The organism is Chitiniphilus shinanonensis DSM 23277 (assembly GCF_000374805.1).
Classification (GTDB): Bacteria; Pseudomonadota; Gammaproteobacteria; order Burkholderiales; family Chitinibacteraceae; genus Chitiniphilus; species Chitiniphilus shinanonensis.
This window is the reverse complement of sequence record NZ_KB895335.1, coordinates 248320-362669: the sequence shown is the minus strand read 5'-3', so window position 1 is coordinate 362669 and position 114350 is coordinate 248320. Positions and strand designations below refer to the sequence as shown.

The 114350-nt window shown below is 65.5% G+C and carries 101 protein-coding genes, 1 tRNA gene and 1 pseudogene (2 of these 103 only partly in view); 56 read left to right on the top strand and 47 right to left on the bottom strand.

What is annotated here, in order from left to right; translation table 11 throughout:
* The 3 genes in view from C556_RS0103600 to aroB are tightly spaced (at most 44 nt apart) and all read left to right on the top strand, a layout consistent with a single transcriptional unit that may run on beyond the window.
* Positions 1-1527 carry the 3' portion of a type IV pilus secretin PilQ gene (locus C556_RS0103600; protein WP_018746864.1) on the top strand. 537 nt of this gene lie to the left of the window's left edge, so only the last 1527 of its 2064 coding nucleotides appear in the window; its start codon lies off the left edge, out of view; its stop codon occupies positions 1525-1527.
* A 44-nt stretch (positions 1528-1571) separates the two neighbouring features.
* The gene (locus C556_RS0103595) at positions 1572-2117 is read left to right on the top strand and encodes a shikimate kinase (RefSeq protein WP_018746863.1); all 546 of its coding nucleotides are present in this window, start codon (positions 1572-1574) and stop codon (positions 2115-2117) included.
* Positions 2098-3177 (top strand): 3-dehydroquinate synthase, encoded by a 1080-nt coding sequence (aroB, locus tag C556_RS0103590; protein ID WP_018746862.1) that lies wholly within the window; start codon positions 2098-2100, stop codon positions 3175-3177. The genes C556_RS0103595 and aroB overlap by 20 nt, the downstream gene beginning before the upstream one ends.
* A gap of 43 nt (positions 3178-3220) precedes the next feature.
* Here the strand turns inward: aroB and C556_RS19185 are convergent, their stop codons facing one another.
* Positions 3221-4471: a YihY family inner membrane protein gene (locus C556_RS19185; protein ID WP_169338589.1), complete on the bottom strand. Its 1251-nt coding sequence runs from the start codon at positions 4469-4471 to the stop codon at positions 3221-3223.
* A 91-nt stretch (positions 4472-4562) separates the two neighbouring features.
* Here C556_RS19185 and wrbA point away from each other — a divergent pair, with 91 nt between their 5' ends.
* A complete protein-coding gene (gene wrbA / locus C556_RS0103580; protein ID WP_018746860.1) occupies positions 4563-5162 on the top strand; it encodes an NAD(P)H:quinone oxidoreductase in 600 nt (199 codons plus the stop codon).
* Positions 5159-5536 (top strand): DUF2069 domain-containing protein, encoded by a 378-nt coding sequence (locus C556_RS0103575; RefSeq protein WP_018746859.1) that lies wholly within the window; start codon positions 5159-5161, stop codon positions 5534-5536. The genes wrbA and C556_RS0103575 overlap by 4 nt, the downstream gene beginning before the upstream one ends.
* 182 nt (positions 5537-5718) lie before the next feature.
* On the opposite strand, the gene C556_RS0103570 is transcribed toward C556_RS0103575, so the two are convergent.
* From C556_RS0103570 to ilvB, 6 genes and pseudogenes are all read right to left on the bottom strand, one after another.
* Complete coding sequence (locus C556_RS0103570) at positions 5719-7515, bottom strand: 2-isopropylmalate synthase (protein WP_018746858.1); 1797 nt, start codon at positions 7513-7515, stop codon at positions 5719-5721.
* A gap of 113 nt (positions 7516-7628) precedes the next feature.
* A complete protein-coding gene (pssA, locus tag C556_RS0103565) occupies positions 7629-8396 on the bottom strand; it encodes a CDP-diacylglycerol--serine O-phosphatidyltransferase (protein ID WP_018746857.1) in 768 nt (255 codons plus the stop codon).
* A 55-nt stretch (positions 8397-8451) separates the two neighbouring features.
* Positions 8452-9090: pseudogene (locus C556_RS0103560) on the bottom strand (phosphatidylserine decarboxylase); the annotation flags it as partial.
* Between the two features lie 228 nt (positions 9091-9318).
* Positions 9319-10335 carry a ketol-acid reductoisomerase gene (ilvC, locus tag C556_RS0103555; protein ID WP_018746855.1) on the bottom strand — a complete coding sequence of 339 codons (1017 nt, stop codon included), beginning with the start codon at positions 10333-10335 and terminating at the stop codon, positions 9319-9321.
* Between the two features lie 81 nt (positions 10336-10416).
* Positions 10417-10908, bottom strand: a complete 492-nt coding sequence (gene ilvN / locus C556_RS0103550; RefSeq protein ID WP_026262776.1) for an acetolactate synthase small subunit — start codon at positions 10906-10908, stop codon at positions 10417-10419.
* A gap of 13 nt (positions 10909-10921) precedes the next feature.
* A complete protein-coding gene (gene ilvB, locus C556_RS0103545) occupies positions 10922-12691 on the bottom strand; it encodes a biosynthetic-type acetolactate synthase large subunit (protein ID WP_018746853.1) in 1770 nt (589 codons plus the stop codon).
* Positions 12692-13189: 498 nt separating this feature from the next.
* On the opposite strand from ilvB, the gene C556_RS0103540 reads away from it, so the two are divergent.
* The 4 genes from C556_RS0103540 to C556_RS21415 are packed head-to-tail and all read left to right on the top strand — an operon-like array spanning position 13190 to position 15116.
* Positions 13190-13762 carry an RNA polymerase sigma factor gene (locus C556_RS0103540; protein WP_018746852.1) on the top strand — a complete coding sequence of 191 codons (573 nt, stop codon included), beginning with the start codon at positions 13190-13192 and terminating at the stop codon, positions 13760-13762.
* A 30-nt stretch (positions 13763-13792) separates the two neighbouring features.
* Positions 13793-14140 carry a DUF3619 family protein gene (locus tag C556_RS0103535; protein WP_018746851.1) on the top strand — a complete coding sequence of 116 codons (348 nt, stop codon included), beginning with the start codon at positions 13793-13795 and terminating at the stop codon, positions 14138-14140.
* Positions 14119-14523 (top strand): DUF3106 domain-containing protein, encoded by a 405-nt coding sequence (locus C556_RS19180; protein ID WP_018746850.1) that lies wholly within the window; start codon positions 14119-14121, stop codon positions 14521-14523. Before C556_RS0103535 ends, C556_RS19180 begins: the two co-directional genes overlap by 22 nt.
* A gap of 2 nt (positions 14524-14525) precedes the next feature.
* On the top strand, positions 14526-15116 hold the full coding sequence (locus tag C556_RS21415; RefSeq protein WP_018746849.1) for an RDD family protein: 591 nt from the start codon (positions 14526-14528) through the stop codon (positions 15114-15116).
* Here C556_RS21415 and lnt read toward each other — a convergent pair.
* The 11 genes from lnt to C556_RS0103470 all read right to left on the bottom strand — a co-directional run bounded on the left by lnt (position 15042) and on the right by C556_RS0103470 (position 24296).
* Positions 15042-16520, bottom strand: a complete 1479-nt coding sequence (lnt, locus tag C556_RS0103520) for an apolipoprotein N-acyltransferase (RefSeq protein ID WP_018746848.1) — start codon at positions 16518-16520, stop codon at positions 15042-15044. The genes C556_RS21415 and lnt overlap by 75 nt on opposite strands.
* A gap of 11 nt (positions 16521-16531) precedes the next feature.
* Complete coding sequence (locus C556_RS0103515) at positions 16532-17386, bottom strand: CorC family transporter (RefSeq protein ID WP_018746847.1); 855 nt, start codon at positions 17384-17386, stop codon at positions 16532-16534.
* 4 nt (positions 17387-17390) lie between these two features.
* Positions 17391-17867, bottom strand: a complete 477-nt coding sequence (gene ybeY, locus C556_RS0103510) for an rRNA maturation RNase YbeY (RefSeq protein WP_018746846.1) — start codon at positions 17865-17867, stop codon at positions 17391-17393.
* On the bottom strand, positions 17864-18886 hold the full coding sequence (locus C556_RS0103505; protein WP_373279172.1) for a PhoH family protein: 1023 nt from the start codon (positions 18884-18886) through the stop codon (positions 17864-17866). Before C556_RS0103505 ends, ybeY begins: the two co-directional genes overlap by 4 nt.
* Before the next feature lie 171 nt (positions 18887-19057).
* Positions 19058-19480, bottom strand: a complete 423-nt coding sequence (locus tag C556_RS0103500; protein WP_018746844.1) for an EamA family transporter — start codon at positions 19478-19480, stop codon at positions 19058-19060.
* A gap of 4 nt (positions 19481-19484) precedes the next feature.
* Positions 19485-20123, bottom strand: coding sequence for a UPF0149 family protein (locus C556_RS0103495; protein WP_018746843.1), 639 nt, complete (start codon positions 20121-20123; stop codon positions 19485-19487).
* Positions 20124-20246: 123 nt separating this feature from the next.
* The gene (miaB, locus tag C556_RS0103490; protein WP_018746842.1) at positions 20247-21599 is read right to left on the bottom strand and encodes a tRNA (N6-isopentenyl adenosine(37)-C2)-methylthiotransferase MiaB; all 1353 of its coding nucleotides are present in this window, start codon (positions 21597-21599) and stop codon (positions 20247-20249) included.
* Positions 21600-21619: 20 nt separating this feature from the next.
* Entirely contained in the window at positions 21620-21958 is a 339-nt protein-coding gene (locus C556_RS0103485; protein ID WP_157235786.1) for a hypothetical protein, read from the bottom strand.
* A 135-nt stretch (positions 21959-22093) separates the two neighbouring features.
* Positions 22094-22360 (bottom strand): GlsB/YeaQ/YmgE family stress response membrane protein, encoded by a 267-nt coding sequence (locus tag C556_RS0103480; RefSeq protein ID WP_018746840.1) that lies wholly within the window; start codon positions 22358-22360, stop codon positions 22094-22096.
* A 159-nt stretch (positions 22361-22519) separates the two neighbouring features.
* Positions 22520-23206, bottom strand: coding sequence for an isochorismatase family protein (locus tag C556_RS0103475; protein WP_018746839.1), 687 nt, complete (start codon positions 23204-23206; stop codon positions 22520-22522).
* Positions 23207-23429: 223 nt separating this feature from the next.
* Complete coding sequence (locus C556_RS0103470) at positions 23430-24296, bottom strand: pirin family protein (protein WP_018746838.1); 867 nt, start codon at positions 24294-24296, stop codon at positions 23430-23432.
* A gap of 111 nt (positions 24297-24407) precedes the next feature.
* Between C556_RS0103470 and C556_RS0103465 the strand changes: the two genes are divergently transcribed.
* On the top strand, positions 24408-25319 hold the full coding sequence (locus tag C556_RS0103465) for a LysR family transcriptional regulator (RefSeq protein ID WP_018746837.1): 912 nt from the start codon (positions 24408-24410) through the stop codon (positions 25317-25319).
* A 60-nt stretch (positions 25320-25379) separates the two neighbouring features.
* On the opposite strand, the gene C556_RS0103460 is transcribed toward C556_RS0103465, so the two are convergent.
* On the bottom strand, positions 25380-25868 hold the full coding sequence (locus C556_RS0103460) for a hypothetical protein (RefSeq protein ID WP_157235783.1): 489 nt from the start codon (positions 25866-25868) through the stop codon (positions 25380-25382).
* Between the two features lie 494 nt (positions 25869-26362).
* Here C556_RS0103460 and C556_RS22085 point away from each other — a divergent pair, with 494 nt between their 5' ends.
* Entirely contained in the window at positions 26363-26644 is a 282-nt protein-coding gene (locus tag C556_RS22085; RefSeq protein ID WP_245559209.1) for a tyrosine-type recombinase/integrase, read from the top strand.
* A 494-nt stretch (positions 26645-27138) separates the two neighbouring features.
* On the opposite strand, the gene C556_RS22080 is transcribed toward C556_RS22085, so the two are convergent.
* Together C556_RS22080 and C556_RS22735 are read right to left on the bottom strand one after the other, a co-directional pair.
* Entirely contained in the window at positions 27139-28200 is a 1062-nt protein-coding gene (locus C556_RS22080; protein WP_083930328.1) for an AbiJ-NTD4 domain-containing protein, read from the bottom strand.
* Between the two features lie 73 nt (positions 28201-28273).
* On the bottom strand, positions 28274-29716 hold the full coding sequence (locus C556_RS22735; RefSeq protein ID WP_157235776.1) for a P-loop ATPase, Sll1717 family: 1443 nt from the start codon (positions 29714-29716) through the stop codon (positions 28274-28276).
* Positions 29717-30552: 836 nt separating this feature from the next.
* Between C556_RS22735 and C556_RS23570 the strand changes: the two genes are divergently transcribed.
* Positions 30553-31020, top strand: a complete 468-nt coding sequence (locus C556_RS23570) for a helix-turn-helix domain-containing protein (RefSeq protein ID WP_018746835.1) — start codon at positions 30553-30555, stop codon at positions 31018-31020.
* Positions 31017-31607 carry a helix-turn-helix transcriptional regulator gene (locus C556_RS24180; protein WP_083930326.1) on the top strand — a complete coding sequence of 197 codons (591 nt, stop codon included), beginning with the start codon at positions 31017-31019 and terminating at the stop codon, positions 31605-31607. The genes C556_RS23570 and C556_RS24180 overlap by 4 nt, the downstream gene beginning before the upstream one ends.
* Here the strand turns inward: C556_RS24180 and C556_RS0103450 are convergent.
* Positions 31596-31672 (bottom strand) — tRNA-Met (locus tag C556_RS0103450). The two genes, C556_RS24180 and C556_RS0103450, sit on opposite strands and share 12 nt — an antisense overlap.
* Before the next feature lie 54 nt (positions 31673-31726).
* The gene (locus C556_RS19165) at positions 31727-32893 is read right to left on the bottom strand and encodes a class I SAM-dependent methyltransferase (protein WP_018746834.1); all 1167 of its coding nucleotides are present in this window, start codon (positions 32891-32893) and stop codon (positions 31727-31729) included.
* 136 nt (positions 32894-33029) lie between these two features.
* Here C556_RS19165 and C556_RS0103440 point away from each other — a divergent pair, with 136 nt between their 5' ends.
* The 8 genes from C556_RS0103440 (at position 33030) to C556_RS0103405 (ending at position 41753) form a co-directional block, all read left to right on the top strand.
* A complete protein-coding gene (locus C556_RS0103440; RefSeq protein WP_018746833.1) occupies positions 33030-33776 on the top strand; it encodes a pteridine reductase in 747 nt (248 codons plus the stop codon).
* Positions 33777-33930: 154 nt separating this feature from the next.
* Positions 33931-34869 carry a tRNA 2-thiocytidine(32) synthetase TtcA gene (ttcA, locus tag C556_RS19160; RefSeq protein ID WP_018746832.1) on the top strand — a complete coding sequence of 313 codons (939 nt, stop codon included), beginning with the start codon at positions 33931-33933 and terminating at the stop codon, positions 34867-34869.
* On the top strand, positions 34869-35654 hold the full coding sequence (locus C556_RS0103430; RefSeq protein ID WP_018746831.1) for a fused MFS/spermidine synthase: 786 nt from the start codon (positions 34869-34871) through the stop codon (positions 35652-35654). Before ttcA ends, C556_RS0103430 begins: the two co-directional genes overlap by 1 nt.
* A 140-nt stretch (positions 35655-35794) precedes the next feature.
* Positions 35795-36289 carry an RNA pyrophosphohydrolase gene (locus tag C556_RS0103425; protein ID WP_018746830.1) on the top strand — a complete coding sequence of 165 codons (495 nt, stop codon included), beginning with the start codon at positions 35795-35797 and terminating at the stop codon, positions 36287-36289.
* Positions 36258-37886, top strand: coding sequence for a two-component system sensor histidine kinase NtrB (locus C556_RS0103420; RefSeq protein ID WP_018746829.1), 1629 nt, complete (start codon positions 36258-36260; stop codon positions 37884-37886). Before C556_RS0103425 ends, C556_RS0103420 begins: the two co-directional genes overlap by 32 nt.
* The gene (locus C556_RS23565; protein ID WP_157235773.1) at positions 37867-39243 is read left to right on the top strand and encodes a sigma-54-dependent transcriptional regulator; all 1377 of its coding nucleotides are present in this window, start codon (positions 37867-37869) and stop codon (positions 39241-39243) included. Before C556_RS0103420 ends, C556_RS23565 begins: the two co-directional genes overlap by 20 nt.
* Positions 39233-39799, top strand: a complete 567-nt coding sequence (gene ampD / locus C556_RS0103410) for a 1,6-anhydro-N-acetylmuramyl-L-alanine amidase AmpD (protein ID WP_018746827.1) — start codon at positions 39233-39235, stop codon at positions 39797-39799. Before C556_RS23565 ends, ampD begins: the two co-directional genes overlap by 11 nt.
* Before the next feature lie 61 nt (positions 39800-39860).
* Positions 39861-41753 carry a potassium transporter Kup gene (locus C556_RS0103405; protein ID WP_051083204.1) on the top strand — a complete coding sequence of 631 codons (1893 nt, stop codon included), beginning with the start codon at positions 39861-39863 and terminating at the stop codon, positions 41751-41753.
* A gap of 243 nt (positions 41754-41996) precedes the next feature.
* On the opposite strand, the gene C556_RS0103400 is transcribed toward C556_RS0103405, so the two are convergent.
* The 3 genes from C556_RS0103400 to argB all read right to left on the bottom strand — a co-directional run bounded on the left by C556_RS0103400 (position 41997) and on the right by argB (position 44213).
* Positions 41997-42632 (bottom strand): pyrimidine 5'-nucleotidase, encoded by a 636-nt coding sequence (locus C556_RS0103400; protein ID WP_018746825.1) that lies wholly within the window; start codon positions 42630-42632, stop codon positions 41997-41999.
* A 52-nt stretch (positions 42633-42684) separates the two neighbouring features.
* Positions 42685-43125 (bottom strand): CBS domain-containing protein, encoded by a 441-nt coding sequence (locus tag C556_RS0103395; protein WP_018746824.1) that lies wholly within the window; start codon positions 43123-43125, stop codon positions 42685-42687.
* A gap of 209 nt (positions 43126-43334) precedes the next feature.
* Positions 43335-44213 (bottom strand): acetylglutamate kinase, encoded by an 879-nt coding sequence (argB, locus tag C556_RS0103390; RefSeq protein ID WP_018746823.1) that lies wholly within the window; start codon positions 44211-44213, stop codon positions 43335-43337.
* A gap of 285 nt (positions 44214-44498) precedes the next feature.
* Between argB and C556_RS0103385 the strand changes: the two genes are divergently transcribed.
* The 8 genes from C556_RS0103385 (at position 44499) to C556_RS0103350 (ending at position 55792) form a co-directional block, all read left to right on the top strand.
* Positions 44499-45143, top strand: coding sequence for a TetR/AcrR family transcriptional regulator (locus tag C556_RS0103385; protein WP_040430315.1), 645 nt, complete (start codon positions 44499-44501; stop codon positions 45141-45143).
* 8 nt (positions 45144-45151) lie between these two features.
* Entirely contained in the window at positions 45152-46249 is a 1098-nt protein-coding gene (locus C556_RS0103380; protein WP_026262771.1) for an efflux RND transporter periplasmic adaptor subunit, read from the top strand.
* The gene (locus C556_RS0103375) at positions 46246-49341 is read left to right on the top strand and encodes an efflux RND transporter permease subunit (RefSeq protein WP_018746820.1); all 3096 of its coding nucleotides are present in this window, start codon (positions 46246-46248) and stop codon (positions 49339-49341) included. Before C556_RS0103380 ends, C556_RS0103375 begins: the two co-directional genes overlap by 4 nt.
* A 27-nt stretch (positions 49342-49368) precedes the next feature.
* Complete coding sequence (locus C556_RS0103370; RefSeq protein ID WP_018746819.1) at positions 49369-50697, top strand: TolC family outer membrane protein; 1329 nt, start codon at positions 49369-49371, stop codon at positions 50695-50697.
* A 195-nt stretch (positions 50698-50892) separates the two neighbouring features.
* Positions 50893-51219 (top strand): H-NS histone family protein, encoded by a 327-nt coding sequence (locus C556_RS0103365; RefSeq protein WP_018746818.1) that lies wholly within the window; start codon positions 50893-50895, stop codon positions 51217-51219.
* A gap of 106 nt (positions 51220-51325) precedes the next feature.
* Positions 51326-53452, top strand: a complete 2127-nt coding sequence (locus C556_RS0103360; RefSeq protein ID WP_018746817.1) for a UvrD-helicase domain-containing protein — start codon at positions 51326-51328, stop codon at positions 53450-53452.
* Between the two features lie 219 nt (positions 53453-53671).
* Positions 53672-55381, top strand: coding sequence for a tetratricopeptide repeat protein (locus C556_RS19155; protein ID WP_018746816.1), 1710 nt, complete (start codon positions 53672-53674; stop codon positions 55379-55381).
* Between the two features lie 111 nt (positions 55382-55492).
* Positions 55493-55792, top strand: a complete 300-nt coding sequence (locus C556_RS0103350) for an STAS domain-containing protein (protein WP_018746815.1) — start codon at positions 55493-55495, stop codon at positions 55790-55792.
* A 178-nt stretch (positions 55793-55970) separates the two neighbouring features.
* Here the strand turns inward: C556_RS0103350 and ntrC are convergent, their stop codons facing one another.
* The 7 genes from ntrC to glnA form a co-directional block, all read right to left on the bottom strand.
* On the bottom strand, positions 55971-57377 hold the full coding sequence (ntrC, locus tag C556_RS0103345) for a nitrogen regulation protein NR(I) (protein ID WP_018746814.1): 1407 nt from the start codon (positions 57375-57377) through the stop codon (positions 55971-55973).
* 96 nt (positions 57378-57473) lie between these two features.
* The gene (gene glnL / locus C556_RS19150) at positions 57474-58586 is read right to left on the bottom strand and encodes a nitrogen regulation protein NR(II) (RefSeq protein WP_018746813.1); all 1113 of its coding nucleotides are present in this window, start codon (positions 58584-58586) and stop codon (positions 57474-57476) included.
* Positions 58587-58786: 200 nt separating this feature from the next.
* On the bottom strand, positions 58787-59284 hold the full coding sequence (locus tag C556_RS0103335) for a DUF4124 domain-containing protein (RefSeq protein ID WP_018746812.1): 498 nt from the start codon (positions 59282-59284) through the stop codon (positions 58787-58789).
* Between the two features lie 116 nt (positions 59285-59400).
* Positions 59401-59745 carry an Rdx family protein gene (locus tag C556_RS19145; RefSeq protein ID WP_018746811.1) on the bottom strand — a complete coding sequence of 115 codons (345 nt, stop codon included), beginning with the start codon at positions 59743-59745 and terminating at the stop codon, positions 59401-59403.
* Positions 59745-60368: an HAD family hydrolase gene (locus C556_RS0103325; protein WP_018746810.1), complete on the bottom strand. Its 624-nt coding sequence runs from the start codon at positions 60366-60368 to the stop codon at positions 59745-59747. Before C556_RS0103325 ends, C556_RS19145 begins: the two co-directional genes overlap by 1 nt.
* 60 nt (positions 60369-60428) lie before the next feature.
* Complete coding sequence (locus tag C556_RS21410; RefSeq protein ID WP_018746809.1) at positions 60429-61916, bottom strand: sensor domain-containing diguanylate cyclase; 1488 nt, start codon at positions 61914-61916, stop codon at positions 60429-60431.
* Positions 61917-62139: 223 nt separating this feature from the next.
* The gene (gene glnA / locus C556_RS0103310) at positions 62140-63549 is read right to left on the bottom strand and encodes a glutamate--ammonia ligase (RefSeq protein ID WP_018746808.1); all 1410 of its coding nucleotides are present in this window, start codon (positions 63547-63549) and stop codon (positions 62140-62142) included.
* A gap of 278 nt (positions 63550-63827) precedes the next feature.
* On the opposite strand from glnA, the gene C556_RS0103305 reads away from it, so the two are divergent.
* The 8 genes from C556_RS0103305 (at position 63828) to C556_RS0103270 (ending at position 73027) form a co-directional block, all read left to right on the top strand.
* Positions 63828-64280, top strand: coding sequence for a rhodanese-like domain-containing protein (locus C556_RS0103305; RefSeq protein ID WP_018746807.1), 453 nt, complete (start codon positions 63828-63830; stop codon positions 64278-64280).
* 96 nt (positions 64281-64376) lie between these two features.
* Positions 64377-65192: a shikimate dehydrogenase gene (gene aroE, locus C556_RS0103300; RefSeq protein WP_018746806.1), complete on the top strand. Its 816-nt coding sequence runs from the start codon at positions 64377-64379 to the stop codon at positions 65190-65192.
* Positions 65193-65439: 247 nt separating this feature from the next.
* Entirely contained in the window at positions 65440-66147 is a 708-nt protein-coding gene (gene mtgA / locus C556_RS0103295; RefSeq protein ID WP_018746805.1) for a monofunctional biosynthetic peptidoglycan transglycosylase, read from the top strand.
* Between the two features lie 127 nt (positions 66148-66274).
* The gene (locus C556_RS0103290; RefSeq protein WP_018746804.1) at positions 66275-68785 is read left to right on the top strand and encodes a CHASE2 domain-containing serine/threonine-protein kinase; all 2511 of its coding nucleotides are present in this window, start codon (positions 66275-66277) and stop codon (positions 68783-68785) included.
* Entirely contained in the window at positions 68778-69620 is an 843-nt protein-coding gene (locus C556_RS0103285; protein ID WP_018746803.1) for a Stp1/IreP family PP2C-type Ser/Thr phosphatase, read from the top strand. The genes C556_RS0103290 and C556_RS0103285 overlap by 8 nt, the downstream gene beginning before the upstream one ends.
* 30 nt (positions 69621-69650) lie before the next feature.
* The gene (locus C556_RS0103280) at positions 69651-70403 is read left to right on the top strand and encodes an FHA domain-containing protein (protein ID WP_026262767.1); all 753 of its coding nucleotides are present in this window, start codon (positions 69651-69653) and stop codon (positions 70401-70403) included.
* 117 nt (positions 70404-70520) lie between these two features.
* Positions 70521-71291, top strand: coding sequence for a 3',5'-cyclic-nucleotide phosphodiesterase (locus C556_RS0103275; RefSeq protein ID WP_018746801.1), 771 nt, complete (start codon positions 70521-70523; stop codon positions 71289-71291).
* A 110-nt stretch (positions 71292-71401) separates the two neighbouring features.
* Positions 71402-73027: an HD family phosphohydrolase gene (locus tag C556_RS0103270; RefSeq protein WP_018746800.1), complete on the top strand. Its 1626-nt coding sequence runs from the start codon at positions 71402-71404 to the stop codon at positions 73025-73027.
* Positions 73028-73091: 64 nt separating this feature from the next.
* Here the strand turns inward: C556_RS0103270 and C556_RS0103265 are convergent, their stop codons facing one another.
* The 7 genes from C556_RS0103265 to rtcR all read right to left on the bottom strand — a co-directional run bounded on the left by C556_RS0103265 (position 73092) and on the right by rtcR (position 85413).
* Positions 73092-74711, bottom strand: a complete 1620-nt coding sequence (locus tag C556_RS0103265) for a cyclic-di-GMP receptor FimW-related protein (protein ID WP_018746799.1) — start codon at positions 74709-74711, stop codon at positions 73092-73094.
* Positions 74711-75127 carry an HIT family protein gene (locus tag C556_RS22065; protein ID WP_083930320.1) on the bottom strand — a complete coding sequence of 139 codons (417 nt, stop codon included), beginning with the start codon at positions 75125-75127 and terminating at the stop codon, positions 74711-74713. The genes C556_RS0103265 and C556_RS22065 overlap by 1 nt, the downstream gene beginning before the upstream one ends.
* A 138-nt stretch (positions 75128-75265) precedes the next feature.
* Positions 75266-79126 (bottom strand): DUF3683 domain-containing protein, encoded by a 3861-nt coding sequence (locus C556_RS0103255; RefSeq protein ID WP_018746797.1) that lies wholly within the window; start codon positions 79124-79126, stop codon positions 75266-75268.
* Between the two features lie 180 nt (positions 79127-79306).
* Positions 79307-80893, bottom strand: coding sequence for a tetratricopeptide repeat-containing diguanylate cyclase (locus C556_RS0103250; RefSeq protein ID WP_018746796.1), 1587 nt, complete (start codon positions 80891-80893; stop codon positions 79307-79309).
* 167 nt (positions 80894-81060) lie between these two features.
* Complete coding sequence (locus tag C556_RS0103245; RefSeq protein WP_018746795.1) at positions 81061-82065, bottom strand: tetratricopeptide repeat protein; 1005 nt, start codon at positions 82063-82065, stop codon at positions 81061-81063.
* Positions 82066-82438: 373 nt separating this feature from the next.
* Positions 82439-83449 (bottom strand): tetratricopeptide repeat protein, encoded by a 1011-nt coding sequence (locus tag C556_RS0103240; protein WP_018746794.1) that lies wholly within the window; start codon positions 83447-83449, stop codon positions 82439-82441.
* A gap of 377 nt (positions 83450-83826) precedes the next feature.
* Positions 83827-85413 (bottom strand): RNA repair transcriptional activator RtcR, encoded by a 1587-nt coding sequence (gene rtcR, locus C556_RS0103235; protein WP_018746793.1) that lies wholly within the window; start codon positions 85411-85413, stop codon positions 83827-83829.
* Positions 85414-86054: 641 nt separating this feature from the next.
* On the opposite strand from rtcR, the gene C556_RS0103225 reads away from it, so the two are divergent.
* Genes C556_RS0103225 through rtcA form a run of 5 tightly spaced genes read left to right on the top strand, consistent with a single transcriptional unit; the run spans position 86055 to position 90761 of the window.
* Positions 86055-87194 carry a slipin family protein gene (locus C556_RS0103225; protein WP_018746792.1) on the top strand — a complete coding sequence of 380 codons (1140 nt, stop codon included), beginning with the start codon at positions 86055-86057 and terminating at the stop codon, positions 87192-87194.
* Positions 87195-87239: 45 nt separating this feature from the next.
* Positions 87240-87596, top strand: a complete 357-nt coding sequence (locus C556_RS0103220; protein ID WP_018746791.1) for a zinc-ribbon domain-containing protein — start codon at positions 87240-87242, stop codon at positions 87594-87596.
* A gap of 23 nt (positions 87597-87619) precedes the next feature.
* Positions 87620-88834, top strand: a complete 1215-nt coding sequence (locus tag C556_RS0103215) for an RtcB family protein (protein WP_018746790.1) — start codon at positions 87620-87622, stop codon at positions 88832-88834.
* Between the two features lie 58 nt (positions 88835-88892).
* Positions 88893-89687 carry a nucleotidyltransferase domain-containing protein gene (locus tag C556_RS0103210; protein ID WP_018746789.1) on the top strand — a complete coding sequence of 265 codons (795 nt, stop codon included), beginning with the start codon at positions 88893-88895 and terminating at the stop codon, positions 89685-89687.
* Positions 89688-89717: 30 nt separating this feature from the next.
* Positions 89718-90761 (top strand): RNA 3'-terminal phosphate cyclase, encoded by a 1044-nt coding sequence (gene rtcA, locus C556_RS0103205; protein ID WP_018746788.1) that lies wholly within the window; start codon positions 89718-89720, stop codon positions 90759-90761.
* Positions 90762-90844: 83 nt separating this feature from the next.
* Here the strand turns inward: rtcA and C556_RS19135 are convergent, their stop codons facing one another.
* Genes C556_RS19135 through C556_RS0103170 form a run of 7 tightly spaced genes read right to left on the bottom strand, consistent with a single transcriptional unit; the run spans position 90845 to position 96520 of the window.
* Complete coding sequence (locus C556_RS19135) at positions 90845-91813, bottom strand: ornithine cyclodeaminase family protein (RefSeq protein WP_018746787.1); 969 nt, start codon at positions 91811-91813, stop codon at positions 90845-90847.
* Positions 91813-92439 carry a hypothetical protein gene (locus C556_RS19130; RefSeq protein ID WP_018746786.1) on the bottom strand — a complete coding sequence of 209 codons (627 nt, stop codon included), beginning with the start codon at positions 92437-92439 and terminating at the stop codon, positions 91813-91815. The genes C556_RS19135 and C556_RS19130 overlap by 1 nt, the downstream gene beginning before the upstream one ends.
* A 15-nt stretch (positions 92440-92454) precedes the next feature.
* Positions 92455-93402 carry an aminotransferase class IV gene (locus C556_RS0103190; RefSeq protein ID WP_018746785.1) on the bottom strand — a complete coding sequence of 316 codons (948 nt, stop codon included), beginning with the start codon at positions 93400-93402 and terminating at the stop codon, positions 92455-92457.
* Position 93403: 1 nt separating this feature from the next.
* Positions 93404-94810, bottom strand: coding sequence for a phenylacetate--CoA ligase family protein (locus C556_RS0103185; protein ID WP_018746784.1), 1407 nt, complete (start codon positions 94808-94810; stop codon positions 93404-93406).
* An 8-nt stretch (positions 94811-94818) separates the two neighbouring features.
* A complete protein-coding gene (locus C556_RS0103180) occupies positions 94819-95241 on the bottom strand; it encodes a DUF2000 domain-containing protein (protein ID WP_018746783.1) in 423 nt (140 codons plus the stop codon).
* Complete coding sequence (locus tag C556_RS19125; RefSeq protein ID WP_018746782.1) at positions 95238-96167, bottom strand: DMT family transporter; 930 nt, start codon at positions 96165-96167, stop codon at positions 95238-95240. Before C556_RS19125 ends, C556_RS0103180 begins: the two co-directional genes overlap by 4 nt.
* A gap of 5 nt (positions 96168-96172) precedes the next feature.
* Positions 96173-96520: a Dabb family protein gene (locus C556_RS0103170; RefSeq protein WP_026262765.1), complete on the bottom strand. Its 348-nt coding sequence runs from the start codon at positions 96518-96520 to the stop codon at positions 96173-96175.
* Between the two features lie 267 nt (positions 96521-96787).
* Between C556_RS0103170 and C556_RS23390 the strand changes: the two genes are divergently transcribed.
* The 14 genes from C556_RS23390 to C556_RS0103110 form a co-directional block, all read left to right on the top strand.
* Positions 96788-97045: a hypothetical protein gene (locus C556_RS23390; protein WP_169338588.1), complete on the top strand. Its 258-nt coding sequence runs from the start codon at positions 96788-96790 to the stop codon at positions 97043-97045.
* A 357-nt stretch (positions 97046-97402) separates the two neighbouring features.
* On the top strand, positions 97403-99652 hold the full coding sequence (locus C556_RS0103165; RefSeq protein WP_018746780.1) for a type VI secretion system Vgr family protein: 2250 nt from the start codon (positions 97403-97405) through the stop codon (positions 99650-99652).
* Position 99653: 1 nt separating this feature from the next.
* Positions 99654-100199, top strand: coding sequence for a DUF6484 domain-containing protein (locus C556_RS0103160; protein ID WP_018746779.1), 546 nt, complete (start codon positions 99654-99656; stop codon positions 100197-100199).
* Positions 100200-100295: 96 nt separating this feature from the next.
* Positions 100296-101441 carry a DUF2169 family type VI secretion system accessory protein gene (locus C556_RS0103155; RefSeq protein ID WP_018746778.1) on the top strand — a complete coding sequence of 382 codons (1146 nt, stop codon included), beginning with the start codon at positions 100296-100298 and terminating at the stop codon, positions 101439-101441.
* The gene (locus tag C556_RS0103150) at positions 101438-102541 is read left to right on the top strand and encodes a hypothetical protein (protein WP_018746777.1); all 1104 of its coding nucleotides are present in this window, start codon (positions 101438-101440) and stop codon (positions 102539-102541) included. The genes C556_RS0103155 and C556_RS0103150 overlap by 4 nt, the downstream gene beginning before the upstream one ends.
* Positions 102538-104163 (top strand): PAAR-like domain-containing protein, encoded by a 1626-nt coding sequence (locus tag C556_RS22060; RefSeq protein ID WP_018746776.1) that lies wholly within the window; start codon positions 102538-102540, stop codon positions 104161-104163. The genes C556_RS0103150 and C556_RS22060 overlap by 4 nt, the downstream gene beginning before the upstream one ends.
* A gap of 22 nt (positions 104164-104185) precedes the next feature.
* Positions 104186-105532 (top strand): ankyrin repeat domain-containing protein, encoded by a 1347-nt coding sequence (locus tag C556_RS23560; RefSeq protein ID WP_018746775.1) that lies wholly within the window; start codon positions 104186-104188, stop codon positions 105530-105532.
* A 43-nt stretch (positions 105533-105575) separates the two neighbouring features.
* Entirely contained in the window at positions 105576-107102 is a 1527-nt protein-coding gene (locus C556_RS21400; protein WP_018746774.1) for a hypothetical protein, read from the top strand.
* Positions 107099-107518, top strand: coding sequence for a thioredoxin domain-containing protein (locus C556_RS22570; protein ID WP_020608481.1), 420 nt, complete (start codon positions 107099-107101; stop codon positions 107516-107518). The genes C556_RS21400 and C556_RS22570 overlap by 4 nt, the downstream gene beginning before the upstream one ends.
* Before the next feature lie 79 nt (positions 107519-107597).
* Positions 107598-108488, top strand: coding sequence for a DUF4124 domain-containing protein (locus tag C556_RS0103130; protein WP_018746773.1), 891 nt, complete (start codon positions 107598-107600; stop codon positions 108486-108488).
* Positions 108489-108512: 24 nt separating this feature from the next.
* Positions 108513-109253 (top strand): ankyrin repeat domain-containing protein, encoded by a 741-nt coding sequence (locus C556_RS0103125; RefSeq protein ID WP_157235764.1) that lies wholly within the window; start codon positions 108513-108515, stop codon positions 109251-109253.
* 197 nt (positions 109254-109450) lie between these two features.
* A complete protein-coding gene (locus C556_RS0103120; protein WP_169338587.1) occupies positions 109451-110152 on the top strand; it encodes an ankyrin repeat domain-containing protein in 702 nt (233 codons plus the stop codon).
* 296 nt (positions 110153-110448) lie between these two features.
* Positions 110449-111402, top strand: a complete 954-nt coding sequence (locus C556_RS22050; protein WP_211214657.1) for a DUF4007 family protein — start codon at positions 110449-110451, stop codon at positions 111400-111402.
* Positions 111395-114350, top strand: the 5' portion of a protein-coding gene (locus C556_RS0103110; RefSeq protein WP_018746769.1) for an ATP-binding protein. 380 nt of this gene lie beyond the right edge of the window; the window shows 2956 of its 3336 coding nt (coding positions 1-2956); the start codon lies at positions 111395-111397; the stop codon falls past the right edge of the window. Before C556_RS22050 ends, C556_RS0103110 begins: the two co-directional genes overlap by 8 nt.

The window sequence follows — 114350 nt, the reverse complement described above, 5'->3', positions numbered from 1 at the left end:
AACGTCGGCATCGACATCCGTCAGCAGGGCCGGACGCTGGTGGTGGACTTCCTGAAGGCTGCACTGCCCGACCGCCTGCAACGCCGCATGGACGTCGGCGACTTCGGCACCCCGGTGCAGAAGGTCGACACCTATCGCCAGGGCAACAACGTGCGCATGGTGATCGAGCCGGCCGGCAACTGGGAATACTCGGCCTACCAGACCGAGAACCGCTTCATCATCGAAGTGCGCAAGGCGGACGAGGATTCCAAGTCCATCTCGGCGCTGCGCCCCAACTACAAGGGCGAGAAGCTCTCGCTCAACTTCCAGAACGTCGAGATCCGTACCGTCCTGCAAGTGATCGCGGAATTCACCGGCCTGAACATCATCACCAGCGACACCGTGTCGGGCAACCTCACGCTGCGGCTGAAGGACGTGCCGTGGGATCAGGCGCTGGACATCATCCTGCAGGCCAAGGGCCTGGATCAGCGTCGCTCCGGCAATGTGCTGTGGGTCGCCCCGCGTGACGAACTGGCCGCCAAGGAAAAGCAGGAACTGGAGGCCAAGAAGCAGATCTCCGATCTGGAGCCGACGCGTACCGAGATGTTCCAGCTCAAGTACCAGAAGGCCGAGGACTTCAAGAAGATCCTGACCGACGACAAGCAGCGAATCCTGTCGCAGCGCGGCAGCGTGGTCATCGACCCGCGTACCAACATCCTGATCGTGCAGGATGTGCCGTCCAAGCTCGATCAATTGCGCGACATCATCACCAAGACCGACATCGCTGTGCGTCAAGTGTTGATCGAGGCCCGGATCGTCGAAGCGCGCGACGGCTTCTCCCGCGACCTCGGTGCCCGTCTGAGCTGGGCGGCGACCGGTCATGTCGGCAACACCAACGTCTCCTCGTGGCCGACGCTGGCCGGTACTACGGTGGAAAACGGTGTGCCGACCATGGGCGATACCCTTCCGTTCAACGTGAACCTGCCGGTCGCGGGCAACCCGGGCACCCTGGCGCTGATCGCGGCGAACGCCAACTGGCTGCTGGGCCTGGAAATCAACGCGCTGGAAGCCGACAACCAGGCCAAGATCATCTCCAGCCCGCGCCTGGTGACTGCTGATCAGACCGAAGCCATCATCGAGGACGGTACCGAGATCCCCTACGCGGAATCGTCGCCGAACGGCGCCACCTCGATCTCATTCAAGAAGGCCACGCTGTCGCTGAAGGTGACGCCGCAGATCACCCCGGACGGCAACGTCATCATGGACGTGAAGGTCAACAAGGACAGCCGTGGCGAAAGCACACTGGCCGGCCCGGCGATCGACACCAAGCAGATCACCACCAAGGTGCTGGTCGAGAATGGTGGCACCATCGTGATCGGCGGCATCTATACGCAGGATCTGCGTACCGAGGTGCAGAAGGTGCCGTTGCTCGGTGACATGCCGGTGCTGGGCAACCTGTTCAAGAACACCCACAAGAACGACGAAAAGCGCGAACTGCTGATTTTCATCACCCCGAAGATCATCTCGTCCGAAGTGACGCTGCGCTGAGACGAAAGGAGCGCCGGCCCTGAGGGGCCGGCTTTCCGGGTAAAATGCCTGGCATGAAACTGCCAGGCAATTTTTTTCTGGTCGGCATGATGGGTGCCGGCAAAACCACGGTGGGGCGGGCGCTGGCCAAGGCCACGGGCAAGCAGTTCCACGATTCGGATCACGAGATCGAAGCGCGCACCGGCGTGCGGGTCCCGATCATTTTCGAACTGGAAGGCGAAGCCGGCTTCCGCGCCCGCGAGGCAGCGATGATCGCCGAACTGGCCGAGCAGCAGGACGTGGTGCTGGCCACCGGCGGCGGCGCGGTGCTGGATCCGGCGAATCGGGCCGTGTTGCGCCGCTATGGCTATGTGATCTACCTGCGCGCCAGCGTCGACGATCTGTACCAGCGCACCGCGCACGACAAGAACCGGCCCCTGCTCCAGACGGCCAATCCCCGGGAGCGCATCCGCGAGCTGTTCGAGGTGCGCGATCCGCTTTACCGCGACGTGGCCGACCTGGTGATCGATACCAGCCGCCAATCCGTCCAGCAACTGACCCAGGCGCTTCTCGCCAAACTCGAGCAACTCCATGCGAACCGTCAAGCTTGACCTCGACCACGCTCCCTACGACATCCTGATCGCGCGCGACCTGCTGACGCAGGTGTCGCACATCCTGCCGCTGCTGCCGCAAAAGCGCGTCGCCATCGTCACCAACGAAACCGTCGCGCCGTTGTACCTGGCGCCGTTGCAGCAGGCGCTGGAACAACAGGGTGTCAAGGTCGAGACGGTGATCCTGCCCGATGGCGAGGTATACAAGACCTGGGAAACGTTGAACCTGATCTTCGACGGCCTGCTGGCCGCACGGGTCGAACGCAAGACCACGCTGATCGCGCTGGGTGGTGGCGTGATCGGCGATATGACCGGCTTTGCCGCCGCGGTCTACCAGCGCGGCGTGCCCTTCATCCAGATCCCGACCACTTTGCTGGCGCAGGTCGATTCGTCGGTCGGCGGCAAGACGGCGATCAACCACCCGCTGGGCAAGAACATGATCGGTGCGTTTTACCAGCCTCGGCTGGTGCTGGCGGATCTGGCGACGCTCGATACCTTGCCGCCGCGCGAGTTCTCGGCCGGCATGGCCGAAGTGATCAAGTACGGCCTGATCGACGACCTGCCGTTCTTCGAGTGGCTGGAGGCCAATATCGACGGGTTGATGGCGCGCGATACCGATTCCCTGGCCTATGCCGTCGAGCGCTGCTGCCAGAACAAAGCGCGCATCGTCGCTGCCGACGAAAAGGAAAACGGTCAGCGCGCCCTGCTCAACCTGGGTCACACCTTCGGCCACGCCATCGAGTCCGGTCTCGGCTATGGCGAATGGCTGCATGGCGAGGCGGTCGCGGCCGGCATGGTATTGGCCGCGCTGGCGTCCCGCGAGCTGGGCAACGTGAGCGACGCCGACATCGCGCGGATCAAGGCGCTGCTGCAACGCGCCGGCCTGCCGGTGGTGGCGCCGGTGCTCGGCAACGAGCGTTACCTCAGCCTGATGGCGCAGGACAAGAAGGTCGATGCCGGCACCATCAAGTTCATCCTGCTGCGTTGCCTGGGTGAGTCGTATATCGGCGAACTGGAGCGCGCCACCGTGGTGGCGGCGCTGGAGGCCGGCTGCGCCTGAAGTGGCCGTAGCCAGGAAAAAGCCACGCGATGCGTGGCTTTTTTCATGCCGGTTCGGCGGCATCCCTGGCTGAGCCGCCGGCAGGTGGCGACGGTTCGTCCAGGCGTGCCGCGTACTCGGCCAGCGTCTCGTCCAGCACCCCGACCATGCCCTGGATATGGCGGGTGACACCGCTTTCCACCGTGGCGGACAACGGTGTGACCACGGTTTCGAAGATGTCGACCAGCTTGATGCGGTCGATCGATCCCGCGAGCAGCCAGGCGCCGTCGCGCGTCGCTTCCACCCAGCCGCGATCGCTCATGATTTCCAGCAGCGAATGCGTGGCGTCGATGCCCAGGCCGACGCGGCGGCGCAGCGCATCGATATGCAGCACTTCGCCGTGCGCATGCGCCTGCGCCAACGTCATCAGGATGCGCACCGCCTGTTCAAAACGGGTGCCGTGGTGGCGTTCCCAGCGCCAGCCGTCGCCGTGCCAGTAGGACAGCGAAGCGGCCAGCACCGCTCCACCGAGCACGATCACCCAGCAGACGTACAACCACAGCAGGAAGATCGGGAACGCGGCGAACGCGCCGTAGACCAGTTGATAAGCCCCGAACTGCTTCACGTAGAGCCCGAACATCTTCTTCATCAGCTCCAGCAGCAAGGCCACCACCAGCGCCGCAGCCATGCCATGGCTGCGCGGCACGTAACAGTTGGGCACAGCGACGTACAGCAGCGTCAGCGACGCGAACATCAGCGACATCGGCCCCAGCTTGAGCAGCAGCGTTTCGGCGAACGGCGCGCTGTCGAGCAGCGAGCTTTGCTGGAACAGCCACGAGGTCAGCGACAGGCTGATACCGATCAGCAGCGGCCCCAGGGTGAGCGAAGCCCAATAGATCAGCGTGCGCGACAGCAGCTTGCGCGGCTTCTTCACGCCCCAGATCTCGTTGAAGGTCTTTTCGATGGTGAATACCAGCAGCAGCGCGGTGATGGCCAGGCCGATCATGCCCAGCGCGGTCAGGCGTTCGGCGTTGTCGGCGAATTGCCGCATGTACATGCCGACCACCCGGCCGCCGGTATCCGGCACCAGGTTGGACAGGATGAAACTGCGGAACTTGCCCGAATAGGACGAGAACATCGGAAACGCCGAGAACAGCGTCAGCGCGATGGTGAACAGCGGCACGATGGCCAGCAGCGTGGTGTAGGTGAGGCTGCCGGCGGTCTGCAGGCAGCGGTCCAGGACCAGGCGATGCCCGACGAAGCGGGAGAACCCGCCCATGCGGCGCCAGTAGTCCAGCGTCAGCAGCGGTTTCATCGACAATTTCTTCAGGAGCTGGGGCGAGGCCATGCGCGGTTCGGTCCGGATCGAAGCCCTTATAATAGCGGACCTGACAACGGTAAACGCCATGGCTGACATTCTTATTCTCTATTACTCCACCCACGGCGCCACGCGCCAACTGGCGCAGGCGATCGCCCGCGGCGTCGAATCCGTTCCGGGCTGCGTCGCGCGCTTGCGCACCGTGCCGCGTGTCTCCACGGTATGCGAAGCGACCGAGGCGGCGGTGCCCGACAGTGGCGCGCCCTACGTGGAGCCGGCCGACCTGCGCGAGTGTGTGGGTCTGGCACTGGGCAGCCCGACGCGCTTCGGCAACATGGCCGCACCGATGAAGTATTTCTGGGACAGCACCGTCAACGAGTGGCTGCAAGGTGCGCTGGCCGGCAAGCCGGCGTCGGTATTCACCAGCACCGGCAGCATGCACGGCGGCAACGAGACCACGCTGCTGACGATGATGCTGCCGCTGCTGCATCACGGCATGGTCATCGTCGGTATGCCATTCACCGAGGCCGCGCTGTCCACCACCCAGTCCGGCGGCACGCCCTACGGGCCCTCGCACGTGGCCGGGCCGGAGTCCCGCCTGCCGGTGACCGAGGTCGAAAAGCAGTTGGCGATGGCGCAAGGCCGTCGGCTGGCGGAGATCGCCCTGCGGCTGGAGGGACAACGATGAGCGCGTCGCTGGCAATCTGGCGCGGCCGCGTGCAATGGGGCGCCATTCTCGGCCTGATCGCGTTGATCGCGCTGTGTCTGGCGTGGGAGCTGTGGTGGGCGCCGCTGCGCGCCGGCGGCTCGGTCTTGATGCTGAAGGCGGTGCCGCTGCTGTTGCCGCTGCCCGGATTGCTGAAAGGCCGCCGCTACACCTACCAGTGGTGCAGCATGTTCATCCTGCTCTGGTTCATCGAAGGCGTGATGCGGGGCTGGTCCGACAGCGGCATATCCCAGTGGCTGGCGCTGGGCGAGATCGCGTTGTCGGTGTGGATCTTCGTGATGGTGGTGCTGTACGCGCGCTGGACGCGGCCTTCGCTGGAACAGGCCACGCCATAACGAGAGGGGCACCGGTCAATCCTGGGCGCCGCGCGCGGGTAGCGCGCCTTGTCGGCTTGGTCGCGGCGCGGGTGGCGCCGACCCGGGCCCGTCATGGTGGCGACGGACCCGCCCGGTGGTGATGCACGGCCACGCCAGATACGCGCGGCGGAAATCGGCGCCGCCATGGGCGGCGCAAAGGGTCAGATCGCTTCGCCGACTTGCGGATTCATGCGGAAGGTCTTGCTGCTCAGCTTGTTCACCGCGGAGATATAGGCCTTGGCGCTGGCGACCAGGATGTCGGTGTCCGCGCCCTGGCCGTTGACCACGCGGCCACTCTTGGACAGTCGCACCGTCACTTCGCCCTGACTGTCGGTGCCTTCGGTGATGGCGTTCACCGAGTACAACAGCAGCTCAGCGCCGCTGTTCACCACCGATTCGATCGCCTTGAACGTGGCGTCCACCGGCCCGTCGCCGTCGGCCTCGGCGCGTTTCTCCGCGCCTTCCTCGGCCATCACCAGCGTCGCGGTCGGCACCTCGCCGGTTTCCGACACCACCTTCAGCGAGGTGAGGCGATAGGTTTCCTGCTCACCGGAGACCGACTCGTCCGACACCAGCGCGTGCAGGTCCTCGTCGAAGATCTCGCGCTTGCGGTCGGCCAACTCCTTGAAGCGGGCGAACGCGGCGTTGAGCGCCTCCTCGCTGTCGAGCACGATGCCCAGCGATGACAGCTTGGTCTTGAACGCGTTGCGGCCCGACAGCTTGCCCAGCGTGAGGCGATTGGCGCTCCAGCCCACCGATTCGGCACTCATGATCTCGTAGGTTTCGCGATGCTTGAGCACGCCGTCCTGATGGATGCCCGACTCGTGGGCGAAGGCGTTGGCGCCGACGATGGCCTTGTTCGGCTGCACCGGGTAGCCGGTGATGGTCGAGACCAGCTTGGAAGCAGGCACGATCTGCGTGGCATCGACGCGGGTCTCCACGCCGAAGATATCGTGGCGGGTCTTCACCGCCATCACGATCTCTTCCATCGCCGCGTTACCGGCGCGCTCGCCCAGGCCGTTGATGGTGCATTCGACCTGGCGCGCACCGCCGAGCACGGCCGCGAGCGAGTTGGCGACCGCCATGCCCAGGTCGTTATGGCAATGGGCGGACCAGATCACGCGGTCGCCGCCCGGGGTGCGGGCGATCAGTTCGCGGAAGAAGGCCTCGGTGCGCTGCGGCACGGCGTAGCCCACGGTGTCGGGCACGTTGATGGTGGTGGCGCCGGCCTTGATCACTTCGCCGAAGATGCGGGCGAGGAAGTCGATCTCGGAGCGCAATGCGTCCTCGGCCGAGAACTCGATGTCAGCGGTGTACTCGCCGGCGATCTTCACTGCGCGCACCGCGGCCTCGACCACCTCGTCCGGCGACATGCGCAACTTCTTCTCCATGTGGATCGGACTGGTGGCGATGAAGGTATGGATGCGGCCGCGCGCCGCCGGCTTGATGGCTTCGCCGGCCGCGCGCACGTCGCGCTCGTTGGCGCGGGCCAGAGAACAGATGGTGGATTCGCGTACCGCCTCGGCCACTGCGCGGATCGCGTCGGCGTCGCCCGGGCTGGCGGCGGCGAAGCCTGCCTCGATGATATCCACGCCCAGCTTTTCCAGCTGACGGGCAATGCGGATCTTCTCTTCGCGGGTCATCGAGGCGCCCGGCGACTGCTCGCCGTCACGCAAGGTGGTATCGAAAATGTAGAGGCGGTCGCCCATGGCGTTCACTCCGGGGGTGAGCGGCGCGGCGGCGCCGATGCGGTACGCGTGGATATTGAAATGCCGGCCGCTCGCCGCGGCCAATTGCGCGAGTTTGTCGATCTGGGAGAGCGGCAGGCTGCCGCGCTCGCGCCACTTGTAGATGGCGGCGCGGCTGACGGGATCATGGGGGAAGGCCTGATTCAATGCCTCGGTGAGTGCACCGGGGCCGCCGAAGTCGGCGATCAGCTTGTCGATGTCGAATTGCACGGGCCTCTCCTTGGCACAGACTGGTGCTCAGGATAGGCCCGTTTTGGACATAACGTCAACGATTTCGACAGGGGAGAAAGAAGAAACGCAGAAAGGGTTGGTGAGATTTTGGACTACATGTCCGATTTGACGGCTTTCTTGTGCCGATTCGCCCACTGCCAGCCCCAGTAGACATAGCCGGAGGCGGCGTAGCCGATGAAGAAGCAGAACAACACCAGCGCCGGGCGCGAGGCGCCGATCAGCAGCACCAGCGTGGCCACCAGCAGCGCGACGAAGGGCACCGTCTTGCGGGCGTGGAATTCCTTGAAGCTCCAGAACTTCACGTTGGACACCATGGTCAGCCCGGCGAACAGAGTGAAGAACAGCGCGATTTCCGGCAGCGCGCCGGCGATCAGCGACAGGTCCTCGGCATGTTCGATGCTGATCCACACCAGCCCGGCCACCAGCGCGGCGGCGGACGGCGAAGGCAGGCCCTGGAAGAAGCGCTTGTCGACCACTTCGATATTGGTATTGAAGCGTGCCAGCCGCAGCGCGGCGCCGGCGCAGTAGATGAACGCCACCATCCAGCCCAGCTTGCCGAAATCCTTCAGCGCCCATTCGTAGGCGATCAGCGCGGGCGCCACGCCGAACGACACCATGTCCGACAGGCTGTCGAACTCGGCGCCGAACGGCGACTGGGTATGGGTCAGGCGCGCCACGCGGCCGTCGAGGCCGTCCAGGATCATTGCGACGAAGATGGCCACCGCCGAGTGCTCGAAATGCCCGTTCATGGCCTGCACGATGGCGTAGAAGCCGGCAAACAGCGCGCCGAGGGTGAACAGGTTGGGCAGCAGGTAGATGCTTTGCCGCTTCAGATTCAACGGTCGCTTGATCGGGTGCATGGGGCGCTCTCGGTGGATGGGCCTGGAACGGGTTTCGGCAGGCCGCGGGTCAGGCGAGTTCCGCCAGGATGGTCTCGGTGGCGCTGACCTTGTCGCCGATGGCGACCTTGGCGCGTGCGCTCAACGGCAGGTAAACGTCCACGCGGGAGCCGAAGCGGATGAAGCCGTAGCGCTGGCCGCGCGACAGGTTGTCGCCCACCTTGGCGTAGCAGAGGATGCGGCGCGCCACCAGGCCCGCGATCTGGACGAAGGTGACTTCGGTGCCGTCGGCGAGGCGTGCCAGCACCGCGTTGCGCTCGTTTTCCAGCGAAGCCTTGGCCAGCGCTGCGTTGAGGAACGAGCCGGCGTTGTACTCGATATGCTGCACCACGCCATCGACCGGGCTGCGGTTGGAGTGGACGTTGAACACGTTCATGAACACGCTGATCTTCAGCGCTTCTACCTTGCGGTACGGATCCATCGCCTGTTCCACTACCACCACGCGGCCGTCCGCAGGCGACAGCACGGCCTTCGGATCCTGCGGAATGACGCGTGCCGGATCGCGGAAGAACTGCAGCACGAACAGGGCGATGATCCAGAACGGCAACGACCACCAGCCGGCGAAATGCGTGACGAGTACGGCGACGACGACGCTGGCGCCAAGGAAGGGCCAGCCTTCGCGCGCGATGATCGGATGAGGGTAGGGCTTGTTCAAGGTCGTCTCTGGGCTTGGATTGAACAGAAAATTGTAACCGAGCGCGCCCCGCGGTGTCTTTCGCCGCAGCGTGGGCAAAAAGTGCCTTGGCATGTCGGGAAAGGCGTCATGGCGAGCGCGGCCAGAAAAAACGGCCAGCGCGGGCTGGCCGTTGATGAGCGCGCGAACCTACGGGATGACGCGCTCGGTGCGAGGCCCCGCCTTGGCAGGCGGGGCGCTGCGCACGAATCAGTTCTTGGATTGATCGACCAGCTTGTTCTTGGCAATCCACGGCATCATCGCGCGCAGCTGGGCGCCGACCGTTTCGATCGGGTGCGCGGCGGTCAGGCGGCGGCGGGCGGTCATGGCCGGGTAGTTGGTCTTGCCTTCCAGGATGAACATCTTGGCGTATTCGCCGGTCTGGATGCGTTGCAGCGCCTTCTTCATCGCTTCCTTGGTGGCGGCGGTGACGACTTCCGGGCCGGTCACGTACTCGCCGTACTCGGCGTTGTTCGAGATCGAGTAGTTCATGTTGGCGATGCCGCCTTCGTACATCAGGTCGACGATCAGCTTCAGCTCGTGCAGGCACTCGAAGTAGGCCATTTCCGGGGCATAGCCGGCTTCGGTCAGGGTTTCGAAGCCTGCCTTCACCAGTTCCACCGCGCCGCCGCACAGCACGGCCTGTTCGCCGAACAGGTCGGTCTCGGTTTCTTCACGGAAGTTGGTTTCGATCACGCCGCCCTTGGTGCCGCCGTTGGCCGCGGCGTAGGACAGGGCCACGTCACGGGCGCGGCCGCTCTTGTCCTGATACACGGCGATCAGGCTCGGCACACCGCCGCCCTTCAGGTACTCGCTGCGCACGGTGTGGCCGGGGCCCTTGGGGGCGACCATGATCACGTCCACGTCTTCGCGCGGCACGATCTGGTTGTAGTGGACATTGAAGCCGTGGGCGAACGCCAGGGCCGCGCCGGCCTTCAGGTTCGGGGCGATGTCGCGGTAGTACACATCGGGTTGCGATTCGTCCGGCAGCAGGATCATCACCACGTCGGCGCCCTTCACCGACTCGGCCACTTCCTTCACCGGCAGGCCGGCGGCTTCGGCCTTGGACCACGAGGCACCGCCTTTGCGCAGGCCGATGGTCACGTTCACGCCCGAATCCTTCAGGTTCAGCGCGTGGGCATGGCCTTGGGAGCCGTAGCCGACGATGGTCACTTGCTTGCCCTTGATCAGGCTGATGTCGGCGTCTTTATCGTAGAAAACTTTCATTTGAGAACTACTCCTGTGAGGTGTGAGGCGTGAGGGAGAGGCAAGGCGGACGGGATCGCCCGGCTTGCCCCCACACCTCACTCAGATTTTCAAAACACGTTCGCCGCGTGCGATGCCGGACGCACCGGTGCGCACGGTTTCGAGGATGGAGGTCGCGTCGATTGCCTTGATGAAGGCATCCAGCTTGTCGCCGGGGCCGGTCAGCTCGATGGTGTAGGTCTTCTCGGTCACGTCGATGACGCGGCCGCGAAAGATGTCGGCCATCCGCTTCATTTCGTCGCGATCCTTGCCGGTGGCGCGCACCTTGATCAGCATCAGCTCGCGCTCGATGTGGTCGGCCTCGTTCAGGTCGATCACCTTGACCACCTCGATCAGCTTGTTGAGCTGCTTGGTGATCTGCTCGATCACGTCGTCCGACCCGTGCGTGACGATGGTCATGCGCGACAGCGTCGGGTCTTCGGTGGTCTGCACCGTCAGCGAATCGATGTTGTAGCCGCGCGCCGAGAACAGCCCGGTCACGCGGGACAGCGCGCCCGCCTCGTTTTCGATCAGCACGGAGAGAATATGTCGCATGGTCGTTCCCTCCTCAGCAAAGGTTGCCGTAGTCGCGGTTGTTTTCGAACGGCACCTGTTGCAGGCCGTGCATATGCGGCGGCAGGTCCATCTGGTTCAGGCCCTTGCCGTTCTGCACCATCGGGAACACGTTCTCCGACGGATCGGTGCGGAAGTCCATGAACACCAGCCGATCCTTCAGCGCCGGGCTGAACGCCTCGCGCAGCACCGGCTCGACATCGGCCGGGTTCTCGATCTTGAAGCCGACGTGGCCGTAGGCCTCGGCGATCTTCACGAAGTCGGGCAGGGCATCCATGTAGCTATGGGAGTAGCGCGTGCCGTAAAAGAACTCCTGCCACTGACGCACCATGCCCAGGTAGCGGTTGTTCAGGCTCAGCACCTTCACCGGCGTGTTGTACTGCTTGCAGGTGGAAAGCTCCTGGATGTTCATCTGGATCGAGCCTTCGCCGGTGATGCAGGCGACCACCGCGTCGGGGTTGGCCAGTTGCGCGCCCATCGCGGCCGGCAGGCCGAAGCCCATGGTGCCCAGGCCGCCGGAGTTGATCCACTGCTTGGGCCGACGGAACTTGTAGTACTGCGCCGCCCACATCTGGTGCTGGCCCACGTCGGAGGTGACGATGGCCTCGCCATGGGTGATCTCCCACAGCTTCTGCACTACCGACTGCGGTTTGATCAGCTCGTCGGACGGCGTGTACAGCAGGCTGTTGGGCTTGCGCCACTCGTTGATCTGCTTCCACCAGTTGGCGAGCGCGTCCGGGTTGGGACGCAGGTTGCCTTCCTTCAGCGCGGCGATCAGGTCGGTCAGCACGTGCTTCACGTCGCCGACGATAGGCACGTCCACCTTGACGCGTTTGGCGATCGAGCTCGGGTCCACATCGATGTGGACGATGCGCTTCGGATTGGACAGGAACTGGCTCGGCACCGAAATCACGCGGTCGTCGAAGCGCGCGCCGACCGCGATCAGCACATCGCAGTACTGCATCGCCAGATTGGCTTCGTAGGTGCCATGCATGCCCAGCATGCCGAGGAAATTGGGATCGGTGCCGTCGAGCGCGCCCAGGCCCATCAGGGTGTTGGTACATGGCACGCCCAGCAGCTTCACCAGTTCGGTGACCTGCGCGCCGGCGCCGCCCTGCACCGCGCCGCCGCCGACGTAGATGTACGGGCGCTTGGCTTCGGCCAGCAGTTGCGCCGCCTTCTTGATCTGGCCGGGATGGCCTTTGGTCGGCGGGTTGTAGCTGCGGATCGACAGGGTTTCGGGGTATTCGAACGCACACTTGTTGATGGTCACGTCCTTGGGAACGTCGATGACCACCGGACCGGGGCGGCCGGTCTTGGCGATGTGGAACGCTTTCTTGAAAGTGGCGGCCAGATCGCGCACATCCTTCACCAGGAAGTTGTGCTTCACGATCGGGCGCGAGCAGCCGACCATGTCCACTTCCTGGAAGGCGTCCAGGCCGATGGCGCTGGTGCCCACCTGGCCCGAGATCACCACCATCGGGATCGAATCCATGTAGGCGGTGGCGATGCCGGTCAGCGCGTTGGTCGCGCCGGGGCCGCTGGTGACCAGCGCCACGCCGATCTTGTCGCTGGAGCGCGAATAGGCATCGGCGGCATGCACCGCAGCCTGCTCGTGACGCACCAGCACGTGTTTGAATTGCTCTTGGCGGAAGATTGCGTCGTAGATCTCAAGCACGGCGCCGCCTGGATAACCAAAGACGAATTCGACGCCTTCGGCTTGCAGACAGCGCGTGACGATCTCGGCACCGGAGATATGCTCCATGAGGGTCACCCTTTGCCGGTTGCGGGTCGCGTGGGGTGCGACGACCGGCGATCAACGTTGAAAGAAAAACAGTGCTCGAATCTCCAGAGCATTGCGACCTCTTCGACCTGCCTGAGCCTGACGCATCGGGTGGCTCGGTCACTGGCGTGTTTCCGGGCCGGATCGTAGCGCGGTAACGCAACGGTCCATTTGATGCGGGGCATTGGCAGTGCCGCGAAGCCTGTCCTTACCGGGCGGGCCGCCTTGACTCGGGCTTGTGGCCTGAATTGGGACGACTGCGGTGTGTTGCGCGGGCGGTGCCATTCGGTGCCGGGCCCCTGGATAACAAAGGGCTCGACTTCACATCTGGATTGGGTGTGAACCGCAAAAGGTAGCGGATCGCCAAGGACTTGGCAAGAAAAAGCCTCGGCGGCACGCGCGCGACTTCACTGGCGCTCGGGGGGCGCGCTTTGCTAGCATCGGCCCCTGTTTGTCTTTTTGAACCCGCGGACCCAGCCGATGCAATCCCGGCAGAACGCCCTTTCCGTTTTCCTCGCCGAAGTCGAGCGCCGTGCCTACCGGCACGCGTTCTACGCCGTGCGCGACGAGGAGGCCGCGCTCGACATCGTGCAGGACACGATGCTGAGGCTGGCCGAGCGCTACGCCGACCGGCCGCAGGAGGAATGGCCGCTGCTGTTCCAGCGCATCCTGCAGAACGCCATCCGCGACCATTTCCGCCGCAGCAAGGTGCGTAACTGGTGGGTGACGCTGTTCTCGGCGTTTCGCCGCGACGACGATGACGAAGGCGACGATCCGCTGGAATGGCTGCCCGACCAGTCCGGCTCGGCCAACCCGGAGCGTGAGCGGGAACAGGCCCAGACCATGGCATTGATTGAGGCCGGCATCGCGCGCCTGCCCACGCGTCAACGCGAAGCGTTCCTGCTGCGTTACTGGGAAGAGTTCGACGTGGCGGAGACCGCCGAGATCATGGGTTGCTCGCAGGGCAGCGTGAAAACCCATTGCTCGCGCGCGACGCAGGCGCTCGCCGAATGGATGCGACAGCACGGTGTAGACTGGCAAGGTGGCGAATGAGGCACAGGGGGATCGGCGATGAATGAACGGATGGAACAACGTCTGGGCGGCCTGGCGAAGGCAGCGCTGGATGCGCGCGCCGTCTCGCCCGAGGTCGCCGCGAAGCTGGCCCAGGCGCGGCAACGCGCGGTGGCCCACGCCGGGGCGCGCCGCGGCTTCAACCCGCTGCGCTGGCTGAGCGAACAGTTCGGCGCGCACCCGGCGGCATGGGGCGCCGGCCTGGCCTTCGGGCTGGCGGTGGTGGTCGGCGGCACCTGGCAGTGGCAGCATGCGCGGGCCGTCGATCCGAGCCTGGACCTTCAACTGCTGGCCGACGAAGCGCCGCTCGATATCTACGTGAGCAACGATTTCGATAAATGGACTACCGCTACCAACTGATTTGCGCCCTGTGCGCGGGCGCATTCCTGGCGCTGCCGGCCGCCGCGGCCGACTGGCAGTCGCTGACGCCGCAGCAGCGTAGCGTGCTATCGCCCCTGGCCAACCAGTGGAACAACCTGCCGTCCGACGACCAGGAGCGTTTCGTCCGCATGGCCGACCGTTATCCGCAATTGCCGCCCGACAAGCAGAACCGGGTGCGCGAGCGCATCGGTCGCTGGGCCGACCTGTCGCCCGAGCAGCGCGTCCGTGCGCGCGACAACTACCGCCGTCTGCGCGAACTGCCGCCGGAGCAGCAGCGCGCGGTGATCGAGCGCTACCGCCGCGAACACGGCGGCGGCCATCATGGTCGCGACGACGACGATCGCCCCCCGAAAAGGAAGTAGGCATGGCTTTGCCCACATCGACCGCCGCCGGATGGTGGCGGCGTTTTTTTGCCCTGTGGTACGAGGGTCTGCTGGTGGTACCGGTGGTATTGCTGCTCAGCGTGCCGCCGGTGGCGGTCCAGGCGCTGATCCAGGGGCTGCTCGGTCAGCCGCTGACCGGCATGGTCGATCATCCGGTGGCCCACGCCATCAGCTTCGCCTGGATGCTGGGGATGTTGTTCCTGTACTTCGGATGGTGCTGGCGGCATGGCGGACAAACCCTGGCGATGAAGACCTGGCGTATCTGTCTGGTCGATGTCGCGGGCGGCGTGCCGAGTTGGCGAGCGCTTTTCCTGCGCTTCGCCCTGGGCCTGTTGTGCTATGCCCCGCTGGGGCCGCTCTGGCTGATGGCCCATTTCGACCCGCACTGGATTCCCTGGGCCTGGCTGGCGCTCGGCTGGTTTGTCGCGCCGTTCGTATGGGCGTGGTTCGATCGCGACGGCCAGCTGATCTACGACCGTTTCGCCGGCACCCGCCTGCTATACGCGCCGGGCAAGCGCCACGCTGAGCGCGAAGCCGGCAGCCAGGGCCAGCAGGAACACCCAGTCGCCTAGCCGCGCATACGGCGTCAGGCCGGTGAAGTTGCGGGCCCTGCCTTCGAGCAGGGCCTTTTTCATCGGCGGCAGGCTGGCGAGCAGCCGGCCTTTCTGGTCGATGATCGCCGTCAGTCCGGTATTGGTGGCGCGCAGCATGTAGCGCCCGGTCTCCAGTGCTCGCGCCTGGCTCATCTGCGCGTGCTGCGCCGCCGCCCACGAGCCATCGAACCACGCCAGGTTGGAGACGTTGACCAGCATGGTCGCCTCCGGCAGCGCGCGGATGATCTCGCGGCCGAACACGTCCTCGTAGCAGATGTTGGCGGCCAGCCGGGTCGGGCCCAGCACGAATGGCGGCTGCTTGGGCGCGCCCCGGCTGAAGCCGGACAACGGCATATCCAGGAACTGATACATCCAGCCGAACAGCGTGGGCACCGGCACGAACTCGCCGAACGGCACCAGGTGGTGCTTGCTGTAGACCGCTTGCTGCGGCTCGGTGATCGCCATCACCGAGTTGTAGTACTCATCGTCGCGCTGGCCCATGATCGGCACGCCCGACACCAGATGGCGCTTGCCGACCGCCTGGCGCAGCTCGTCCAGGTACCAGTCGGGGATGTCGTTGAGAAAGGCCGGGATCGCCGTTTCCGGCAGCACCACGATCTCGCCCTTGGCCTCGCGCGTCAGCCACAGGTAGGTGCGCAGGTTGTCCACGAAATGCGCCTGATCCCATTTCATGTCCTGCGGGATGTTGCCCTGCGCCAAGCTCACGCTGACCGGTTCGCCGTGCGGCGTGGTCCAGTCCACCTGTTGCAGGCCCAGGCCCAGCAGCCAGATTGCGGCAACGGCCGCCCAGCGTTTCGGCTGCCGGGGCGCGCCCACCACCAGGCCGACGCATAGCGCCAGCAGCAGCCCGGTGCCCCAGGCGCCGATCAGCGGCGCGTAGCCGGCTAAGGGCGTGTATGGCAGTTGCGAGGTGCCGCTGACCGCCCACGGAAACCCGGTGAACAGCCAGCCGCGCAGGTACTCGGTGGCGCAGAAGGCCAGCGGGATCACCAGCGCGCCGCGCCAGGCGTCGCGCGCTGGCCAGCGTCGTCCCAGCCAGCCCGCCAGCGCCGGGAACAACGCCAGGTACAGCGCGAACAGCAGCGTGCAGCCGGCGGCCATCCACGCCGGCATGCCGCCGTAGGTGTGCATGCTGATGAACACCCAGTGCACGTTGGCCAGGAAATAGCCCAGCCCCCAGCTCAGGCCGCGCCATGCGGCGTGGCGCGGCGACGGTGCGTGGCCGATGGCGGCGAACAGCGCGGCCAGCGACAGCCACATCAGCGGCGCCCAGTACCAGGGGGCGAAGGAAAACACGCTGGCCGCCCCACAGGCGGCCAGTCCGAGATGGAGCGGCGCGGCGCGCCAGGCGGGATACGGCAAGGGGGCTCCGGTCAGTGGCTCGTTTCGGATCGGGCTGGGGCGGGGTGCAGACGCAATGCCACCGCGTGGATGCGGCGGCTGTCGGCGCGTAGCACGCGGAAATGGCAGCGGTCGACGTCCACCACTTCGCCCCGGCGCGGCACGTGGCCCAGTTGGTGGGTGATCAGGCCGGACACGGTGCGGAAATCCTCGTTGGGCAGGTCGATGCCCAGCGCCTCGTTAAGGTGGGCGATCTCGGTTTCGCCTTTGACGCGCCACAGGCCGTTGCGGCCCGGCACCACGTGCTGTTCGGCCTTGTCGTGCTCGTCGGCGATGTCGCCGACGATCTGCTCGATTACGTCCTCCAGCGTCACCAACCCGCAGACGCCGCCATGTTCGTCCACCACCACCGCCATGTGGTTGTGGGTGTCGCGGAACTCCGCCAGCAGGATGTTGAGGCGCTTGGTGTCGGGGGTGAACACCGCCGGGCGCAGGATGTCGCGCAGGTCGAATGCCTGGCGGTTGGCGTAGTAGCGCAGCAGGTCCTTGGCCAGCAGCAGGCCGAGCACGTTGTCCTTGTTGCCGTCCACCACTGGAAAGCGCGAGTGGCCGGTGTCGATCACCTGCGGGATGAATTCCTCGGGCGGAGTGGCGATGTCGATCACGCTGATCTGGCTGCGCGGCACCATCACGTCGCGCACCTGCATGTCGCCGACGTTGAGCGCGCCTTCGATCATGGCCAGCGCATCGGCATCCAGCAGGTGGCGCTCGAAGGCGCCATGCAGGATCTCGACCAGCTCGCCGCGGTTTTCCGGCTCGCGCAGCAGGAAGTGGGTCAGGCGTTCCAGCCAGTTGCCGCGCGCGCTGGCGGACGGGCTTTCATCCATGGGGTCAGGGGGTCTCGTCGTCTCGGTACGGGTCATCATAACCCAGGGTCGTGACGATCTGGGTCTCCAGCGCCTCCATCACTTCGGCCTCGGCGTCGTCCAGATGGTCGTAGCCCTGCAGGTGCAGCATGCCGTGCACCAGCAGGTGGCAGTAGTGCGCCGCCAGCGGCTTGCCCTGGGCCTCGGCCTCGGCGGCGACCACCGGCGCGCATAGCACCAGGTCGCCCAGCAACGGCAGGCCGGGGATGTCCGGCAGGTCGTCTTCGAAGGTGAAGGTGAGCACGTTGGTGGCGTAGTCCTTGCCGCGGTAGTCGCGGTTCAGCACGCGGCCTTCCTCGGCATCGACGATGCGCACCGTGACCTCGGCCTGCTTCACCTTGGCTTGCAGCGCCGCCTCGGCCCACTGCTTGAGTTGCGTCTTGCCCGGCAGGCCCGTGGCCGCGGTTTCCACCTGCACGGCCAGTTTCAGCTTGCGACTCATGCTGCGTGGCCGCCTTCGGCGCGTTTCTGCGCCTCGCGTTCGGCGCGCTTGCGCTCACTTTCCACATCGCGCTCGCGCGCCTTGCGGTCGTAGGCATCGACGATCTTCTGCACCAGCGGGTGGCGCACCACGTCGGCGCTGGTGAAGTAGTGCAGCGCGATGCCGCGCACGTCGGCCAGCACTTCCTGGGCGTCGACCAGCCCGGATTTCTGGTTCTTCGGCAGGTCGATCTGCGTCGGGTCGCCGGTGATCACCGCCTTGGAACCGAAGCCGATCCGGGTGAGGAACATCTTCATCTGCTCGGGCGAGCTGTTCTGCGCCTCGTCCAGGATCACGAACGAATGGTTGAGGGTGCGACCGCGCATGAAGGCCAGCGGAGCGATCTCGATGATGCCCTTCTCGAACAGGCGGGTGACCTTGTCGAAGCCCATCAGGTCGTACAGCGCGTCGTACAGCGGGCGCAGGTACGGGTCCACCTTCTGCACCAGATCGCCGGGCAGGAAGCCGAGCTTCTCGCCGGCCTCGACCGCCGGGCGCACCAGCACCAGCCGCTTCACCGTGTCGCGCTCCAGCGCATCCACGGCGCAAGCCACCGCCAGGTAGGTCTTGCCGGTACCGGCCGGGCCGATGCCGAAGGTGATGTCGTGTTCCATCACCGCCTTGATGTACTGCGTCTGGCGCGGAGTGCGGCCACGCAGGTCGGCGCGCTTGGTGCGCAGCACCGGCGAATCGGGATCGGTCGGTTCTTCGTCCGGCCCGCGCGTCAATTCGATCACGCCGAGCTGGATGTCGTCGATGTCCAGCGGGTCGTGCGCTTCGTTGTAGAAGTACTCCAGCGCGTCCAGCGCCAGCTGAATCTGCCTGGGGCTGCCGCTGACGCGGAAATGCGCGTCGCGCCGGGCGATGTTCACGTCCAGCGCGGTTTCGATCTGGCGGATGTTCTCGTCGAGCGGACCGCACAGGTTGGCCAGCCGGGTATTGTCGGCGGGCAGGAAGGAGATGGTGTCGTTGTGCAAAATATTGCCTTCAAAAGATCAAAGAGGTCATGGCCTGAAGGAGCGGCTGACAAAACCTTCTGGTTGCGTCGTACGGGGGCGCCGGGCCTCGCGTGCCATGCGCCTTGTCTGCGTTCGCACGCCTGGCCGGAGCCGCTGTGCGGGGTTTGTCGATCGCTCCGAGAGCCCGAAAGTCTACTTCAGCGTCAGCACCAGGAAGCCGGCCACGATCAAACCACCGCCCAATGCCAGGCGCCAGGTGAGCGGTTCGCCCAGCAACCATACCGCCAGCAGTACCGTGATCAGCACGCTGCCCTTGTCCAGCAGCGCCACGCCGGACACCGGCCCCAGTTTGACCGCGCGGTAGTAGCACAGCCAGGACAGCATGGTGGCCGCGCCGGAGAACGCCAGCAGCCCCCAGTCGCGGCCGCTCAGGCGCGGGGCCTCCGCGTAGTAGCGCCCGGCCAGCGTGTGCACGGCGACCAGGGCGAAGATCACCGCGGTGCGGATCGCCAGCGCCAGATCGCCGCTGATCTGGCCCATGCCGGCCTTGGCGGTCACGCCCACCACGCCGGCAAAGCCGGCAGAAAGCAGGGCGTAGACGATCCAGCTTTCCACGTGGTCAGTGACGGCGGCCGGGGCGCGCGGGCTTGGCCGCGTGTTCGGCCCGCTGGCGCCAGTAGTCGCGGATGGTGGGGATCAACTCCGGCAGTGCGGCGGCCAACTGGTGCTCGAACTGCACCAGATTCTCGCCCTCGGCCTCCATGTCGGCGCGGGATTCCTCGTCGGCGCAGTCGAGGATCGGGCCGATCAGCTCGATGCCGTCCTCGTCTTCCAGCAGCGGCTGCCAGCTGTCCGGGTCGAGCGAGGTGCCGAGCATGAAGCCATAGCACCACTGCTGCGCGATGTCGGTACCGCTGTCCTCGTCCACGTACACCATCGGCGTGAACGCGGGCGGCTCGGCCGAAAGCTCGTCGGACAACTGGTTGTACAGGCGCAGCACCAGATCCTCGATATGGGTCTGTTGCGCCGGCGAGTCGAAGCGCGGGCGCTGGCTGCCGTCGCCCCACACCGGTGGCAGCCAGGTGTCGGGCAGCGGCTCATCGGGCGAGATCAGCAGCGCGGTGAGGTAGCCGTGCAGCATCGAAAGATCCATGCATTCCTCAGGCGTGGCGTCCGAATCGAGGAAGGCCGCCAGTTCGTCCAGCTCGGTGTCGGTCAGCGGTGCCACGGTGGCTTGGGAATAACCTTTGTTGGCCATTGGGGTTCCTTCAGCAAGGGCTCGAAAACGGTGGGGGTACGGTGCCGGCTCGACCACCATCCCGGTGGTCGATTCGCCCTGATGTGCTGCGGCCGCGTGATCGTGTCGGATCGGCCATCCTGCCTAGGCGGCGACGGTTTCGCGGGTGACGATGCGGCCGCGCAGGCTGTGTGGCAGTGCCTCGGTGATCATCACCTCGGCGAACTGGTTGATCAGACGCACCGGCCCCTCGAAATTGACGATACGGTTGTTGTCGGTGCGGCCCGCCAGTTCCTGCGCGTTCTTGCGCGCGTGGCCCTCGACCAGCACCCGTTGCACGGTGCCGACCATGTCGCGGTTCACCTGCTGCGCCAGCTCCTCGATGCGCGCTTGCAGGCGCATCAGGCGGCGGGTCTTCAGGTCGGGCGCGACATCGTCCGGCAGATCGGCCGCCGGGGTGCCGGGGCGCATGCTGTAGATGAAGCTGAAGCTGGCGTCGAAGCCCACGTCGTCGATCAGCTTCATGGTGCGTTCGAAGTCGTCGTCGCTCTCGCCGGGGAAGCCGACGATGAAGTCGGACGACAGGCAGATGTCGGGGCGCGCTTCGCGCAGTTTGCGCACCAGGCTCTTGTATTCCAGCGTGGTGTAGCCGCGCTTCATCGCCACCAGCGTGCGGTCGGAGCCGGATTGCACCGGCAGGTGCAGGTGCGACACCAGCTTGGGCAGCTTGCGGTAGCAGTCGATCAGGCGCTGCGTCACTTCCTTGGGATGGCTGGTGGTGTAGCGGATGCGCTCGATGCCGGGAATCTCGTGCACGTACTCCAGCAGCATGGCGAAGTCGGCGATGTCGTGCTCGTCGCCGTCGAGCATCCGGCCGCGATAGGCGTTGACGTTCTGTCCCAGCAGCGTCACTTCCTTCACGCCCTGCTGCGCCAGGTCGGCCACTTCGGCCAGCACGTCCTCGAACGGTCGGCTCACTTCCTGGCCGCGGGTGTACGGCACGATGCAGAAACTACAGAACTTGGAGCAGCCTTCCATGATCGAGACGAAGGCGGTGGCGCCTTCCACCCGCGCCGGCGGCAGGTGGTCGAACTTCTCGATCTCCGGGAAGGAAATGTCCACCTGGGCGCTGCCGGTTTCGCGCTTTCTGGCGATCAGCTCGGGCAGGCGGTGCAGCGTCTGCGGGCCGAACACCACGTCCACGTAGGGCGCGCGCTTGACGATCTCGGCGCCTTCCTGGCTGGCGACGCAGCCGCCCACGCCGATCACCAGCGCCGGGTTCTTCTGCTTCAGCTCGCGCACCCGGCCCAGGTCGGAGAACACCTTCTCCTGCGCCTTCTCGCGCACCGAACAGGTGTTGAACAGGATGACGTCGGCGTCTTCGGGATTGTCGGTCTTGGTCAGGCCCTCGGTGGCGTGCAGCAGATCCGCCATCTTGTCCGAGTCGTACTCGTTCATCTGGCAGCCGAAGGTCTTGATGAATACTTTCTTGCTCATGGGGTGTTTCGGGTATCGCTTCAGGTCGTGGGGGTGGCCGTCGGGGTCGGCGTGGGGCGCGGCGTCGGGGTCGGCCGGGCCTGGGCTTTCAGGGTCTTGTATTCCTGTTCGTCCAGGATCCAGATGCGCCAGATGAAGCCGGTGTTCGACTCCAGCTGGTACCAGACATTGGCCTTCTGCGGCACCGAGCCCGGCATCAGCAGCGTGTTCTGCGTGCTGTAGACGCGTAGCCCAGGCGCGGCCACGTACTGCTTGCTGTCGATCTTCACCGCCGCGGGGCTGTAGGCCTTCAACTCGCCCAATTGCCCTTGCGGGGGCAGCAGGCGTTGCGCGTATGCGGTCGCGCTTGCGACAAGCATCAGCGAAAACAAGCACTTATGCATAGTGGTCCGCCCGAGGTTCAAACGCGCAATGGTAACAACGCGCAGCCGGCTTTGAAAGCGCCGTGGGCGGCGGTGGCGGCGGATCGCTGCCGGGCGATCCGCCGGTACAGATCATTTGAAGATGCCGAGCAGCTTCAGCACGAAGATCAGCACCACCGCGCCCAGCACGCCGAAGGTGAGCCCGGCCAGCGAGAAGCCCCCGGCGGCCCCGGCCGCGCCGATGCCCAGCACGCTGCCGAACAGCCAGCTGCCCAGCGCCGAGCCGACGATGCCGACCAGGATGTTGGCGATGGCGCCTTGTTGCGAGTCGGTGCCCATGATCTTGCTGGCGATCCAGCCGATCAGTGCGCCGACCAGAATGGCGATGATCCAGCCCATGTTTCGTCTCCGGTGGTCGTGATAAGCGAAGGCTAGACCGTGACGCGGGCGATACCAAGACGGTATCGCCAGGCGCCGGGCGGATGGCATCGTCATGCGAGAAAAGGCGCCACGAGGGCGCCTTTCGGGTGAAGCGATGTTGAACAGGATGACGCGGGATCAGCGCGCCGAATCCAGCGCCTCCTGATCGATCGCCACCTGCTGCGCCTTGGCGTAGCTCTCGATCAGCAGCTGGTATGGCGGGAACACGGCGCTGTAGGCCTCGGCCCATTGCAGCGCGTCGTCGCGGTTCCAGGTCTTCTGCACCTCGGAGCAGACGGCGGCGGTGTCGATCGGCACCACGCCGGCCTGGACCACGCGCGCCAGGGTGATCTCCTGGGCCATCTTGGAATAGGTGCCCGAGGCGTCGATCACCGCGAAGACCTTGTAGCCGTCATAGGCCGCGCTGATGCTGGGAAACGCCATGCACACGCTGGTGATGGTGCCGGCGATGATCAGCGTATTGCGGCCGGTGGCTTTCACCGCCGCGACGAAGTCCGGGTTGTCCCAGGCGTTGATCTCGCCCTTGCGCGCCACGTACTGCGCATGCGGCGCATAGCGATGGACCTCGGGAATCAGCGGGCCGTTGGGGCCCTGCGGCACCGAGGCGGTGGTGATGACCGGGATCCCGGCCAGCGTGGCCACCTTGGCCAGCGTGGTGACGTTGGCGCGCAGCTCGGTCATCGGCATGTCTTTCACGGTCTGGAACAGGCCGCTCTGGTGGTCGATCAGCAGCATCACCGCGTCGTCGGGGTCGATGACGGGCTTGGCGCCGTTGAAGTTGGCGATGGTGTTGGGCAGATTCATGATGGTGCTCCGTGTCGGTTGGGTGGTGACTGGAATGGGGCCGGCATGCGGCCGGCGGGCTGTTGGCACGGCCGGGCGGTGAGGCGCTTCAGCTTTTTCGGCGCGTGTGGAAATGGACGTGTGGTCGGGTCAAGGGCTTGCTCCTTCGTGGGGATTGGAAAACGCCCGGTGGGGCGGTAGCGCCGGATCGCCCGCCCCGGCGGGTGGCCGGGGCAAGGCGGGCTCAGCGATCGATGCGACCGAAGCGGCCGCTGTTGAAGTCGTCGATGGCCTCGGCGATCTGCTGTTCGCTGTTCATCACGAACGGGCCGTGGCCGACGATGGGCTCGTCGATCGGCTCGCCGCTCAGCAACAGCACGCTGGCGTCGCCGGCGGCCTCCAGCGTGAATTCGCCGTCGGCGGGGTCGAGCACCACCAGTTGCGCTTCGCGGGCGATGGCCTGGCCGTTCACCTCAACCGTGCCCTTGAGCACCACCAGCGCGCTGTGCCAGCCCTCCGGCACGCGCCAGTCGGTCAGATGACCGCCGCGCAGTTGCAGATCCCAGACGTGCATCGGTGAAAAGGTGCGCGCCGGGCCGGCGTGGCCGGCGTAATCGCCCGCGATCACCCGCACCGTGCCCGCTTCACCAGGCAGCGCCACCCGCGGGATCTCGGCATCGCGGATCGGCTGGTAGCCCGGCTCGGTCATCTTGTCCCTGGCCGGCAGGTTCACCCACAGCTGCACCATGTCCAGCGTGCCGCCGCGCCGCGCGAAATCCTCGGAGTGGAATTCCTCGTGCAGGATGCCGGCGCCGGCCGTCATCCACTGCACGTCGCCGGGACCGATCACGCCGCCGCGCCCGGTGGAGTCGCGGTGCGCCACTTCGCCCTTGTAGACGATGGTCACGGTCTCGAAGCCGCGATGCGGGTGCTGACCGACGCCGCGGCGGCGGGTGGTGGGCGTGAAATCGGCGGGGCCGGCGTAGTCCAGCAGCAGGAACGGACTGAGCTGCGCGCCGTGGCTGTGGTACGAGAACATCGAGCGCACCGGAAAGCCGTCGCCCACCCAGTGCCCGTGGGGGGCGCTGTAGATACCGAGGACTTGTTTCATGGCGATCTCCTTGATGGCGGCGGGGTTGGCCGTCGATGGAGAAAGCTTATTGGTGGAACGAATTCACGTGTAGTCGTTAATATCGGCCATCAGTGTTCCATTTGGTGAACGATGGCAGCGCCAGACCTCAACGATCTCTACTACTACGTGCAGGTGGTCGAGCACGGCGGCTTCGCCCCGGCGGGGCGGGCGCTGGGCGAACCCAAATCCAAGCTCAGCCGGCGCATCGCCGGCCTGGAAGAGCGCCTGGGCGTGCGGCTGATCCAGCGTTCCACCCGCCATTTCTCGGTGACCGACATCGGCCGCAGCTACTACGAGCATTGCAAGGCGATGCTGGTCGAGGCCGAAGCGGCACAGGCGCTGATCGACCAGAATCGCGCCCAGCCCAGCGGCGTGGTGCGCATGAGCTGTCCGGTGGCGCTGCTGCAAGTGCATATCGGGCCGATGCTGGCCGACTTCATGGCGCTGCATCCCAAGGTGACCGTGCACCTGGACGCCACCAACCGCCGCGTGGACCTGATCGGCGAAGGCGTCGATCTCGCCATCCGCGTGCGGCCACCGCCGCTGGCCGACAGCGATCTGGTGCTGCGCGTGCTTTCCGACCGCGGCCAGTGCCTGGTGGCGGCGCCCGCGCTGCTGGAGCGCTGTGGCCGACCCACCGTCCCGGCCGCGCTCAACGACTGCCCGAGCCTGGCGCTGGGCAGCCCCCAGCAGGCCCACGTCTGGCGCCTGCACGGGCCCGACGGTGCCGTGGCCGAAATCCACCACGCCCCGCGCTTGGTCACCACCGACATGCTGGCGCTGCGCTTCGCCGCTATCGCCGGCGTCGGCGTGGTGCAGATGCCCGAGATGATGGTGCGCGAGCAACTGGCCGCCGGCACCCTGGTTAAGCTGCTACCCGAGTGGGCACCGCGGCGTGAAATCATCCACGCCGTGTTCCCGTCGCGGCGCGGCCTGCTGCCGTCGGTGCGGGCGCTGGTGGACTACCTGGCCGCGCGCTTCGAGGCGTTGAACGAGGATTAGGGTGAAGCGGCCCCGAGTGGCGCGGAGAGGGACGACGGCAGGCGAGCTGCGCGGGAAGCGTCAGGCGGCATCCTGGAATCGGCCGGGGAAAACTGCCTTGAGCGCCGCCAGAGTGCCTGACATGCCGCATGCCAACGCAAGGCACAGGAACGAGGCTGGCTGAAGCGTTTTCGAGGCGAGCGCAATGGCAATGCCCGATAGGCCCGCGCCCAAAAGGAACGCGGTGCTGATGGCAAAGAAATACCAGCCCCAGCGGAGCGACTTTCCGTTCCTGAGCACCGCCTGAAAGCCGAGGACCAGCGATATACCGATGGCGCTGCCGAAGAAGACGAATAGCAGATCGCGCCAACCCAGCGGCGGCTGAAGGGATGAGGTCGTGCTCGGCGCTAACACCTCAAGCACCATGCCTGCGATGACGGCGACGACGAGCACCACGCGGAGTTTCATGGCTGCGCAGAGATGGCAATGGATCGAAGGCGGCATCATGGCATTGCCGGGGCGCGCGATGCCAGCATCGGGACAGGTGGTGTATCGGGTCTGGTGGTACAAGGGCGACCATCCGCGGAGCGCGAACTCCAGACGCAATGAAAAAACCCCCGCAAGCGAACTTGTCGGGGGTTTTTACTTTCCAGGTTGCCCTGGAAAGGATGTCTGGTGGTATGACGGGAACCGTAAATATGGCTGTATGCCGCTATTTTGTTGAGTTTGTCGGATTTGATAAACAAAATGTACCAACAATCCGTTTGATGTGACGGGTAGGTACCAACAACGAGGTGCAAGCAGCAGCGCGAAGCGGTGCTCCCTTGCCTGCTTCCAAAGTGATCCGTGAGCCATCCTCGTGCTGGGCCGAAGGTGTGGGCGTGGAAGAGGTCTATGCCCCACTGCCCTGGCCGCGGGCACATCCGCGAGCCTGGAAGGGAGAAGCGCATGCGCTCAGCCTTTCGCTACCGACGTAGGGGCAGAGGAAGCGCTGTAGGTGATCCACCAACTCACCGAGCAGTTCGATCTGGTATTGCCGGTGTAAAGAGTCAATAAGCGAAAACATGATGGGTGCCGTATTGCGCCGAATGGGATACGACACCAAAACCGAGATATGCGGCCATGGGTTTCGTACTATGGCATCCAGCGCTTTGAATGAATCCGGGCATTGGAGTAAAGATGCTATTGAACGGCAAATGAGCCATCAAGAGCGGAATGGCGTTCGGGCTGCATATATCCATAAAGCGGAATATATGGCTGAGCGTAAAAAGATGATGCAATGGTGGGCAGACTATTTAAGCTTTTTACAGAAATCCTGGTATGTCGATCCGGCTGATTTTAAGTAATAGGTAACGGATGGCGTATCCCCGTATTGGGGGGGGGTGACCTTAATACCACTTCCTCTTGTGCTCTCACCTGACTACTCCGTCCCCACATTTTTGAGCGGTCCCGCTGGTCCTAGCCGCATAAATGCTGGGTTTGCAAGCTGGTCCCGATGGGGCCAAAGTGGTCGGCATGGTCCCGGCTTTGTGCTGTATGAAATCTTCTCTAGCACAGGCAGGGCCAAGGTTCTGTGTGAAGTGCATGCACTTCTGCGCTGCTACGAGATGGGGTCCAGTGGTGAATCGGCGGTCTTTTGAATTTACTTCGATGGCCAGCTAAGCATCGGATGGTTTAATACCATTTGGCTTTATACAAAAGCTGGGCTTATAGGTAATTCCTTAGTTCAGCGGTCACCGGAAGCAGTCCGCTGGAATGGTGGATTATGCCGCGTAGTGTGGCTTGAGCTCAAGGTGCGGCAAGGACCGTCGCTTCTGCGGTGAATGGTTATGCAGCAGCATTACATACGACGGATAAGAGTTCTCACCCAAGACATGGCTGTTTCAATTGCCCAATCGGTTTGAGGGATAGAGAGCGCTGGCATTGGCTCGCTGCCTGGGCCGTGACCAAGGTTATTTCGCACCTTGCGAAAATAGTCTTTTAGCATCTCGCCTTCCCATGCGTCAAGAAATGAGCCATTTGCCTTGCTTATCAAGTTATCTATGTAACTCGACGCTCCGGTTTCTTTTCCCCGCGTCCAACCCTTGAGGTCTGACACGATTTTAATTGCGCTTTCTAATGCCTTGGCGGCGAATATTGCAGGGTCTTTGTCATTTGAATCTCTCCGATCAAGGGCCTCTTTCATATCAAGGTCAACGTTTACCCACTCTGCAGATGAAATCAAGTCCCAGAATGGCTTGGCGATATTCTTTTCTACGACTTCATCAGATGAAACTTGGATGAATCCGTTGTGATATGTCAGCGGGGCACCAGCTCTCCAAAAGCGCACATTGGCTTCGTCTATTAGCTCTGAATAGGCACTGTTCTGTGCCTTGTTCCATGCCTTCATGCCTTCTGTTGGATCGCCCGGAATCCTCATGCCACGATTGGACTGCTTGGAGCGCAATTGGGCCTCGAGTATGGCCTGGGGAAGATTCGCATTTAGCTGAGTTATCTCCTCCCCTCTTAGGCGCAAGACCAACTCAATGAGACTAATGCGCTCTTTAATAAACCTGTCCGGACTATGGATTTGGGGGTTGAAGGGCGCCTTCACAAACTTGCTGCATACGTGATTCCATCCCCAAAATCCGGAAACTGGCATCTCAGTGCCATACCCGTTTTTTTGCATATACGAGTAGTAGCGAGGCGACAACTCATCAATGCCAAGTTCCCGCGCAAGGCGATTATGCAGAAGCTTCCACTTTTCCTTATTTGATTCGATTTCCTTTCCGTCGCTGCTGTAGTAAGGAATTGCCTCGTCTGCGATTCCCATGAGCTGATTTAAAAGGCGTTGCTCTACCTCTCCATATGAGATCCATACTGGATGCTTGAGATATCTGAATGAAAATATGTCGGTAAGCATCTTTAAGCCTAACGTTTGAGCTCAGGCCGACGCCCGTCAGGGCGGTCGGGCTGCAGCGAATGGTTGGGCGACTTCACACCAAATTGAGTGCTTTCCAGAGCCCCTTATGCAGAACTATCGTCTTGGTTCTATCAAATGCCGAGTTTCTATTCCGAAATCTGAATTCGTAGCGATTGGTGCCAGAAGGAGTTCTCCACTTGTTGCCAATTGCGCTGCAGTCAAATAGAGACTTAAGTATAGACAGAAGGTCATCCTCAGAGAACCCATAATTGCTCGCAACATCTTTCAGCTTTGTTGAAGATATTTCTCGCTCTCGAACTTCACCAAAAACAGCAATCAGTCGATCCATGGTATCCTCGCCTATGTAACCTACCAATTCGTCACGAATTTCCGGGAGAAAGTAATTCGTTGAGTAGGATCTTGCTCCACTCAATATTTGATCCCTAGAAAGAATGCCGCCTTCATAATATGGACGTATCGAATTAAGTAGCGCCAGAAAGTCGCGCGGCGTGTGTCTAGTCAGGTCAAGCAAAAAGTGTGCCGCCTTGTCTCCATCAATTCTCTCCGGGAACCATTTTGCGAAGACATCAACCTCTTCCTCGACAGAGAGGCTAGCCCTTAAGTTTGCCAATCTGACAAGCATTGATTTTTCGGGTTCTTTGGGATCGTGATACCAGTCAAGCTCAACAGCAGAGTCTTGCCGAATTTTGTTTTTGTTTGGGCCAGGCAATCTCTCGAATAACTCGGTTCTACACAGCACAACAATTTGGATTGGTTTCTTGTTTTTCTTGAAATGCAGATTCAACCGATCAACTTCGAATATCAATGCGGCAAGAGACTGATACTGAACCTCTCGCTTTGAAAGGATGTCATCAAGCCCGTCAATAACAAGGGTCAATCCCCCTTCAGTATAGTAATTCTGCACCAGTAGTTTCAAAGACTCGACTATCGTCATGAAGTTGAGATCACCACTTTGGGTGGTTGTCTCATTTGTGACTTCAAACACGTTGAATAGATTTGCTCTGAACCCACTTTTTGACGACTGAATAACCAACTTCTTAATATCTGCGACTGGTAACACGCCAAGGGATTCCAGCTTTCTTATTGACTCGTTGTAACTGAGATTGATTGGATCCCTTGCGCCCGGATCACTTCTGAGGTGGTCTATTATCACGAGCATAAGTATCCAAGACCATGACGTCGGATACTTAGCTTCTGGCTCCGCCTGTCCTGCAAATATTTTTGAAAAATTCTTAAACGGAAAATCTTCCAAGTGCTTGACGACAATCAACTGCTTCTGCCTTGATTGTATGGCCTCACTATCCAGCCTAAGTTTTTCGCCAATCGTCGATTTACCAGACCCTTTGAACCCTAGTATCAAGTACTTGTCTCGTTTATTTACCGAGGCAAGCGAGCCTTTAATGTCGTAAAACCCACGTTCGAGAAGTACTGGCAAATCCGTTGCTTCGAGCTCACCACGGGCCTTTCCAAACTCAATTTCAGAAAATGATTTCACCGTCCTCACCCTCTTTCTAAAGTCGCCCAGCGTTGGACGTAACGGGCGCCGGAGCGCAGCGGAGGGAACCAAACTGCGCAGCAGTTTGGCGTCCCGTTGACGGACTTGTTAGGCCGTTTCTTGTTCATGGAGAAACCCCAAGAACATTCTCTACGAGTACTCGCTGCCCTGCCTTAAATTGACTGCAATGATCTCTGCGCGTGAGTTGGAATGCCACGAGATCAAACCGTGGCTTGCCTTCCTTGGTAAGTGCTCTTGGTGGGAGGGCGAGGCTTTGAATAGGAAGGCCGCCAATTGTTGATGAAGGACCAAGGGTCCAATAATCCACGGATGGGCTGGAGACAGTGCCAACTACCACCCTTGAAGGTGGATGACTAAGCACGAGCTCTATATTGAATTCGAAGTTCACGGCTACTGCCTCCGTGTGGCCTAATAGTTAATAGACTGACAGTTCTGTCAGTACATGCTCAATAATAAGGACGCGGATAAATGTCCGTATGGCCTTGATCTTGTGCGGTTTTTCTACAGCGGTGTCCGTATATTCACGCTAATCATACCGACACGCTGACCCTGCCGCAGCTTGCCACACCGGCATGCTTTCTTCCTGTTGCAAACACGTTGGCATGACAGTTCTGGTAGCGGTGTTTGAAGCGCCCAAAGCGCGCCTCAAATGGATGCGTTTCCTGCTCCTGGACGAGCCTATCTGCCCGTAACCCGCACCGTTACTCACTTCCAGCCCTAACCACCCCGCCTCACCCCCGCCTCGGAAATCCATCCACAGGCGCGTCACACCGGACTGTTGGACATTGCTCCCGTCTCATTCGGAGCACACCAACATGAACATTCCTTCCAACGAACTGGGCTTGCCCACCGATCTGGTGGCGGAGGTCGAGGCGGCTGCCGTGCTGGGCTGGCCGTTGCCGGTGCTGATCGAGCGCCGGGAGCTGGGGATCGGGCCGCGCTGCTATGTCCTGGGCGATACCGACCACCGTCAGCTCTGCTACAGCCAGGCCGAACTGAATGCGCTGCGGGCCGATCCGGCCAACCTGCTCACCCGGGCGGATGCGGCGCGGCTGCGGCTGAATCATCAGCTGCAGAAGGGCGGTTTCAATCCGGATCGGCTCACGCCAGCCCAGGCCGCCATTCTGATCGGCCTCTCTGAAGCCACCCTCAATACCAAGCGCAGCCGGGGTGGGGGCATTGCCTACTTCAAGCAGGGCCGGCGCGTGTTTTACCGGCTGGCCGATCTGGAGCACTACCAGGCCAGCCGCACCCAGCGCATGGGGAAGGGGGCGGGTGCATGAATGGCACGTCCCTATCTGCAACGACTGCGTCGGCGTCGCACCCCACGGTGCAAGCACTGCCACCAGGTACTCGCCTGCTGCGTCTGCCCGAAGTCCTCGCCCGGGTCGGCCTCAGCAAAACCGTGTGGTACGGCCTGATCAAACAGCACCGGGCGCCCAGCGCCATTGCCATTGGCGGCCGGGCGGTCGCCTGGATCGAACCTGAAATCGAAGTGTGGATTCAGCAGCGCGTGCATGCGGCACGGGGAGGTGATGCCCCAGCCATTGAACCGAGCACCCCTCGCATGCACTCAGCCGCTGAGCACGTTTATCAGACCACCCCCACAAGGAGTCTTGTGCGGTGCCTTGGTTTCTCTGGAGGCGGCGGCCCACTCCGGGGCAATCTTGCCTTTCAGGGCGAGGATGGTGAGGGCATCTGCTTTCGATTTTCCGGCCGTTGTTGGTATCTCGATGTTGTACCAACAAATAGATCTAACAATGCGTTCCGACTGGCCCGAATTTCATCGAACGAAAAAACCCCCGCAAGCGAACTTGTCGGGGGTTTTTACTTTCCAGGTTGCCCTGGAAAGGATGTCTGGTGGCTATGACGGGACTCGAACCTGTGACCCCAGCATTATGAGTGCTGTGCTCTAACCGACTGAGCTACATAGCCATAAGAGCCGGAGATTCTGAAGTGACTGGCCCGGGCTGTCAAGCACGCCGCGTGCTACAGGCGGTAGGAGTCGTCGGCGGCGCGGAAGCCCGGCAGCAGTGAAGGCAGCGCCAGGTTGCGCGAGAAGGCGATGGCCTTGAACAGTTCGCCCATTTCCGCCGGGCTGGTCAGCTTGTGGGTGGCGGACGCGGCGGACAGGTACTGCGCCTGCGGCAGTGCGGCCAGCCGCTCGGGCAGGCCGGCGTCCAGCAGGTACTGCGCCTGCGAGACGTAGCCTTCCAGTTGCAGGCCGCAGGCATCGGCGGCGCTGTAGACGGCGGAGAAGTCGACGTGGCAGGTCAGGTCGCTCAGGCCGGGCAGGAAGAACGGGTCGTTCAGGCTGTGGTGGCGGTAGTGCGCCATCAGCGTGCCGCGGTTGCGCTGGGCGTGATAGTACTCGCTGGCGGGAAAGCCGTAGTCCACGAACAGCGCGATGCCGCGTTCCAGCATGTCCGCCACGCTGTGGACGAAGCCGTGCATCTGCGGCTGGATCTCGGTGAGGTAGTCCGGCGGCAGTTCGAGCGCGGAGGCCAGGCTCAGCAGCGGGCCCGGCGCCAGCAGGCGGTCCTCCCAATGGAAGCCGTCCTTCCACACCACGCCGCGCTCGAACAGCGCGCCCGCGCTGTCGCGATAGACCAGGTCGCACGGGATGGCGTCGAGCACTTCGTTGCCGAGGATGCAGCCGGCGAAGCGCTGCGGCAGGCGGTCCAGCCACTGCACCCGGTCCAGCAGGTGCGGTACCAGTGCCGCCAGCGTGGCGCGCTGGCGCGCGGCCAGTTCGGCGGAGACATCGACGATCAGGTAGCGGCGCGGCAGACAATCCAGCCGCTCCAGCTCGGCCAGGACCTGCGCGGCGAGTTGCCCGGTGCCGGCGCCGAATTCCAGCACTTCGCCGCGGTCGAGCGCCTGCAACACCGGCGCCAGCGTGGCGGCGACGCAGGCGCCGAACAGCGGCGACAATTCCGGCGCGGTGACGAAGTCGCCACCCTGTCCGAACTTGGCCGCGCCGCCGGCGTAGTAGCCCAGGCCGGGGGTGTACAGCGCCATGCGCATGTAGTCGGCGAAGCTGATCCAGCCGTGGGCTGCGATCTCGGCGCGGATGGCGTCGGTAAGCGCTTCGGAGGCGGCGCGGGCATCCGGCGCGGGCAACGGCAACTGGGGCTTGTCTTGCGAGGGAAGCATGGGCGGCGTGAGAATCGTGCAAAACAGCAATTCTAAATCGTCATGAGCGGCCGGCCCACCGGGGCGGCGCGACCGGCGGAGCGGATGCTCCCGGCGGCGCGTTCCGGGCGGCGCGGCCCGGCTTGCAGGCAAAGGCATGGATAACGAACACAACAAGGTGGCGCTGGTGACCGGCGGCGCCAGGCGCGTCGGGGCCGGCATCGTGCGCTACCTGCACGCGCGCGGCTGGCGCGTACTGATCCACTACCGGGGCAGCCGCGACGCGGCGCTGGCGCTGGCGGCAGAACTGAACGGGCGACGTCCGGCCAGTGCAGCCACCTGCCAGCTCGACCTGCTCGACAGCACGCGCCTGCCGGAACTGGTGGCGGCGGCGCTGACCCATTTCGGCCGGCTGGATGCGGTGATCAACAACGCTTCGTCGTTCTTTGCCACGCCGGTGGGGCAGTTCACCGAGTCGGCGTGGGATGCGCTGGTCGGATCGAACCTCAAGGCGCCGTTGTTCCTGGCGCAGGCCGCCGCGCCGGAGCTGGCCGAGACGGGCGGTTCCATCGTCAGCATCGCCGACATCCACGTCGATCGGCCGTGCCCCGGGCTGGCGCTGTACAGCGTGGCCAAGGCCGGACTGGTGGCGATGACGCGCGGGCTGGCGCGCGAGCTGGCGCCCAGGGTGCGGGTGAACGCGGTGGCGCCGGGGGTGAACCTGTGGCCGGACAGCGAGGCGGTGTTCGGCCGTGCAGAGCGCGAGCGCATCGAGGCGTCGATTCCGCTGGGGCGCACCGGCACGCCGGAGGATCTGGCCCAGGCCATCCTGTTCCTGCTCGAAGCGCCGTACCTCACCGGGGTGGTGCTGCCGGTGGACGGTGGGCGCAACGTGGTGCTTTAGCGGCCGCGGCGACTTGGGCCTGGTGGCTTTCGCCGGCCGCGACCTGCCGGCCGGGCGCGGCGCCGCCGCGCGCTGACAGCGGCGCGGGGCTGCGGTAAAATCCGCGCCAATTCAACCATCTACGGCGGGGCGCTCGGCGCCCCGTCTGCTTTGCATGAACACGACCACCGACCACGCGGCGCTGTCCGAGGCCGACAAGAAAGCCCAGTTCAACTTCAACAAGCTCACCAAGTGGCTGCGCCACGCCGTCGGCGACGCGATCAACGACTTCAACATGATCGAGCCGGGCGACCGGGTGATGGTGTGCCTGTCCGGCGGCAAGGACAGCTACACCATGCTGGACATCCTGCTGGGGCTGCAACGCTCCGCGCCGATCGATTTCTCCATCGTCGCGGTGAACCTGGACCAGAAGCAGCCGGGCTTCCCGGAGCACGTGCTGCCGGAATACCTGGCGTCGCTGGGGGTCGAGTACCGCATCGTCGAGGAGGACACCTACTCCATCGTCAAGCGCGTGGTGCCCGAGGGCAAGACCACCTGTGGCCTGTGCAGCCGGCTGCGTCGGGGCATCCTCTACCGGGTGGCGGACGAGCTGGGGGCGACCAAGATCGCGCTGGGCCACCACCGCGAGGACATCCTGGAAACGCTGTTCCTCAATATGTTCTACGGCGGCAAGCTCAAGGCGATGCCGCCCAAGCTGGTGTCCGACGACGGCCGCCACGTGGTGATCCGCCCGCTGGCCTACTGTCGCGAGAAGGACATCGTGCGCTACGCCGAGGCCAAGCAGTTCCCGATCATCCCGTGCAACCTGTGTGGCAGCCAGCCCAACCTGCAACGCCAGGTGGTGGGCGACATGATCGCCGACTGGGACAAGCGCTTTCCGGGGCGGGTGGAGAACATGTTCCGCGCGCTGCGCAACGTGGTGCCCACCCATCTGGCCGACACCAACCTGTTCGACTTCGTCAACGCCCGCGCCGACGGCGTCGAGCGCGAGGACGGTGACAAGGCGTTCGACCGCGACAGTTTCAGCGAACCCAATCGCATCAACATCCTGGCCAACCGCCCCGACGACGTGGCCGGCTGCGGGGCCGACTGATGCTGTTCCGTTCCAAACGCTCGCCGCACGGCGACCAGGACGTGGTGATCGACGTCTCCGAGGAATTCGGTATCCGCAAGCTGCACTTCGGCCAGGACGACACCCAGAGCGCGATGCGGGTGGCCGATCCGTTGGAGCTGGTGCTGGCCTATACCCGCTGCGCCTTCGGCCTGCTGCTGTTCGTCGAGCCGCCGCGCGAGATGGTGCTGATCGGCCTGGGCGGCGGCTCCATCGCCAAGTGGGTGCACCACAAGCTGCCGCAGACCCGGCTGACCTGCGTCGAGCTGCACAGCCAGGTGGTGAACGTGGCGCGCAGCATGTTCCACCTGCCGCAGGACGACGAGCGCCTGAGCGTGCAGGTGGCCGACGGCACGGCCCACGTCTACGCGATGCCGCCCGGCGCCACCGACGTGATCATGATGGATGCCTATTCGTCCACCGGCATCGTGCCTTCGCTGATCTCCAGCGACTTCCTCACCGCCTGCCGCGACCGGCTGACCGAGAACGGCGTGCTGGCGATCAACCTGTGGAGTTCGGACAAGCGCTTTCCCGACTATCGCAACCGCCTGAGCGGCGTGTTCGACGGCCGTGTGGTGTGCCTGCCGGCCCGGCAGAAGGGCAACGTGATGGCGTTCGCCTTCAACCGGCCGCAGAACAACCCGCAATGGGAACGGCTGCGCGAACGCGCGCGCGAGCTGGAGGCCGCCTACCAGCTGGAGTTCGGCGAGTTCGTCGCCGACCTGGCGCGGATGAACCCGCACAACGACCGCCGTCTGTTCGTCTGAGGCGCGCGCCGCCGTCGATCCCGTGCAGGGCGAGGGTCGTCGGACGGCCCGAGGCGTGCTCCGATCGGCGCTCGGCTGTTTGCAAGGCGCGGTGGATATGGAAAAATTGGCGTTAACTAAAGGTTACAGGGTCAACCCCCATGCTCGATCGTGACGGCTATCGCCCGAACGTCGGCATCATCATCCTCAACCAACATGACCAGGTGTTCTGGGGCAAACGGGTGCGGGAGCACTCGTGGCAGTTCCCCCAAGGGGGCATCAAGCAGGGCGAATCGCCGGAGCAGGCGATGTTTCGCGAGCTGATGGAAGAAGTCGGGCTTGCGCCGCAGCACGTCCGCATTCTGGGCCGCACGCGTGATTGGTTGAAATACGATGTGCCGACCAACTGGGTTCGCCGCGAATGGCGCGGTACTTACAAGGGGCAGAAGCAGATCTGGTTCCTGCTGCGGCTGGTTGGCCGCGACACGGACGTCTGCCTGCGGCGTTCGACGCATCCCGAATTCGACGCCTGGCGCTGGAACGCCTACTGGGCGCCGCTGGATGCGGTGATCGAATTCAAGCGCGGCGTGTACGAGGCCGCGTTGTCCGAGCTGTCGCGTTTCCTTGACGCCACGCCAACCCGCGCCCAGGGCTGACCGCGCGCCGGTCACCCCCGACAGCCCGCTGCCGGCGGTCGAGGTGTACTGGCGCTCGCTCGGCCTGCTCAACGCCTTCCGCCTGGCGTCGGTGATCGCGCTGCTCGCCAGCAGCACGTGGCTGATGCCGCGCTCCTTCGCCAGTCCGACCGCCTGGACTGCATTCCTCTGGTTATCATCGATCTACACCTTCGCCGGGCTGGCGTTCATCGCCGGCATCCAGGCGCGGCGCCCGTCGTTCGATGTCCAGCTGTCGGTGCACGCCACCACCGACATCCTGTTCCTGGTGTCGCTGGTACACCTGTTCGGGGGCATGCGCAGCGAGCTGGGCATCCTGCTGCTGTGCTACCTCGCCGCCGCCGGGTTGATCGCGCGCGGCCGCATGACGTTGTTCCATGCCGCCTGCGCCAGCGTGGCGCTGCTGGTCGAGCACACGCTGCGGGTGATCGAGGGCGTGGCCGATGTCGATGCCTATACCGGCGTGGTGCTGCTGTGCCTGGCGTGCTTCGCCGTGGCGTGGCTGGCGCACCGGCTGGCGCGCTACGCCCGCGAAAGCGAGGCGCTGGCCCAGCAGCGCGGCGAGGATCTGCGCAACCTGGCCCAGCTCAACGCCCGCATCCTCCAGGACGTGTCGGACGGTGTGCTGGTGGTCGATGCCCAGGGCGACATGTGGCAGTGCAACGACCAGGCGGTGCGGCTGATCGGTCAGCGGCCGGAATGCCCGGTGCCGCTGGAGCGGGTGCTGCCCGAGCTGGACCGTGTGCTCAAGGCGTGGCGCGAAGACCCATACACCCCGCCGGCGCTGGTGCAGGCCGTTGCCACCCGCAAGACGCTGCGGCCGCGCTTCGTGCCGGCGTCGTTCACCATGACCGGCGACATCCTGGTCTACCTGGAAGACATGGACCGGCTGCGGCGCGAGTCGCAGCAGCTCAAGCTGGCCGCGCTGGGGCGGCTGACCGCCAACCTGGCGCACGAGATCCGCAATCCGCTCGGGGCGATCTCGCACGCCGCGCAACTGCTGGACGAAGAGGCCGGCGACGATGCGCTCGCCAAGCGGCTGACCCGCATCATCGGCGACAACGCCGGGCGGCTGGAGCGGATGGTGGCCGACGTGCTGGAGCTGAACCGGCGCGACCGGCTCAACCGCGTGCCGATCGCGCTGGCCACCTGGCTGGACAACTTCCTGGAGGACGTGCGCCAGGCCGAGAGTATCCCGGTCGGGATCGTCTGCACCTGCCCGGCCGGGGCCGAGGTGTCGTTCGACGCCGGCCACCTGCATCAGGTGTTGTGGAATCTGGTGCGCAATGGCTGGCGCTATTGCAACAAGGTGCCGGGCAGCCTCAAGGTGACGGTGACGCTGGGCGACGACAACCGCTGGCGGTTGGACGTGTGCAACGACGGCCCGCCGGTGCCGCTGGACGCGCAGACCCAGTTGTTCGAGCCCTTCTTCACCACCGAATCCAAGGGCACCGGCCTGGGGTTGTATATTGCCCGCGAAATCTGCGCCGCCAACTCCGCCTGGCTGGAATACCTGCCGGTGGAGGAGGGGGCGTGCTTCCGTATCGTGTTCGAGGTCAATGATGGCGAGAAAGGCTAGGCATGCCCGGCGGGTGCTGGTGGTGGACGACGAAGTCGACATCGCCGAGCTGCTGGAACTCACCCTGATCAAGATGGGCCTGGACGTGGACACCGCGCATTGCGTCGCCGACGCCAAGGCCGCGCTGGAACGTACCCGCTACGACCTGATCCTGACCGACATGCGCATGACGGACGGCGAAGGGCTGGAGCTGGTGGATTTCGTCCAGGCCCGGCGGCTGGACGTGCCGGTGGCCGTGATCACCGCCTACGGCAGCATGCAGAACGCAGTGAGCGCGCTCAAGGCCGGCGCCTTCGACTACCTGGCCAAGCCGGTGTCGCTGGACCAGTTGCGCACCCTGGTCAAATCCGCGCTCAACCTGGAGGAGCCGGCCGCCCCGGTGGAGCCGGTGTCGGGCGAGGATCGGCCGCTGCTGGGCAACTCGACCGCCATCCGCCAGGTGCTGGAGCTGGTGGAGAAACTGGCGCGCAGCCAGGCGCCGGTCTATGTCAGCGGCGAATCGGGCAGCGGCAAGGAGCGCGCTGCGCGCCTGATCCACCTGCGCAGCAACCGCGCCGACAAGCCCTTCGTCGCCGTCAACTGCGGCGCCATTCCCGAAAACCTGATGGAGAGCGAGTTCTTCGGCTATCGCAAGGGCGCGTTCACCGGCGCCGAGCAGGATCGCGACGGTTTCTTCCAGGCCGCCACCGGCGGCACGCTGTTCCTGGACGAAGTGGCCGATCTGCCGCTGGCGATGCAGGTCAAGCTGTTGCGCGCCATCCAGGAGCGCAAGGTGCGCAAGGTGGGCAGCACCGCCGAGGAACCGGTGGACGTGCGGCTGATCTGTGCCACCCACCAGAACCTGGCCAAGTGTGTCGACAGCGGGCGCTTCCGCCAGGATCTCTACTACCGGCTGAACGTGATCGAGCTGAAGATGCCGCCGCTGCGCGAAATGGACGACGACATCATCCTGATCGCGCGCCAGGTGCTGGCGCGGCTGGCCACCCAGAATGGGCAGGAGGCGCCGACGCTGGCCGACGACGCGCTGACCGCGCTGCGCCGCTACGCCTTCCCCGGCAACGTGCGCGAGCTGGAAAACACCCTGGAGCGCGCGCTGGCGCTATCCGACGGCAACCGCATCACCGCCGACGATCTGCAATTGTCGCCGCCGCAGAGTTTCGACGAAGCGGCCACCGGCGGTGCCGACTGTCCGTTGCAGGATTACCTCGACCGCGTCGAGCGCGGCGCGATCCAGGACGCCCTGGACAAGACTGGCGGCAACCGCACCCAGGCCGCCAAGCTGCTGGGCGTCACCTTCCGCTCGCTGCGCTATCGCATGGACCGCCTGGGCCTGGCGGGCAAAGACCGTGACGACTGAGATCCTGCCGCTCGATCGCGAAGGCATTTGCCCGGCGGCGCGACAGGTGCCCAGCCCCAACCACGACGCCCGCCCCGACGGCGACACGGTGCGGGTGGTGGTGGTGCACAACATCAGCCTGCCGCCGGGGCAGTTCGGCGGCGACGACATCGAGCGGCTGTTCACCAACCGCATCGACCCGGCTGCCGCGCCGGGCTACGACGAACTGGCGCGACTGCGGGTGTCGGCGCATTTCCTGATCCGCCGCGACGGCGAGCTGGTGCAGTTCGTACCCACCGAACAGCGCGCCTGGCATGCCGGCGTCTCGCACTGGTGCGGGCGCGAGCGCTGCAATGATTTCTCGGTGGGCATCGAACTGGAAGGCAGCGACTTTGCACCTTTCGAAGCGGCGCAATACGCGCGCCTGCTGGCGCTGCTGCGCGGTCTGGCCGAGCGTTATCCGCTGGCGGCCATCGTCGGCCACAGCGAAATTGCACCCGACCGCAAGACCGACCCCGGCCCGTTTTTTGACTGGGCGCAGGTACATGCTGCATTGCCGCAACTACGGCCCGCCTAAATCCGGTGGGCGGAACGACACGAGGCTATAATCCGCGCACGTTATTCCTCGTAAGTTCCGCATGAATCCTTCCTCCCATGCAGGCAAGCCCGGCAACGCCGCCATGACCCTGGCCGCGCTGGGCGTCGTCTATGGCGACATCGGCACCAGCCCCCTCTACACCCTGAAGGAATGTCTCAACGGCCACGTGCCGCTGCCCATCGTGGCCGAGAATGTACTCGGCATGCTGTCGATGGTGTTCTGGGGTCTGATGCTGGTGGTCTCGGTGAAGTACGTGGTGCTGATCCTGCGGGCCGACAACCGTGGCGAGGGTGGCGTGCTGGCGCTGATGGCGCTGGCGTTGCGCGAGGCCGGAACCGGCACCCGCAAGGCGTTGTTCTTCACTGCGCTGGGCATCTTCGGCGCGGCGCTGTTCTACGGCGACAGCATCATCACCCCGGCGATTTCGGTGTTGTCGGCGCTGGAGGGGATCGGCGTGGTGTCGCACCGGCTCGACCCCTATATCGTGCCGATGACCATCGTGGTGCTGATCGCGCTGTTCGTGCTCCAGGCGCGCGGTACCGCCAGCGTCGGCAAGCTGTTCGGGCCGGTGATGGTGGTGTGGTTCACCACGCTGGGGCTGCTCGGCCTGTGGCAGGTGATCCAGGCGCCCGGCGTGCTGGCGGCGGTCAACCCGATCTATGCGCTGCGCTTCGTCTCGCACCACGCCTGGCAGGCATTCGTGCTGCTGGGCGCCGTGGTGCTGGCGCTGACCGGCGCCGAGGCGCTGTACGCCGACATGGGCCACTTCGGCCGCCCGGCGATCCGCCGCGCCTGGTTCGGCCTGGTGCTGCCGTCGCTGGTGCTCAATTACTTCGGCCAGGGCGCGTTGCTGCTCTCCAACCCGGCCGCCATCGCCAATCCGTTCTTCCTGCTGGCGCCGTCGTGGGGCATTCTGCCGCTGGTGGTGCTGGCCACCCTGGCCACGGTGATCGCCTCGCAGGCGGTGATCTCCGGCGCGTATTCGATGACCAGCCAGGCGATCCAGCTCGGCTTCGCCCCGCGCATGGGCATCGAGCACACCTCCGATACCGAGATCGGCCAGATCTACATGCCGGGCATCACCTGGTTCCTGCTGGTGGCGGTGATCGCGCTGGTGCTGCTGTTCCGTTCCTCCGGCAATCTGGCGTCGGCCTACGGCTTCGCGGTGACCTGCACCATGGTGATGACCACGCTGCTGGCGTTCACCGTGCTGGGCAAGCGCTTCTCCGGCGTGCCGCGGCTGGGCATCTTCGCCCTGTTGTCGGTGCTGCTGGTGATCGACCTGCTGCTGTTCTCGTCCAACGCGCTGAAGATCCACGACGGCGGCTGGTTCCCGCTGCTGATCGGCGTGATCGCCTTCACCCTGATGATGACCTGGAAGCGCGGCCGTGCGTTGCTGGCCGATCGCCTGCACCAGGGCGAACTGCCATTGGAAGGCTTCGTCGAGATGCTGGAGGCCAGCCCGCCGCAGCGCGTGGAAGGCACCGCCGTGTTCATGACCGCCAGCGCCGACCGCGTGCCGCATGCCTTGCTGCACAACCTGAAGCACAACAAGGTGCTGCACGAGCAGGTGGTGTTCATGACCGTCGAAAACGCCGACATCCCCTATGTCGCCACGCGCGAGCGGGTGGCGATCCGGCGCCTGGGCGACACCTTCTACCAGATCATCGCCACCTACGGTTTCAAGGAAGAACCGAGCGTGCCGGCCATCCTCAAGCTGGTGAAGGAGTTGCAGCCGGAACTCGACCTCGATCCGATGCAGACCTCGTTCTTCCTGTCGCGCGAAACCATCGTCGCCGCCAAGTACCCCGAGATGTCGCTGTGGCGGCGCAAGATCTTCGCGCTGATGAACCGCAACGCCATGCGCGCCACCAGCTTCTTCAAGATCCCCCCCAACCGCGTGGTCGAGATGGGGATGCAGGTGGAGCTGTAGCGGCTGGGAAGGGCAAAAGCTTTAGACCCCAAGTCTTGAAACACAGAGAGCACAGAGAACACAGAGCTCCACGGAGAAAACCGGAAAAGAGAGCGGTAAATTGGCATCGCCCACAGCGGCCCAGCCCAACTGAAAGCAGATGCTGCGCGCCTTCCTTTACCTCTTTCCCTTCTGTTTTTCTCTGTGAATCTCCGTGTTCTCTGTGCTCTCTGTGTTTCAAGATTTTGGGTTCAGCTCCAGCCCCTACCGCACCCGTCCCGGCAACTGGTGCAGTCCATTCAACAGGTAATCCACCGCCGCATGGCCGCGGCGGTGGGGGCGTAGCCAGACGGTGCGCATGCGCAGGCGCTTGGCGGTCGCCAGGTTGGCCACGCTGTCCTCCACCATCACGCAATGGCGCGGATTGAGGCGGAAGCGTGCCAGCAGCCGGCGATAGCCGTGGCTGAACGGCTTGGGATGAAAGCGCGCCTGATCCACGCCGACCACCACGTCGAAATACCGTGCTACGCCCAGTGCTTCGAGCATCGCCTCGCCGTAGGCGGTCGGGCCGTTGGTGAACAGGATCTTGCGCCCGCGCAGCCGCGCCAGCGTGCGCGCCAGGCGCGGCACCGGGTGCAGCGTCTCCAGCAGGCGCGGCAGCGGATGTACTTCGCTGAGGAAATGGTGCGGATCGACCTGCGGGTGATGGCGGCGCAGGCCCAGGATGGTGGCGCCGTAGCGCTGCCAGTAATGCACGCGCAGGTGGTTGGCCTGGTCGTGCGATACCGCCAGCTCCCGGGCGATCCACGCGGTCATTGCCGCGTCGATCACCGGGAAGGCGTGCTTGTGCGCATGGTGCAGGGTGTCGTCGAGGTCGAACAGCCAGGTGCGATGGGGCATGGAACGCGATGCTCGGATGCTGCGGGCCGTCCCGCGGCCGACGCGCAGCGCGTCAGGCCCGGGTGCCGTAAATGTACTGCGAGAGTTGCTCGATGGTGTACTGCTGATTGGCGATCTTGGCGCGCACCAGGTCGCCGATCGACAGGATGCCCTTCACCTCGTCGCCATGCAGCACCGGCAGGTGGCGGATGCGCTTCTCGGTCATCAGCGCCAGGCAGGTCTCGACATCGGTATCCGGCGTGATCACCACCAATTGGCGGGTCATGATCTCCGCCACCGGCGTGCCGGCCGAGGTCTTGCCTTGCAATACCACCTTGCGCGCGTAGTCGCGCTCGGAAAAGATGCCGACCAGTCGGCCGCCATCCATCACCAGCAGCGCGCCGATATTCTTTTCCGCCATCACTTGCAGCGCCTGGTAGACGGTGGACTGGGGCGAAATCGAGATGATGTCGTGGAGCTGTTTCTCTGCCAGAAGATGACGCGCTGTGTTCATCGGGGCCTCGCGGGTTGGAAGAATGATCCACGCGCCGGAGGGCCGGTCATGCGGCGGGGCGTGGTCCTATCAATCTAGCCAGCGGGGTCGAACATGCAAGCGGGCAGGGCCTTGCATGGGCCGGCGGGCGCGGCGCAAAACGAACGGGGCGACACGGCATTCGACGCCGTGTCGCCCCGTTTGTCTGGAGCGCCTGACAGCCTGCCGCGTTACTTGGCGCGGATCATGGTGCCCACGCCCTGCTCGGTCAGCACTTCCAGCAGCAGCGCGTGTTTCACGCGGCCGTCGATGATGTGCACCGAGTTGACGCCGCTCTTGGCGGCATCGAGCGCCGAGGCGATCTTGGGCAGCATGCCGCCGGAGATGGTGCCGTCGGCGAACAGCTCGTCGATGCGGCGCGCGGTCAGCTTGGTCAGCAGGTTGCTGTCCTTGTCGAGCACGCCCGGGGTGTTGGTCATCAGGATCAGCTTCTCGGCGTGCAGCACTTCGGCCAGCTTGCCGGCGACCAGGTCGGCGTTGATGTTGTAGCTCTCGCCGCTGGCGTCCACGCCGATGGGGGCGATCACCGGGATGAAGTCGGCGGCGTCCAGGTGGGCGACGATGGAAGGATCGATCTTCTCGATCTCGCCCACCTGGCCGATATCGACCAGTTCGTCGGGATTGGTGCCCTTGAGGAACATCTTGCGCGCGCGGATGAAGTGGCCGTCCTGGCCGGTCAGCCCGACGGCCTTGCCGCCGTGCTTGTTGATCATCGACACGATTTCCTTGTTCACGTGGCCGCCCAGCACCATCTCGACCACATCCATGGTCTCGGCGTCGGTCACGCGCATGCCCTGGATGAACTCGCCCTTCTTGCCGATGCGGTCGAGCAGGTCGTTGATCTGCGGTCCGCCGCCGTGCACCACCACCGGGTTCATGCCGACCAGCTTCAACAGCACCACGTCCTGGGCGAAGCCTTCCTTCAGCTCCTCGTCGATCATGGCGTTGCCGCCGTACTTGATCACGATGGTCTTGTCGAAGAAGCGCTGGATGTAGGGCAGGGCCTCGGAAAGGATGTTGGCCTTTTCCTGCGGGGTGATGTCGATCATGGCGGCTCCAGGGTGGCGACTCGGTTGAACGGTGCGGATTGTAACGCTGGTGTGTGACCCCGCGTGTATCCAGTTTTGCGATGGCGGCCACTGCATCTGGATGGCGCCAGACTTTCCCCGCGTTGCGAAGAAATTTGTCGGTTTCCTGGGTTGAGCTGATTTTCCGCCCATGAAGGGCTGACTGACGATTGACACGCGATCCGTAGCGCTCGAATAATAAATGAACATTCATTTATTAATCGCGGAATGCCGGCCTTTACCCTGGCGTTCCGCTCAGGTCGCCGCATGCACAACTGCCCCATCAAGCGCTGGTCGCGCCGCAAGGCCGCCCGGCCGCAGGAGATCCTCGAAGCCGCGCTCGACGTGTTCGCCGAACGCGGTTACGCCGCCGCCAAGATCGAGGACATCGCCCGCCACGCCGGCGTCACCCGCGGCACGCCCTACCTGTACTTCAAGAACAAGGAAGAGATCTTCGCCGCGCTGATCCGCGAGCTGCTGCTGCCCAAGATCGCCTTCGGCGAAAGCCTGATGGCCGAACCGGGGCTGGGCGCGGGCGAGCGGCTGCGCCGACTGGTGCGCGCGTGGTGGAGCGAAGTGGGCGCCACCCGGCTGTCCGCGCTGCCCAAGCTGATGATCGCCGAGGCGCGCAACTTCCCCGAGGTGGCGCAGCTGTACCACGACGAATTCATCGCGCCGGGGCAGGCGCTGCTGCAACGCATCCTGGAGGAAGGCGCCGCGTCCGGTGAATTCCGCGCAGTGCCGGCCGATCCGGCGGTCCACGTGATCTCCGCGCCCATCGTGATGCTGATGATCTGGCAACACACCTTCATGCCTTGCTGCATCGGCCACGAAGTCGATCCCGAACTTTATCTCGATACCCTGCTCGACCTGCTGCTGCGCGGCCTGTCGACCCATCCCGCTTCCGCCTGAGGCCCGCCATGCTCCCCCTGCACCGAATCTGGCCCGTTGTGTTGTCGTCGTTGCTGCTGGCCGCCTGCGGCCAGCCCGAACCGCCGCGCGAGGAGATCCGCCCGGTGCGGGTGATCCGCGTCGGCGCCCCGCAAAGCGCGCCCGGTGCCGAATTGACCGGCACGGTGCGCGCCCATACCGAAACCCCGCTGTCGTTTCGCATCGGCGGCAAGCTGGTCGAGCGGCAGGTGGACGTGGGCGCCGTGGTGAAACGGGGCCAGGCCATCGCCCGCATCGATCCGCAGGATGCCTCGCTCAATGCCACCGCCGCCGATGCCCAGGCTGCCGCGGCCAAGGCGCAGCAGGCCCAGGCGCAGATGGACTACGAACGCGCGCAACGCCTGTTCGAGCAGAAGTTCGTCAGTCAGGCCGAAGTGGACAACCGCCGCACCGCGCTGGATGCGGCGCGAGAAGCGGCGCGGCAGGCGCAGGCACAGCGCGAGCTGGCGCGTAACCAGGCCGGCTACACCACCTTGCTGGCCGACGCCGACGGCGTGGTCACCCAGGTGGCGGCCGAGCCGGGCCAGGTGTTGGCGGCGGGACAGCCGGTGGTGACGCTGGCGCATCAGGGCGAGCGAGAGATCGCGGTGGACGTGCCCGAACAGTTGCGCGGCGCGGTCAAGGTGGGCGACGCGGTGACGGTGCGGCTGTGGGCGCTGCCGGGCAGGACGCTGCCGGGGCGGGTGAGCGAGTTGTCGCCGGCCGCCGACGCTGCCGCGCGCACCTATCCGGCGCGGATCGCCTTCGAGCACGATGCCGCGGTGCAGCTGGGCATGAGCGCCAGCGTGCGCCTTGCCACCCCGGCCGCCCGACCCACAGGCAGCGCGCTGGAAGTGCCGCTGACCGCGCTGTTCGGCGAAACCGGCAAGCAGCAGGTCTGGCTGCTCGACCTCAAGGCCGGCCGGGTCCAGGCGCGCGCGGTGCAGGTGCTGGGCGTGACCGACGACGCGGCGCTGGTGCGCGGAGTGCGTCCGGGCGATCTGGTGGTCACCGCCGGCGCCCACCTGCTGCGTGAAGGCCAGCGGGTGAAGCGCCTGGGCGCGGCCAACGAAGGGGCCGGCGCATGAACGAGCTGGAACGCGAACCGGCGACGCACGCCGGGCACTTCAATATCTCGGCCTGGGCGCTCAACCATCGCTCGCTGGTGCTGTACCTGATCATCGTGCTGTCGCTGGCCGGCATGCTGGCGTACACCAAGCTGGGGCAGAAGGAAGACCCGGAGTTCACCTTCAAGGCGATGGTGGTGCGCGCCTTCTGGCCGGGCGGCTCGGCCAGCGAAGTGGAGCGCCAGCTCACCGATCCGCTGGAAAAGGCGCTGCAGGGCATCGGCACCATCGACTACACCCGCAGCTATTCGCGCGCCGGCGAATCGCTGACGCTGGTGGTGCTCAAGGAATCGATCCGCGGCCACCAGGTGGAGGACAGCTGGTACCAGGTGCGCAAACGCATCGCCGATCTCCAGGCCGCCGGCGGCTTGCCGCAAGGCGCGGTCGGGCCGTTCTTCAATGACGAATTCGGCGAGACCTACGGCAACCTCTACGCCTTTACCGGCGACGGCTTCACCATGCCCGAGCTGAAGCGCTACGTGGAATCGGTGCGCCAGGAACTGCTGCGCATCCCCGACGTGAACAAGGTGACGCTGATCGGCGAGCAGGATCAGAAGATCTACGTCGAGTATTCCACCGCCAAGCTGGCCAGCCTGGGGTTGTCGCCGTTCCAGGTGAACCAGGTGCTGGCCGCGACCAACGCGCTGACGCCGGCCGGGGTGGTCGAGGGCCGCGAGGAGCGGGTGTTCGTGCGTGTCACCGGCAACTTCGACGCGGTGGCCCAGATCAGCGACACCGTGGTCGAGGCCGGTGGCAAGCGCTTCCGCGTCGGCGACGTGGCGCGTGTCTACCGCGCCACCATCGATCCGCCCGAGATGGCGATGCGCTTCCAGGGCCAGCCGGCCATCGGCCTGGGCGTCTCGATGCGCCACGGCGGCGACGTACTGCGCATGGGGCAGCAGATCGACGAGACGCTGGCGCGGGCCCGCGCGTCGCTGCCGGTCGGGGTCGAGTTCCACGTGGTGTCCGACCAGCCGGCGGTGGTGAAGCACGCGGTGAGCATCTTCATGGATTCGCTGCTGGAAGCGGTGGTGATCGTGCTGGCGGTGAGCTTCCTGTCGCTGGGATGGCGTACCGGCGTGGTGGTGGCGCTGTCGATTCCGCTGGTGCTGGCGCTGACCTTCCTTGGCATGTTCCTGGCCGGCATCGACCTGCAACGCATCTCGCTGGGGGCGCTGGTGATCGCGCTCGGTCTGCTGGTCGACGATGCGATCATCGCGGTGGAGATGATGGCGCTGAAGCTGGAGCAGGGCTGGGACCGTTTCCGCGCAGCCACCTTCGCCTATACCAGCACCGCCATGCCGATGCTGACCGGCACCCTGATCACCGCCGCCGGCTTCCTGCCAGTGGGGCTGGCCAAGTCCGACGCCGGTGAATACACCTTCTCGATCTTCGCCGTGGTCGGCATCGCGCTGATCCTGTCGTGGATCGTCGCGGTGCTGTTCACGCCCTACCTGGGCTATCAGCTGCTGCCGGAGCGGCCACGCGAACACGAGCACGACGTCTACCAGGGCCGGTTCTACCGGCGCTTCCGCGCCGTGGTCACCTGGTGCATCACCTGGCGCAAGACCACCGTCGCGGTCACCATCGGCGCCTTCGCGCTGGCGATGGTGGTGTTCGCGCTGGCGGTGCCCAAGCAGTTCTTCCCGGCCTCGTCGCGCCCCGAGCTGATGGTCGACCTGTGGCTGCCCTATGGCGCGTCGTTCCAGGCCACCGAGCGCGAGGCGCGCAAGCTCCAGGCGCTGCTGAGCAAGGATCCGGACGTGGTCAGCGTCACCAGCTACATCGGCTTCGGCTCGCCGCGCTACTACCTGCCGCTGGATGAGCAGCAGCCCAACCTCAACTTCGCCCAGCTCACGGTGATGACGCGCGACGAAAAAGTGCGCGAGCACGTATTCGCCCACATCAACCAATTGTTCGCCGACGATTTCCCGCAGGTGCGCGGCCGGGTGACGCGGCTGGAGAACGGCCCGCCGGTGGGCTACCCGTTGCAGTTCCGCATCTCCGGCGACGATCCGGCCGAGTTACGGCGCATCGGCGGGCAGGTGGCGGCGACGATGCGGGCGAACCCGCACGCGCGCGACGTGCATTTCGACTGGGGCGAGCAGGTGAAGGTGCTGCGCATCCACGCGCACCAGGACAAACTGCGCGACACCGGGCTGACCACCCAGCAACTGGCGCAATACCTGCAACTGGCGATCTCCGGCGTCACCGCCACCCAGTACCGCGAGGACAACGAGATGATCGACGTGGTGGCGCGGCTGGTGCCCGACGAGCGCGGTTCGCTCACGGCGATCCGCGACCTGCCGGTAAAGCTGGCCGACGGGCGCAGCGTGCCGTTGTCGCAGCTGGGCGACGTGCGGCTGGAATCGGAGGAAAGCCTGATCTGGCGCCGCAACCGCGTGCCCACGCTGTCGGTGCGCGCCGATGTCAACGGCGCGCAGGCGCCGGACGTTACCCTGGCGCTCGAACCGAAGATCGCCGCCATCGCCGCGAAACTGCCGCCGGGTTATCACATCGAAACCGGCGGCACGCTGGAGGCGTCGCGCACCGGCGAACAGTCGATCTCGGCGGTGATGCCGCTGATGCTGGTGGTGGTGATGACGCTGCTGATGATCCAGTTGCAAAGCATCAAACACATGGTGATGGTGCTGCTGACCGCACCGCTGGGGCTGATCGGCGTGACGCTTTCGCTGCTGCTGTTCGATGCACCGTTCGGCTTCGTCGCGCAACTCGGGGTGATCGCGCTATCGGGTATGATCATCCGCAATTCGGTGATTCTGATGGACCAGATCAAGCAGGACATCGCCCACGGGCACGATCCGTGGCACGCCGTGATCGAATCGGCGGTACGCCGCTTCCGGCCCATCATGCTGACCGCCGCGGCCGCCATCCTGGCGATGATCCCGCTCACCCGCGACACCTTCTGGGGCCCGATGGCGGTGGCGATCATGGGCGGACTGTTCGTCGCCACCGTGCTGACCCTGCTGTTCCTGCCAGCGCTGTACGCGATCTGGCACCGCGTGCGCCCGCCGCACGCGCCGACTGCCTGAATACCTAAAAACGAAGGGGCTTTACCGATGAAACGAACCGTGATCGCCGCCGGCCTGGCGCTGCTGTCCCAGGTCGCCGCCGCGGCGGATCTGCTCGAAAGCTGGCGTGCCTCGCAGCAATACGACGCCAGCTACCAAGCGGCGCGCTACGCGCTGGAGGCCGGGCGCGAAAAGGCCAACCAGGGCCGGGCGCTGTGGCTGCCCAAGCTGACGCTGGACGGCGGCGCCAATGCCGCCACCCAGAAATACCACCCGGGCCGCGACACGCTGACCGCGCCGGAAACCAGCGCCAACGGCGATCAATACAATCTGGGCATCACCGCCACCCAGCCGATCTACCGCGCCGACGTATTCGTCGGCGCCGACCAGTTGAGCAAGCAGACCGATCTGGCCGAAGTGCAGTTTCGCGATGCCGACCAGCAATTGATCCTGCGCGTGGCGCAGGCGTATTTCGAAGTGCTGGCCGCCGAGGAACGCGTGCAATTGTCCGCCTCGCAAAAAGAGGCGGTGTCGCAGCAATTGGCGCAGGCCAAGAAATCATTCGAAGTGGGCGTGGCCACCATTACCGACACCAATGAAGCCCAGGCCCGCTACGACGCCATCGTCGCCAGCGAAATCGCCGCGCTCAACGACCTGGATATCAAGCGCAATGCGTTCCAGATGCTGACCGGGCTGGACCCCACCCAATTGGCCAAGATCAGCGAAGGCCGCAAGCCCACCCGCCCCAATCCGCCGGTCATGGACCAATGGACGCAGCGCGCCCAGGCCGAAAACCTCTCGGTGCTGGCGCAGCAATTGAACCTGGACATCAGCGCGCGCGAAATCGACCGTTACCGCGTCGCCACCGCGCCGACGCTGGATCTGGTGGCCAAATACGGCAGCAGCTGGGATTCCGACGAATTGTCCCGTTCCGGCGGGCGTGATCGCAGCGACAGTGGCGTGATCGGCCTGCAATTGTCGATTCCGCTCTATACCGGGGGCGACCGCAGCTCGCGTTATCGCGAAGCGATCGCCAACCGCGACAAGGAAAGCTCCGGCCTGGAGGCAGCCAAGCGCAACAGCGTGCAGCAGGCCAAGCAGGCGTTCCTGGGCGTGCAGAGCGGTGCGGCGCAGATCGATGCGCTGGAGCAGGCGCAGCGCTCCAGCCTGTCGTCGCTGGAATCGACCAAGCTCGGCCGCGAGGTGGGCGTACGCACCACGGTGGATGTGCTGGATGCCGAGCAGAACTACTATCAGACGCGCTATGACCTGGTGGTGGCGCGATATCAATACCTTTACTCGCGTTTGCAGCTGGCCTATGCGGTGGGTCAACTGGATGAAGGCGATGTCAATGAAGTGAACCAATGGCTGCATTAAGGTTCGAAGCGCGGCAGCCCGCCGCAAAGGAAAGCCCGGCGGATTGCCGGGCTTTTTTAATGCCACTTGCAATGAGTACATAATGAGGTATTAATACAAAATATCGCCGCCTTGTATTTCACAAAAACGGGGGGCATAATGCGGCGCATAAGTACCCTCAATCCGCACGAACGTATAAATCACCAGGAGAAACAAATGGATTTGTCCGCGCTCACGCTGCCGCAGCTGTACCAACTGCAAAAAGACCTCGACCGCGAGATCGTGCGCCGCAAGGAAACCGATAAGCAGGATCTGCTGAACGAACTGCAAAACCTGGCCGCCGCCAAGGGCTTCTCCCTGAATGAAGTGCTGGGCCTGGACAAGAAAGCCGGCAAGAAAGGCGCCGTTGCCCCGTCCTCTTCCAAGGCGCAATTCCGCAACCCGAACGATGCGAACCAGACCTGGTCCGGCCGTGGTCGCAAGCCGCAATGGGCGCTGGATTGGATTGCTGCCGGCAAGTCGATCGACGATCTGCGCATTTGATCCTTGATCCGGTAGGATCATGTCATTGCAGTGAAAGGGGCGGCCGCACGGCCGCCCCTTGTTTTTTGTACAATCGTTCTATTCGAACGATCCCACCCGCCGTCCCATGCCCCATCCGCTGACCCAATACCTCAACCCGCAGCAGGCGGCCGCCGTCGAACTGCCCGACGAACACGCGTTGATCCTGGCCGGCGCCGGCAGCGGCAAGACCCGGGTGCTCACCACGCGCATCGCCTGGCTGCTGTCCACCGGCCGCGTCAGCCCGGCCGGGCTGCTCGCCGTGACCTTCACTAACAAGGCCGCCAAGGAAATGCTGGCGCGCATCACCGCGATGATGCCGCTCAATCCGCGCGGCTTGTGGATCGGCACCTTCCACGGCCTGTGCAACCGCATGCTGCGGCTGCACCACCGCGACGCCGGCCTGCCGGCCACCTTCACCATCCTCGACAGCCAGGACCAGCTGGCGGCCATCAAGCGCACCCTCAAGACGCTGAACCTGGACGAAGAGCGCTATCCGCCGCGCACCGTGCAGCACTACATCAACGGCCACAAGGAAAACGGCCGCCGTGCCGCCGACGTCGACGGCTGGGACGACTATTCGCGCCATCTCAAGCAGATCTATGCCGAATACGAGGCGCAATGCCGGCGCGAAGGTGTGGCCGATTTCGCCGAACTGCTGCTGGCCTGCTATGAATTGCTGCTGCGCAACGAAGCATTGCGCACCCATTACCAGCATCGTTTCAAGCACGTGCTGGTCGACGAATTCCAGGACACCAATCGCTTGCAATATGCGTGGCTTAAATTGCTTACCGGCCCGCAATCCGCGTTGTTCGCCGTGGGGGATGACGACCAATCGATTTACGCCTTCCGCGGCGCCAACGTCGGTAATATGCAGGATTTCCAACACGATTACGCGGTTCGTCATGTGATCCGGCTGGAGCAGAATTACCGCTCGCACGGCAATATCCTCGACGCCGCCAATGCCGTGATTGCCAACAATCGCGAACGATTGGGCAAGCAGCTGTGGACGGAGGAAAGCGGCGGCGAGCCGATCCGGGTATTCGAAGCCAGCAGCGATTACGAGGAAGCCGACTTCCTGGTGGACGAGATCGGCCAATTGAAGCGCGACGGCATCGAGCCGGGCGACGTGGCGATCCTTTATCGCTCCAATGCCCAATCGCGCCTGATCGAACACGCATTGGTCCAGGCCGGCCTGCCTTATCGGGTCTACGGCGGCCTGCGCTTCTACGAGCGGCAGGAGGTCAAGCACGCGCTGGCCTATCTGCGGTTGATGGCCAATCAGGACGACGACAACGCGCTGCTGCGCATTATCAACTTCCCCACCCGGGGCATCGGCAACCGCACCGTCGAAACCATCGTCGAGACCGCGCGCGCCACCGGCACCAGCCTGTGGCTCGCCGCCTGCTCCGGCGGCGCCGGGCGCAGCGCTGCGGCAGTGGGGCGCTTCGTGCAGCTGATGGAAACCCTGCGTCAGCAGACCGAGGGCCTGCCGCTGCCCGAAGTGGTGGACGCCATGCTCGACCTGTCCGGCCTGCGCGAGCACTACCGCAACGACAAAGAGGGCGAGGAGCGCGTCGCCAACCTCGACGAACTGGTCAACGCCGCCGCGGGCTTCGTCACCGAGGACGAGAACGACCTGGCCGCCTTTCTGGCCAACGCCAGCCTGGAAGGCGGTGAGCACGAGGCGCGCCCCGGCGAGACCGCGGTACAGATGATGACGGTGCACGCGGCCAAGGGGCTGGAGTTCCACAGCGTGTTCCTCACCGGTCTGGAGGAAGGGCTGTTTCCCCACGAGAACAGCCTGGCCGATCCCAAAGGGTTGGAGGAAGAGCGCCGGCTGATGTACGTGGCGATCACCCGCGCCCGACGGCGGCTTTACCTGTCGCTGGCGCAAAGTCGCATGCTGCACGGCCAGACGCGCTATTCGGTGGCCAGCCGCTTTCTCGACGAGATTCCCGAAACGCTGCTCAAGTATCTGAACCGGGGCTATGCGCCGCAGTCGTTCGGCGCGCCGGCCGCGGCCAGACAGGCGGATCCGGGGCACGGCCTGAAGTTGGGCATGAACGTGCGCCATCCCAAGTTCGGCATCGGCGTGGTGACCGACCACGAAGGCGGCGCCACCGGCAACGTGCAGGTGAACTTCCGCGACCACGGCCCCAAGTGGCTGGCGGTGGCCTACGCCAAACTGGAGCCGGCGACCGGCGAAAGCTGAGCGCCCGGCGCATTTTAGGAATTTGGTGATCGACGGCGTGGCCGTCGGCCCTAAACTCCTGGTGTCAGGCTGTATCCGACACGGCACGCGCGGCGTGCCGGTCCGACCGGCCGGAGGTGGGATGCGCCGGCAGGCCATGCCACCTGTGAATCACGCGAATACCGACAGTTTCGTCCAATAATGGAATCATCCGTTCGACCACGACCCGGGGCCCAGCGCATGGCTGATCCGCAACGTCCTCCCACGCTCGTCGGCGGGCGCGCACTGGTGATCGACCGCGCCAGCGAAATGCGTGCCGCGCTCGGCCAGGGCCTGGCGGCGTGCGGCGTGGCCAATGTCGACTACGTGCCGCGGGTCAGCGACGCGCTGGCGCGGCTCAACCAGTCCAGCTACGACATCGTGCTGTGCGAGTACGACCTGGGCCAGGGTTTCGACGGGGTGAACCTGTTCGAGACCAGCCAGCGCCACCAGTTGCTCAAGCCTTCCGCCATCTTCATGGTGGTCACCGGCGAACGCCGGCTGGCCCAGGTGATGAGCGCCGCCGAGCTGGCCCCCGACGACTACCTGCTCAAGCCGTTTTCCGGCGGCGAACTGATCGCGCGCATCGAGCGCGCGGTGCGCCGCAAGGGGCGCTTTCGCGTGATCGACGACGCGGTGCGCGTCGGCGATTACCTGGCCGCGGTGGCGTCCTGCGACGAAGTGCTGGCCACCGATGCGCCGGACGCCGTCGAATTCCGCCGGATGAAAGGGCGGTTGCTGGCCCAGGTGGGCGAGCACGTGGCGGCGCGCGACCTGTACCGCGAACTGCTGGCCGAGCGCGACGCGCCGTGGGCCTTGCTGGGGCTGGGGCGCGCGCAGTTCTCCCTGCAACAGTTCGACGAAGCGCAGCAATGCTTCCAGCGGGTGAAGAGCGAAAACGAACTGGTGATCGAAGCCTACGACTGGCTGGCGCGCACCATGGTGGCGCAGGGCGACCCCAAGGGCGCGCAGGAGGTATTGCAGGATGCAGCCAAGCGCTCGCCGCTGGTGGCCCAACGCCAGCGGGCGCTGGGTGGGCTGGCGCATCGCAACGGCGACCTGGAGGCGGCCGAGGCCGGGCTGAACCAGGCCATCGAGCTGTCGCGCGGCTCGTTCTGGCGCGATCCGGCCACCTATGGCGAACTGGCCCGGGTGCAGCTGGAGCGGGGCGACATCGGCGCCGCGCGCCGCACCAGCACCCGGCTCAAGCACGATTTCCGCGGCGACCCCGCCGCCGAGGTGCTGTTGCAACTGGTGGATGCCGCGGTGGCCGAGCAGATCGGCGGCGACAGCAAGCTGGAGCGCGACAAGGCTCGGCAGAAGCTCAAGGAAGCCTGCGACCAGCTGGAGGACATGGACGACGTGCCGGCCGGCGTCCTGCTGGAGGCGGCGCACGCCTGCTACGCGCGCAAGCTGCGCGACCAGGGCGAATCCTTCGTGCGCAAGGCGCTGCGCAGCAGCCACGACGACACCGAGCTGATGGCGCGCGTCGAGGGGCTGTATCAGTCGCTGGGCGAGCCGGAGACCGGCAGCGCGCTGATCACCGCCGCAACCCAGGACATCCTGGAACTCAACAACGAAGCGGTGCGTGCCGTGCAGGCGGGCGATCTGGCCGGCGCGGCCAAGCGCTTCGTCAGCGCGCTGGAGTCGCTGCCGGGCAACGTGCAGGTGCTGCTCAACGCGGTGCACACCATCCTGTCGCTGATCAACCGCGATGGCTGGAACCCGCAATACATGCATCTGGCCGAGCAATATCTCTCGCGCGCCAAGCGGCTGGATCCGGCCAACGGCAAGATGCGCCAGTTGATCGACGCCTATCGCCGAACCCAGCGCCGCTATGGCGTGGACGCGCCCGGCGCCGCGCCGCGCACCCCGGAGCCCAACGACCAAGGCGCCGACAAGGCGGCGTAGCCGCCGGCTGGCCCACGGCGACGGCGCTGTCTACCATCACAGTACCGTCTTCATCGTTGCGCCGGCCGGCGCGGTATCCGGCGCCCCGGCATCCACTCACAGGAAGTGCCCATGCAAGCCACACTGCTGCTGAATCCGCCGGTTGCCCGCGTCCAGATCCACGGACATTTCACTTTCGAAGGCCACCGCCAGTTCAAGGAGGCGACCACCGCCGCGCTGGCCGAATCGGGCATCGAGACCGTGGAGATCGACTTTGCCGGCGTCGATTATCTGGATTCCGCCGCGCTGGGCATGCTGTTGCTGCTGAACGAGCGCGCCGGCGGCCGCCGCATCGTGCTGCGACACGCCGGCGGCACTGTGCGCTCGGTGCTCGACATCGCCAACTTCGGCAAGATCTTCGAGATCGATTGATCGTTTTGCACTTGTTTGGGGCATAAAAAAGGCCGCTTCCGAGCGGCCAACAAAATCCAGCACAGCGTTTCTGGCAAGGAGCGCGCAGCGCAGACAGTACAAGTAGTACGGCAAGCAAGCGTGACGCCGCCAGAAGGGTTTTGTTGGTCGCTCTGCGGCCTTTAGTGTAACGGCGTTCTCATACCTCGCCATCCATTCCCAGTTCCTGGATCTTGCGGGTCAGCGTGTTGCGACCCCAGCCCAGCAATTCCGCCGCTTCGATGCGCTTGCCGCCGGTATGCGCCAGTGCGCGCTCGATCACCGCGCGCTCGAATGCCGGCATGATCTCGTCCAGCACCCGCGATTCCCCGCGCGCCAGCCGCCCGCCGATATCCTCGGCCAGCGCCAGCTTCCAGTCGCCATTGGCCAGGAATGCGCCGTGCTGGCCGTTGGCCTGTTCGCTGATCTCCGGCGGCAGGTCGTCCGATTCCACGATGGCGCCCGGCGCCATCACCGTGATCCAGTGGCACAGGTTTTCCAGCTGGCGCACGTTGCCGGGAAAGGCGAACGCCGTCAGGCGCGCCATCGCCTCGTCGGAAAGCCGCTTGGGCTCCACGCCCAGTTCGGCGGCCGACTTGGCCAGGAAATGCCGCGCCAGCAGCGGGATATCCTGGCGCCGCTCGCGCAGCGCCGGCAGCCGCAGCCGGATCACGTTCAGCCGGTGGAACAGATCCTCGCGGAACGCACCGGCCTTCACCCGTTCCTCCAGGTGCTGGTGCGTGGCGGCGATCACCCGCACATTGGCCTTGATCGGCGCGTGGCCGCCGACGCGGTAATAGAAGCCGTCGGACAGCACCCGCAGCAGCCGGGTCTGCAGATCGGCCGGCATGTCGCCGATCTCGTCGAGGAACAGCGTGCCGCCCTCGGCCTGCTCGAAGCGGCCCTGGCGGCGCGCGTCGGCGCCAGTGAACGAGCCGCGCTCGTGGCCGAACAGCTCCGATTCCAGCAGTTCCTTGGGAATCGCCGCGGTATTGATGGCGACGAAAGGCTTGGCCGCGCGCGGGCTGTGGCGGTGCAGCGCGCGTGCCACCAGTTCCTTGCCCGAGCCGGATTCGCCGGTGATCAGCACGGTGGCGGCCGATTGGCTGAGCCGGCCGATGGCGCGGAACACATCCTGCATCGCCGGGGCCTGGCCGAGGATGTCCGGGGTGGCGACCGGGGCTTCCTCTTGTGCGCTCTGGCGCTCGCCCTCGGCCAGCGCGCGCTGGATCAGCGCCACCGCCGCATCCACGTCGAACGGCTTGGGCAGGTATTCGAATGCGCCGCCCTGAAAGGCGGATACCGCGCTTTCCAGGTCGGAATGCGCGGTCATGATGATGACCGGCAGCCCTGGGTGGTCGCGCTTGACGATCTCCAGGAAGGTCAGCCCGGATTCGCCCGGCATGCGGATGTCGCAGACCACGGCTTCGGGGATTTCACGCGTCATGCGCGCCAGCGCTTCGGTGGCCGAGGCGAAGGTGAGGTGGTCGATGCCTTCGCGTTGCAGCGCTTTTTCGAATACCCAGCGGATGGAACGGTCGTCGTCGATGACCCAGACGGTACTCATGCTTGGTCCTTTGTCAAAACCGGCTCGATGTCTGCCCGAGGCCGTGATGCGGCGTGGCCTCGAGCGCGGAATGGGGTGTCACGGTGAAGCGCTCCTTCAGGATCGGGGCCGGGCGGCGTGCGCCGGGCCGTCGTCGCCCGCGCTGTCGGCGGGGGTGTTGCGGGGGGCCGGCCAGCCGTTGAGTGGCAGATGCAGCGTGAAGCAGGTGTAGCCGGGCCGGCTTTCGAAATCGACGGTGCCGTGGTGCTGGGTGACGAAGGTGTGCGCCAGGTGCAGCCCGATGCCGGTGCCGCCCGGCCGGCCCGATACCAGCGGATAGAACAGCGTTTCCTTCAGTGCCTCGGGAATACCGGGGCCGTTGTCGATGATCTGCACCATGATGGCCAGCGGGAAGCGCTTGCGGTTGAGCGTGATCTGCCGCGCGATGCGCGTGCGCAGCAGGATCTCGCCCACACCGGCCATCGCCTGCACCGCGTTGCGCACGATGTTGAGCACGGCCTGGATCAATTGCTCGCGGTCGCCGATCAGGGGCGGCACGCTGGTGTCGTAGTCGCGCTTCACCGCCAGCCCGTTGGGCGTTTCCGCCAGCATCAGGCTGCGTACCCGCTCCAGCACCTCGTGCACGTTGATCTCGGACAGCTGCGGCAGACGGTGCGGCGTCAGCAGGCGGTCGAGCAGGCTTTGCAGGCGTTGCGACTCCTCGATGATCACCTGGGTGTACTCGCGCATCTGCGGGTCGTGCAGCTCGTGCGCCAGCAATTGCGCCGCGCCGCGGATGCCGCCCAGCGGGTTCTTGATCTCGTGCGCCAGGTTGCGGATCAGCTCGCGGTTGGCCTGCTGTTGCGCTTGCAGGCGCTCTTCGTTGGCGATGCGCCGCTGCTGGTCGATCTGGCGCACTTCCACCAGCGCCGCGGCCTCTTCGGCCTCGATCGGGCCGGCGGTGATCGAGACATAAGCCTCGCCGTGGGCGGTATGCAGCAGGATTTCGTGTTCGGTGATCGAGATGTTGTCGCGGCAGGCGTTGCGCACCGCCTGGGCGATGGGGCTTTCCGGGCCGAGGCAGGCGTCCATCGGCAGCCCGAGGTGATCCTCGCGCAGCCCCAGCAGGTCGGCCGCCGCCGGGTTGTGGTAAACCAGTGCGCCGTCATCGGCAAAAGCCAGGATGGCGGCGTCGAGGAAGTCGAGCCCGCTGAAGACGGTGTAGGGCATGGCTGGGACCACGATGTTGGCGCTCCACCTGGACTAGCAAATTGCGGGCCAGCGGCGGATGCACGAAAAACCTCGCGGCGAGCACCCGCTCACGCGCACGCATGCACCATTGTAGTGCGTCGATGGCTTGAAGTTGGTGCGCGGAAGTCGAACGGACAACCGCCGCGTCGGAGCGCGGCGGTTGGGGATGGGGGAGCGGGTTACTGCAAGCGGCCGAGTTCGGAGGTCAGCGCGGCGACGTTCTTTTCGTGCACCACCGCCGCCTCGCGCAGGCGCGACAGGCGCTGCACATACTTCTGCGGGTTCTGCTTTTCCTCAGCGGTGCGGTTGCCCTCGGCCTCGGCCAGCGACTGGCGGGCCTCGTCGAGCGCGCGCTGCTCCGCCGACAACTCTTCCTGGAGGATCAGGCGGCGATTGGTGTCGCGCGCCTTCTGCGTGGCCGAATCCACCTTGGGGAAATTGGCGGGCGAGGGCGCATTCACCTTGGGGCTGGCGCTGCCGCTCGCCTTGGTGCGCGGCTTCGGTGCGGGAATGACCGAGATCGAGTCGATATAGACGCGCTGCGAACCCTTGATCGGAATATTGGAAAACGTGACCCGGCCTTCCTCGTCGACGTACTTGTAGATATCGGCGTGGGCGAGCGGCGCGGCGATGCAGACAGCGAGCGCCAACAGGGGCAGGGTGGTACACGGTTTCATGGCGGTTACCTTACCACAGCGATCTCCGGATCGCCCGCTCTGCGCCGGCAACCCGTCGTGACGATGATGCACCTTGGCACCGGCCCGCCGGGCGGCGTGTTGCTTCGTCTGGTTTCCTATTGGCCCGGTGCCGACGGCGGCGCGGAAATCTCGTCCGATCCGGGTGGCGGCGGCGGTTCGGCCTGCTTGCGGTCGCTATGCCCGAGCGGCCGATCCGGTGCGATCAGATCGCGGATTTTCTGTTTCAGTTCCGCCGCTTGCGGGAAACCGCCGTCGCGCTTGCGCTCCCACACCAGCACGTCGCCGCAGTGGATTTCGAAGATGCCGCCCCGGCCGGGCGCCAGCGCCACCTCGCCCACTTCGTCGGCGAAGGTGGAGAGCAGCTCCTGCGCCAGCCAGGCTGCGCGCAGCAGCCATTGGCACTGGGTGCAATAGCGGATGACGATGCGGGGCTTGTCCATCAGAACACCAGGCCCAGTTGCCGCAATTGCGCGGCGGTCTGTTCGGCGCTCACGTGGTGGATGCCATGCCAGCCCAGGGCGCTGGCGGCCTCGGCGTTCCTGGCGCTGTCGTCGATGAACACCAGTTCGGACGGTTGCAGGTCGGGCAGATCGTCGGCCATGCGTGCGAACAGCAGCCGATAGATGGCCGGGTCCGGCTTGATCAGCCGTTCGCGGCCCGAGACCACGATGTGGCGGAAGCGGTGCAGCAGCGGATAGTGCTCCCAGGCGTAGGGAAAGGTCTCCGCCGACCAGTTGGTCAGCCCGTAGAGCGGCACCTGCGCGGCTTCCAGTCGTTCCATCAGCGCCACGCCGTCGGGCAGCGTGCCGGCCAGTGTTTCGGGCCAGCGCTGGTAGAAGGCCAGGATCAGCGCTTCGTGTTGCGGGTGGCTCGCCAGCAGTTCGGCGTTGGCGTCGGCGATGCTGCGGCCGGCATCCTGCTGCAGATTCCAGGCCGGCGAGCACACGTCGCGGAGAAAGCGGCGGCGCTCGTCGGCGTCGGCGATCAGCTTGCGGTAGAGGTGCTCGGGGTTCCAGTCGAACAGGACCCCGCCGAAATCGAAGACGACGGCGCGGATGGTCATGGCGGTGCGGATGTGGGCGAGGGCAAAAGTCGGATTGTACGCGCCGGCCGGCCCATGCCGTCAGTCGTCGCCGGAACCGGGCGGCGGCGGCGCGATCACCACCCGGTTGCGCCCGGCGCGCTTGGCGGCGTAGAGCGCGTCGTCGGCGCGCTTGATCAGGTCGTCCAGCGTGGTGTCGTCCGGTTGCAGCGTGGTGGCGCCGACGCTGATGGTGACCTGTACCCGGCGCTCGTTGTGATCGACCCATGCCGCGGCGGCGGCGGCGCGCAGTTTCTCGGCGACCTGGGCGGCTTCCAGGCCGGCGGTGTTGGGCAGCAGCACGGCGAATTCCTCGCCGCCCCAGCGCCCGAAATGGTCGGTGGCGCGCAGCGCGCCTTCGCAGGCGTGGCACACCGCGCGCAGCACCAGATCGCCGATCAGGTGGCCATAGGTGTCGTTGATCATCTTGAAGTGGTCGAGGTCGAGCATCAGCACCGAGAGCGGCTCGTCGGTGCGCCGCGCCAGCATCATGGCCTCGGCGCTATGGCGCTGCCATTCGCGCCGGTTGGCCACGCCGGTCAGCTCGTCGGTGGTGGCCATCTCCGCCAGCCGCTCGTTGGCCTTGCGCAACTCGCGGGTGCGTAGTGCCACGTCGTGCTTCAGTTCGCGCTGGTATTCGAGCAACTGTTCCTGGCCGAACGCCATGTATTGCAGCGTCAGCGAGACCGAGAACAGGAACAGGTGCAGATGCAGGAAATGCAGGTGCACGGTGTCTTGGTCGAACGGCCCGCCGCCGTGGGCGGTGACCAGCGTGAGCGTGACGGCGATCAGCAGCAGCGACAGCGTCACTCCCGGCAGCCGGTAATAGATGGTGGTGGCCAGCAGCACCGGGAACAGCAGCACCAGCGCGGTGCCGTGCAGCACCAGGGTGACGATCAGGATCACCAGCAGCAGTTGCGGCGGCCACCACCAGCGTTCGGCGCGGCGGTGCAGGCTCCAGCGGCGCCGGTCGCGCCACAGCACCAGGCAGGGCGCGATCAGCAGCATGCCGAGGATGTTGCCGGTGACGTACTCCAGGCAGATCAGCCCGATCTCTTCCATCGGCGGCCGCGCCGCGCCGCCGGTGGTCATCGCCAGCAGTGCGGGCAGCAGCACCATCAGCGACGGCAGCGCGCAGACCTGTCCCCAGAAGAAGATCAGCTCGCGCGGACGCTGCAGCAGCGGGCGGTGCCCTTTCAGCTCGCGGCGGCGCCACTGGGTGGCGGCCAGCCAGGCCTGCCCGGTATCGAGCGTGGCCAGCAGCGGCAGCAACCATGCCTGGTTGCCGTCCGGCGCCACGCGGTAGTGCGCCCAGCCGACCATCAGGTTGCCGACGAAGCACAGCAGCACGCCCAGCCGCCCCATCAGCAGCAGGGTGGCCAGACTGATCCCGGCGGGCATCCAGAACACGGGGGGCAGCTCCGGCGCAAGGCGTCCCGGCCAGGCACTGAGCGCGGCGGTCACGACGAAGGCGAGCAGCAACGCGGCGGAGAGGCGGGCGGCGGAGAGGTGGGCGAGGGCTTTCGACATCGAGGCGCGCAGGGTCGGGATGGCTCCAGTGTAGTGAATCGATGCCGAATGAACGGGGCTGTTTGGTCTCCCCGTCGCACGGGGTGGCCTGGGTGGGGCGCCGGGCCGTCGTGCCCGGCGCGCGGGGCGCGCGGGGCGCGGCCAAGAAAAAACCCCGCGCCGTGGCGCGGGGTTGGCAGGCGGGCCGGCGTCGCCGGGGCGACGCGGGTGCCGGATGGCCTGATTACAGGCTGTAGTACATGTCGAATTCGACCGGGTGCGTGGTCATGCGGATGCGATTGACTTCGTTCATCTTCAGTTCGATGTACGAGTCGATCCATTCGTTGGTGAACACGCCGCCACGGGTCAGGAACTCGCGATCCGCGTTCAGCGAATCGAGGGCTTCTTCCAGCGATGCGCAGACGGTCGGGATCAGCTTGTCTTCTTCCGGCGGCAGGTCGTACAGGTTCTTGTCGGCCGGATCGCCCGGGTGGATCTTGTTCTGCACGCCGTCCAGGCCGGCCATCAGCAGGGCGGAGAAGGCCAGGTACGGGTTGGCCAGCGGATCCGGGAAGCGCGCTTCGATGCGGCGACCCTTGTCCGACGCCACGTGCGGAATGCGGATCGAGGCGGAACGGTTGCGGGCGGAATAGGCCAGCTTCACCGGAGCTTCGTAGTGCGGAACCAGACGCTTGTACGAGTTGGTGCCCGGGTTGGTGATGGCGTTCAGCGCCTTGGCGTGCTTGATGATGCCGCCGATGTAGTAGATGGCGAAGTCCGACAGGCCGGCGTAGCCGTTGCCCGCGAACAGGTTCTTGCCGTCCTTCCACACCGATTGGTGCACGTGCATGCCGGAACCGTTGTCGCCGACGATGGGCTTGGGCATGAAGGTGGCGGTCTTGCCGTACTGGTGCGCCACGTTGTGCACCACGTACTTCAGGATCTGGGTCCAGTCGGCGCGCTTGGTCAGCGTGCTGAACTTGGTGCCGATTTCGTTCTGGCCGGCGTTCGCCACTTCGTGGTGGAACACTTCGACCGGCACGCCCAGCTCTTCGAGCACCAGCACCATGGTGGCGCGGATGTCCTGGTGGCTATCGACCGGCGGAACCGGGAAGTAGCCGCCCTTGACGCGCGGACGGTGGCCCATGTTGCCGCCTTCGGTATCGCTGGCGGTGGCCCAGGCGCCTTCATCCGAATCGATCTTCAGGAAGCAGCCGGACATGTCCACGCCCCAGCGCACGCCGTCGAAGATGAAGAATTCGGGTTCCGGGCCGAAGTAGGCGGTGTCGCCCAGGCCGGAAGCCTTCAGGTAGGCTTCGGCGCGCTTGGCGATGGAACGCGGATCGCGGTCGTAACCCTTGCCGGTATCCGGCTCAATCACGTCGCAGGTCAGGAACACGGTCGGTTCGTCGAAGAACGGATCGATGTTGGCAGTGGCCGGATCCGGCATCAGCAGCATGTCGGAAGCCTGGATACCCTTCCAGCCGGTGATCGACGAGCCGTCGAAGGCGTGGCCGTTGGTGAACCACTCCTCGTCCACCACGTGGGCCGGCACGGTCACGTGCTGCTCCTTGCCGATGGTGTCGGTGAAACGCAGGTCCACGAACTTGATGTCGTTTTCCTGAATCAACTTGAGAACGTCGGCTGCCGACATCTTGAAACTCCTTGCTGAATAAGGATTGATGATTTTTCTGACCCGTGACGCCGGGTCGGCGCGGGATGGACCATCCTGAAGCAGAAATCGTGCCAGCGCCTGTGCGCGAGACGAACCATTGTGCCACAAACGCTTGCGGCTCCTGAGTCGTTTTGGACGTGCGCGCAAAGGGTGCGCCGCCCCATGTTGATGCACCATATTGGTGCGTCGCACCCGGTCGGAGCGTCCGCGCTAGAATGCCTCATTCGCATTTGCGTCATATTTCATCTGGAGCCGACATGAGCGAAGCCACCGAGATCCTGAAACGCGCCCGCGAGCGCGGAGCGCAGCTGGGCCTGCCTTATTCCGGCGCGGTCACCCCGGCCGAGGCCTATCAACTGGCGCGGACCCTGCCCACCACCCGCATCGTCGACGTGCGCACCGCCGCCGAGTGGCAGTTCGTCGGCGTGGTGCCCGGTGCCGAACTGATCGAATGGAAGCGCTTCCCTGAGATGTCGCTCAACCCCGATTTCCTCACCCAACTGAAAACCAAGGTGGATACCCAGGACGTGGTGCTGTTCCTGTGCCGCTCCGGCGCGCGCAGCCACGACGCGGCCGAGCTGGCGGCCACCCATGGCTACAGCGAGGCGTACAACATCCTGGAAGGTTTCGAGGGCGACAAGGACGAAGGCCAGCATCGCAACAGCGTGAACGGCTGGCGCGCCGCCGGCCTGCCCTGGGTGCAGGGCTGAATCCGGCCGCTCGATCCGTCCTTTGCCCCCTGGGCCTCGCTTTCGGGCGGCAGGCGTGACACGCTGGCCGCCTTTCACTTCATGCAGCACCGTCCCATGCGCTACTTCGTCATCGGCAACCCCATCGCCCACAGCAAATCGCCGCAGATCCACGCCGCCTTCGCCGCCCAGTTCGGGCTGGTCGACTTCAGCTACGAGCGCCTGCTGGCGCCGCTGGACGGTTTCGCCGCCACCGTGCGGCAGTTGGTGGAGACAGGGGCGGGCGGCTGCAACGTGACGGTGCCGTTCAAGGAAGAGGCGTTCCGCCTGGCCGACAGCCTGACGCCGCGCGCCGCGGCGGCCGGCGCGGTGAACACCCTGCGGATCGGCGCCGACGGCCGCCTGCTGGGCGACAACACCGATGGCGCCGGGCTGGTGGCCGACCTGCTGCGCCACGGCGAACTGGCGGGACGGCGCGTGCTGCTGCTGGGGGCCGGCGGCGCCGCGCGCGGCGTGCTGTTGCCGTTGGCGGAGGCACGTCCGGCCGCCATCGTGCTGGCCAATCGCAGCGTCGACAAGGCGCACGCGTTGGTGGACGAGTTCGCACCGCGCCTGCCGGCGCCGCTGAGCGCCAGCGCCTTCGCCGACCTCGCCGGCGCCTTCGACGTGGTGGTCAACGCCACCTCGGCCAGCTTGGGCGGCGCCGCGATCCCATTGCCCGACGGCGTGTTCGCACCCGGCGCGCTGGCCTACGACATGATGTACGGCAAGGAAGAGACCGCCTTCCTGGCGCAGGCCCGTGCCGCCGGCGTCGCGCGCCGGGTCGACGGGCTGGGCATGCTGGTGGGCCAGGCGGCCGAGGCGTTCGCGCTGTGGACCGGCCACCGCCCGGACGTGGCGCCGGTGCTGGCTCAGATGCGCGGCGCACTGTAACGCACTGTCACGCCCTCCGGGCTAAGAGCCTGTTCAAAGTCTTTTCGCGACAGCGTTCGGGGCAGTGCCGGTGTGCGGCAAGGCGCAGGACGCGCTGCGGTATGAATACCGTGAGCGGCGTGCAACGCAGCAGCGCGCCGGCAATGCCCCGAACCCTTGGGGCCGGGCCGGCGCTGCCGCGAAAAGACTTTGAACAGGCTCTAAGCCAGTCGCATAATCGCCGCCGTTCCAAGACGATGGCGCTGCCGTGAGTACCAACAACAAAACCTTCGGCTGGTGGGTGAAGCGGGCACTGCTGGCATTGCTGGCCGTGTTCCTGCTGTGGAACCTGTGGATCTTCGGCCACGTGCTGGCCTGGCGCTGGTTCAACCCGTCCGAGACGGCGTTCATGGACCAGCAGCTGGAGCGGCTGCGCCAGGAGGACCCCGACGCCGAACTGCGCCACCGCTGGGTGCCCTACGACCGGATCTCCAACAACCTGAAGCGCGCGCTGGTCGCCAGCGAGGACGCCAAGTTCCTCGAACACGACGGCTTCGACTGGGAAGGCATCCAGACCGCCTGGGAGAAGAACCTGAAGAAGGGCCGCATCGTCGCCGGCGGCTCGACCATCAGCCAGCAACTGGCGAAGAACCTGTTCCTGTCCGGCCGGCGCACCCCGTGGCGCAAGCTGGAGGAAGCGCTGATCACGGTGATGCTCGAAGGCGTGCTCGACAAGCGGCGCATCTTCGAGATCTACCTCAATTCCATCGAATGGGGCGACGGTGTGTTCGGCGCCGAGGCCGCATCGCGGCACTACTACGGCAAGGGGGCCGCCCGTTTGTCCAGCTATGAAGCCGCCCGTCTGGCGGCCATGGTGACCAACCCTCGTTATTACGATACCCATCGGGGTGATCGCCGCCTGGCGCGCAAGACCGCCATCATCCAGCGCCGCATGGGTTACGCCGATATCCCCTGAAACGACGTTCGTCCTGTCAGCGTGCGGTTTGCGTCACAATTACCTCAGGTTGACTGATTCAAACAAACGTTGGCACTGCCTTCGAGAGTAGCATTAGCAAAAATCGGATACCGGCAGGGTTTTGGGGATGAGTCGTACATGGTGGCGCCGCGACAGCCTGGTCGCACTGGCCGTCGTGCTTGCTTACTTGGTGCTGGCATGGGCCACGCCGTGGTCGGGCTGGCTGGAGGCGCGCACCTACGACGCCGGCATGCGGATGACCGAACGGGCGCCCGATCCGCGGATCGCCGTGATCGCCATCGACCAGCAAAGCCTGGACAACATCGGTCGCTGGCCGTGGTCGCGCGAAGTGCACGCTCGGCTGATCGACAAGCTGGCGGCGGGCGGCGCCAAGGTGATCGCCTCCACGGTGTTCTTCACCGAGCCGCAGCAGGATCGCGGCCTGCCTTATCTGCGGCAGTTCGAGCAGCGCTTCCACCAGAACCCCGAGGCCTATCCCTCCGGCTTCGGCGAGCAGGTCGAGCATGCGCTGGGTGCGCTCGACGTGGACAGCCAGCTGGCGCGCAGCATGCGCAACGCCGGCAACCTGGTGCTGCCCATGCAGCTCCGGCTGGGCGAAGGGCAGGGCGAGCCGGATAAACCGCTGCCGGACTTCGTCGCGCGCACCGAGCTGGAGCCGGGTGGCGACCCCGCCCACGGCTGGCCGCTGCCGGTGGATGCCGCCATTCCGCCGATCCCGCGCATCGGCGCTGCCGCCGCGCTGACCGCGGGCGAACTGCTGGTGCCGGACGACGACGGCGTGGTGCGGCGGATGCCGCTGGCGGTGCGCTATTTCGGCGCGATCTATCCCACCTGGCCGCTGGCGGTGGCCGCGCGCACGCTCAACCTGGGCACCGACCGCATCGCTCTCGACCTGGGGCGCTCGCTGACCCTGGGCAACGTGCAGTTGCCGACCGACGCCGACAGCACCTTCCTGCCCTACTTCTACAGCCGCGACGGCGCCGACGCCTTCCCGGTCGATTCGTTCTACGACGTGTACGCCGGCAAGATCGCGCCCGAGAAATATCGCGGCAAGACAGTGCTGATCGGTGCCACCGCGCTCGGCGTGGGCACGCTGTACGTCACGCCCGCCTCGGCGGCCACGCCGTCGGTGCTGGTGGCGGCCAACGGCGTGTCGGCGCTGTTGCAACAGCACTACTACACCAGCCCCCCGTGGGCGGCCTGGGTCAAGTGGGGCGCGCTGCTGCTGGTGGCGCTGTACCTGGTCGCCGGACTGCCGCGATTGGGGGCGGCGCCCGCCGCCGCGATCACCGCGGGCGTGCTGCTGGTGTTGCTGGCGGCGCAGTTCGCGCTGATGGTGCAGGGCATGCTGTGGGTGCCGCTGGTGGCGCCCGCCGCGCTGCTGCTGCTGGGGCACGCGGTGCTCACCACCAAGCGCTACCTGATGACCGAGGAACAGGGTCAGAAGAGCGCCGCCGAATCGGCCGAATCCAACCGCATGCTGGGGCTGGCGTTCCAGGGGCAGGGCCAGCTCGACCTGGCGTTCGACAAGTTCCGCCGCGTGCCGCTGTCGGACGACCTGATGGAGCCGCTGTACAACCTGGCGCTCGATTTCGAGCGCAAGCGCCAGTTCAACAAGGCGGAGAACGTCTACCGCCACATGGCGCGGCACGACCCGGGCTACCGCGATCTGAAGGAAAAGCTGAAGCGCGCCAAGCAGATGGCCGAGACGGTGCTGCTGGGGCGCGGCGACAAGGGCGGCACCCTGCTGCTGGCCGGCGGCGACGTGGAAAAGCCGATGCTCGGCCGCTACCGCGTGGAAAAGGAACTGGGCAAGGGCGCGATGGGCGTGGTCTACCAGGGGCGCGATCCCAAGATCGGCCGGGTGGTGGCGATCAAGACCATGGCGCTCAGCCAGGAGTTCGAGTCCGACATGCTGGAAGAAGCGCGCCAGCGCTTCTTCCGCGAGGCCGAGACCGCCGGCCGGCTCAACCACCCCAGCATCGTCACCATCTACGACGCCGGCGAGGAACACGACCTCGCCTATATCGCGATGGAATTCCTCAAGGGCGCCGACCTTACCCAGTACACCCATCCCGGGCAGTTGCTGCCGCTGGCCGAAGCGGTGGGCATCGTGCGCCGAGTGGCCGAGGCGCTGGATTACGCGCACAAGGCGGCGGTGGTCCACCGCGACATCAAGCCGGCCAACGTGATGTACGAGCGCGAGAGCGGGCAGGTCAAGGTCACCGACTTCGGCATCGCCCGCATCACCGACGCCAGCCGCACCCGCACCGGCATGGTGCTGGGCACACCGTCGTACATGTCGCCGGAGCAGTTGTCCGGCAAGAAGATCGATGGCCGTTCCGACCTGTTCTCGCTCGGCGTGATGCTGTACCAGCTCTGCACCGGCCACCTGCCGTTCAACGGTGAATCGATGGCCGAATTGATGTACCGCATCGCCAACGATTCGCCCACCGATCCGCGCAAGCTCAACCCGCATATTCCTGGCATGCTGGCAGCCATCACGATGAAGGCCTTGGCCAAAGACATCGAAGCCCGGTTCCAGAGCGGCGCCCACTTCGCCGCGTCGTGCGCCAAGCTGGAAGCCGGACTCAAGGAGAGGGCTGCGCATGGTTGACCTGAGCCGGTCGCTGCGGATGGACGGGGCGAGCGATCCCGGGCTGATCCGCGATCACAACGAGGACGCGCTGGGCTTCGACGCCGCGCTGGGCTTCGCCGTGCTCGCCGATGGCATGGGCGGCTACAACGCCGGCGAGGTGGCCAGCGGCATCGCCATCGAGATGATGCTGCACACCGTGCGCGAGGGCTTGGCGACGCGCGACGCCGCGGTGCTGGACCGGCGCGGCGTGCCGCATGCCCGCACCGTGCTGGAAGAGTCGGTGTTCCTGGCCAACAGCGCCATCCACGGCACCGCTCAATCCCAGCCGCAATGCGCCGGCATGGGCACCACGCTGGTCGCCACGCTGTTCTTCGACGACCAGGTGATGGTGGCGCACGTCGGCGATTCGCGCTGCTACCGGTTGCGCGACGGTGTGCTGGCCCAATTGACGCGCGATCATTCGTTCCTCCAGGAGCAGATCGACAGCGGCCTGATCAGCCCCGAGGAGGCACGGCTGTCGCTCAACAAGAACCTGGTGACGCGTGCCGTCGGCATCGACCCGGCGGTCGAGGCCGAGCTGCACGGCTATGCGGTGCAGGTGGGCGACCTGTACCTGTTGTGCTCCGATGGCCTGAACGACATGCTGGAGGACGCCGAGATCGCCGAGGTGCTCGACGATCTGCGCGGTCATCTGTCGCTGGCGGTGGCCAGACTGGTGGAGCGCGCCAACGCGGCGGGGGGGCGCGACAACGTGTCGGTGCTGCTGATCGAGGTCAAGCGGCCGTTCCCGGCGCGCGGCGCGTTGTGGCAGAAAGTCTCGTCGCTGCTGGGCGGCGGCCGGGACAAAAGATAAGAAACAAGGCCGCCAAGGCCGGAGAAGATGATGGCGAGAGTCCTGCTTTGCCTGGATGGCAATGTAATCAAGGAAGTGCGGCTGGTGCGCGACCGGACCACGGTCGGGCGCCGTCCCAGCAACGATATCCAGATCGAGAACCTGGCGGTGTCGGGCGAACACGCCATGTTCAACCGCGTCGGCCGCGACGTGTTCATCGAGGACCTGGGCAGCACCAACGGCACGCTGGTCAACGGCAAGCCGGTGCAGCGCCAGTTGCTCAACGACGGTGACGAGATCGTCGTCGGCAAGTACCAGCTCAAGTTCTGGCAGGACGCCGACGGCGGCGAGGACTTCGAGAAGACCATGATGTTGCAGGCGCCGACCCGGCCGATACCGCCGCCCGCGCCGCGCGCCGCAGCGGTGGTCACCACCCGGCCGTCCACCGCGCCGGTGGCCACGCGCCCGGCGGCGGCGCAACCGGCCCCGCGCCCGGCCGCGCCCAGCGTCTCGGTGCCGGCCGCTGCCCAGGTAGGCGGCCCGATGGGCGTGGTCAAGGTCCTGACCGGGCCCAACATCGGCCGCGAGGTGCTGCTCAACAAGCCGGCCACCACCCTGGGCCGCGCCGGCGCGCAGGTGGCGGTGATCAGCAAGCGCCAGCAGGGCTACGTGCTGGTCCACGTCGAGGGCGAGCGCACTCCGCTGGTCAACGGCCGCGACATCGGCACCACGGCGCAGCCGCTGCGCGACGAGGACCTGATCGAGCTGATGGGCGTGAAAATGGCGTTCTTCATCCGCGATTGAGCGTCATCGCACGCCGTCTGGCGGCGTGTGATGCGGCTCGACGCCGGCCGGGCGTTGCTCGGCCACAATGGAATCGGGCGCGGATCGCGCCCGATTCTTCATCTTCATCGGAACACCATGCAACTTCGTATTCTCGGCTGCAGCGGCGGCATCGGCGGCACGAACCGCACCACCTCGATGCTGCTGGGCGAGCGGACCCTGATCGACGCCGGCACCGGCGTCGGCGACCTGACCGTCGACGAGATGGCGCGGATCGACCAGGTCTTCCTTACCCACGCGCATCTCGACCACATCGCCTGCCTGCCGATGATGCTCGACAACGTGCTCGGCCTGCGCGACCGGCCGGTGACGGTGCACGCCAACCGCGCCACCTTGCAGGTACTGCGCGACCACGTGTTCAACTGGGCCATCTGGCCCGATTTCAGCGCCATTCCCAGCCCCGAGGCCGCCATGCTGCGTTTCGCGGCGATGGAGATCGGCGAAACGCGCGAAGTGGACGGCTGCCGCATCACCGCCCTGCCGGTGTTGCATACCGTGCCCGCCGTCGCCTACGCCTTCGATTCCGGCGCCGCCACGCTGGTGTTCTCCGGCGACACCACCGACAGCCCCGAGTTCTGGCGTGCCTTGAACGCCATCGACAACCTGCGCACCCTGATCGTGGAAACCGCGTTCGCCGACCGCGAGGAAGGGCTGGCCCGCCTGTCCAAGCATTTTTCGCCGCGCCTGCTGGTCGGCGCGCTGGCGCAGCTGGCGCGTCCCGAGGCGGTCGAAGTCCTGATCACCCACTTGAAGCCGGCCGACCATGCGCTGACCATGCGCGAAGTGCTGGAGCAGGGCGCGGGCTATCGCATTGCCCGGCTGGAGCAGGGGCAGGTCATCCAGTTTTGAGCGCAGCCGGCAACGCCCCTCCGGCCGCGCTTCGCGCTTCCGGCCGGAGCCGCTACGCTGGTTAGCCACTCGCCAGCGCCCGGCATCGCCGGGCCACCCAAGGAGACGTCATGGCTGTTCCGCCCCATCGCCCGCAGCTCGATCGGGATGCCCTGCGCGAGCGGCTGGAGAAGCTGAACGCGGTGGGGATCGCACTATCGGGCGAATCGGACATCGCGCGGCTGACCGAAGCCATCCTGATGGCCGCCAAGGAGCTGGCCAATGCCGACGCCGGCACGCTCTACATCGTGCGGGATGGCGCGCTGCACTTCGAGATCGCCATCACCGACCGACTCGGCCGCAAGGTGGGCGGCACCAGCGGGGTGCCGGTGGGATTGCCGCCGGTGCCGCTGGCGCATCCCGACGGCACGCCCAACCTGAACAACGTGGTGGCCTGCGCGGCCAACCAGGACCGCACCATCGTCATCGACGATGCCTACATCGCCGAAGGCTACGACTTCTCCGGCACCCGCGCCTTCGACGCCGACCTGGGCTACCGCTCGCAGTCGTTCCTCAGCGTGCCGATGAAGAACCGCCAGGGCGAGCTGCTCGGCGTGCTGCAACTGATCAACGCCCTCGACGACGCGGGGCGGATCCGCGCGTTCGATGCCGACGACACCCACCTGGTGGAATCGCTGGCGTCGCAGGCGGCGGTGGCGCTGACCAACCAGCAGTTGATCCAGTCGCTGAAGGCGTTGTTCGAATCGTTCATCGGCCTGATCAACCTGGCCATCGACGACAAATCGCCCTACACCAGCCGCCACTGCCAGCGGGTGCCGGTGCTGACCATGATGCTGGCCGAGGCCGCCGTGCGTACCCGGCAAGGGCCATTGGCCGCGTTCGACATGGACGACACCGACCGCTATGCGCTGAAGATCGCCGGCCTGCTGCACGACTGCGGCAAGATCACCACCCCGGTGCACGTGATCGACAAGGCGACCAAGCTGCACACGCTGTTCGACCGCATCGCGCTGATCGACACCCGCTTCGAGGTGTTGCGCCGCGACGCGCGCATCGCGCAGCTGGAAGGCCATCTGGACGAGGCGGCCTACCGCGCGCGGCTGGCCGGGCTGGACGATGCGCAGGCGTTCCTGCACCGCTGCAATGTCGGCGGCGAGGCGATGTCCGACGCCGATGTGGCGCGGGTGGCCGAGATCGCCCGCTGGACCTGGCACGGCCCGCAGGGCGAGGTGCCGTTCCTCGACGACGACGAGCAGGAGAACCTGTCGATCCGACGCGGCACGCTGACCGCCGCCGAGCGACAGGTCATCAACCACCACATCGACGTCACCATTCGCATGCTGGAATCGCTGCCGTGGCCGCGCCGGCTGGCGGTGGTGCCGGAATACGCCGGCGGCCACCACGAGCGCATGGACGGGCGCGGCTACCCGCGCGGCCTGACCCGCGACCAGATGAGCGTGCCGGCGCGGGTGATGGGCATCGCCGACGTGTTCGAGGCGCTGACCGCGCGCGACCGGCCATACAAGCCGGGCATGCAGCTGTCGCAGGCACTGACCATCCTGGCGCGGATGGCGCGCGAGCAGCACGTGGATATCGATCTGTTCGAAGTGTTCGTCCGCGAGCGGGTATGGCTGGACTACGCGCGCGAGTTCCTGCCGCCGGAGCAGATCGACGAGGTGGACGAAGCGGCGCTGCTGGCGTTGGCCGGCTGCGATGGCGCGAAGCAAACGGCTTGAACGTCGTTTTGCGACGGCAACAAAAAGCCCCGCTTGTGCGGGGCTTTTTTGCGGGGACGATACCTCAGCGGGTCTGGCCCGCCAGCACGTAGTGCACGCGCTCGTAATCGACACCGCGTTCCAGCGCCGATTCCAGGCGCAGCTTGCGGGTGCTTTCGCCATCCCACCACTCGACCAGCCGGCCGGGTCGGAACCAGCCCACCGGCAGGATCAGCGACGCGGGCGAACGCAGCGTCGGCGTGGCGGGCAGCGCCAGGCCCTCGGTCCAGCCGCGGCGGCCGGCGTGGACCAGGTCCACCGGGCGCACCGCCGCCGAATGCGGCTGCCCCGGCAGCAGGCGCACACCGATCACGATCTGGTCGCCTTCCTGTTGCAGCCAGCGCACGGTGCCGACGTAGTAGCGGTTGGCGATGGACACCGCCAGCAGCTGCTGCAACGCGACGCGATGGCCCGGCGTGGCCTTGCGCGACAACTGCATGCCCTGCGGACTTTCGTTGCGCAGCCACCAGGTTTCGTGCGGCGCCAGTTCGGCCGAGGCGGTGGCGGTCTGGAGCGTCTGGGTGCGGCCGAACAACTGCATCCGCACCAGATCGTCGCCGGCCAGTTCCTGCGGACCGTCGGTGGGCAGCGCGAAGCTGCCCTTGCCGACCGCCAGGTGCTGGCGTGACAGGCCGAAGATCACATCGATGGTGCGGTTGCCGTCGGCGCGCGGGTGGATGCGCTCGGTCGGCTGTTCGCACCAGGTGCGGTAGAGATCGGTCAGCAGCGATTCCACCGCGCTGGACGGGAACTGCTCGCCCAGGCCGAGTTTTTCCGGGTTCTCGCCGTTGCGCAGCAACTTGATGCGGCGCGACAGCGCCTGCGCCAGCTGGTAGGTATCGATCTCGCGCACCGTATCGCCGGAGAGGCGCGGCTCGATGCGGCGGGGCGCCGACGGCGAGGCGAAGTCGATCTGCAGGCTGCCGCGCCCCGGCAGGGCGCGTGCTTCGCGCTCCAGCGGTGCGCGCTGGGCGAATGCCGGCAGGCGCTCGTCCAGCCACAGGATCTGCCGCGCGGTGAAGTGGTAGGGGCTGGCGCCGGCCAGCAGCAGCGTATGGACGAACACGTTCTCGGGTGCGGCCACGCCGGCCACCTTGAGCATGCTGTCCTTGGCGGGCTTTTCGGCCACGCCGGCCTTGTCGGCCAGCGTGTAGTAGCCGTACAGCGCCTGCCACTGCTCGGGCGGAACCGGCTTGTAGGCCAGCAGGTGCTCGCGCATCACCAGGCACTGGTAGCGCAGGGTGCGCTCGGCGGCGAGCGCGTGGTGGTCGACGGCATCGGCCTGACCGTCCAGCGCGGCGTGCCAGCAACGGGCATAGGCGTCGCGCAGCAGCGCCCACATGCCGACCACCTGCTGCCAGGCGTTCTGTTCATCCTGGCCGAAGGGCACGGCGCGGCCCAGGAAGCGCTCGGTGAGCGCGGTCTGGACCATGTGGATCCCTTCGCGGAACAGTTCCAGGATCTTGAGCGATTCGTAGGGCGTGATGCCGCTGTTGTTCAACAGCGTCAGCGCTTCGGTGAGTTCGTTATGGGCAACCGGGGCATTGATCAGCGGCAGCAGCTGCATCCAGCTTTTGGCCGACCGGGCATCGGTGAACGGCGGCGACGCGGCGCCGCGATAGGAGGGCAGGTTTTCCGAATCCATTATGGCTCGAGCAGGCTAAGCCGCTGGCGCAGCATGCCGAGCATCTCTTCGGAGACGGGTGGCACGGCGCTCGGACGGCGGGGTTCGGCCCAGACCGGGCTGGGGAAATGCCGATCGCCTTGCCATCGCGGGATCACGTGCCAATGCAGATGCGGCACCATGTTTCCCAGACTGGCAAGATTGATTTTGTCAGGGTGCAAGACATCCCGCACCACACGCTCGACGGCAGTCACTACATTCATCAGCCGCTGACGCTCCGCACTGTCCAGGTCGCTGAGTTCGGCGACGTGGCGGTTCAGAATGACGCGAGTAAAACCGGGATATGCTGGATCGTCTACGAGTACCACGCGGCAGAAGTCATCCTGCCACACGCGTTCCCCGCCCATTGAGGTACATAGCTCGCAAACGCTTTGCATTACCCTTTCCTGATTTTTCAGGGATTATAAACAAGCGCGAACCAGAAACAATCAGGGGAACCCCGGTGACGGGGCCCGACCGTCTACGACGGACGTAAGCAGCCCGCTTATTGGCGGGCCGCCCGCAAAGCCTCGCAACTACAGCAAAACGCGCTCGATGCCACCGTCGCGTGCCTGTTCCACGTAGCGTTGTTGCCAGTCCTCGCCGAGCACGTGCTTGGCGATCTCGATCACGATGTAGTCGGCCTCGGTGTGCGAGTCGTCGTTGTAGCGCGACAGGCCCTGCAGGCACGACGGGCACGAGGTCAGGATCTTCACCTGGGTCTGCTCGCCCGATTCGGCGCGCAGCTTGTCCGCACCCTGCTGCATCTCTTCCTGCTTGCGGAAGCGCACCTGGGTCGAGATGTCCGGACGGGCCACGGCGAAGGTGCCCGATTCGCCGCAGCAGCGGTCGTTCAGATCGACCTTGCTGCCCATCAGCGTGTTGGCGACATCGATGCCCTTGTACTGCTTCATCGGGGTGTGGCACGGCTCGTGGTACATGTAGCGCACGCCGTCCACGCCCTCCAGCTTCACGCCCTTCTCCATCAGGTACTCGTGGATGTCGATCAGGCGGCAGCCGGGGAAGATCTGCTCGAACTGGTACTTCATCAGCTGATCCATGCAGGTGCCGCACGATACCACCACGGTCTTGATGTCCAGGTAGTTGAGCGTGTTGGCCACCCGGTGAAACAGCACCCGGTTCTCGGTGGTGATCTTCTCGCCCTTGTCGGCGAAGCCGCTGGAAGTCTGCGGGTAGCCGCAGCACAGGTAGCCCGGCGGCAGCACCGTGGTGGCGCCGACGTGCCACAGCATGGCCTGGGTGGCCAGTCCCACCTGCGAGAACAGCCGCTCCGAGCCGCAGCCCGGGAAGTAGAACACGGCTTCCGATTCCTCCTGCAGGCGCTCCGGATCGCGGATCACCGGCACGATGGCGCTGTCCTCGATATCGAGCAGGCCGCGCGCGGTCTTGGCCGGCACCTTGGCGGGCAGCGGCTTGTTGATGAAGTGGATCACCTGGGCCTTGATCGGCGCCTTGCCCAGCGTGGCCGGCGGTTGTTTGGTGATGCCGCGGATCAGGCCGAAGCGCTTGGCCAGGGTATGGCCCAGGCGCTGGGCCTTGTAGCCTACCTGGATCATGCCTGCGCGCAGCAGCTTGATGGTGGCCGGGTCCTTGATCGTCAGGAATGCCATGCCCAGGGCGGTGCCGGGGTTGAACGGCTTCTTGCCTTCCTTGCGCAGGAAGTTGCGCATCGCCACCGATACGTCGCCGAAATCGATCTTCACCGGACAGGGATTCACGCAGCGGTGGCAGACCGTGCAGTGGTCGGCCACGTCTGCCAGTTCCTCGAAGTGACGGAACGAGATGCCGCGCCGGGTCTGTTCCTCGTAGAGGAAGGCTTCGGTCAACAGGCCGGTGGCCAGGATCTTGTTGCGCGGGCTGTACAGCAGGTTGGCGCGCGGTACGTGGGTGGTGCACACGGGCTTGCACTTGCCGCAGCGCAGGCAATCCTTGATCGAATCCGAGATCGCGCCGATGTCCGATTGTTCGAGGATCAGCGATTCGGCGCCCAGCAGGCTGAACGACGGGGTGTAGGCGTTGGTGAGATCCGAGCCGGGCAACAGCTTGCCCTTGTTGAAGCGGCCCTCGGGATCGACCTGGCGCTTGTAGGCTTCGAACGGCGCCAGTTCCTCGCGGGTGAGGAATTCGTACTTGGTGATGCCGATGCCGTGCTCGCCCGAGATCACGCCGTTCAGGCGGCGCGCCACCGCCATGATGCGCGCCACCGCGTGGTGGGCGCGTTGCAGCATGTCGTAGTCGTCCGAGTTCACCGGGATGTTGGTGTGGACGTTGCCGTCGCCTGCGTGCATGTGCAGCGCCACCCAGGTGCGGCCCTTGAGCACCTTCTGGTGCAGCGCCTGGATCGCGTCCAGCACCGGCTTGCTGTTGCGGTCGGCGAACAGCGGCTCCAGCTGGGCGTAGACCTCGCGCTTCCACGACACGCGCAGCATGAAGTCGCGCAGCGCGTGATAGACGCTCTGCGGCATGTTTTCGGTGCCGACAGTGGATTCCAGCGGGGCGTCCGGGTATTGCGCGGTATAGCTCTCGAAGGCGCCGTCCAGGTTCTCCAGCAGCCAGCTCCAGCGGTCGCGCACGTTGTAGACCAGCGCCAGCGCGGCTTCGCGGCGCTCGCCGATCAGGGCTTCGCGGCTGATCGGCGAATCGGCCAGATCGAGCGGCAACTGGCCGTGGGTGAAGAAGTCGGCCAGGCGGTCGAGCAGTTCGATCTTGTTGGCGATCGACAATTCGATGTTGATGCGCTCGATCTCGTCCGAGTATTCGCCCAGGCGCGGCAGCGGGATCACCACGTCTTCGTTGATCTTGAAGGCATTGGTGTGCTTGGCGATGGCCGCGGTGCGGGCGCGGTCCAGCCAGAATTTCTTGCGCGCCTCGGCCGAGACGGCGATGAAGCCTTCGCCGCTGCGGGCGTTGGCCAGCCGCACCACCTGGCTGGCGGCCTCGCCGACGGCGGCTTCGTCGTCCGACACCAGGTCGGCGATCAGCACCATCTTGGGCCGGCCCTTGGATTTGGCCTTGGTGGCGTAGCCGACCGCGCGCACGTAGCGCCAGTCCAGGTGCTCCAGGCCGGCGAGCTGCACGGCGGGATGGGCGTCGAGGTAATCCTTGATTTCGACGATCGACGGCACGGCGCGGCTGACTTCGCCGAAGAACTCCAGGCAGACGGTGCGGGTATGTTCCGCCATGCGGTGCAGGATGAAGCGGGCCGAGGTGATCAGGCCATCGGTGCCTTCCTTCTGCACGCCGGGCAGGCCGGCCAGGAATTTGTCGGTGACGTCCTTGCCCAGCCCTTCCTTGCGGAAGCGCGCGCCCGGCACCACCAGCGTTTCCTCGCCCAGGCGGGTCTTGCCGTCGGGCTTGTAGGTGGTGATGCGGAAGGTGGCGTGTTCGGCGTCGTGGATCTTGCCCAGGTTGTGATCCAGCCGCTCGATGAATTTCCAGTTGCCGTCCGGGTCGACCATCTTCCAGCTGACCAGGTTGTCGAGCGCGGTGCCCCACAGTACGGCCTTCTTGCCGCCGGCGTTCATCGCCACGTTGCCGCCGATGCACGAGGCGTCGGCTGAGGTGGGGTCGACCGCGAATACCAGGCCCGCGCTTTCGGCGGCTTCCATCACGCGGCGGGTGACCACGCCGGCGCCGCACTGGATGGTGGCGACCTGCTCGTCGCGCCCCGCGATGTGCATGAACTCGACGCCATTGTGGCGATCGAGCTTCTCGGTGTTGATCACCGCCGACATCGGCGTCAGCGGCACGGCGCCGCCGGTGTAGCCGGTGCCGCCGCCGCGTGGGATCACTGTCAGCCCCAGTTCGATACAGGCGGCCACCAGCGGCGCCATCTCGGCTTCGGTATCCGGCGACAGCACGACGAACGGGTATTCCACGCGCCAGTCGGTGGCGTCGGTGACGTGGCTGACGCGCGCCAGCCCGTCGAAGCAGATGTTGTCGCGCCGGGTGTGCGGCGCCATGCGCTTGATCACCTTGCGGCGCAGCGCGGCGGTATCGCGGAATTCGCGCTCGAAGCTGTCCACCGCCTCGCGGCCGCGCTTGACCAGCACGCCGACCTTTTCGTTGCCCTGGCGGCGCTTGTCGATCTCGCCCAGGCGATGGTGCAGCGCCTCGACCAGCAGCTTGAGCCGCTTGGCGTTGTCCAGCAGGTCGTCCTGCAGGTACGGGTTGCGCTTGACCGCCCAGATGTCGCCCAGTACCTCGAACAGCATGCGTGCGGAACGGCCGGTGACGCGTTCCTGGCGCAATTCGTCGAGCACGCGCCAGGCCTCGGACCCGAGCAACCGGACCACGATCTCACGGTCGGAGAACGAGGTGTAGTTGTAGGGAATCTCGCGCAGGCGCTCTTGGGCTTGGGGGATCGAATCGGCCATATCGTGGACGGGCTCTCGGTAAAAATCGTGCAGTGCGGAAACGCGATTTTATCGGAAAACCCCGAGGCTAAAGCCTCATTTTCGCTAGGGTTTTGAGCCAGGTCGCGTTGATCCGCCGGCGCGGGGTGGCGGTTGCGCGGGCGTCGAATGCCGCGCGACGACCCCGATGGCCGGGGTTGGCTAACAGGCGATGCGGTTGCGGCCGGCGCTTTTTGCGACGTAGAGCCGCTGGTCGGCGCTCTCGATCAGTTCGGTCAGCGTCAGTTCGTACTGGCGTTCGGCGACGCCGACGCTGAGGGTGACCGCCAGGTCGTCGGCCAGGTGCAGCCAATCCCATTCGGCCACCAGCCTGCGCAGACGCTCGGCGACGTCGGCGGCGTCGCGCACGGTTCGGCCGGGCAGCAGTACCAGGAATTCCTCGCCGCCGAAGCGCCCGACCACGTCGTCCTGGCGGCAGCCGGACTTGAGCAGCGCCGCCACCTGGCGCAGGACCTTGTCGCCGACCAGATGGCCGAATTCGTCGTTCACCTGCTTGAAGTGGTCGATGTCCAGCACCAGGGCGGCCAGCGGCGTGGCCTCTTCGCGGCAGCGGCCGAACACCGTGCTGCCCAGGCGTTCCAGGCCGCGCCGGTTGAGCACGCCGGTCAGGCTGTCCTGGCTGGCCATGCGCTCGGCCCGACGCAGTTCGCGCCGCTGGCTGGCGTGCTGCTTCTTGAGGCCGTCGTTTTCCAGCCGCGCTTTTTCGATCTCCAGGCGCATTTCCATCGCCTGCATCTTGTAGGGCGAGGTCTGGCGCATCACTTCCAGCTGGCGCTCGTGGTAGACCTTGAAGTGCTGCAACGCCAGCATGTATTCGCCCAGCATTTCCTGCGCGGTGGAGAAATGCAGTTCCACCTGCAGCATCAGGTGTTGCGCGCCGATCTGGTACGCCAGTTCGCGCGCCTCCTGCAAATGGCGGATCGCGCCCACCGGGTGGCCGCGCGCCAGCTCCACCCGGCCCAGCGCGACGCGGCTGTTGGCCTCGCCCCACAGCTTGCCGAAGCGCTGGCAGACGTCGATGGCGATATAGAGATGGCGTTCGGCCAGGTCGGGCTGGCCCTGCGCCAGTCGCACCAGGCCGATGGCGTGGTGGGCGTCGGCCTCGAACTCGCGGTTGCGGGTGTGCAGGGCGCGGTTCAGGCCGATTTCCAGCTCGTGCAGTGCTTCGTCCAGCCGCAGCAGTTGCAGCAGGTCCATGCCGATATTGATCGGCACCATGGCGTGCAGGTGCTCGGGCACTTCGGGCGTCAGGGCGTCGCGGGCCTTTTCGTGGTGGCGCAGCGCGGTGTCGAAATCCTGGTGGGCGAAGTAGATCTGGCCGATGCCGATCAGCGCCAGCACGTAGCTTTCCTGTGCGGCGTGGTCGCGCGATACGTCCAGGCATTGCGCCCAGTACTGCAAGGCGCGGTCGTAGTCGGCCAGGGTGTAGTAGGAGCGAGCGATTTCCTGGATGCACTCGGCCACCGGGATGCGCAGGCCGTAGGTTTCCGCCAGGTAGAGGCTGTGGCGCATCATCGCCACGGCTTCCAGATAGCCGCCTTGCAGGGTGATCGCCATGGCGACGTTGATCAGGCCCTGCACGAAGCCGTTGTTGTAAGACAACACCACCGAATGCCTGCATGCCAGTTCGGCGATGACGCGGCTCTCCTCGCTGCGCGAATGGAAGAGCACGCGCGCCTGGGCGTTGAGCGCATCGACGGCGTCGACGGTAGGGGCGGACTGATCCATTGAAGGTCGGCGGGGGTTGAAAGGTCTATCCGCCAAGATAGTCCTCGCCGAACCCTGCGGCAAGACAGCGCTTGCAGCTGGATGCCGGCAGGGCGGTATGTTTACATACATGCCGCCAGCATCGAGGGTTGGAGTGCGGAAAAACAGTCAGACTGCGGAAAGTTTTGCTACTCCAGCAGCTTCAACTCCAGCGTGGCGAAACGGGAGCACTGCGTCTGCTGCAACAACTTCTGCCGCAGCTGCTCGTACTGGGCCTGGTGCTGTGCGGCGCTGGCGGCATCGCCGCTACGCAGGTACAGCTCGGCGAACGATTGCTCCAGCTCGGCCAGCAGCGGCAGCGAGCCCATCGACTCGGCCAACAGGCGCGCCCGCTCGAACTGCTCGGCGGCCATTTCCAGCTCGTCGGTCTCCAGGCTGCACCGGCCCAGCCGCAGCAGCACCGACGCCTCGCCCCAGGTATTGATGTGCAGGCGGTTGATCTTCAGCGCCACCATCAGGCTCATGCGCGCGGCTTCGTACTCGCCGGCCTGCATGCGGATCTGGCCGAACATGCCGAAGATCTCCGCCTCGAACTGGTAGTTCTGGTCGGCGCGCACCAGCGGCAGCGTCTTCTTCAGGATGTCGACCGCTTCGGCGGAGCGGCCCAGTTGCACCAGGTCGGCCGCGATATTGATGAAGCTGGTGCAGGTCAGATAGACGTTGTCGCAGGCTTCGGCCAGCTCGGCGGCGCGCTGGTGATGCGCCAGCGCCAGCTCGAAGTGCTGATGCGCGTAACGCAGCTGGCCCAGACCGATGTGGGCCTGGATGCGTTCGGCGGTGCCGATGCCGCTGTCGTCCAGCTCGATGCACGCGCACCAGCAATCGGTGGCGCGATCGTAGTCGCCCAGCGTATAGGCGACCCGCGCCGCCAGTTGCAACGCTTCGCCCCGCGAGGTGCCGATGTCCTGCTGTTCACCCAGTACCAGTGCTTCGAGCAGCGTGTCCTGCGCCTCGTGCGAGCGGCCGAACATGAACAGGCCGTGGGCGAAGAGGGTCAGCGCCAGCGATTCGCCACGGGCGTCGTGCTCGGCCTGGGCGAGCTGGCGCGCCTGGGTGGCCAGGGCCATGGCTTCGGCGCTTTGATGGTGCACCAGCTTCCTGGCGCGTTGCAGCAGGGTGGGGAGGTCGGTCATCGTGATCGGGCAGCGGGCAGGCCTGAAGCGTACCACGCGCCTTGTCGGCCCCCAAGACGCGCGCCGGGAGGGCACGCTGGGCTGATGGGGGCGGCGGGGGCGATGGCTGGAACGGGCGAGATCATGGGGCTCCGCGGGGGCAACGCCTCACGGGCATCGTCGGTGCGATACCCGGTGAAAGCGGTTTCGGGTCGGGCCGCACAGGGCTGCCCGATCGATGCCGTGACGCCCCCCGTACGACGCTGGGAGTACGGCACGGTTCAGTGCGGCCAAAACCCTTCTGGCTGCGTTGGGCTCACTTGCCATACGCCTTGTACTGTCTGCGTTTCGCACGTGTTGCCAGAACCGCCACGCTTGGTCTTGTTCGCCGCACTCAGTGCGCGAGGCGTTGTTCCAGGGCCTGAAGCTTGTTGTATGAACTGGTACTGACGATGCGCTTGTAGGCTTCCTGGTACAACCGGTGATGGTGTTCTGCCGCGGGCTGGTCGCCCAGCTCGCGGTAAATCTGTGCCAGCAGGTGGTGGGCCTTGAAGGTCTTGTGGCCGGTGCCGGTCTCGTTGGAACGATCGAGCGCGTGATGGATCGCCTGGAGCGCCGCATCGACGCGGCCTTCGGCCAGCAGGATGCGCGACTTGAGCATCAGCTCCGAGGTTTCGCCCCAATGCCAGACACGGCGCAACTGCTCGGCCTGCGCCACGAAGTGCCAGGCGGTGGCAGTATCGCCCAGGCCCAGCGCCACTTCGGCGCGGTAGACCAGGATCTCGCCCTGGTATTCCTTGTGTCCGTCCTCCAGCGCCAGCGGCCAGGCCCGATCCAGTGTCTCGCCCGCGTCGGCCCAGCGGTGCAGCGCGATCTGGTCCGCGGCCAGATTGATCAGCACCCGAGCCCGCAACTCCAGCGTCATGTGGTCGCGGGTGAGCGCCTGTGCGTTCAGGTGCTGACTCAGTGCGGCCATGAACTGCTCGTGGGCGAAATACACCTGCCCCAGCCCGATGTAGGCGTAGATGCGCGTTTCGGTGGAGAAGTCGGCGTCGGCCTCCAGGCAATCCGCCCAGTAGTCGATCGCCTCGTCGAAATTGCCCTGGGTGTAGTAGGCGCCGGCCAGCTCCTGCAACAGTTCGCCGCGCAGCGCGCGCAGGTCTTCGGTCTCGGCGATGGTCAGCGCTTTCAGGTGGGCCATCTGCCCTTCGGGGATCTGGCCGAAGGCGAACAGCATGTTGCCATAGCGTTGCCACGCGGTGGCCGCCAGCAATGGATCCGGACAGGAAGGGGCTAGGCGGCTTGCCTGCTCGGCCAACTTGAGCGAAGCGTGCGGTTCGGCGTAGGTGAGCCGGACACTCTCGTTGATCAGGTGCGCGATATCGGCGATAACGGCCGGTTGCATGGCGGGAGTCGTTTTGCAGGGGGTGATTCGAGACTACCGCGATTCACCAGGCCCTTCAAGGCAGGGATGACGGGGGGCTGACGTCGGTCGTTCGACCGTGCAAATTTTTGCATTGGCAACGTTACGCGACCCCTCCAATCACCGTGTTCTCGAGGTCACGCTTCTGCATCGCGGAGCTTGCGGCGGTGATGGGTAGCGGTTGTCATGGCCCGCCTATTGTCGGGGCCGCAGCCGTCTTGGCGATAATCAATGGTGCGCACAATGGCTTGGGCCACCTTACACCGACATGCTTGGCGTGGTCGGCGAAGGGCGTCGCCACGGCGGAGACCCCCGGCGTGGTGCTGTGGCGGCGGCGCCACGCTGCCCGACTGCTGGCACTAGGACGAATGCAGCTGCTGCCAGCTCAGGTCGTAGCGCGCCAGGTACTTGCGCAGCCGATCCGCGTCGTTGGGTCTGGCCTTGTCCTGGCGCGAGACGCCGAACAGCCGCCGCCCGGCGTCGGATAGCGATGCGGCCTGTCGGCACACGGCGGCCACGCTTTCCAGTTGCAACTGGTCGAACAGGTCCAGCTGCTCGAAGCGCTCGCCCATCAGGGCGCGCAACGGCGAATCGCGCTGGGTGCGCCAGCCCTGGCGCAGACGCGCCAGTTCCTCGTCGACCACCGCCTCGGTGATGCGCCCGGCCTCCGCCAGCGTCGCCATCCGCGTCACCGAGGCCGACAGTTCGCGGAAGTTGCCGCTCCATGCCGCGTCGGGCGACATGGCGAATTTCAGGTAGGCGTGACGCGCCTCGGCGTTGAAACGCACCTGTTCGCCGTATTCGCGGGCATAACGCGCCAGTTCGAACTCCAGGTTGGGTTCGAGATCCTCGGCGCGCTCGGCCAGCCCCGGCAGGGTGTAGGTCCACAGGTTGATCCGCGCGTACAGGTCCTCGCGGAAGCGCCCGCTGGCCACCCATTGCCCCAGATCGCGCATGGTGCCCGCGATCAACTGGAAATCGCTGTCCGCCTCGCGGTCGCTGCCGAAGGGAAAGAAGCGCTTCTCCTCGATGGCCTTGAGCAGCATCGCCTGCTCGTCCAGCCCCAGTTCGCCGATCTCGTCCAGGAACAGCAGCCCGCCGTCGGCGCTGCGCAGCAGGCCCGCGCGCTCGGCCTGCGCACCGGTGAAGGCGCCGCGCACATGGCCGAACAGCGCCGACATCGCGTTGTCGCCGCGCAGCGTCGCGCAGTTGACCTCGACAAAGCGCCCGTTCAACTGGTGGCGTGCCTTCTTCAGTTCGTAGATGCGCCGCGCCAGGAACGACTTGCCGGCACCGGTGGGGCCGCACAGCAGCATCGGCGCCTTCGAGCGCACCGCCACCCGCTCGATCTGCTCGATCATCCGGTTGAAGCGCGCATTGCGCGTGGCGATGCCCGATTTGAGGAACGACACCGTTTCCGCCTGCTCGCGGGCGAAGCGGGTGGCGATCTTGTCGTAGCGCGAGAGATCGAGATCGATCAGCGCGTAGCTGCCGGCCACGCCCTCCTCGCGGCGCTGTACCGGCGGCGAAGTCTGCACCAGCCGCGCCGGCAGGTAGCGCGCCTCCGCCAGCAGGAACCAGCAGATCTGCGCCACGTGGGTGCCGGTGGTGATGTGGATCAGGTAGTCCTCGTGGTCGGCGTCGAAGGCATAGCCGCGCGCGAAATCGTGCAGCGCGCCATAGACCTCCTCGAAATCCCAGGGGTTGCGCAGGTTGATCTCCACGCTGCGCACCTCGGTGCCGGGCGAGACGGCGGCGATGTCCTGGCGCAGGCGTTCGAACAGGCCCCGGCTGCGGCTGTCGTGCAGCAGCTCCAGCCGATCCACCAGCAGATCGTCCTGCTGACACAGCCCCACGCTCGGCCGCCACTTGTCCCAGCGCTGCCCGCCCTTGCCGGCGTAATCGAGCACTGTCCCGACAAAGCCGATGACCACGGTCTTCTTCATTGGTTATCTGAAAAGATAAAAAACGATCTGATGATATATGAATTTTCGGGGGTGCCATATGGCCGGGCTGCGACGGTTGAATTTAAAACCAATTAAAAACAAAGAGTTGGTGGATTTTTGCTTATCGCCAAGCACCTGGCACGGCTTTCGCTAACCCTATCGGTGACTGCCGCAACGGTGTGCGCCCTGGGGTAAGCGGTTCAGATACCGCACCGGCACGCAGGCATCGTGGGTCGATCCCGCGTGTACCGCCGCAACGAAGCACAGTCAGCGCGACGACTGGTGTCCCGTCTGGGTTCGATTCCCGACGTCGCTCCCTCGGAAGCTCATGGGTAGAGCAACGGCCAAAAGCCGTGTGTAGCGGGTTCGACTCCCGCCCGAAACACCTTCCCGGTGTTGTGCAAACGAAGTACCCGGCGCGGTGGCAACACTGCCGCGGGTCTGGCCCGGCTGGCGTATCGCCACCCGGCAGCCCATCGCAAGGCGCTCTGCGCTGAGCGCGGCACTGGTGGCAACGGTGTCCGCGTGACAGCCCGGCGCAATGCGAGTGGCCCCCGGCTGGTCATGCGACGGCCCGGCCAGACCCGCGCCCGCCGGCTTTTGCGCCGCCAACGGCGCTACTGAAAAAAGGAAAAGAAAAAATGATGCTGCAACGATTCCTGGTTCGTAAGAACGAACGCGCGCTGCTGCTGCGCGATGGCGACTTTGTCGCCGTGTTGAACCCCGGCACCTATCTGCGCGCCGGGCTGCGCCCACGCTTCAGCGCCTGCACCTATCCGCTGACCGAAGCGCTGTTCGAACACCCGCTGGCCGAATACCTGCGCCAGTACGAACCGGCCGTGGTGGCCGAGCACTTCGACGTGTTCGATCTGGGCGACAACGAAGCCGGCCTGCGCTTCGAGAACGACACCCTGGTCGAGATCGTGCCGCCCGGTTCGCGTCGGATGTACTGGAAGGCTGCGATGCCGCAACGCTTCGAGCGCATCGATCTGACGCAGGATTGGACGGTGCCGGCCGATCTGCTGGCGCGGATCGCGCAACCGGCGTTGCGCGGCAAGGCCATCGTCGGCCTGGGCGCGGTGCTGAACGTATTGGTGCCGGATGGGCAGGTGGGCGTGCTGCGGGTGAACGGTCAGCGCGTGACGCTGTTGCAGCCGGGGCGCTATGCGTACTGGCGCTTCAACCGCGACGTGGCGGTCGATCTGGTGGATACCCGGTTACAGGCGATGGAAATCACCGGCCAGGAAATCCTCACCCGTGACAAGGTCAGCCTGCGGATCAACCTGGCGGCCAACTGGTTGTTCGACGACGTGGAACTGGCGTTCTCGCGCCTGCCCAAGCCGCTGGAACACGTTTACCGCGAGTTGCAGTTCGGACTGCGCGCCGCCGTGGGCACCCGCACGCTCGATGAACTGCTGGAAAACAAACAGGTGATCGACGACGTGGTGGGACAGCACGTCGCTACCCGACTGGCCGGTTTCGGCGTGCGGGTGGCCAGCCTGGGGGTGAAGGACATCGTTCTGCCCGGCGAAATGAAGGCGCTGCTGGCGCAAGTGGTCGAGGCCGAAAAGGCGGCGCAGGCCAACGTGATCCGCCGCCGCGAGGAAACCGGCGCCACCCGTTCGCTGCTGAACACCGCCAAGGTGATGGAAGACAACCCCACCGCGCTGCGGCTCAAGGAGTTGGAAACGCTGGAGCGCCTGGCCGAACGCATCGATCGGATCTCCGTGTTCGGTGGTCTGGACCAGTTGTTGAACGGACTGGTGAAACTGAAGGTATAGCGACGCCCGGCGGAACGGTTTCCGTCGGGCGCTGAGGAAAACATGATGCAAAGCGGAAAACAAAAACGCGCCGCCATCATGGCGCAGCGCAAACTCAAGCGGGATCAGGCGGCCGCGGCACGCATCCCGCCGCCCCAGCCCCGCCCCAAGGGCGCGGTCACGGTCGATGCGGCGCAACTGGCGCCGTACAACAGCTACGGCTGGCCGGATTTCGTGATACGCGGCTACTACGTGGACCTGGCGTTCACCTGTCGCGATTGCGGCGCCCACCAGGTCTGGACGGCCGAACAACAGCAATGGTGGTACGAGACCGCCAAGGGTTACGTGTATTCCAGCGCCGTACGCTGCCTGGGCTGCCGGCAGCAACGCCGCCGCGCCCTGGCCGGATTGGCCAAGCAATAGAAAGCAATAGAGAGAACAGGAACATGAACAAGTACGACACCCTCGCCGTCCCCGACGGCGCTCCGATCAAGATGTGGACCCAAGGCGTGCCGGTGGAGGACGAAGCGCGCGCGCAACTGATGAACACCGCGCGCATGCCCTTCATCTACAAGCACCTGGCCGTGATGCCGGACGTGCACCTGGGCAAGGGTTCGACCATCGGCAGCGTGATCCCCACGCTGGGCGCCATCATCCCGGCCGCGGTCGGCGTGGATATCGGCTGCGGCATGATGGCCGCGCGCACCACGCTGACCGCGGCGGATCTGCCGGACAACCTGGCCGGGTTGCGGAGCGCCATCGAGGCCGCGGTGCCCCACGGCCGTACGCCGGGAAGGCGCGACAAGGGGTCGTGGGAGACCCCGCCCGCCACCGTGGACGCCATGTGGGGCGAACTGGCCGCCGGTTTCAAGGCCATCACCGACAAGTATCCCAAGCTGAAGAACACCAACAACCACAAGCACTTGGGCACGTTGGGAACCGGCAACCACTTCATCGAAGTGTGCCTGGACGAGGAAAACCGCGTCTGGTTCATGCTGCACTCGGGGTCGCGCGGCGTGGGCAACGCCATCGGCAACCTGTTCATCGAACTGGCCCAGGCCGATATGCGCCAGCACATCGCCAACCTGCCGCATCGCGACCTGGCGTACTTCACCGAAGGCAGCCGGCACTTCGACGACTACGTCGAGGCCGTGGGCTGGGCGCAGGACTTCGCGCGCCGCAACCGCGCGGTGATGATGCAGAACGTGATCGCCGCCGCCCGCCGCGTGATCGCCAAGCCGTTCGCGGCCGACGTGGAGGCGGTGAACTGCCACCACAACTACGTGCAGAAGGAAACGCACTTCGGCCGCGACGTGCTGGTCACGCGCAAGGGCGCGGTATCGGCGCAGAAGGGCCAGTTGGGCATCATCCCCGGCTCGATGGGCGCCAAGAGCTTCATCGTGCGCGGCCTGGGCAACGAGGAAGCGTTCTGTTCGTGCAGCCACGGCGCCGGCCGTACCATGAGCCGGACCCAGGCCAAGAAGCGCTTCACCGTGGACGACCAGATCCAGGCCACCGCGCACGTGGAATGCCGCAAGGACGCCGATGTGATCGACGAGATCCCGATGGCGTACAAGGACATCGACGCGGTGATGCAGGCCCAGTCGGAACTGGTGGAGATCGTGCATACGCTGCGTCAGGTGGTGTGCGTGAAGGGGTAGGCCCGACCGCCTGCGCGGTCGGGGCCTTCCACAAGACAAAAAGAAGGAAGTCAGAACCATGACCATACTGAGCGCCCATCCCATCGACCCCGTCGTGCGCGAGCGGGTGATGGATGAACTGGCCGCGATCGAAGCGCGGCACGATGTGCGGGTGCTGTTTGCCTGCGAGTCGGGCAGTCGCGGCTGGGGTTTCGCCTCGCCGGACAGCGACTACGACGTGCGTTTCGTCTACGTGCACCGGCTGGATTGGTATCTGCGCGTGGAACCGCAGCGCGACGTGATCGAGCTGCCGATCAGCGACGAACTGGACATCGCTGGCTGGGAGCTGCGCAAGGCGCTGCAATTGCTGCGCCGTTCCAACCCCACCTTGCTGGAATGGCTGGATTCGCCGGTGGTGTACCGGGCCGACGACGAGGCGGCGGCCGCGTTGCGCGCGTTGGCGCTGGCGTTCTTTTCCGAGCGCAAGGGGCGCTGGCATTACCTGATGATGGCGCGCAAGAACTTTCGCGGGTACCTGCAAGGCGACACGGTGCGCCTGAAGAAGTACCTGTACGTGCTGCGGCCGTTGCTGGCCGCGCGCTGGATCGACGCCGGGCGCGGACGGCCGCCGATGCGGTTCGCCGAACTGGCCGAGACGATGGTCACCGACGACGCGCTGCGCGCGGAGATCAATCGCCTGCTGGCGATCAAGATGGCGGCGGGCGAAGCGGAGCATGGCCCGCGTTTTCCGCTGATCCACGCGTTCATCGAGCGCGAACTGGCGACCGAACAGGCGCCGCAGGATTTCAACAAGCCCGAGGGCGACGACGCGGCGCTGGACCGCCTGCTGTACCGCATGGCGATCAGTCACTGAGCGAGCCGGGGCAACGACGACATAGCAAAGATGAAAACGACACAACAACAAGACTGGCTGGCGCTGGACGGCGCCGAAGGCGAGGGGGGCGGCCAGGTGTTGCGCAGCGCGCTGACGCTGTCGGCGATCAGCGGCCGGCCGTTCCGCATCGAGCGTATCCGCGCCGGTCGCGCCAAGCCGGGCCTGCTGCGCCAGCACCTGACGGCGGTGCAGGCCGCCGCCGCGATCTGCGGCGCGACGGTGCAGGGCGCCGAGCTGGGTTCCACCCGCCTGAGCTTCGTGCCGGGCATGATCCGGGGCGGCGACTATCGCTTTGCCATCGGCAGTGCCGGCAGTTGCACGCTGGTATTGCAGACGGTGCTGCCGGCGCTGTGGTTCGCCGATGCGCCGAGTACGGTGACGGTCAGCGGCGGCACCCACAACCAGGCGGCGCCGCCAGCCGATTTCCTGATCCGCGCCTGGTGGCCGCTGGTGGCCACGCTGGGCGTGCAGCAACAGCTCGTGCTGCTGCGCCACGGCTTCTATCCGGCGGGCGGTGGCGAGGTGCGGGCCTCCGTCACGCCGTGCGCGGCATTGCAGCCGCTCGATCTGACCGAACGCGGCGCGCTGCGCCAGGTGCGGGCCGAGGCGCTGGTGGCGCGGGTGCCGGCGCATGTCGCCCAGCGCGAACTGGCGCGCGTGACACAACACCTGGGTGAGGTGGCCGGCGAAGCGCGCGTGCTGCCGCCGGACGAAGGCCCCGGCAACGTGCTGTTGATCGAGGTGGTGCACGAGCAGGTGAGCGAAGTGTTCACCGCGTTCGGCGAACGCGGCGTCAGCGCCGAGGCGGTGGCCGACCGTGCCGCGCGCGAAGCCCGGCAGTACCTCGCCGGCCGTGCGGCCGTCGGCGAGCACCTGGCGGATCAACTGCTGTTGCCGTTGGCGCTGGCCGGTGGCGGCCGCTTTACCGCGACCTGCGCCTCGTCGCATCTGCGGACCAACGCGATGGTGATCGAGCGCTTCCTGCCGGTGCGGGTCGAGGTGGCGGACGAGGATGGCGCGGCGCGAGTGACGGTGCATCCGCGCGTGGATTGATCCCGATGGGTGCAAAACGGACAGGGGCCTGGCATTGCCAGGCCCCTGTCCGTTTTGAAGCGCCGAGCCCCTGGCGAAGGCGCTCAGGCCGGCATCAGCGGCAGGCACGCCGCCTGGCAGAGTCGTTCGATGCTGCGTGCCGCCACCAGGTCCTGCGCGGCGAAGCCGACCGATTTGAACACCGTACGCCCCGGCGCCGGGCGCGCGGTGTCGGCGCACAAGTCGAAGGCGTCGCGCAGGGCGGTGGCCGCGGCGTCGCCGTACTGCGCCAGGTAGCGCTGGATTTCGCTCGATTCCTCCAGGCAGGCCGCGCGGCAGTCGAGGTAGACGGTCGCGTCGCGGAACACCGACGGGTCCAGCTCCTCGGCGCCGGGGCGCGAGGCGCCGATGGCGTTGACGTGCGCATGCGGCGCCAGCATGTCGCCGGACAGGATGGGGCTTCTGGCGCCGCTGACGGTGCAGACGATGTCGGCGTCGGCCACGGCGGTGGCGACCGCCGCGCAACCTTCGACCACGCAGCCGGCGGGCACGTTGCGTCGAGCCCAGGCCAGCAGGCGCTCGCGGCTTTCGGCGCTGCGCGACCATACCCGCACCCGGCGCAAGGGGCGGATCGCCAGCATGGCCGCCAGGTGCGCGCGCGCCTGGTCGCCGGCGCCGAGCAGCGCCAGTGTCGTTGCCCCGGGCGCCGCCAGCCGGTCGGTGGCGAAGGCGGACATGGCGGCGGTGCGCAATTCGGTGATGGTGCTGGCGTCGAACGCCGCCTGGGCCATGCCGCTGTCGGGGTCGAAGATCGTGACCACGCCGTTATGCGACGGCAGGCCGTCGATCCTGGCCTTGGTGACGACGATGTTCTTCACCCCGAAGCCGCGATGCGCGCCGGCGGCGATGTAGCCCGGCATCTGGCCGATGAAGCCGGTGGGGGATTCGTACACCTGGCGCGGGTAGAACACGAAGTGGCCGTCGCCCAACAGCTCGAACGCCTGGCGCGCGGCCCGCAGCGCCTGTTGCGGCGTGAACACGCGGCGGATCTCCGCGTCGCTGTAGAAGCGCATTACAGCGCCACCGCCAGGTGTTGCGCGTCGTTGGCGCGCAGGCCGAGGCGCGGGCCGGTGCCACGGGTGAACACCGACCACAGCATGCGGATCGGCCGGGTGGCGGAGATGAAGTTCAGCCCGTAGGCATCGGCCGCCTTGGCGGTGGTCAGCGCGGCATGCACTTCGTCGTTGACCACGGCCAGCGCCGAGGCGCTAGTCGACAGCCGGTTGACGATCTCCTTGATGCCGAAGCCCTCCGGCAGCAGCTGGTAGATCAGCGGCGTCGGGGCCGGGTGGGTGGCGATCACCAGGTCGCTGGGCAGGGCGGCTTCCTTCTTGCTGGCGATGCCGTACAAGGGGGTGTCGAAGACGAAGGCCGCCGCCAGGTTGAGCCGGTTGTCCATGTAGAAATCGTTGACGTGGGCGTAGGCGTTGGCCACCAGCAGCAGGCCGTCGCTGGCGGCCAGCAACTGGTCGCGGGCGCCTTCGTAGGATTCGCTCAGCCAGACCGAGCCTTCGTCGCACAGCGAGTATTGCTGCATGTGGCCGATCAGGTGTCTGGCGGCGGCTTCGCTGCTGGTGCCCTGCGGCCCCAGCGTGAAGACATTGGCCGACCCGACATGGGCCAGATTTATGTTCTGCATAGGACAAGCTCCATGTCAGTAGACCGGGGTGATCCAGTCGGAATGGCGATCGAGGCCGCCGCGCACCGCGGCCCGGTATTGCTCGAACAGCGCGCTGGCGGTCGGGCCGGGCTGGCCGTCGCCGATCTGGTAGCCGTCGATGGCCACCACGGCGGCGATCTCGCGCCCGGTGCCGGTCAGGAAGCACTCGTCGGCGCCGTACAGGTCGGTCAGCGCGATGTCGCGTTCCTCGATGACCAGATCGGTGTGCTCGGCGGCCAGGCGGCGCACGGTGTCGCGGGTGATGCCTTCCAGGATGTGCGCGGTGGATGGCGGGGTGAGCAGGCGCCGGCCCTTGCGGATGAAGACGTTGGTGGTGGTCGCCTCGGCGACGTTGCCCAGCACGTTGAGCAGGATCGCGTCGTCGCAGCCGGCGCTGTGCGCGGCCTCCATCGCCAGGGCGGAGTTGGCGTACAGCCCGGTGACCTTGGCGCGCGCCGGGATGCAGTAGTCGGGCACCCGTCGCCACGCCGGTACGCAGCAGCGCAGCGCGCCGATGACGGGCGGGCTGGGCATCGGCAGGCAGTTGATGGCGAAACCGTCGCTGACGCCGTGCAGCTTCACGCCGAAGCCGGCACCCGGCAGCAGGGCTTTCTTGAACGCCAGCGGCCGGATGTAGCAGTCCTCGTTGCACTCGTTGCGGCGCAGCACCGCCAGCACCGCGTCGCGCAGCGCGGGCAGGTCGGGCAGCGAATCGATCTTCAGCAGGCGTGCCGAGGCTTGCAGCCGCCGCAGGTGGTCGTCGAGCCGGAACACGGCCAGCGCGCCGGCGTGGGTGCGATAGGCGCGGATGCCCTCGAACACGCCGGTGCCGTAGTTGAAGGCCTGGGTGGTCAGCGGCAGGCTGGCGTCGCCGGCCGGGCGCAGCTCGCCGTCGAGGTGGACCCAGCCGTAGTGGCGCGGCGCGGTGGTGGTGGCGCTCATCTCAGGCTCCCCGGTTGGCAAAGCTCTTCAGCGCGGCCTGGCGTTCGTGGTCGTCGGCCACGCGCCGGTCGTGCACCCGCGCCGCCTTCCAGCTGACCATCGCCGAGGTGCCGGTGATCGCGTCGGTCTCGCCGACCTCGATGCGCACCGGCACTCCCAGCGCATCCAGCATGTGGCGCGCGGCGCGCTCGGTATCCAGCACCAGGTTGCCCGGGGCGTGGTTGGCCACCACCACGGCGATGCGGTCGGTGCCGTCGTGCTGCTCGATGGCGATCTGATAATCGAGGCAGCCGTCCAGGTGTTCCAGCAGCGCGGCCTCGATGTCGTAGGCGCAGACGTTGCGGCCATTCAGGATCAGGCGATCGCGCACCCGGCCGATCGGTGTCACCTGCCAGGTGTGATCGGGCTGGCGCCGCACCCGCATCATGTCGCCGGTGCGATAACGCACCAGCGGCTTCTGGCCGGGATAGAGATGGGTGATGGTCAGCTCGCCGGTGTATTCCTCGTCGTGGCTGGCCACGTCGATGGGGGTGCCGGTGTCGGGGTCGAGCAGCTCGTACAGGTTGTTGAGCGGCACGGTGTAGAGCTGGTGGTCCGGCCGGGCCACCGCCATGATCGACGCCTCCTGCGAGGCGTACATGCAGTTGTAGACCTCGGCGCCCCACACCGAGCCCAGGTTGCGCAGCAGCTGCGGCGTGCTCAGCTCGCCCAGTGTGAACAGCACCCGCACGCTGGTGTGCTTCGGATCCTTGCCCTGCGCCAGGAAGTGCTTGGCCAGTGAGATCGCCACCGCCGGGGTGCACACCAGCGCGGTGATCTTCAGGTCTTCGATCAGCGTCGCCGCGCGCTGGTTGCCGATCACCGGCGAGCGCGGCCACATCTTCACCACCGGGAAATCCAGGCTGCGCATCACGTCTTCGAAGGTGTCGCCGGTGGAGTGCACCTCGGTCGGCCCCATCACGCCGACGATGTGCTCGGCGCCGTGCTGCTTCAGGATCTGCCGGTAGCGCAGGATCAGCGGCGTGTTGTTGTAGATCGAATCGATCTCGCTGCGCGGGCATGGCGTGGCCTTGCCGGTGGTGCCGGTGGTCTCGTAGTACACCCACGCCTTGCCCAGCGGCGCGGACACCATGTCCCAGCCGCGCTCGCGCAGGTGATCCTTGGTGGTGAACGGCAGCTGTTCGATGCCGACGCGCCGGCCCTGCGCGCTGGCCGCCAGCACCTGTCCGCCCAGGTGCTGGCGATAGAAGGCGGAGTGCTCGCACACGTGTTGCAGCACCTGCTCCAGCCGGCGCTCGCGGCTGGCGCGCAGGTCGGCTTCGGACAGTGCCTGCTGCTCGAACTGGGCGTGTTCGGTGTAGACCGCGCGCGCCAGGTTGAGCGCGTCTTCCTTGAAGATGGCGTACATGTCGGTTCCTATCTGAAGAGCACCAGATTGCCGGTCAGCTTGTTGATCAGCTTGCGGGGGCCGACCAGCCCCAGCGCCACCAGCTTCAGCCGCTCGTTGTCGGTGTTGGATAACTTCTCGGTGTATTCGTCGTAGGTCTTGCAGGACTGCGCCAGGTCGCTGAACGGCATCAGGTAGACGCCGGGCTCTTCCAGGCACTTCTGGTGGATGGCCGAAATGGATTGGGCATCGGCGGACAGCACCGGCAGCGGCGAATAGATCACGCCGGGGTAGCGGATCTCGTCCTTGCTGTAGCGATCGGGGCCGACGATGCCCTCGATCTCCCGGCCGAAGCTGATGCCGATCACGCTGACCGCGTTGGCGGCCAGCCCGACCGGCAGTTCGCCGTCGACGATGATGGCGCACTTGTGCTCGGCGGCGTCGTATTTCATTCCAAACCTCCACTTGATTGGCGAGCGAGTTGTTGATGTTCGAGGGGGCGGTTCGCCTTGTCGTCCATGGCGCTGACGATGTACACGCCCGCCACCACGATCAGGCCGCCCAGGATCTGGATCGGCGACGGCCGTTCGCCCAGCACCGCCACCGCGATCACCATGCCGAACAGCGGCACCAGGTTGAGGATGTTGACGGCGGTGGACGACGACACGTACTTGACCCCGGCGTTGTAGAGCAGGAAGGCCAGGATCGAGCACGACAGGCACAGGTAGAGCAGCAGGCCCACGTCGAGCGCGCCGGGCGCCCGCCAGGCATGCGCCTCGATCGGGCAGGCCAGCGCGAAGGCGAGGGCGCCGGCGATGGTCTGGTAGCAGGTGGCGCTGAGCGGGTCCAGCCGGGTGGCGGTGCTGCTGATCAGCAGGTTGTAGGCGGCCCACACCACGCCGCCCAGCAGCAGGATCAGCACGCCCCAGTTGCGCAGCGCCGACGCCGACTGGCCGCCGTGCGCCGCGATCAGGTAGACGCCGACGCAGGCCAGGATCATCCCGCCCACCTCGGCCACGCCCGCCTTCTTGCCGCGGAACAACACCTCGCCGATCAGCGTGATCACCGGGTACGAGGCGATGATCAGCGTGGCGTCGCTGGCGGTGGCGAACTGCACGCCCACGTTCTCCAGCGCGAAGTAGACGAAGATGCCGACGAACCCCGCCGCCAGCGACCGCCTGATGTCCTGGCTCCGCCGCGCCGGCCCGTTGCGCCAGCGCATCAGGGCATAGAGGATCAGCGCCGCCAGCGAGAAGCGGATCGCGCCGATGGTCAGCGGCGGCACCGTGGCCAGCAGCAGCTTGGTCACCGAGAATGACGTGCTCCAGAAGAACGCGGCGACGCAGATGAACAGCACGCCCTTGTTTTTGTCGCGCATGCCCGTCAATCCCCGACGCTCAACAGTTCGTGGATGCCCAGGTGGGTGGTGGTGCGCGCATCCAGATCGATGTCGATCACCTGCCAGGTGGCGATCTCGCGCCACAGCACCACGCCTTCCATATGGTCGGCATCGACCAGATAGCTTTGCAGCGCCGCCTGATCCTTGAACAGGCCGGCGATGGTGAAGTCGGCCGCCACCTCGCGGCGCGAGATATCCCTGCCGGTCAACCACGCCAGGATTTCCTTGATGTGCGCCGGATGGCCCTTGCTCTTGGCCTCCGCGTCCAGCGCGATGGGGGATTGCCACGAGAAACCGCTTTTGAACTTGAACAGCACCATGTGCAGAATCATTGCCCGCCCTTTGCGCGCGGCATGCCGCCGCGCTCGTCTACCGATGCAACGTCGCCCGGACCATTCAGATCCTGCCGGCCCGACCGTCGCCAATCCTTTGCTTTGTTGAATTAACTTACTTGTAACTTTTGAAAACCTTTTGTTTTCACCAAGGCAAGTCTGCGTGGACCTAATGAATTGTGCAAGTGCAGCGAAGGCAAGTCGACAGAAGTCATCCGTTGAGCGCGTGGCCGCCAAGCGATTTCGGGCTGATTTGGAAATAAGTCGATGAATGAAAACAAGAAAATTTCAGGAGGGCGGGAAGGTTGCCACGGGCGGCGGGCCGACCATCGGATAAGGCGAAGGCGTAGCCCGAAACGTGCTGCATTGCAGCAAGCGCTTTCATTTGCCGCGTTGGCGATAACCTGGGATGTGTACCGCACGATCGATCGAGCGGCACTCGACTGCTTTATTTTTTCTTTGTTTGTAATGTTTTCGTTTCAGGCTGGATGCGCGACGGGCCTGATGTGCTGGGCTGCACGTTGACAAAGTGGCCTGTTCGGCGGCATCGAAAAATGCGCCATGCAACATGGTGCGGCACCTATTCAGGTTGGGGTAAGAACCATGATTCATGCCATCATCATCGGATGCGGCGGTATTCCGGGGCAGGCAATGTGATGGGAACGCCAGCCACGGCGGGGCGACAGCGCGCAAATGCGGGTCGTGGGCCATTAATCGCAGGATTTCCACCGCTGGCGCGGCAGGCCGGTTGTTCACCTAAAGAACAGCCTGATAGCATCTGGCTGGCTGACGATAAATATCAGCAATCAGTGATTCCTGAATAAGATCAGCCGTGCGGCCGTTCCACATCCCTTTATCTCCGTTTCCTCCAGCAGGACGCCCATGTTCGACGCCCTCAACGCCGCGCAGCTGCTCCAAGGGCTGCTGGAAGCCCAGCACAACCGCCTGCTCACGCTCGAATTTCCCAAGGACGATGGTCCGGCCGCCACGCTGATTCCCAATCGCCTGGATGCGGACGAAGGGCTGTCGCGCGATTTCCGCTACGTGGTGGAAGTGCTGTCCGACGATCCGGGCATCGCGCTCAAGGACGTGATGGGCAAGATGGTGTCCTTGCAGCTGGTGCGCGAGGACGGCACCACCCGTTACTTCAACGGCTACGTGTTCGAGTTCCGTTACGTGCGCAACGAAGGCGGCTACGCGGTCTACGACATGCTGCTGCTGCCCTGGCTGGCGTTCCTGCGGCTGCGCCACGACAACTACCTGTTCCACGGCAAGACGCTGCGCGAGCAGACCGAACAGGTGTTCGCCGACTACCCCGCCGTCCTGGATTGGGAAAGCCGCGTCAACGGCGCCGACCCGGCGATGACCGACGCCTGCCAGTTCGACGAATCCGACTACAACTACCTGCACCGCCGCTGGGAGGCCCAGGGCTGGTTCTACTGGTACGAGCACGCCGCCGACGGCCACCGGCTGATCGTGGCGGACGACTCCACCCAGGCGCCGCCGGTGGATGGCGACAGCGTGCTGAGCTGGTCCGACGAGGCGCACGGGCTGGATCGGGACGGCATCGACCAGTTTTCGCAGGTGCGGCAGATCGTGTCCGGCAAGGTCGCCTCGGTCAGCTTCGATTTCAAGAACCCCAAGCCGCAGCAGGTGCTGGACAACACCTTGAACCGGCAGGGCGAGGTGCCGGAGATCGAGGTCTACGAATACGCCGGCGCCTACGGTTTCAAGCATCCCGGCGACGGCGAGCGGCTGGCGCGGCAGCGGATGGAAGAGATCGAATCCACCGGCAAGCACTTCGCCGGCGGCGGCAACCATCGCCAGGTACAGGCTGGCCGCAGCTTCACCCTCGGCGGCGCCTACGACGCGTCGGCGCTGGGAGGCGACCCGCAGAGCCGCGAGTTCCTGGTCACCGAAGTGCGCCACACCGTCGACAACAACTATCTGATGGCGGGCCAACAGCCGGCGCTGTATCGCGGCCAGTTCGCCTGCCAGCGCAAGACCGTGCCCTGGCTGCCGGGGCGCGGCTTCAACAGCAGCATGCCGCGCATCTACGGCCTGCAGACCGCGCTGGTGGTCGGCCCGCCCGGCGAGGAGATCCACTGCGACGAATACGGCCGGGTGCGGGTGCAGTTCCACTGGGACCGCGAAGGCGCCTACGACGAGAAGTCGTCCGCGTGGATCCGCGTCGCCACCAGCTGGAGCGGCCCCAACTTCGGCAGCGTCTCGGTGCCGCGCATCGGCAGCGAAGTGGTGGTGCAGTTCCTGGACGGCAACCCCGATCGGCCGCTGATCACCGCCATGGTGCCCAACGCCGCCACCATGCCGCCGTGGGATCTGCCGGCCAACAAGACGCAGAGCGGCCTGCTCAGCCGCTCCAGCCCCGGCGGCGCCTACGAGAACGCCAACGCCATCCGCTTCGAGGACAAGAAGGGCCAGGAAGAACTGTGGCTGCACGCCGAGAAGGACCAGCGCATCGAAGTGGAGAACGACGAAAGCCACTGGGTCGGCCATAACCGCAGCAAGACCGTGGACAACGACGAAACGGTGCAGGTGAAGCACGACCGCACCGAGACGGTGGACAACAACGAAACCATCACCGTGCATAACTGCCGCAGCGAGCGGGTGGACGTGAACGAAACCATCAGCATCGGGCAGAACCGCAGCGAGGACGTGGGCCAGAACGAGACCATCGTCATCGGCGTGAACCGCACCGAAACGGTGGGCGCCAACGAGACCGTGCAGATCGGCAGCAATCGCTCGGTGACCGTCGGCGGCAACAAGGTCGAGACCGTCGCCATGGCCAAGGCCGAGACCATCGGCCTGGCCAAGGCGCTGACCATCGGCGGCGCCTACCAGACTTCGGTGGGCGCGGCGATGAACACCACCGTGGCGCTGGTCCAGGCGGAAGAGGTCGGCTTGAGCAAGCACGTGGTGGTGGGCAAGAGCTTCACCATCAACGCCGGCGACGAATTCACCGTGAAGGTGGGCAAGTCGAGCTTCACCATGAAATCCGACGGCACCATCATCCTCAACGGTCATACCTTCACCCTGGGCACCAGCGACGACCAGATCCTCAAGGCCGACGGCAACATCACCCTCAAGGCCAAGAAGATCCTGGAGAACTGAGATGAATGCGCCCGCCAGGACTTCCGCCGCGACTCAGCCGGATACGGGCGCGGCAGCCGACGCCGCGTCCGCCGACCTGCTCGACTCGGTGCTCGAACAGACCGCCACGCTGCCCGCTACGGCCACCGGCATCGCCGTCGGCCAACTGGCCGGCTTCGACGCGGCCGGGCTGCCGCTGGTCCATGTGCCCGCGCTGCGCCTGACGTCGGTCGGCGCGCGCAGCATGGTCGCCCTCGGCGCGGAACAGATCGGTTGCGAACTGGCGCTGGGGTTCGAAAGCAACGATCCGCGCCGCCCCATCGTGCTGGGCCTGATGCTGGGCGCGCCGGCCACGCCGGCCCCGGCGCCCGCCGCCGCCGACGGCCTCGACCTGTGGGTGGACGGCGAGCGCGTCGCGCTGCACGCCGCCCGGGAAATCGAACTGCGCTGCGGCGACGCCGCCATCGTGATGACCGCCGACGGCCGCATCACCCTGCGCGGCACCTACATCACCAGCCACGCCAGCGCCACGCAGCGCATCCTGGGCGGCTCGGTCAACCTCAACTGAGCAATCGCCGGCCGTGCGTTTTTCCAGCCTCCACTTTCTTGCCGGATCGCCGTTGCCGTCCCACCGGGCAGGACTACTCTGGTTCGGGGGATCGTCATGGAAGTGATCGTCGGCACCCGGCATCTGCTGGCCAGCACCTTCACCGCGCTCGACCTCCACGGGCGCGAGCATCTGGTGATCGTCGCCAAGGCCAGCTGGCGCGTGCCGCTGCCCGGACAGCGCCCGCAGCCGCTGCCGCCGTCGCCGCTGGTGCCGGCGGACCTGCACGTCGGTGAGCCCGGCGTCAGCGCCATGCTCTACGGCAGCGATTTCGTCCGCCACAAGCCGCGCTGCGACGTGCTGTTCGACGCCAGCGCCCACAGTCCCGGCGGCCAGCCGGTGCGCGAACTGCCGGTGGTGTGGCAGGTGGGGCCGCTGAAGAAGGGCCTGCGCGTGCTCGGCCCGCGCATCTGGCGCAAGCGCCTGGGGCGGCTGGGCCTGAGCCGGCCCGAGCCGTTCACCCGCCAGCCGCTGCACTACGGCCTCGCCTACGGCGGCACGCGCGAATACGAAACCGGCAAGGGCGACAAGAAGCAGGTGCTGACCGAGGCGCTGCTGAGCAATCCGGTCGGCCTGGGTTGGGCCGGCAAGCACACGCTCAAGCAACTGGACGGCGCGCCCGCGCCCAGCCTGGAATCGCTGGAGCAGCCGATCCGCAAGCCGGGCGGCCCCTACGAGCCGGTCGCCTGCTCGGCCGTCGGCCGCCATTGGCTGCCGCGCCGGGATTACGCCGGCACCTACGACGCGCAGTGGCAGGAGGAAGTGTTCCCGCTGCTGCCGGCCGATTTCGACGAGCGCTTCAACCAGTGCGCGCCGCTCGACCAGCAGATGGACTACCCGCGCGGCGGCGAACCGGTGGTGTTGCGCAACATGCTGCCCGATCGCGACGACGTGCGCTTCGTGCTGCCCCGGCTGGACGGCCTGAAGCTGCGCGTGCTGCGCACCGACTACAGCGTCGAGGAGCCGTCGCCGGTGGTCGATACCCTGTATTTCGAACTGGACGACCCGGACGGTCCGCGCTTCAGCGCCATCTGGCGCGCCAGCGTGCCGATCCGCCGCCGCATCCAGGAATTCGACACCGTGGCGCTGGGGCCGGTGAACAGCCAATGGTGGCGCGACAAGGTGCTGGGGCTGGGCAGCGGCGGCTGCGCCGGTTGCGGCGCCAGCCCCGCGCCGACCGAGCAGGAAGCATTGCCGACATGAACGGTTTCTGGAAAACCCTGAGCCGGATGCAGCAGCCCGAGGCCGCGCCCGAAGCGTCGGCCGCGTTCAAGCCGCTGCGCATCGCCGGGCGCGGCATCTGCTGCGCGGTGGGGCATACCGCGCCGGCGGCGACGGCGGCGATCAACGCCCGGATGAACCACTTCCGCGAGACGGATTTCCTGGCCGAAGGCCACGAACCCATCGTCGGCGCGGCGCTGCACCAGGTGGAAGTCTGGGGCGCCGCGCGCTGGCGCGACATGCTGCAACGGGTGCTGGCCGAATGCCTGACGCCGTGGCAGCCGCTGCCGGCCGACGCGGCGCCGCTGGTCGTGGTGCTGGCGCCCGAGGCCGGGCGACCCGGTGCCGGCGCCCACTGGCTGCCGCAGGCGCTGGACGACGCACAGGCCGCGCTGGACCTGCGCTGCCACGCCGAATCCACGGTACTGCCACTGGGCAAGGCGGGCCTGGCCGCCGCGCTGCGCCGGGTCAGCCAGCATTTGCAGCAGGCGCGGTCCGACAGCGCCTTCGGCATCGTGGTCGCCGTCGACAGCTTTTTGTCCGCGCCGGTGATCAACCACTACCTGGCGCAAGAGCGCATCAAGACCAGCGAGAACAGCGACGGCTTCATCCCCGGCGAGGGCGCGGCCGCCATCGTGCTGACCCGCCGGCCCGACCCGCATGGCCGCGGGGTGTGGATCGAGGGCGTGGGCGAGGCGGTGGAGGAAGCGCACTGGGGCAGCGATAAGCCCAACCGCGCCAAGGCGCTGGTGCAGGCGATGCGCGATGCGGCCGCCCAGGCCGGCTGCAAGGTGGCGGACCAGGCGTTCCAGATCAGCGGCATGACCGGCGAAAGCGCGTATTTCAAGGAAGCCTCGCTGGCGATCGGGCGCGCACTGGAACACCGCATCGAACAATTTCCGCACGAACTGCTGGCGCGCAGCGTCGGCGAGATCGGCGCGGCCAACGGCGTGCTGACGCTGGCGTGGCTGGCCGACGCCATGACCCGTCGCGCCGGGCCCGGCGAGCGGGGCCTGCTGCATCTGGCCAACGACGACGGGCTGCGCAGCGCGCTGATCGTCCGCTACCGGGAAGCCTCATGAAGACCAACGTCTATGCCAACGATCTGGAAATCGCTTGCAAGGCGGCCAAGACCGACGGCAAATCGATCGCCGCCTTTCCCGATCCGTGCTGGAGCCCGCCCGCGCCCAGCGCCGGTCCGATCGTGATTCCCTATCCCAACACCGCCTACGCCAAGGACATCACCAAGGGCACCACCAGTGTGCTGATCGCCAGGAAGGAAGTGGCGATCGAGGATCGCTCCTACTTCGCCACCAGCACCGGCAACGAGGCGGCCACCCAGGCGTTCCAGAAAGGCGTGAAGACGCGGGTGATCAAGGGCAAGGCGTATTTCACCAAGTGGTCGCTGGATGTGATTTTCGAAGGGCTGGGCGTGGCGCGCCACACCGACCTGACCACCCACAACCACGGCTCGCAGCCCAGCAACACGCCGCCCACGTATTACATGGACGACGCCTCCACCAAGAAAGCGTGCAAGGAAGACAAGGAGAAGCTGGAAAAGAAGTGCGCGGACGACGAGGAAAAGCGCAAGAAACGCAAGAAGAGCAAGACCCTGCCGGCCACCAAATCCGACAAGAACTCCGGCTCGTGGGTGTTGAACCACTGCGATGGGCTGTTCATCAAGCCTTCCAGCGTCAAGGAGTTCCAGGATTGGGTGGACGACGTCGATGATTTCCCGGCCAAGGCGTGGGGCCAGATCGAGGACATCGCCAAGCAGAAGGTCATCGAGAAGCTGGAGAAAGAGGCCGCCGAGTTCGCCGCCAAGAAGGCCGCCGCCTTCGCCGCGCGCCGCGGCCTGACCGGCTGGATTCCCATCATCGGCCAGGTGATCGCCGTGGCCGACGCGGTGTATACCGGCGTCCAGGCCTACCAGATGTACGATGAATTCAAGACCCAGGTCGCCGAGATCAAGGACACGGTGCAGCGGCTGAAGGATGCCGCCGGCAAGGTGCAGGACGCCTTCAAGAAGTACGACATCAAGAAGCTCACCGACATCAACAGCGACCAGGCCCAGGCGCTGATGAGCGACGTGCAGGCCGCGCTGGCCGCGGCCGACCCCTGCCTGCGCGCGCGCAAGTGCACGCTGGTGCCCTACAGCAAGTCCGGCACCAACACCGCCAACTGGGCGGGGCAGGGCTGCTGCCCGGGGCAGACCGGGCACCACCTGCTGCCCGACTCGATGTTCCGCGACGCCGACCCGGCGGCGAAACAGCAGGCGTTCGACAGCTGGAAGAACAGCTACACCGGCAAGAAGGACAAATCGGCGCTCAAGCTCAGCGACATGCCGCGCGACAAGCTGCCCAAGGACAAGTGCTGGGAGGGATACTCCGAAGCCGGCGCGCCCACCATCTGCCTGGAAGGCACCACCAACAGCCACGGTACGCACGGCGCGGCGCATGCCGCGACCAAGAAGGTGATGGGAATGCACATGGCCAAGCCGACCATGGACTACGAAACGGCGCGCGACGAAATGGCCAATATGGTGAGCCTGACCTTTGGCTGCGACAAAAAATGCATCAAGGCGCAGCTGGACGAGTACTACAAGGATGCGCACAAGTGCGGCGGGCTGGACAAAGCCAAGGTGCGTCCGCATTCGGGGATGGCGGGCGGCGGTAGCGTATTGACGAGCGGCGGCGACGCCTAAGAGCGGGTTCAAGGACAACGTGATGGAAATGATTTGCGACAAAGAGCGGTACGAGCGTTTTTTCAAAGGCTTTACCGTTTATGACTGCGCGGTCGGCTACGACAACACGCGCTACTGCTTCATCCTGGTCGAAGCCACCGATTCCCCGCATCGCGATCCGTTGCCGCGTACGCGCTTTCTGTTTGCACGGATGGAGCGCCCGATGGAGCGGCGTTTCTATTTCCAGGAGGCGGATTATTTCGACTTCACCCGGGTGGCGTATGCCGAGGCGAATGGCAAGTCGGAGTTCGTCGCGGTGGACATGGGCAGGCATGTTTTCTGGTATGACGCGCCCACGGCGAATGTGGAGCAGGACATCCCGCCCCAGATTCCCGATTCCGAATACTGGTGGTCGCCGACCAAGGTGACCCGGATCGCCGGACGGTTGACGGTGGCCGGCACGGCGCGGCAGTTGCGCATCCGGGCCGGTGCCGACGACTGGCGACCGTTCCCCGTGTCGCCGCCCGTCCCCGAGCGGCTGGCCAAGGAAGGTAAAGGCGTGCTGGAAACCGGCTTCGAGGATATCGCCGGGTTTGCCGAGGACGACCTCTACGCCGTCGGCGGCGCCGGCGATGTCTGGCACTTCGACGGCAAGGCGTGGCGGCAGATCGATTTTCCGTCCAACGAATTGCTCTACACCGTGTGCTGCGCCGGCGATGGCAACGTCTACATCAGTGGCAACGGCGGTTCGCTGTGGGTGGGGCGCGACGATCGCTGGAAGCGCTTGCTGGAAGGCCACTTCAGCCTGCAGTTCAAGGACACCGCGTGGTTCGCCGGCCGGCTGTGGTGCGGCTCGGACCACGGCTTGTGGGTGTTGCAGGACGGCAAGCTGATCGAGCCGCCCGACCAGCCGGCGGCGATCCGCAACGCCAGCGGGGTGATCGACGTCAGCCCCGACGGCAAGGTGATGCTGACCGCCAGCCCCCACGGCGCGGCGATCTACGACGGCAAGACCTGGACGTTGCTGTTCTCCGCGTTCGCCTTCGCCGAGCAATCGCCGCGTGCCGCGGCGCGGCAGCAATTGGGGCGCGGCCAGGATCGGCTGACCGACCACGACGGTATGCAGGCGCTGCTGGACGTGATCGGCAACGATGGTCCCGACGCCGCCCTGGCGGCGCTGGGCCAGCCCGAAGCGCTGGATCTGGCCGCGCTGCAAGCGCACAGCTGGCTGCTGCTGGTCAACGCGATCAGCGCCCAGGGCGCGTGGGACGGCTACGACGCGGTGGCGCGGCGATTGATCGAACTGGGCGCGAACCCGGACGCCGCCGACCCCGAGACCGGCATGACCGCGCGCGCCATCGCGCAGGCGATGAACGTGTCGCTGACATGAGCCGGCCGATGCTTCCGTCGCGCCACGATGCGGGCGGCCGCTGATGCAGGCCGCGATCTCCGCCCATATCGAACCGCTGCTGATCCGCCACGCCGAGGATGCCGCGTTCTACTGGGCGCAACTGGACGGCGCGGCGCGGGCGTTCAACCTCTACCCGGAGCGGCACGCGCACTTCAACCGCCTGCTCGATGCGCATCTGGAAGGGCTGCTGGTCGCCGAGGAGCACGGCGTCGCGCCCGCGCTGAAGGCGCTGGAACGCTGGGGCCAGCCGGGCGAAGCCTTCGTCGCCGCCTGGCTGGGTTTGCAGTGGCGCCACCGCGACCCAGCGGCCATCGAAGCGCTGCTGGGCCGGGTATCCGCCGCCCCGGAATCGCTGATGCGCGGCCTGATCAGCGCCGTGGCCTGGCTGCCGGCAGCGGCCCGGCCCGAAGCGCTGGCGTATCTGGCGCAACGCGGCGAGATCGGGCAGGTGGCCGCCTTGCGCGCCGCCGCGTTGATCGGCGCCACGCCGGGCGGCTTCGACCCGTTCCCCGGCCTGGCCCCGTTGCTCGACGATCCCGGCGCGCAGCCGTCGCCGTGGGTGCGCGCCGCGGCCTGCCGCGCGCTGGCCGCGATGGCGATTCGCGCCTGGGGCGACGCGCTGCCCCATGAACAGGCCACCGGCCCGCTGAGCGAGCTTGTCGCCGCGTGGGAATCCAAATGGGTGGATGGTTTGCAGCCGACGGTCGACCACTCGCCGCCGGCCTTGCTGCGGCGGTTGCTGGAAGACAGCGAGGCGCCGGTGCGCGCCGAGGCCGCGCTCGGGCTGGCGCGCCTGTATGCGCGCGCCCCTGCCCACGCCAACCTGCTCGATGCCCGGCGCATCCTGCGCGAGGTGTTGCCGCCCCAACTGGCCGAACTGCAACGAAGCAGCGGCGCGACGCGGCAGTGGGTGCTGCGCCGGCTGCTGCGCTGGCTGGCCTGCCTGGCGTGGCTGACGCCGCCGGGCAGCCCCGACGCCGCGGCGATCCTGCGCGAGCTGCCGCCGCGCCTGGCGCTGACCTTCCTGCTGCATCACGGCGATCTGGCGCAGTTGCCGCGCATCGTCGCCTGGATGCAGGACCCATTGCTGGCTCGCCACGCCGGCTGGGTCTGGCAGACCTTGACCGGCATCGACCTGGAAGCGCACGGCCTGGTGATCGAGTCGGACGAGGCGGTCGTGGAGACCATCGCGGACGATGTGGCGGCGGGCGATCCGGCGGCCGGCGCTCCGGCGGCCGGCGCTCCGGGCGATCCGTTCGCGCTCCAGGACGCGCAGCGCGACGCGGACAACGGCCTGCCCCAGCCGGACGTGGCGCGGATCGTCGCGTATCCGGTGCCGAATGTCGCCAACACCGAACGGCACCTGCTCGGCCGCCCCGCCAGCCGGGAATGGCTGCGCAACGTGGTCGACGGCGATCATCCCCACGCGGTGCGCGCCGTCGCCGCCCACGGGCTGATGCTGCTGGCCCCGGTCGCCGCCACGCGCGTCAAGGGCCCCGTGTTCGCCGACACCCACGCCGCGCCGCAGCCTGTATCGGAGCATCGATGACCCCCTCGTCCGACATCGCCTTGCTGGACCCATGGACCGATGCCCGCCGCATCGCGGACCGCCTGAACCAGGCCGACACCCGCGCCTGCGTGGTGTTGGGCGCGCAGGCGTGGTGCGAGAAATGCCGCACCCTCTACCCGGCCCTGCTTGCCACGGCGGCGACCGAACAGCAAAGCCATCCGCTGCACCTCTGGCTGTGGCTGGATCTGGAAGAGCATGCCGAATTCATCGGCGACTACCTGCCCGAAGACCTGCCCGAACTGCTGTGCTTCGAGCGCGGCCAGCTGATCCACCGCCGCGTGCTCGAACCCGGCGCCGACCTGGGCGGAATGTCGCCGCCGATGGGGGCGGGCAGCGCGAGCGATCCCGCCGTGGCGATACTGAAGTCGCTCAGGCAGGCCAATTGGGGCGCCTAGGGCGATTCGCCCTTGCGGATAAGCCGGGACGCCGCCGCCGCCGTGATGTCGGCGTTGTCGAATTGACGGGATGAGTGCAATGGCTTCGCTTTATAAAATCACCGATGCCTACGGCAACGTCGAATACTCGGATCGCCCGCCGCTCGACCCGCGCGGCCGCAAGGTGGAAAGCGTGCAGCCCGGCCGTGGCATGGACCGGGATGCCCGGGCCGACTACCAGCAGGCGCAGACGCTGATCGGCGAAGCGAAAAAGCGCATCCCCAAGCTGAACGACTACCTGAACTACCTGGAATACCTGCGGCGCAACCGTCCCACGCATATGGCGGCGGTGATGGCGGAACTGAAGCGGCAGGACCCGCAAACCTGGCTGCTGCTGCAACGCTACCCGCAGTTCCGCCTGCTCAGCGAAAGCATGATAGGCATGAAGGCCGGCTCGAAGAACCTCGAAGCGGCGGCCGGTGGTTTAGCCGGGCTGTTCACCGGCAAGTTCTCCGGCACGCTGGAAAAATGGCTGGAAACCTCGGTGAAGGACGCGATGAAGCGCGACCGCTGGGGCCCGTTCGCCGACGTGCTGGGCAGCAAGGCCGGCACCTTGCCGACCAAGGAGGCCACCTATTCGACCTCGCGGCTGGGCCAGTACCTGAAGGCCGAGGACGCGCGCCAGGCGACGGCGGGCGCCAAGGCGGCCTCTCAGCTGAAATCCGCCGAGGCTGCGTTGCGGGCGGCCAAGGGCAGCGTGGTCACGCGGGGTTTGGGGCCGCTGGTTGACTTGGGGATTGGGTTGCTGGATACGGAAAAGGCCAGTGGAATCAGCGCGCTGCGGGCGATGCAGATTGCCAAGCGGCTTGAGGACAAGGGCATTTTTGATGTGTACGAGTCCAAGACATTTATCCAGCTGATGACGCAGCACCGTTACGATGAGGCCAATGCGTTGCTACAGAGCGCCATGCAGAACGCCGGTCAGCAATAGCCTCGATTTTGTGGAATGGACTCCATGTCGTCATTCAAGACGCTGCTCTGTTTTGTTGCCTTGCAGCTTTGTGGCCCGGCTATTTCCGCTGCGGGCGAGTTGCCCCCTGTGCTGCGGCCCTTTTGCGAGCGGGTGGAAATCAAGCCCTACTCGCCACCGCTCAAGTTGGGTTCGCGCACTGATGCGGTTCGTTATGCCATCGTGGCCGGGGAACCGACCTCCCGGTTGAGAATGCTGCTTCAGCAAAATCGGCGCGCGCTGGATCAAAAGCAAGGTGCCTTGGGTTACACGTGGCTGGAGATGGCGGCGGTGGTAGGCAACTGGCCGGCTGCTCAGGAGCTGCTCAAGGCCGGGGCCAAAGTTGATGCGCCGGGCTGGAGCGGGCAAACCCCTTTCCAGGGGGCGCTGGCCGCTGGCCAGTTCGGCATTGCCTGCCAGTTGCTCAAGGCCGGCGCCCGTCTGCCCGATGCGGCTCAAAACCCCACTTTGCTGCCGCTGGTCGCGCTCAATGACGACTTCCGTGGCGCCGCCGTGTTCGCCGATTACTTGATCCGGCATGGGGGCTACCGTGTGAATGCGACGGCATTCGGAACCCGCGATACCGCATTGATGATTGCTGCGGAGCTGGGCAACCAACAACTGGTCGAGGTGCTGCTCGCCCGTGGTGCGGATGTCTCGCAGAAAAACAGCAGCGGCCAGACTGCGCGCGATCTCGCCATCGCGGCGGGAAACCAAAGCATCGCGCAGTTGCTGGGCAAGCGGTGATCGGCAAATTCGGGTGTCGCCGCACCGCCGTGCCAACCGGGAACCGATAAAGGGGCTTTCAGTTGGCGATGAGGGTTTCCGGGTCCGTGTGCCGGGCGGTATCGCAGGCGCTGGTCATCGGCATCCTGCTTCAAGCAACGGTCGCGGGTGCCGCGCCATCTTCCGCGGTCGATCGCTGCCCCGCATCCGAGGTCGACGTGACCGAGTTGTTGAACTGGAGCGAGCAAGCCGCGCGTGCGCAAGCGACGAACAAGCCGATCCCGCCACTGCCGGGTGATGAATACGCCGTGCACTTCCTCAACGCCTTGGCGCCCAGCGCGGGCACGGCAGGGATCGCCCGCATGCTGCAGGCGGGCGCCAGCCCGAACGCCTGTCTCATCGACATGAGTTGGCTTGGCTACGCCACGGTCATCAGCACGCCCGCCCAAGTTCGCTACCTGCTGGATCGTGGCGCGCGCCCTGACGAACCCAGGGACAGCGACGGTGGCACGCCGTTGATGAGCGCCATCGCCGCGAGCCGGTGGGACAACGCGCATGTCCTGCTCGATCTGGGCGCCAGCGCGGTTGCCATGACGGATGGTGGCATGACCGCGTTGCATCTGCTGGCAATGGCCTCATGCCCGGATGGCACGACCTGCCCGGCGAAGCAGTCGTTGGCGAAACGACTGCTGGCCATGAAAACGCCGGTGAATGCACGGGTCCGCCGGCAGGGCACCACCGCATTGATGCTCGCCGCACTGCGGGGCGACGTTGCGCTGATCGAGCTGCTGTTGGCTGATGGCGCAGATCCAAGCCTCAAGAACCAGCGCGGCAAGACCGCGCTGATGCTGGCCGAACAGGCCGACCGGCGGGAGGCCGCCGCATTGCTCAGGCAGCACGGCAAGGCGCCGAAGCATTGAGCTTCCCGTTGCAGGATGGGTTGGATGCGGGCATTGCCGGCGAGCGTATCAAGGCTCACCTCATCCTCTTTATTCTTCCATCATAAAACTTCCGTTCCGAGCGCTAGATCGTTGAGCAGAGCGAGAGTGCACGTGATGACATTCTGGTGGGGTTTTGGCTTGCTCGCGCTTGAGCAGTAGATCAACGACACCAAGGATGAAAGAGAATTTTTTGCAAAAAATCATAAGGTTGCTTGTTCTTTTCGCTTGCAGGCTAAGCAGGAAAGGAGCGTAGTTTTACACGCGGCGGCCAACTGGTGACCATCACCAGTTGGCCGCCTTATAATGCTGCTATGACTACCCAAGCACGCTCCGGGGTTCCTGCCCACTTCTCAGGACATGAGACTTTCCCACTTCGTCAGATGTGGCTGAAAAAGGTCTTTAATCGCGCTGACCCCAACGGGAAAATCCTCAAAACTGCCTTTGCTGACGCCGATGCCATTGCCAAGTTTGGCGTTGGCAAAAACATGGTCGCGTCCATGAAACATTGGGCTTTGGCGTGCGGAATCCTTGATGAGATCGACTCGGAAGGGTTCCAAGTAAACGAGCTTGCTGCTGAGATATTGCGTGATGACGGATTGGATCCTTACGCAGAAAACCCCGCGACCGCATGGCTCGTGCATTGGCAGCTAGCAGGGCGATGTATACGGTCTACCACGTGGTTTTGGTTGTTCAATCACGTATCGGCTCCCACTTTCTCCCGTGCAGACTTGGAAGAGTCTTTGAATGACTATGCCCGGGATCTTGACCCCAAACACCGTTTGTCGAAAGTGACGATTTCCAGGGATTTGGAGACGTGCGTTCGAAGTTATGCGCCGCGTGCGGCTGGAGGAACGCCGGAAGATTTCGCCGAACCTCTGTTAGGAGAACTTGGTTTACTCCAAGAAGTGTACAAGGGGCACTACGCTTTCCGTCGAGGCCCAAAGTCATCGCTGCACGTAGGCGTTTTTGCTTATGCACTTGTTGACTTTTGGGACCGTATTGCATCAGGGCAAAGTTCATTGGCATTTGAGACGATTGCCTACGAAGAAGGATCGCCGGGGCGCGTATTCAAACTCGATGAGGAGTCGATTGCCCAAAAGTTGATTGCGCTTTCGGATTTCACTGGCCAGAAACTTGAATGGACTGATTCCGCTGGTCTTCGCCAAGTCCATCGCAAAGAACTGTCCAAGGAAGACATTAAGAACATGATCAGGCGGGCATATGACTGACCAGATGCAACAGACTCTGGCAGATGTTGTCCAGATTTCGCGCCAATACCAGCGCTCCATCCGCATCGACGCCGACATTGGCAGAGCTGACGCCCTATCCGGCTACATCTGCCACGCGACTGCGACTGCTGTCATCGATGGGATATGCAATCAGCTTGTTAGCACTAACCAGCGCTGCTTTACTTGGACCGGCCCGTTTGGCGGAGGTAAAAGCTCGCTCGCTGTCGCCTTGGCGAGCGCATTACATCCCGACGAAGATCTCCGCACGAAGGCCCGCCAAGTCCTGAGCCTAGACTCCAAGCCCACTTTCGACAGAGCCTTCCCCGTCCAAGCGGGGTGGTTGATTGTCCCGGCAGTGGGCCGCCGAGGCAGCGTAGTCAGCGACCTCCATGCGGCAGTATGTCGTGCGCTGGGCAGGACGATCGATCGCTCTAACGAGCCAAACGCGCAAAGCCTCATCGCTGATTTACTTGAACAGGCTAAGAGTCGTCCACATGACGGTGTGCTGCTATTGATCGATGAGATGGGCAAATTCTTGGAGGCATCGGCCCTCGGCTCGGAGGATGACGTCTATTTCTTCCAAGAGCTGGCTGAAGCCGCAGCGCGTTCTGAAGGGCGGCTTGTTGTCATCGGCGTGCTACATCAATCTTTTGCACAGTATTCGGCCCGCTTGGGTATCGATACTCGTGACGATTGGGCAAAGGTGCAAGGACGTTATGCCGACTTGCCCTTCGTGGCCGCAAGCGATGAAGTTGTTGAGCTGATTGGCCGCGCAATCGAAACAGACGAGCGCCCGCTTGAGATGCGAGACGCATCCAAGATCATCGCGGATGCAATCCGGTCTCGCAGGCCTGCTGTGGGGACAAACTTTGCCACGGCATTGGAAGCTTGCTGGCCATTGCATCCTGCTATGGCAGCCCTGTTAGGGCCAATCTCCAAGCGACAGTTCGGGCAGAACGAGCGCAGTACGTTTGGATTCTTGTCTTCGGTTGAGCCTCATGGCTTCCACTCATATCTGAATTCGACGCTCAAGAGCGAAGCGAGTTGGTACCGCCCGAATGACTACTGGGACTACCTGCGCTCGAACCTGGAGCCGGCAATTCTCGCTTCTGCAGATGGGCATCGCTGGTCCCAAGCAGTTGAGGCTGTAGAGCGAGCAGAAGCCAAAGCCGGCGACCCACTTTTGGTGGCGCTTATCAAGAACATCGCGGTCATCGACCTGTTCCGCAACGGATCAGGCTTGGCCGCCGATGCCTTCGTGCTTGGCTCGCTCTTCCTTGACCAAGAGAGAGAAGAGCTCGATGCTGCACTTCAAAAACTGCGCTCGCTGAAAGTTGTTCTCTACAAGAGCTATACCGGTGCCTGGTCGGTATTTGAGGGCAGCGATTTCAATATTGATGCGGCTATTACCCAAGCCATGGCTGCATCTTCGAGTATCGATTATGGCCGTCTAGCCCAGCTTATGAGCCTGCATCCTGTGGTAGCCAAACGGCATTACCATCAGACTGGCACCATGCGCTGGATGGAACTCTCGCTGTGCAGTATCGAGGAGGCGGAGAAGATCGCAGCCAAGTTCCAGCCCAAGAACGGCGAGTTTGGTGCGTTTATCCTTGCATTGCCTGGCAAAGGAGAGAGCCAGCAGGCATCTCAATTGCGCGCTCGGGCCTGCTCCAGGCTTTGCCCCTGGCCAGTGATGGTTGGTATTCCTGCCAATCATGCTCGCATCGCTGAGCTTTCTGCTGAGCTGGTAGCGCTGGAGCAAGTCAAAGATAGCCATGAGCTCCAAGGCGATGCAGTCGCTCGACGTGAGGTCTATGCTCGGCTGGTCGCCACGCGAGCAAGCCTGGAGTATCAGCTCCAAACTGCGGTGTCGCAGGCTCAGTGGCACAACGGAACCGATGAAGCCGTTGAACTAGGCTCAAAGCTCTCGCCCATTGCCTCACGCCTCGCAAATGAATTGTTCAGCAGTTCGCCGCCAATTTGGAGCGAGTTGGTTAACCGAGATGGCGTGTCGAGCAACAGCGTGAAGGCTCGACGCGAGCTGCTGCACGCGATGATTAAGGCCGAGGGTCAGGAGGCACTAGGCTTCGAGGGATTTCCCGCTGAACGAGGGCTTTACGAGACCCTACTCAATAGCACGGGGTTGCATCGTAAAGACACCTCTGGTGCATGGCGTTTCACGCCACCTGGCGATGGTTTTGCGGCAGGATTTGAACCCCTTTGGAGAGCGACTAGGTCCCTGTTTTCGGATGCCGCTACCCGAATAGGCGCGCACGAAATTTACTCGCTGTGGAGCGCGCCGCCTTTCGGTGTAAGGCTGGGTGTGCAACCTGTCATCTTTGCGGCTTTTTTGTTGGCTCATAAGGCCAACGTCGCCGTTTACAAGGATGGTATGTTCGTCCCGAGGTTGACCGACTTCGACATTGACGAGTGCCTTCAGGATCCAAATCGCTTCTCGTTGCGCTGGGTAGCCATTGATGAGGACAAGAGCCGCATTCTTCAGGGTATTTCTAAGCTCCTAACAGAAGTTGGCGAGAAGGCCGAGGCGGCAGACCCACTTGAAGCTGCTCGTGGGCTAGTGGCGATGGTGTTTAATCTTCCCGAATGGTCTCAAAGGACTGCTCGGTTGGGGCAAACAGCCAAGGACATGCGTGACCTGCTTCTAAAGGCCAGCGACCCCCACAAGGTCTTATTCGTTGATCTCACTTCGCTGCTGAATGCGGCCAATGGCAAAACCTACGTGAAGGCCTTACGTGCCCCCCTTCAAGAGCTCGCTGGTGCTTACGGAAAGATGCTGAACGAGGTAGAGGCCAAGATGTTCGAAGCGCTTGATGCGAGCCGCGATGATCTTAAGGCTCTGCGTGAAAGAGCTAGGTCCGTCACGGGTATTTCGGGTGATCTACGCCTTGATGCATTTGCGACACGCTTGGCCAACTTCGACGGCAGCA

Excerpts from the sequence above, each read along its gene's own strand:
- C556_RS0103595 (WP_018746863.1), top strand. The coding sequence starts at position 1,572 with ATGCCTGGCATGAAACTGCCAGGCAATTTTTTTCTGGTCGGCATGATG.
- aroB (WP_018746862.1), top strand. The coding sequence starts at position 2,098 with ATGCGAACCGTCAAGCTTGACCTCGACCACGCTCCCTACGACATCCTG.
- C556_RS19185 (WP_169338589.1), bottom strand. The coding sequence starts at position 4,471 with ATGAAACCGCTGCTGACGCTGGACTACTGGCGCCGCATGGGCGGGTTC.
- wrbA (WP_018746860.1), top strand. The coding sequence starts at position 4,563 with ATGGCTGACATTCTTATTCTCTATTACTCCACCCACGGCGCCACGCGC.
- C556_RS0103575 (WP_018746859.1), top strand. The coding sequence starts at position 5,159 with ATGAGCGCGTCGCTGGCAATCTGGCGCGGCCGCGTGCAATGGGGCGCC.
- pssA (WP_018746857.1), bottom strand. The coding sequence starts at position 8,396 with ATGCACCCGATCAAGCGACCGTTGAATCTGAAGCGGCAAAGCATCTAC.
- ilvC (WP_018746855.1), bottom strand. The coding sequence starts at position 10,335 with ATGAAAGTTTTCTACGATAAAGACGCCGACATCAGCCTGATCAAGGGC.
- ilvN (WP_026262776.1), bottom strand. The coding sequence starts at position 10,908 with ATGCGACATATTCTCTCCGTGCTGATCGAAAACGAGGCGGGCGCGCTG.
- ilvB (WP_018746853.1), bottom strand. The coding sequence starts at position 12,691 with ATGGAGCATATCTCCGGTGCCGAGATCGTCACGCGCTGTCTGCAAGCC.
- C556_RS0103540 (WP_018746852.1), top strand. The coding sequence starts at position 13,190 with ATGCAATCCCGGCAGAACGCCCTTTCCGTTTTCCTCGCCGAAGTCGAG.
- C556_RS0103535 (WP_018746851.1), top strand. The coding sequence starts at position 13,793 with ATGGAACAACGTCTGGGCGGCCTGGCGAAGGCAGCGCTGGATGCGCGC.
- C556_RS19180 (WP_018746850.1), top strand. The coding sequence starts at position 14,119 with ATGGACTACCGCTACCAACTGATTTGCGCCCTGTGCGCGGGCGCATTC.
- C556_RS21415 (WP_018746849.1), top strand. The coding sequence starts at position 14,526 with ATGGCTTTGCCCACATCGACCGCCGCCGGATGGTGGCGGCGTTTTTTT.
- C556_RS0103515 (WP_018746847.1), bottom strand. The coding sequence starts at position 17,386 with ATGGATGAAAGCCCGTCCGCCAGCGCGCGCGGCAACTGGCTGGAACGC.
- ybeY (WP_018746846.1), bottom strand. The coding sequence starts at position 17,867 with ATGAGTCGCAAGCTGAAACTGGCCGTGCAGGTGGAAACCGCGGCCACG.
- C556_RS0103495 (WP_018746843.1), bottom strand. The coding sequence starts at position 20,123 with ATGGCCAACAAAGGTTATTCCCAAGCCACCGTGGCACCGCTGACCGAC.
- miaB (WP_018746842.1), bottom strand. The coding sequence starts at position 21,599 with ATGAGCAAGAAAGTATTCATCAAGACCTTCGGCTGCCAGATGAACGAG.
- C556_RS0103485 (WP_157235786.1), bottom strand. The coding sequence starts at position 21,958 with ATGCTTGTCGCAAGCGCGACCGCATACGCGCAACGCCTGCTGCCCCCG.
- C556_RS0103480 (WP_018746840.1), bottom strand. The coding sequence starts at position 22,360 with ATGGGCTGGATCATCGCCATTCTGGTCGGCGCACTGATCGGCTGGATC.
- C556_RS0103475 (WP_018746839.1), bottom strand. The coding sequence starts at position 23,206 with ATGAATCTGCCCAACACCATCGCCAACTTCAACGGCGCCAAGCCCGTC.
- C556_RS0103470 (WP_018746838.1), bottom strand. The coding sequence starts at position 24,296 with ATGAAACAAGTCCTCGGTATCTACAGCGCCCCCCACGGGCACTGGGTG.
- C556_RS0103465 (WP_018746837.1), top strand. The coding sequence starts at position 24,408 with ATGGCAGCGCCAGACCTCAACGATCTCTACTACTACGTGCAGGTGGTC.
- C556_RS22085 (WP_245559209.1), top strand. The coding sequence starts at position 26,363 with ATGATGGGTGCCGTATTGCGCCGAATGGGATACGACACCAAAACCGAG.
- C556_RS22080 (WP_083930328.1), bottom strand. The coding sequence starts at position 28,200 with ATGCTTACCGACATATTTTCATTCAGATATCTCAAGCATCCAGTATGG.
- C556_RS23570 (WP_018746835.1), top strand. The coding sequence starts at position 30,553 with ATGAACATTCCTTCCAACGAACTGGGCTTGCCCACCGATCTGGTGGCG.
- C556_RS24180 (WP_083930326.1), top strand. The coding sequence starts at position 31,017 with ATGAATGGCACGTCCCTATCTGCAACGACTGCGTCGGCGTCGCACCCC.
- C556_RS19165 (WP_018746834.1), bottom strand. The coding sequence starts at position 32,893 with ATGCTTCCCTCGCAAGACAAGCCCCAGTTGCCGTTGCCCGCGCCGGAT.
- C556_RS0103440 (WP_018746833.1), top strand. The coding sequence starts at position 33,030 with ATGGATAACGAACACAACAAGGTGGCGCTGGTGACCGGCGGCGCCAGG.
- ttcA (WP_018746832.1), top strand. The coding sequence starts at position 33,931 with ATGAACACGACCACCGACCACGCGGCGCTGTCCGAGGCCGACAAGAAA.
- C556_RS0103430 (WP_018746831.1), top strand. The coding sequence starts at position 34,869 with ATGCTGTTCCGTTCCAAACGCTCGCCGCACGGCGACCAGGACGTGGTG.
- C556_RS0103425 (WP_018746830.1), top strand. The coding sequence starts at position 35,795 with ATGCTCGATCGTGACGGCTATCGCCCGAACGTCGGCATCATCATCCTC.
- C556_RS23565 (WP_157235773.1), top strand. The coding sequence starts at position 37,867 with ATGATGGCGAGAAAGGCTAGGCATGCCCGGCGGGTGCTGGTGGTGGAC.
- C556_RS0103405 (WP_051083204.1), top strand. The coding sequence starts at position 39,861 with ATGAATCCTTCCTCCCATGCAGGCAAGCCCGGCAACGCCGCCATGACC.
- C556_RS0103400 (WP_018746825.1), bottom strand. The coding sequence starts at position 42,632 with ATGCCCCATCGCACCTGGCTGTTCGACCTCGACGACACCCTGCACCAT.
- C556_RS0103395 (WP_018746824.1), bottom strand. The coding sequence starts at position 43,125 with ATGAACACAGCGCGTCATCTTCTGGCAGAGAAACAGCTCCACGACATC.
- argB (WP_018746823.1), bottom strand. The coding sequence starts at position 44,213 with ATGATCGACATCACCCCGCAGGAAAAGGCCAACATCCTTTCCGAGGCC.
- C556_RS0103385 (WP_040430315.1), top strand. The coding sequence starts at position 44,499 with ATGCACAACTGCCCCATCAAGCGCTGGTCGCGCCGCAAGGCCGCCCGG.
- C556_RS0103380 (WP_026262771.1), top strand. The coding sequence starts at position 45,152 with ATGCTCCCCCTGCACCGAATCTGGCCCGTTGTGTTGTCGTCGTTGCTG.
- C556_RS0103375 (WP_018746820.1), top strand. The coding sequence starts at position 46,246 with ATGAACGAGCTGGAACGCGAACCGGCGACGCACGCCGGGCACTTCAAT.
- C556_RS0103370 (WP_018746819.1), top strand. The coding sequence starts at position 49,369 with ATGAAACGAACCGTGATCGCCGCCGGCCTGGCGCTGCTGTCCCAGGTC.
- C556_RS0103365 (WP_018746818.1), top strand. The coding sequence starts at position 50,893 with ATGGATTTGTCCGCGCTCACGCTGCCGCAGCTGTACCAACTGCAAAAA.
- C556_RS0103360 (WP_018746817.1), top strand. The coding sequence starts at position 51,326 with ATGCCCCATCCGCTGACCCAATACCTCAACCCGCAGCAGGCGGCCGCC.
- C556_RS19155 (WP_018746816.1), top strand. The coding sequence starts at position 53,672 with ATGGCTGATCCGCAACGTCCTCCCACGCTCGTCGGCGGGCGCGCACTG.
- C556_RS0103350 (WP_018746815.1), top strand. The coding sequence starts at position 55,493 with ATGCAAGCCACACTGCTGCTGAATCCGCCGGTTGCCCGCGTCCAGATC.
- ntrC (WP_018746814.1), bottom strand. The coding sequence starts at position 57,377 with ATGAGTACCGTCTGGGTCATCGACGACGACCGTTCCATCCGCTGGGTA.
- glnL (WP_018746813.1), bottom strand. The coding sequence starts at position 58,586 with ATGCCCTACACCGTCTTCAGCGGGCTCGACTTCCTCGACGCCGCCATC.
- C556_RS0103335 (WP_018746812.1), bottom strand. The coding sequence starts at position 59,284 with ATGAAACCGTGTACCACCCTGCCCCTGTTGGCGCTCGCTGTCTGCATC.
- C556_RS19145 (WP_018746811.1), bottom strand. The coding sequence starts at position 59,745 with ATGGACAAGCCCCGCATCGTCATCCGCTATTGCACCCAGTGCCAATGG.
- C556_RS0103325 (WP_018746810.1), bottom strand. The coding sequence starts at position 60,368 with ATGACCATCCGCGCCGTCGTCTTCGATTTCGGCGGGGTCCTGTTCGAC.
- C556_RS21410 (WP_018746809.1), bottom strand. The coding sequence starts at position 61,916 with ATGTCGAAAGCCCTCGCCCACCTCTCCGCCGCCCGCCTCTCCGCCGCG.
- glnA (WP_018746808.1), bottom strand. The coding sequence starts at position 63,549 with ATGTCGGCAGCCGACGTTCTCAAGTTGATTCAGGAAAACGACATCAAG.
- C556_RS0103305 (WP_018746807.1), top strand. The coding sequence starts at position 63,828 with ATGAGCGAAGCCACCGAGATCCTGAAACGCGCCCGCGAGCGCGGAGCG.
- aroE (WP_018746806.1), top strand. The coding sequence starts at position 64,377 with ATGCGCTACTTCGTCATCGGCAACCCCATCGCCCACAGCAAATCGCCG.
- C556_RS0103290 (WP_018746804.1), top strand. The coding sequence starts at position 66,275 with ATGAGTCGTACATGGTGGCGCCGCGACAGCCTGGTCGCACTGGCCGTC.
- C556_RS0103285 (WP_018746803.1), top strand. The coding sequence starts at position 68,778 with ATGGTTGACCTGAGCCGGTCGCTGCGGATGGACGGGGCGAGCGATCCC.
- C556_RS0103280 (WP_026262767.1), top strand. The coding sequence starts at position 69,651 with ATGGCGAGAGTCCTGCTTTGCCTGGATGGCAATGTAATCAAGGAAGTG.
- C556_RS0103275 (WP_018746801.1), top strand. The coding sequence starts at position 70,521 with ATGCAACTTCGTATTCTCGGCTGCAGCGGCGGCATCGGCGGCACGAAC.
- C556_RS0103270 (WP_018746800.1), top strand. The coding sequence starts at position 71,402 with ATGGCTGTTCCGCCCCATCGCCCGCAGCTCGATCGGGATGCCCTGCGC.
- C556_RS0103265 (WP_018746799.1), bottom strand. The coding sequence starts at position 74,711 with ATGGATTCGGAAAACCTGCCCTCCTATCGCGGCGCCGCGTCGCCGCCG.
- C556_RS22065 (WP_083930320.1), bottom strand. The coding sequence starts at position 75,127 with ATGCAAAGCGTTTGCGAGCTATGTACCTCAATGGGCGGGGAACGCGTG.
- C556_RS0103255 (WP_018746797.1), bottom strand. The coding sequence starts at position 79,126 with ATGGCCGATTCGATCCCCCAAGCCCAAGAGCGCCTGCGCGAGATTCCC.
- C556_RS0103250 (WP_018746796.1), bottom strand. The coding sequence starts at position 80,893 with ATGGATCAGTCCGCCCCTACCGTCGACGCCGTCGATGCGCTCAACGCC.
- C556_RS0103245 (WP_018746795.1), bottom strand. The coding sequence starts at position 82,065 with ATGACCGACCTCCCCACCCTGCTGCAACGCGCCAGGAAGCTGGTGCAC.
- C556_RS0103240 (WP_018746794.1), bottom strand. The coding sequence starts at position 83,449 with ATGCAACCGGCCGTTATCGCCGATATCGCGCACCTGATCAACGAGAGT.
- rtcR (WP_018746793.1), bottom strand. The coding sequence starts at position 85,413 with ATGAAGAAGACCGTGGTCATCGGCTTTGTCGGGACAGTGCTCGATTAC.
- C556_RS0103225 (WP_018746792.1), top strand. The coding sequence starts at position 86,055 with ATGATGCTGCAACGATTCCTGGTTCGTAAGAACGAACGCGCGCTGCTG.
- C556_RS0103220 (WP_018746791.1), top strand. The coding sequence starts at position 87,240 with ATGCAAAGCGGAAAACAAAAACGCGCCGCCATCATGGCGCAGCGCAAA.
- C556_RS0103215 (WP_018746790.1), top strand. The coding sequence starts at position 87,620 with ATGAACAAGTACGACACCCTCGCCGTCCCCGACGGCGCTCCGATCAAG.
- C556_RS0103210 (WP_018746789.1), top strand. The coding sequence starts at position 88,893 with ATGACCATACTGAGCGCCCATCCCATCGACCCCGTCGTGCGCGAGCGG.
- rtcA (WP_018746788.1), top strand. The coding sequence starts at position 89,718 with ATGAAAACGACACAACAACAAGACTGGCTGGCGCTGGACGGCGCCGAA.
- C556_RS19135 (WP_018746787.1), bottom strand. The coding sequence starts at position 91,813 with ATGCGCTTCTACAGCGACGCGGAGATCCGCCGCGTGTTCACGCCGCAA.
- C556_RS19130 (WP_018746786.1), bottom strand. The coding sequence starts at position 92,439 with ATGCAGAACATAAATCTGGCCCATGTCGGGTCGGCCAATGTCTTCACG.
- C556_RS0103190 (WP_018746785.1), bottom strand. The coding sequence starts at position 93,402 with ATGAGCGCCACCACCACCGCGCCGCGCCACTACGGCTGGGTCCACCTC.
- C556_RS0103185 (WP_018746784.1), bottom strand. The coding sequence starts at position 94,810 with ATGTACGCCATCTTCAAGGAAGACGCGCTCAACCTGGCGCGCGCGGTC.
- C556_RS0103180 (WP_018746783.1), bottom strand. The coding sequence starts at position 95,241 with ATGAAATACGACGCCGCCGAGCACAAGTGCGCCATCATCGTCGACGGC.
- C556_RS19125 (WP_018746782.1), bottom strand. The coding sequence starts at position 96,167 with ATGCGCGACAAAAACAAGGGCGTGCTGTTCATCTGCGTCGCCGCGTTC.
- C556_RS0103170 (WP_026262765.1), bottom strand. The coding sequence starts at position 96,520 with ATGATTCTGCACATGGTGCTGTTCAAGTTCAAAAGCGGTTTCTCGTGG.
- C556_RS23390 (WP_169338588.1), top strand. The coding sequence starts at position 96,788 with ATGAATGAAAACAAGAAAATTTCAGGAGGGCGGGAAGGTTGCCACGGG.
- C556_RS0103165 (WP_018746780.1), top strand. The coding sequence starts at position 97,403 with ATGTTCGACGCCCTCAACGCCGCGCAGCTGCTCCAAGGGCTGCTGGAA.
- C556_RS0103160 (WP_018746779.1), top strand. The coding sequence starts at position 99,654 with ATGAATGCGCCCGCCAGGACTTCCGCCGCGACTCAGCCGGATACGGGC.
- C556_RS0103155 (WP_018746778.1), top strand. The coding sequence starts at position 100,296 with ATGGAAGTGATCGTCGGCACCCGGCATCTGCTGGCCAGCACCTTCACC.
- C556_RS0103150 (WP_018746777.1), top strand. The coding sequence starts at position 101,438 with ATGAACGGTTTCTGGAAAACCCTGAGCCGGATGCAGCAGCCCGAGGCC.
- C556_RS22060 (WP_018746776.1), top strand. The coding sequence starts at position 102,538 with ATGAAGACCAACGTCTATGCCAACGATCTGGAAATCGCTTGCAAGGCG.
- C556_RS23560 (WP_018746775.1), top strand. The coding sequence starts at position 104,186 with ATGGAAATGATTTGCGACAAAGAGCGGTACGAGCGTTTTTTCAAAGGC.
- C556_RS21400 (WP_018746774.1), top strand. The coding sequence starts at position 105,576 with ATGCAGGCCGCGATCTCCGCCCATATCGAACCGCTGCTGATCCGCCAC.
- C556_RS22570 (WP_020608481.1), top strand. The coding sequence starts at position 107,099 with ATGACCCCCTCGTCCGACATCGCCTTGCTGGACCCATGGACCGATGCC.
- C556_RS0103130 (WP_018746773.1), top strand. The coding sequence starts at position 107,598 with ATGGCTTCGCTTTATAAAATCACCGATGCCTACGGCAACGTCGAATAC.
- C556_RS0103125 (WP_157235764.1), top strand. The coding sequence starts at position 108,513 with ATGTCGTCATTCAAGACGCTGCTCTGTTTTGTTGCCTTGCAGCTTTGT.